At 35.5% G+C, this 115,343-nt stretch carries 78 protein-coding genes, 6 tRNA genes and 2 rRNA genes (2 of these 86 cut by a window edge); 62 read left to right on the forward strand and 24 right to left on the reverse strand.

What is annotated here, in order from left to right:
* Positions 1–298 carry the final stretch of a GSCFA domain-containing protein gene (locus ACMDB5_RS06850; RefSeq protein ID WP_414000263.1) on the forward strand. 653 nt of this gene lie to the left of the window's left edge, so 298 of the gene's 951 nt are visible here — the last part of the coding sequence; the start codon falls outside the window, past its left edge; its stop codon occupies positions 296–298.
* A gap of 60 nt (positions 299–358) precedes the next feature.
* On the opposite strand, the gene ACMDB5_RS06855 is transcribed toward ACMDB5_RS06850, so the two are convergent.
* From ACMDB5_RS06855 to ACMDB5_RS06885, 7 genes are all read right to left on the reverse strand, one after another.
* Positions 359–2,116, reverse strand: a complete 1,758-nt coding sequence (locus ACMDB5_RS06855) for an aromatic amino acid hydroxylase (protein ID WP_414000264.1) — start codon at positions 2,114–2,116, stop codon at positions 359–361.
* 353 nt (positions 2,117–2,469) lie between these two features.
* Positions 2,470–3,600, reverse strand: a complete 1,131-nt coding sequence (locus ACMDB5_RS06860) for an esterase-like activity of phytase family protein (RefSeq protein WP_414000265.1) — start codon at positions 3,598–3,600, stop codon at positions 2,470–2,472.
* 35 nt (positions 3,601–3,635) lie between these two features.
* Positions 3,636–4,034, reverse strand: coding sequence for a group III truncated hemoglobin (locus ACMDB5_RS06865; protein WP_414000266.1), 399 nt, complete (start codon positions 4,032–4,034; stop codon positions 3,636–3,638).
* 59 nt (positions 4,035–4,093) lie between these two features.
* Positions 4,094–5,338, reverse strand: coding sequence for a threonine ammonia-lyase IlvA (ilvA, locus tag ACMDB5_RS06870; protein WP_414000267.1), 1,245 nt, complete (start codon positions 5,336–5,338; stop codon positions 4,094–4,096).
* A gap of 209 nt (positions 5,339–5,547) precedes the next feature.
* The gene (locus tag ACMDB5_RS06875) at positions 5,548–6,087 is read right to left on the reverse strand and encodes a DUF4136 domain-containing protein (RefSeq protein ID WP_414000268.1); all 540 of its coding nucleotides are present in this window, start codon (positions 6,085–6,087) and stop codon (positions 5,548–5,550) included.
* Positions 6,088–6,136: 49 nt separating this feature from the next.
* Positions 6,137–8,119 (reverse strand): urocanate hydratase, encoded by a 1,983-nt coding sequence (locus ACMDB5_RS06880; protein ID WP_414000269.1) that lies wholly within the window; start codon positions 8,117–8,119, stop codon positions 6,137–6,139.
* A 207-nt stretch (positions 8,120–8,326) separates the two neighbouring features.
* Positions 8,327–8,500, reverse strand: coding sequence for a DUF5522 domain-containing protein (locus ACMDB5_RS06885; protein ID WP_414000270.1), 174 nt, complete (start codon positions 8,498–8,500; stop codon positions 8,327–8,329).
* A gap of 351 nt (positions 8,501–8,851) precedes the next feature.
* On the opposite strand from ACMDB5_RS06885, the gene ACMDB5_RS06890 reads away from it, so the two are divergent.
* Genes ACMDB5_RS06890 through hemL form a run of 4 tightly spaced genes read left to right on the forward strand, consistent with a single transcriptional unit; the run spans position 8,852 to position 12,334 of the window.
* The gene (locus tag ACMDB5_RS06890) at positions 8,852–9,181 is read left to right on the forward strand and encodes a hypothetical protein (protein WP_414000271.1); all 330 of its coding nucleotides are present in this window, start codon (positions 8,852–8,854) and stop codon (positions 9,179–9,181) included.
* Positions 9,182–9,200: 19 nt separating this feature from the next.
* On the forward strand, positions 9,201–10,136 hold the full coding sequence (locus ACMDB5_RS06895; RefSeq protein ID WP_414000272.1) for a 1-aminocyclopropane-1-carboxylate deaminase/D-cysteine desulfhydrase: 936 nt from the start codon (positions 9,201–9,203) through the stop codon (positions 10,134–10,136).
* Entirely contained in the window at positions 10,129–11,004 is an 876-nt protein-coding gene (locus ACMDB5_RS06900; protein ID WP_414000273.1) for a glucosaminidase domain-containing protein, read from the forward strand. Before ACMDB5_RS06895 ends, ACMDB5_RS06900 begins: the two co-directional genes overlap by 8 nt.
* Positions 11,005–11,047: 43 nt before the next feature.
* A complete protein-coding gene (gene hemL / locus ACMDB5_RS06905) occupies positions 11,048–12,334 on the forward strand; it encodes a glutamate-1-semialdehyde 2,1-aminomutase (RefSeq protein WP_414000274.1) in 1,287 nt (428 codons plus the stop codon).
* 49 nt (positions 12,335–12,383) lie between these two features.
* Here the strand turns inward: hemL and ACMDB5_RS06910 are convergent, their stop codons facing one another.
* Positions 12,384–12,830 (reverse strand): hypothetical protein, encoded by a 447-nt coding sequence (locus ACMDB5_RS06910; protein WP_414000275.1) that lies wholly within the window; start codon positions 12,828–12,830, stop codon positions 12,384–12,386.
* Positions 12,831–13,004: 174 nt separating this feature from the next.
* Between ACMDB5_RS06910 and ACMDB5_RS06915 the strand changes: the two genes are divergently transcribed.
* Positions 13,005–14,810, forward strand: a complete 1,806-nt coding sequence (locus tag ACMDB5_RS06915) for a hypothetical protein (RefSeq protein ID WP_414000276.1) — start codon at positions 13,005–13,007, stop codon at positions 14,808–14,810.
* A gap of 115 nt (positions 14,811–14,925) precedes the next feature.
* Here the strand turns inward: ACMDB5_RS06915 and lysS are convergent, their stop codons facing one another.
* The 4 genes from lysS to ACMDB5_RS06935 all read right to left on the reverse strand — a co-directional run bounded on the left by lysS (position 14,926) and on the right by ACMDB5_RS06935 (position 20,085).
* On the reverse strand, positions 14,926–16,629 hold the full coding sequence (gene lysS, locus ACMDB5_RS06920) for a lysine--tRNA ligase (RefSeq protein ID WP_414000277.1): 1,704 nt from the start codon (positions 16,627–16,629) through the stop codon (positions 14,926–14,928).
* A 179-nt stretch (positions 16,630–16,808) separates the two neighbouring features.
* Positions 16,809–17,819, reverse strand: coding sequence for a hypothetical protein (locus ACMDB5_RS06925; protein ID WP_414000278.1), 1,011 nt, complete (start codon positions 17,817–17,819; stop codon positions 16,809–16,811).
* Between the two features lie 14 nt (positions 17,820–17,833).
* Entirely contained in the window at positions 17,834–19,066 is a 1,233-nt protein-coding gene (locus ACMDB5_RS06930) for a hypothetical protein (protein WP_414000279.1), read from the reverse strand.
* Between the two features lie 269 nt (positions 19,067–19,335).
* Complete coding sequence (locus ACMDB5_RS06935) at positions 19,336–20,085, reverse strand: lipid A phosphoethanolamine transferase (protein ID WP_414000280.1); 750 nt, start codon at positions 20,083–20,085, stop codon at positions 19,336–19,338.
* A gap of 241 nt (positions 20,086–20,326) precedes the next feature.
* On the opposite strand from ACMDB5_RS06935, the gene ACMDB5_RS06940 reads away from it, so the two are divergent.
* Both ACMDB5_RS06940 and lipB read left to right on the forward strand, forming a co-directional pair.
* Positions 20,327–21,061 carry a hypothetical protein gene (locus tag ACMDB5_RS06940; RefSeq protein WP_414000281.1) on the forward strand — a complete coding sequence of 245 codons (735 nt, stop codon included), beginning with the start codon at positions 20,327–20,329 and terminating at the stop codon, positions 21,059–21,061.
* Between the two features lie 68 nt (positions 21,062–21,129).
* Positions 21,130–21,840, forward strand: coding sequence for a lipoyl(octanoyl) transferase LipB (gene lipB / locus ACMDB5_RS06945; RefSeq protein ID WP_414000282.1), 711 nt, complete (start codon positions 21,130–21,132; stop codon positions 21,838–21,840).
* 3 nt (positions 21,841–21,843) lie between these two features.
* Here lipB and ACMDB5_RS06950 read toward each other — a convergent pair whose 3' ends face one another.
* Positions 21,844–22,524, reverse strand: coding sequence for a ribonuclease HII (locus ACMDB5_RS06950; RefSeq protein WP_414000283.1), 681 nt, complete (start codon positions 22,522–22,524; stop codon positions 21,844–21,846).
* Between the two features lie 171 nt (positions 22,525–22,695).
* On the opposite strand from ACMDB5_RS06950, the gene ACMDB5_RS06955 reads away from it, so the two are divergent.
* The 9 genes from ACMDB5_RS06955 (at position 22,696) to ACMDB5_RS06995 (ending at position 42,827) form a co-directional block, all read left to right on the forward strand.
* Complete coding sequence (locus tag ACMDB5_RS06955; RefSeq protein WP_414000284.1) at positions 22,696–25,833, forward strand: SusC/RagA family TonB-linked outer membrane protein; 3,138 nt, start codon at positions 22,696–22,698, stop codon at positions 25,831–25,833.
* Positions 25,834–25,851: 18 nt separating this feature from the next.
* Positions 25,852–27,291, forward strand: coding sequence for a RagB/SusD family nutrient uptake outer membrane protein (locus tag ACMDB5_RS06960; protein WP_414000285.1), 1,440 nt, complete (start codon positions 25,852–25,854; stop codon positions 27,289–27,291).
* Between the two features lie 424 nt (positions 27,292–27,715).
* Entirely contained in the window at positions 27,716–30,907 is a 3,192-nt protein-coding gene (locus tag ACMDB5_RS06965; RefSeq protein WP_414000286.1) for a SusC/RagA family TonB-linked outer membrane protein, read from the forward strand.
* A 16-nt stretch (positions 30,908–30,923) separates the two neighbouring features.
* The gene (locus tag ACMDB5_RS06970; RefSeq protein ID WP_414000287.1) at positions 30,924–32,360 is read left to right on the forward strand and encodes a SusD/RagB family nutrient-binding outer membrane lipoprotein; all 1,437 of its coding nucleotides are present in this window, start codon (positions 30,924–30,926) and stop codon (positions 32,358–32,360) included.
* Between the two features lie 1,474 nt (positions 32,361–33,834).
* Positions 33,835–37,056, forward strand: a complete 3,222-nt coding sequence (locus tag ACMDB5_RS06975; protein ID WP_414000288.1) for a SusC/RagA family TonB-linked outer membrane protein — start codon at positions 33,835–33,837, stop codon at positions 37,054–37,056.
* 81 nt (positions 37,057–37,137) lie between these two features.
* On the forward strand, positions 37,138–38,568 hold the full coding sequence (locus ACMDB5_RS06980; protein ID WP_414000289.1) for a RagB/SusD family nutrient uptake outer membrane protein: 1,431 nt from the start codon (positions 37,138–37,140) through the stop codon (positions 38,566–38,568).
* 127 nt (positions 38,569–38,695) lie between these two features.
* Positions 38,696–40,645: a putative porin gene (locus ACMDB5_RS06985; RefSeq protein WP_414000290.1), complete on the forward strand. Its 1,950-nt coding sequence runs from the start codon at positions 38,696–38,698 to the stop codon at positions 40,643–40,645.
* Positions 40,646–40,801: 156 nt separating this feature from the next.
* A complete protein-coding gene (locus ACMDB5_RS06990; protein WP_414000291.1) occupies positions 40,802–42,163 on the forward strand; it encodes a pyridoxal-phosphate dependent enzyme in 1,362 nt (453 codons plus the stop codon).
* 181 nt (positions 42,164–42,344) lie between these two features.
* Positions 42,345–42,827: a 3'-5' exonuclease gene (locus ACMDB5_RS06995; RefSeq protein WP_414000292.1), complete on the forward strand. Its 483-nt coding sequence runs from the start codon at positions 42,345–42,347 to the stop codon at positions 42,825–42,827.
* A gap of 31 nt (positions 42,828–42,858) precedes the next feature.
* Here ACMDB5_RS06995 and ACMDB5_RS07000 read toward each other — a convergent pair whose 3' ends face one another.
* Positions 42,859–44,535 (reverse strand): GLPGLI family protein, encoded by a 1,677-nt coding sequence (locus tag ACMDB5_RS07000; protein ID WP_414000293.1) that lies wholly within the window; start codon positions 44,533–44,535, stop codon positions 42,859–42,861.
* A gap of 156 nt (positions 44,536–44,691) precedes the next feature.
* On the opposite strand from ACMDB5_RS07000, the gene ACMDB5_RS07005 reads away from it, so the two are divergent.
* A complete protein-coding gene (locus ACMDB5_RS07005) occupies positions 44,692–45,963 on the forward strand; it encodes a DUF2851 family protein (protein WP_414000294.1) in 1,272 nt (423 codons plus the stop codon).
* Between the two features lie 55 nt (positions 45,964–46,018).
* Positions 46,019–46,246, forward strand: coding sequence for a PspC domain-containing protein (locus ACMDB5_RS07010; protein WP_414000295.1), 228 nt, complete (start codon positions 46,019–46,021; stop codon positions 46,244–46,246).
* Between the two features lie 93 nt (positions 46,247–46,339).
* On the opposite strand, the gene ACMDB5_RS07015 is transcribed toward ACMDB5_RS07010, so the two are convergent.
* Positions 46,340–47,791 carry an amino acid permease gene (locus ACMDB5_RS07015; protein ID WP_414000296.1) on the reverse strand — a complete coding sequence of 484 codons (1,452 nt, stop codon included), beginning with the start codon at positions 47,789–47,791 and terminating at the stop codon, positions 46,340–46,342.
* A gap of 300 nt (positions 47,792–48,091) precedes the next feature.
* Here ACMDB5_RS07015 and ACMDB5_RS07020 point away from each other — a divergent pair, with 300 nt between their 5' ends.
* The 20 genes from ACMDB5_RS07020 (at position 48,092) to ACMDB5_RS07115 (ending at position 66,507) form a co-directional block, all read left to right on the forward strand.
* Positions 48,092–48,979 carry a ComEA family DNA-binding protein gene (locus ACMDB5_RS07020; RefSeq protein WP_414000297.1) on the forward strand — a complete coding sequence of 296 codons (888 nt, stop codon included), beginning with the start codon at positions 48,092–48,094 and terminating at the stop codon, positions 48,977–48,979.
* A gap of 200 nt (positions 48,980–49,179) precedes the next feature.
* Complete coding sequence (locus tag ACMDB5_RS07025; RefSeq protein WP_414000298.1) at positions 49,180–50,349, forward strand: acyl-CoA dehydrogenase family protein; 1,170 nt, start codon at positions 49,180–49,182, stop codon at positions 50,347–50,349.
* 177 nt (positions 50,350–50,526) lie between these two features.
* Positions 50,527–50,721 carry a 30S ribosomal protein S21 gene (gene rpsU / locus ACMDB5_RS07030; protein WP_414000367.1) on the forward strand — a complete coding sequence of 65 codons (195 nt, stop codon included), beginning with the start codon at positions 50,527–50,529 and terminating at the stop codon, positions 50,719–50,721.
* Positions 50,722–50,801: 80 nt separating this feature from the next.
* On the forward strand, positions 50,802–51,695 hold the full coding sequence (locus ACMDB5_RS07035; RefSeq protein WP_414000299.1) for a tyrosine-type recombinase/integrase: 894 nt from the start codon (positions 50,802–50,804) through the stop codon (positions 51,693–51,695).
* Between the two features lie 37 nt (positions 51,696–51,732).
* Positions 51,733–52,035 carry a ribosome hibernation-promoting factor, HPF/YfiA family gene (hpf, locus tag ACMDB5_RS07040; protein ID WP_414000300.1) on the forward strand — a complete coding sequence of 101 codons (303 nt, stop codon included), beginning with the start codon at positions 51,733–51,735 and terminating at the stop codon, positions 52,033–52,035.
* Positions 52,036–52,126: 91 nt separating this feature from the next.
* Positions 52,127–52,200: transfer RNA gene (locus tag ACMDB5_RS07045), tRNA-Thr, on the forward strand.
* Between the two features lie 50 nt (positions 52,201–52,250).
* A tRNA-Tyr gene (locus ACMDB5_RS07050) sits at positions 52,251–52,331 on the forward strand.
* A gap of 84 nt (positions 52,332–52,415) precedes the next feature.
* A tRNA-Thr gene (locus ACMDB5_RS07055) sits at positions 52,416–52,487 on the forward strand.
* Positions 52,488–52,540: 53 nt separating this feature from the next.
* Positions 52,541–53,728 (forward strand): elongation factor Tu, encoded by a 1,188-nt coding sequence (tuf, locus tag ACMDB5_RS07060; RefSeq protein ID WP_414000301.1) that lies wholly within the window; start codon positions 52,541–52,543, stop codon positions 53,726–53,728.
* 62 nt (positions 53,729–53,790) lie between these two features.
* Positions 53,791–53,861 (forward strand) — tRNA-Trp (locus tag ACMDB5_RS07065).
* Between the two features lie 20 nt (positions 53,862–53,881).
* On the forward strand, positions 53,882–54,079 hold the full coding sequence (gene secE / locus ACMDB5_RS07070; protein WP_414000302.1) for a preprotein translocase subunit SecE: 198 nt from the start codon (positions 53,882–53,884) through the stop codon (positions 54,077–54,079).
* Between the two features lie 8 nt (positions 54,080–54,087).
* Positions 54,088–54,639, forward strand: coding sequence for a transcription termination/antitermination protein NusG (gene nusG / locus ACMDB5_RS07075; RefSeq protein ID WP_414000303.1), 552 nt, complete (start codon positions 54,088–54,090; stop codon positions 54,637–54,639).
* 69 nt (positions 54,640–54,708) lie between these two features.
* The gene (rplK, locus tag ACMDB5_RS07080; RefSeq protein WP_414000304.1) at positions 54,709–55,146 is read left to right on the forward strand and encodes a 50S ribosomal protein L11; all 438 of its coding nucleotides are present in this window, start codon (positions 54,709–54,711) and stop codon (positions 55,144–55,146) included.
* Positions 55,147–55,159: 13 nt separating this feature from the next.
* Entirely contained in the window at positions 55,160–55,849 is a 690-nt protein-coding gene (rplA, locus tag ACMDB5_RS07085) for a 50S ribosomal protein L1 (protein WP_007807440.1), read from the forward strand.
* 22 nt (positions 55,850–55,871) lie between these two features.
* Positions 55,872–56,381, forward strand: coding sequence for a 50S ribosomal protein L10 (gene rplJ / locus ACMDB5_RS07090; RefSeq protein WP_414000305.1), 510 nt, complete (start codon positions 55,872–55,874; stop codon positions 56,379–56,381).
* A gap of 88 nt (positions 56,382–56,469) precedes the next feature.
* Positions 56,470–56,838 carry a 50S ribosomal protein L7/L12 gene (gene rplL / locus ACMDB5_RS07095; RefSeq protein ID WP_024982063.1) on the forward strand — a complete coding sequence of 123 codons (369 nt, stop codon included), beginning with the start codon at positions 56,470–56,472 and terminating at the stop codon, positions 56,836–56,838.
* A gap of 277 nt (positions 56,839–57,115) precedes the next feature.
* Complete coding sequence (gene rpoB / locus ACMDB5_RS07100; protein ID WP_414000306.1) at positions 57,116–60,928, forward strand: DNA-directed RNA polymerase subunit beta; 3,813 nt, start codon at positions 57,116–57,118, stop codon at positions 60,926–60,928.
* 291 nt (positions 60,929–61,219) lie between these two features.
* Positions 61,220–65,533, forward strand: a complete 4,314-nt coding sequence (rpoC, locus tag ACMDB5_RS07105) for a DNA-directed RNA polymerase subunit beta' (protein WP_414000307.1) — start codon at positions 61,220–61,222, stop codon at positions 65,531–65,533.
* Between the two features lie 3 nt (positions 65,534–65,536).
* Complete coding sequence (locus tag ACMDB5_RS07110; protein ID WP_414000308.1) at positions 65,537–65,848, forward strand: DUF3467 domain-containing protein; 312 nt, start codon at positions 65,537–65,539, stop codon at positions 65,846–65,848.
* Between the two features lie 299 nt (positions 65,849–66,147).
* Positions 66,148–66,507 (forward strand): hypothetical protein, encoded by a 360-nt coding sequence (locus tag ACMDB5_RS07115; protein ID WP_414000309.1) that lies wholly within the window; start codon positions 66,148–66,150, stop codon positions 66,505–66,507.
* Between the two features lie 172 nt (positions 66,508–66,679).
* Here ACMDB5_RS07115 and ACMDB5_RS07120 read toward each other — a convergent pair whose 3' ends face one another.
* The 5 genes from ACMDB5_RS07120 to ACMDB5_RS07140 all read right to left on the reverse strand — a co-directional run bounded on the left by ACMDB5_RS07120 (position 66,680) and on the right by ACMDB5_RS07140 (position 70,048).
* Entirely contained in the window at positions 66,680–67,633 is a 954-nt protein-coding gene (locus ACMDB5_RS07120; protein WP_414000310.1) for a transketolase family protein, read from the reverse strand.
* Between the two features lie 82 nt (positions 67,634–67,715).
* The gene (locus ACMDB5_RS07125; RefSeq protein WP_414000311.1) at positions 67,716–68,570 is read right to left on the reverse strand and encodes a transketolase; all 855 of its coding nucleotides are present in this window, start codon (positions 68,568–68,570) and stop codon (positions 67,716–67,718) included.
* Between the two features lie 179 nt (positions 68,571–68,749).
* The gene (locus ACMDB5_RS07130; protein ID WP_414000312.1) at positions 68,750–69,064 is read right to left on the reverse strand and encodes a rhodanese-like domain-containing protein; all 315 of its coding nucleotides are present in this window, start codon (positions 69,062–69,064) and stop codon (positions 68,750–68,752) included.
* A gap of 4 nt (positions 69,065–69,068) precedes the next feature.
* On the reverse strand, positions 69,069–69,350 hold the full coding sequence (locus ACMDB5_RS07135; protein WP_414000313.1) for a rhodanese-like domain-containing protein: 282 nt from the start codon (positions 69,348–69,350) through the stop codon (positions 69,069–69,071).
* 284 nt (positions 69,351–69,634) lie between these two features.
* Positions 69,635–70,048, reverse strand: coding sequence for a DoxX family protein (locus ACMDB5_RS07140; protein ID WP_414000314.1), 414 nt, complete (start codon positions 70,046–70,048; stop codon positions 69,635–69,637).
* 334 nt (positions 70,049–70,382) lie between these two features.
* Between ACMDB5_RS07140 and tgt the strand changes: the two genes are divergently transcribed.
* From tgt to ACMDB5_RS07235, 19 genes are all read left to right on the forward strand, one after another.
* The gene (gene tgt / locus ACMDB5_RS07145; protein WP_414000315.1) at positions 70,383–71,513 is read left to right on the forward strand and encodes a tRNA guanosine(34) transglycosylase Tgt; all 1,131 of its coding nucleotides are present in this window, start codon (positions 70,383–70,385) and stop codon (positions 71,511–71,513) included.
* A gap of 73 nt (positions 71,514–71,586) precedes the next feature.
* Positions 71,587–72,675: an LptF/LptG family permease gene (locus ACMDB5_RS07150; protein ID WP_414000316.1), complete on the forward strand. Its 1,089-nt coding sequence runs from the start codon at positions 71,587–71,589 to the stop codon at positions 72,673–72,675.
* Positions 72,662–73,543, forward strand: a complete 882-nt coding sequence (locus ACMDB5_RS07155; RefSeq protein WP_414000317.1) for a DMT family transporter — start codon at positions 72,662–72,664, stop codon at positions 73,541–73,543. The genes ACMDB5_RS07150 and ACMDB5_RS07155 overlap by 14 nt, the downstream gene beginning before the upstream one ends.
* Before the next feature lie 141 nt (positions 73,544–73,684).
* Positions 73,685–75,613 (forward strand): LTA synthase family protein, encoded by a 1,929-nt coding sequence (locus ACMDB5_RS07160; RefSeq protein ID WP_414000318.1) that lies wholly within the window; start codon positions 73,685–73,687, stop codon positions 75,611–75,613.
* A 223-nt stretch (positions 75,614–75,836) separates the two neighbouring features.
* The gene (locus tag ACMDB5_RS07165; RefSeq protein WP_414000319.1) at positions 75,837–76,790 is read left to right on the forward strand and encodes an acetyl-CoA carboxylase carboxyltransferase subunit alpha; all 954 of its coding nucleotides are present in this window, start codon (positions 75,837–75,839) and stop codon (positions 76,788–76,790) included.
* A 140-nt stretch (positions 76,791–76,930) separates the two neighbouring features.
* Positions 76,931–78,472 (forward strand): replicative DNA helicase, encoded by a 1,542-nt coding sequence (dnaB, locus tag ACMDB5_RS07170; RefSeq protein WP_414000320.1) that lies wholly within the window; start codon positions 76,931–76,933, stop codon positions 78,470–78,472.
* 121 nt (positions 78,473–78,593) lie between these two features.
* Positions 78,594–79,853, forward strand: coding sequence for an asparagine synthetase B (locus tag ACMDB5_RS07175; RefSeq protein WP_414000368.1), 1,260 nt, complete (start codon positions 78,594–78,596; stop codon positions 79,851–79,853).
* A 659-nt stretch (positions 79,854–80,512) separates the two neighbouring features.
* The gene (locus ACMDB5_RS07180) at positions 80,513–81,763 is read left to right on the forward strand and encodes a glycoside hydrolase family 27 protein (protein ID WP_414000321.1); all 1,251 of its coding nucleotides are present in this window, start codon (positions 80,513–80,515) and stop codon (positions 81,761–81,763) included.
* A gap of 144 nt (positions 81,764–81,907) precedes the next feature.
* Positions 81,908–83,452, forward strand: a complete 1,545-nt coding sequence (locus tag ACMDB5_RS07185) for a putative Ig domain-containing protein (RefSeq protein WP_414000322.1) — start codon at positions 81,908–81,910, stop codon at positions 83,450–83,452.
* A 162-nt stretch (positions 83,453–83,614) separates the two neighbouring features.
* On the forward strand, positions 83,615–85,147 hold the full coding sequence (locus ACMDB5_RS07190; protein ID WP_414000323.1) for an alpha-L-fucosidase: 1,533 nt from the start codon (positions 83,615–83,617) through the stop codon (positions 85,145–85,147).
* Between the two features lie 2 nt (positions 85,148–85,149).
* A complete protein-coding gene (locus ACMDB5_RS07195; RefSeq protein WP_414000324.1) occupies positions 85,150–87,552 on the forward strand; it encodes a family 20 glycosylhydrolase in 2,403 nt (800 codons plus the stop codon).
* Positions 87,553–87,636: 84 nt separating this feature from the next.
* On the forward strand, positions 87,637–88,965 hold the full coding sequence (locus ACMDB5_RS07200) for an alpha-L-fucosidase (RefSeq protein ID WP_414000325.1): 1,329 nt from the start codon (positions 87,637–87,639) through the stop codon (positions 88,963–88,965).
* A 283-nt stretch (positions 88,966–89,248) separates the two neighbouring features.
* Complete coding sequence (locus tag ACMDB5_RS07205) at positions 89,249–91,570, forward strand: glycosyl hydrolase family 95 catalytic domain-containing protein (RefSeq protein WP_414000326.1); 2,322 nt, start codon at positions 89,249–89,251, stop codon at positions 91,568–91,570.
* A gap of 18 nt (positions 91,571–91,588) precedes the next feature.
* Positions 91,589–93,853: a glycosyl hydrolase family 95 catalytic domain-containing protein gene (locus tag ACMDB5_RS07210; protein ID WP_414000327.1), complete on the forward strand. Its 2,265-nt coding sequence runs from the start codon at positions 91,589–91,591 to the stop codon at positions 93,851–93,853.
* 59 nt (positions 93,854–93,912) lie between these two features.
* A complete protein-coding gene (gene galB / locus ACMDB5_RS07215; RefSeq protein WP_414000328.1) occupies positions 93,913–96,462 on the forward strand; it encodes a beta-galactosidase GalB in 2,550 nt (849 codons plus the stop codon).
* 109 nt (positions 96,463–96,571) lie between these two features.
* Entirely contained in the window at positions 96,572–98,476 is a 1,905-nt protein-coding gene (locus tag ACMDB5_RS07220) for a peptide-N-glycosidase F-related protein (RefSeq protein ID WP_414000329.1), read from the forward strand.
* Positions 98,477–99,063: 587 nt separating this feature from the next.
* The gene (locus tag ACMDB5_RS07225) at positions 99,064–102,393 is read left to right on the forward strand and encodes a SusC/RagA family TonB-linked outer membrane protein (RefSeq protein ID WP_414000330.1); all 3,330 of its coding nucleotides are present in this window, start codon (positions 99,064–99,066) and stop codon (positions 102,391–102,393) included.
* Between the two features lie 19 nt (positions 102,394–102,412).
* Positions 102,413–104,089 (forward strand): RagB/SusD family nutrient uptake outer membrane protein, encoded by a 1,677-nt coding sequence (locus tag ACMDB5_RS07230; protein WP_414000331.1) that lies wholly within the window; start codon positions 102,413–102,415, stop codon positions 104,087–104,089.
* A gap of 327 nt (positions 104,090–104,416) precedes the next feature.
* Positions 104,417–106,099, forward strand: coding sequence for a beta-N-acetylhexosaminidase (locus tag ACMDB5_RS07235; RefSeq protein WP_414000332.1), 1,683 nt, complete (start codon positions 104,417–104,419; stop codon positions 106,097–106,099).
* 296 nt (positions 106,100–106,395) lie between these two features.
* Here the strand turns inward: ACMDB5_RS07235 and rplT are convergent, their stop codons facing one another.
* The 4 genes from rplT to thrS all read right to left on the reverse strand — a co-directional run bounded on the left by rplT (position 106,396) and on the right by thrS (position 109,693).
* Complete coding sequence (rplT, locus tag ACMDB5_RS07240; RefSeq protein ID WP_414000333.1) at positions 106,396–106,740, reverse strand: 50S ribosomal protein L20; 345 nt, start codon at positions 106,738–106,740, stop codon at positions 106,396–106,398.
* Between the two features lie 101 nt (positions 106,741–106,841).
* The gene (gene rpmI / locus ACMDB5_RS07245; RefSeq protein ID WP_022827375.1) at positions 106,842–107,039 is read right to left on the reverse strand and encodes a 50S ribosomal protein L35; all 198 of its coding nucleotides are present in this window, start codon (positions 107,037–107,039) and stop codon (positions 106,842–106,844) included.
* Positions 107,040–107,172: 133 nt separating this feature from the next.
* The gene (infC, locus tag ACMDB5_RS07250) at positions 107,173–107,730 is read right to left on the reverse strand and encodes a translation initiation factor IF-3 (RefSeq protein WP_414000369.1); all 558 of its coding nucleotides are present in this window, start codon (positions 107,728–107,730) and stop codon (positions 107,173–107,175) included.
* Between the two features lie 16 nt (positions 107,731–107,746).
* A complete protein-coding gene (gene thrS, locus ACMDB5_RS07255) occupies positions 107,747–109,693 on the reverse strand; it encodes a threonine--tRNA ligase (protein WP_414000334.1) in 1,947 nt (648 codons plus the stop codon).
* 1,006 nt (positions 109,694–110,699) lie between these two features.
* Between thrS and ACMDB5_RS07260 the strand changes: the two genes are divergently transcribed.
* The 4 genes from ACMDB5_RS07260 to ACMDB5_RS07275 form a co-directional block, all read left to right on the forward strand.
* Positions 110,700–112,213 (forward strand): 16S ribosomal RNA (locus tag ACMDB5_RS07260).
* 124 nt (positions 112,214–112,337) lie between these two features.
* Positions 112,338–112,411, forward strand: a tRNA-Ile gene (locus ACMDB5_RS07265).
* A gap of 108 nt (positions 112,412–112,519) precedes the next feature.
* Positions 112,520–112,593 (forward strand) — tRNA-Ala (locus ACMDB5_RS07270).
* A 178-nt stretch (positions 112,594–112,771) separates the two neighbouring features.
* Positions 112,772–115,343, forward strand: a 23S ribosomal RNA gene (locus ACMDB5_RS07275) (it continues 312 nt past the right edge of the window).
* Together the 16S and 23S rRNA genes with 2 tRNA genes alongside form the textbook arrangement of a ribosomal RNA operon.

Consider the following 115,343-nt stretch of genomic DNA (forward strand, 5'->3'; position numbering starts at 1 on the left):
GATCGTAAATTATTTTCCTAGCTACGAAATCATGATGGACGAATTACGTGATTATCGTTTTTATGCAGAAGATATGTTGCATCCCAATCAAGTTGCAATCAATTATATTTGGAAACGCTTTAAAGAAACAAATATTTCTGAAAAGTCTTTCTTGACGATGGATGAAGTAGAGACGATCCAAAAAAGTCTTTCGCACAAACCGTTTAATCCTAATTCCGAAAGCCATAAAAAATTCGAAACTAAGCTGAAAGAAAAAATCAGCAAATTAGTTTCGGATTATCCATTTATAAAATTTTAAACAACCTCAGATTCTTTTTTTAAAAATCAGCGAATCTGAGGTCGTTTTTTTATTGAAAAGTTAAATTTTTTCTTTACCAAAAATTAGCTCCAATCCTCCAACAATCAAATGAGCTGTTTCTGGTCTTTTGATTTTCATTTTTTTAAGATAATCTAAAACCTTTTCCAAAAGTTCTGAATCCTTTTGATTTTTTAAAAGTTCAGTGATTTCTACGGCTAACAGCCAGTCATGAGAATGATTTGTTTGCAGTTTGTTAAAAACAAATGTTAGGGCAGTTTGGGCGCCATTAGTTTCTCTAATGTCACGAACGGTTTTGTATAATTCTTCTAGTTCTTCTCTTTCTGAAGTGTGTTTTGCCTTGATTGTTTTACTCGAAGGTACATGAGAAATCAAATCGAAACTATTTACATCGGCTGGGCCGGAAAAAGCTGAAACTACTTTCTTTCCCACCGCCATATCATAAACACCCCATTCCGGTTGAAACAAAATAGTTTCGCCATGAGTCACGGTACAGTTGTTTAGGCGAATAAGGATGATTTCTCCCTGTAAGTTTCTGGATCCGGTGATTATCTCGCCTTCAACTGTAATATTGCCTTCAAATTCAAGTTTTATACTTTTAGATTCCAGGATATCATAAGCATTTAAATCTTTCGGGCTCATGTCTTCAATGGCAAGGTTAATACCTTTTAGCTTTCCGATAGGGCTTCCAAAACCTTCTGAATGAGTTATGGTTCCATGCCCCACTAATTCTTTTTCGCGGTAAGCTAAAGCCGTTTTTCCGGAGGTCTGTATATAAACTGGTTTGCCTTCATCTTCAATTACATTAGTAAAAACACCCGAAATTTGTAATCCGGTACTCAATTCGATAGTTCCTAATGCATTAGAAGTTATTAGTTTTTTTATCCCAGATAATCCGCCCGTTCTTAAGGCCATTTTATTGGCAAATTCCTCTAAAACTAAATTTAGATAGGCAAAAGTTGGAGTAACATAAAGCTGCGGTTGTAGCTTGGTAATGTCAAAACTCTGATTGGCTGCCGATATATCGTAAGGGATTTTTGTAACATTGTCTGTCATGCACCAAGCACTTTCGCCGATAGATGAAAGCAAGCCGGCACCATATATTTTAGGATTTTCCACAGTACCTATCAGGCCGTATTCCACCGTCCACCAATGCAGGTTTCTGATTTGAGCCATTTCTGATAATTCACCCATGTTATTCTGTAAATCTTCCACCGCTTTTTCGGCAGCATCGATATCTGCTTGCGGAGTGTCCTCGGCTTCTTTCAATATAGAAAGCAGTCGGATGGCTTCGTACATTTCGTAATCTTTAGACGACGAAATGGCTTTGCAGCCTATTTCTCCAAAACGACGCAGGTATTCCGCATATTCCGGATTGGCAATAATGGGAGCATGACCGGCACCTTCGTGAATGATATCCGGCGCTGGCGTGTATTCTATATGTTCTAATTGACGAATATCTGATGCAATAACAAGTACGTTATAAGCCTGGAATTCCATGAAAGCATTAGGCGGAATAAATCCGTCAACTGCTACAGCAGCCCAGCCAATTTCGGTCAGGATACGGTTCATACCGTACATGCTGGGAATATTGTCAATTTCGATTCCTGTTTTCTTTAAACCATCCAAATAGGAATGATGTGCCACTTTTGATAGGTAATCTACATTTTTGCGCATCACATAACGCCATACCGCCTGATTAATAGGGCTGTACTCGCTATAGTCCTGAGGTTTAATAAATTGCTTCAAATGTTTAGGCAATCGCTCTAATAACGGATTAGTTTCAATAGTTGGATTCATTTCGAAAACGTTGTAGTTTAAGCCGTAAAAGTACAAATTTAAGGAGCTATTTCCCGCTTTTCATTACAAGTTTTTGCAGCGTCGTTTGTTTTTCTAAAGTTTATAAAAGAGCTTCCTTCGGTCGCTTTTTGTAAACCAGAAAAACTAAAACGGTTTTTGCAAAAAGCTTTTCATTGTAATCGGGGCTAGGGGAGTCGAATATTGGATGAGAAGTTTAAATTCATTTAAAGAAGAAATCTTATAGAAAAGGATTTTTCTTTTGTCTGAAGGATAATTAAAGCGGATGTTTTGGGTTTAAATAAAAAATCCGCAACATTACTGTTGCGGATTTTTAATGATTTGAAACTTTAGTTTTATTCTACTTCAAAAAGTAATAATTGTGTTTTCTGTTTATCGGAGAAATTGTTATCTGAAACAAAAATCAGCGATTGGTGACCGTTTGCCAGTTTTGGGCCAAAAGTTAGTCCTTCGATATTGTCAGTAAAAATCCCCAAATCGTCCATGTTCAAGATTAATTTTTTTGAAGCGACTTCGATAGATTTATTTTTTAAAGAAGCAAGGTTTTTTACGTCAGTAGCTTTCTTCAAATTGCATAAATATACTTTTATCGTGCAGGCTAGGGTTCCGGTTGAATAGGAGCGTTCCAGTACAAGTAATTGGTCTTTTTTGTAATATTGAATCGCAGCGACACCATTTACGCCAAAGGAACCTTTAGGATTGGGTTCTTTGGCAATTGCATCCAATAGGTATGCATATTGGGCCGTATTTTTTTTGGTTTTAACATCGAATTTATAGAATCGAATCAAGGCTCCTTTATCTGTGCTGGCTTTATCTGCATCTTCAAAAAGAGGTTCTTCTACGCAGGTATAAATATTTTTGTGATTTTTGTCAAATGTGATGCTTTCAAGTGTCCCATTATTTCTGGGGCCTTTGTCTTCTTTTTGCATTTCTAGATTGGAAGGCAATTTGATTTTATCTTTATAATTACCTTTTAAATCCATAAAAGTAATCGACGGATTTTGTAAAACCGTCTTGTCAGAAGTTAGTACACGTGCTCCTTCGCTGCTCCAAATTAAAGATTTGCTTTTTGGGTTGTATCGAATGTCCTCGGGATCTGCTGAGGTTTCAGGAATGCTCAACCAATTGCCGAAAGTGTTGCCTTCTTGATTTTTCAGGGTATTTGTATCTTGAAAATCGATGGCTTGTATCTGATTGTTATTCAGGTTAATCTTTGCGGTGTAGAATCGAGAAGGATCTACCTGTGATCTCTCATCGCTGATTAGGTAATAAATGTCTTGATTTTTGTCGTAATCAATACCGGAAAGTCCGCCAATTTTGGTGTTCTTGTAAGGCTGATTGAAAGGAATCTCAATTGAATTGACAAATTTTAAACGAGGTACAGTATTGGTTTCGCTTGCTTGTTTTAAATTCGAACAAGAAAGAAAAATAGGTATAGAGAGAAATCCAAAAAGAAGTTTACGCATGAGAATTGTCCTATGTTTAGTTTTAGAATGTATAATTAGTTTTGTGAATTGTTTTTTGCTGCATTTCTAAAATAATCAATCTTATAATTGAACATTTCAGCCATGTTTTTGGCGCGTAATTTTGCTTCTTCGGCAATTGGACCAATAAATAAACTGTCTACCGTTTCGCTGAAAATTTCCATCCAACGCTCAAAATGTTCTTTGGCAACCGGCAATTGTTTGTGCGGAGGGAACGGACTTCCGGAATAACTATGTACTTCGAGCAAAATAGTTTGCCAAAAACGGTACATTTTTTCTAAATGTTCGGGCCATTGGTGGCCTATTTTTTCATTAAATATTGGACCGATAAACTCGTCTTTCTGAACTTTTGCATAGAAGGTGTCAACAAGTAATTTGATGTCTTCTAAGGTTTTTATGTCTGTAAGGGTTGTCATAATTGGGTATAAAAAAGCCTACGCAAAGGTAGGCCATAAATTGGGAAAGGGAAATTGTTTTATCCAATTAATTGAGTGAATAAATCCTGTTTTTCGTTGAGGTATTTAAATTCGAATCCTTTATGTGTCATTTTATTTTTGATAGCCATAATATCATTCTTGTTTTTTAGTTCTAGTCCTACAACGGCTGGACCTACCTCTCGGCTGTTCTTTTTTGTGAATTGGAAATAAGTAATGTCATCATCTGGACCAAGAATTTCATTTACAAATTCCTTTAAAGCGCCTGGGCGTTGGGGAAATTGAATCATGAAATAATGCATGAGTCCTTCGTACAATAAAGAACGTTCCTTTATTTCGGCAGTTCTTTCGATGTCGTTATTGCTTCCGCTTACGATGCAAACTACGTTTTTTCCTTTTATTTGGTCTTTGTAAAAATCCAGAGCGGCAATGGTTAATGCGCCGGCTGGTTCTACAACCATGGCTTCTTCATTGTATAAGCGCAAAATGGTGGTGCAAACTTTTCCCTCCGGAACCAAAACGATATCGTCTAAGTTTTTTTGGCATATTTCAAAAGTTAGGTTACCTACGTGTTTTACAGCGGCGCCGTCTACAAATTTGTCAATGGTTTCCAAAGGGGTGTTCACGCCGTTAGCGATAGATGTTTTCATAGAAGATGCGCCTTCTGGTTCAACTCCGATGATTTTGGTATTAGGACTCAATTCCTTGAATATTTCCGAAAGTCCTGCCGCTAATCCGCCTCCGCCAATAGGGACAAACACAAAGTCTATGGGTTCTTTGAAAGATTCTAAAATTTCCAATGCTATTGTTCCTTGTCCCGCAATTACTTTTAAATCATCAAAAGGATGAACGAATGTGATGTTGTTTTTTGTCGCATCTTGCGCCGCTTTTGCGTAAGCATCGTCAAAAGTGTCTCCTGTAAGTACAATTTCAACAAAGGACTTTCCAAATAATTGTACTTGTTTTACCTTTTGTTTCGGTGTCGTTTTTGGCATGTAAATTTTGCCTTTTATTTTTAGTAGATTACAAGAATAGGCAACTCCTTGTGCGTGATTTCCGGCACTAGCACATACTACTCCTTGAGCTTTTTCTTCTTCCGTTAGTGTGCTTATTTTATTGTAAGCGCCTCTTATTTTATAGGAACGAACGATTTGCAGGTCTTCTCTTTTTAATAAAATATTTGATTTAAATTCTTCTGAAAGATTTAGGTTCTGAGTTAATGGTGTTGGAGAGACAACCCCATCCAGTTGTTTTTTTGCTGCTACTACTTGTTTGAATATAGTCATGATTGGTATTTTGTTTTTTAAACATAAAAAAACCCCCCGATGTGGGAGGTTTGATAAATGTATTTGTTTTACTAATTTATATAACACTCCGCCATTATTGTTGAATAATAATGATAATAATAGCAGTGATAATGTTAATTAAATTTTTCATTGTTTTTTGTTTGAAACGCAAATGTATCGATTATTTGATTAGATTGAATAAAAAAATATTATTTTTTTGCGTTTGAAGGAGGGAATTGCTCTAGAATTTTTGCAACAAACTCATTGATCTGTTTCTCTTTTTTAGAATGGTCTTCTGTTAGATAGCCCACGGCCTGACCTTCCCAAACAAGTTCTTTTTTTCTAGCATCAATTAAATCAATGTAAAGAGTTCCTTCGGTAGATGTTGAAACATAGGTGCGTCCTCCCCATAAATAAGGATTCCAGCCCCAACCCCAGCCATATCCCCAGCCAGTGTTGTATTGGTTTACATCTACACGTTCTCTTTCCTTAGTTAGAATGTTTATAAGCAAATCCGGGTTTTCGCTTTTTGTCATTCCTTTTCTGCTTAGTTCATTGTCTATGGCATGAAGAATTCTTTTTTTGTCCAATTCTGAAATTTGAAGTCTGTCAATACCTCTTTTATGGAAGGCATAGGTTCTGTATTGGTTAAAATCTGCATTTTTATCATAATCAGAATATACTCTTACGGAGCTGCAAGATGTAATAATAAAAAGCAACAATATCGGAAGAAATTTAATTGTTTTCATGGTTTAATTATTTAAAATTCAAATGTTTATTAAAGATACGGTCAAATTTTTAAAAATCCAATAAATTATCTGCAACTATATTGGGTAGGGTAACTTTCAGTAAAGGTTGTGTTTCCATGGCTCTTTTTATAGCAAAAACGGCTCCTTCATTTCGTGCCCAACTTCTTCTGGAAATCCCATTGTTAACATCCCAAAAAAGCATGGATTCTAAACGTCTCGATGCTTCTTTTGAACCATCAAGAACCATACCGAATCCTCCGTTTATTACTTCGCCCCAGCCAACACCTCCGCCATTGTGAATGGATACCCAAGTAGCTCCACGGAAGCTGTCTCCAATAACGTTTTGGATTGCCATATCTGCCGTAAAACGAGATCCGTCGTAAATATTAGATGTTTCTCTGTATGGAGAGTCTGTTCCAGAAACATCATGATGATCTCTACCCAAAACTACCGTTCCAATTTCGCCTTTGGCAATAGCCTGATTAAAAGCTTCGGCAATTTTTACCCTACCTTCAGCATCGGCATATAAAATCCGAGCTTGAGAACCTACAACCAATTTGTTTTCCTGTGCGCCTTTGATCCACTGAATATTATCCTGCATTTGTTGTTGAATTTCAACAGGTGCCGTTTTTGCCATTTCTTCCAAAATTTGACAGGCAATTGCATCCGTTTTTTGCAGGTCTTCCGGTTTCCCTGAGGCACAAACCCAACGGAAAGGCCCAAAACCATAATCGAAACACATAGGTCCCATGATATCCTGCACGTAACTTGGATATTTAAAGTCAATTCCGTTTTCGGCCATGATATCGGCACCGGCGCGGGAAGCTTCTAATAAGAAAGCGTTTCCGTAATCAAAGAAATAGGTTTCCTTTGCGGTGTGTTTGTTGATAGCGGCGGTATGCCTGCGCAATGTTTCTTGTACTTTTTCTTTGAATAAATCCGGATTGTTGGCCATCATTTCGTTGGCCTCTTCAAAAGATATTCCGGCTGGGTAATAGCCACCAGCCCACGGATTGTGTAGAGAAGTCTGGTCTGAACCCAGATCGATTTGGATATTTTCCTGATCAAATTTTTCCCAAACATCCACCACATTTCCTAAGTACCCGATAGAAACGGTTTCTTTATTGGCTTTCGCCAAAGCAACTCTTTTTACCAATTCGTCAATATCTTCGATGACTTCGTTTATCCAACCTTGACTATGACGAATATGGGTGATTTTTGCATTTACCTCGGCGCAAACGGTGATGCAGCCCGCAATATTTCCCGCTTTGGGTTGCGCACCGCTCATACCGCCCAATCCTGAGGTCACGAATAAATTGCCTGCAGGACTGCGTTTTATTTTACGAAAACCATTCAAAACAGTGATTGTGGTTCCGTGAACGATTCCTTGCGGACCGATATACATATAACTTCCGGCCGTCATTTGTCCGTATTGAGAAACGCCCAAAGCATTCATTTTCTCCCAATCATCCGGTTTGGAATAATTTGGGATGACCATTCCGTTGGTTACAACAACTCTTGGAGCTTCTTTGTGTGATGGGAATAATCCCATCGGATGACCGGAATACATGGTCAATGTTTGCTCATCGGTCATTTCCGATAAGTATTGCATCGTCAATAAATATTGTGCCCAGTTTTGGAAAACCGCTCCGTTTCCGCCATAGGTAATCAATTCATGCGGATGTTGCGCCACGGCATAATCTAGATTGTTCTGGATCATTAGCATTATCGCTTTTGCTTGTTCGGATTTTCCGGGATATTCATTAATTGGGCGTGCTCGCATTTCGTAATCCGGACGTAAACGGTACATATAAATACGGCCATAAGTTTCTAATTCTTGCAGGAATTCCGGAATTAATTCGGTATGATGTTTTGGCTCAAAATAACGAAGCGCATTGCGAAGCGCCAGTTTTTTTTCGTCAGCCGATAATATTTCTTTACGTTTTGGGGCGTGGTTGATGTTGGCCTCATACGGTTTGGGTTGAGGTAATATAGCTGGTATTCCTTGTTGAATTTGTTCTTGAAAAGTCATTTAATGTTGATTCGTTAATTGGGTTAAGTGTTGATTTGTTAGAAAAGCTTTTTAAGACAGATTATATTCTTTAAGCTCATTTAAGTTGACAAATAACTAGGGATAACGAATATCCGATCGATGGTAAGATTTGTGAATCCTTATCCTGTATTTCTGTAACCGAATATCCATTTTGGTTTTAATTAAAGACAGTTAATTTTGATTTGACTATTTTCTATTTGTTCCCGTTTTTTTGTCATATCCATAGGGACAATGGCGGCAGCCACTTTTGCAGCAATAGCCTCTTTTTAGATGGAATTTTTCCGTAAAGCATTTGTATCCTTCGGGCGTATAATAAAAATCTTCCCCTTCTATTATTTTATTTTCATTATTTTGGTCCATTCTATTTTGACGTATTCTTTATGTTTTTTTGGAATATTTGTATTTGAAAACACATTCGATTAATTGAGGTTTTTGTTTAAAAAAACGATTCTAGTTGTACAAATTTATAGATTTTATAGTGAATGTTTGCGAATGTTGCCGAATATTTAATTTGTGAGCTTGTTGAAGATTTTTGGATTCTGCAAAAATTTATCTAAAAAAAATAGGATTATACTTTAATTTTATAGCTTTATAAGCTTCGAATCGGTTTATTGTGCTTTGTTTAACTATAAATTGGCTTTACTTTCTTTAGAGTTTTATTTTATTTGTATTTTTTCTAAAATTTAAGTTTTATTCTAAAAAAAACGATGAATGTATCTAATTGTATCTAAATATTTAATTCCCAAAGGATATCGCGGATTGACAGCATTTCCTTTTGTGTTTATAAAATATCGTATGGATATTAAAAATCGGGTTTTTATAAATCACGAAAAAATTCACCTTCGTCAACAGCTGGAGATGTTGGTGTTGCCTTTTTTTTTATGGTATTTTTTGGAGTATCTTATTCGATTGGTTCAATTTAGAAACAGAGATTTAGCTTACCGAAATATCAGTTTTGAACGGGAGGCTTATGCTAAGGAGTCGGAAGCTGATTATTTAGAAAAAAGACCTTTTTTTAGGTTTCTTAAATATTTAAACTAGAATAAGCTTAGGTTTTTTTATGTATATAAAATTTACCTTTGCGCAAAAATTAGTCATTTTGAATCAAAAGTTAGTTATAGAATTTCCAAATTCGATTTCCGTGTATATCAAACGCGAGGATTTAATCCATCCTTTTGTTTCCGGAAATAAGTTTAGGAAGCTAAAATACAATTTACTGCAAGCGAAAAAGGACAATGAGAAAACGCTGCTTACCTTTGGTGGCGCTTATTCTAATCATATTGCCGCAGTAGCTTTTGCCGGAAAAGAGCAAGGATTTAAAACAATAGGAATTATTCGGGGAGATGAATTGCGAGATAAAATTTCAGAAAACCCAACCTTGCAATTTGCCGAAAGTTGTGGGATGCAATTTGAATTTGTAAGCAGAGAAGCATACCGATTAAAAAATGAGATTTCTTTTTTAGAAAATCTGAAGCAAAAGTTTGGTTCTTTTTATCTTATTCCTGAAGGCGGAACAAATGAATTAGCGATAAAAGGCTGTGAGGAAATTTTAACCCAAGAAGATGCCGAGTTTGATTATGTGTGTTGTGCAGTGGGAACCGCTGGAACAATTTCGGGAATTGTACGCAGCGCTTTGCCACATCAAAAAGTTTTGGGATTTCCTGCCTTAAAAGGGGATTTTTTAAATGATGAAATTCGTATTTTTGTCCAAAATGAAAATTGGGAGCTAATAAATGCGTATCATTTTGGAGGTTACGGCAAAGTAAATCAAGACTTAATTGCGTTTATTAACCGTTTTTATGCTGTAAATCAGATTCCTTTAGATCCTATTTATACTGGAAAGATGGTTTTTGGCGTTATGGATTTAATACAAAAAGACTATTTTAGCCCCCATTCGAAGATTTTATTAATTCACACCGGTGGAATTCAAGGAATTCAAGGAATGAATTTGAAACTAAAAAATAAACAATTACCAATAATAGATATTTATGTTTAAAAAAATACTGCTGCTGCTCGTAATTCTGACCATATTAAGTTGTAATGCCACAAAACCGGCTATTGTGACCAAGAAACCAATTCCTGGAAAAGGAAAAAAAACGGTGACTCATAACACCAAAAATAAAACAAAAGCTCCCGTAAGAGAAACAACCACACGTACCTCTAATAAAAGTCAAGACGAAGTGATTGTATCTAGTTCAAGAACTACAGTTACTAACGATGTAATTGGGGATTATATCTTTCAATACAAAGATATCGCTATGGGTAACATGAAAAAATATGGTATTCCGGCAAGTATAATTTTAGCGCAGGGAATATTAGAATCGGGAGCAGGAAGAGGAGATTTAGCTAAAAATGCCAACAATCATTTTGGAATAAAGTGTCATACAGGTTGGGTTGGTGATAGCGTAAAACATGATGATGATGCTAGTCAGGAATGTTTTAGAAAATACAATAATCCAGCGGAATCTTTTGACGATCACGCTTTATTTTTGACAGGAAGAAGCAGGTATGCAAGTTTGTTTTCTTTATCAAAAGAAGATTATAAGGCATGGGCAACGGGATTAAGAAAAGCGGGTTATGCCACTGATCCTAAATATCCGGAAAAATTAATATCCTATATAGAACGCTATGGTTTAGATCAATATGACAACCAGGCCTTAGGAAAGAAATACATACAGCGAGAAGAACAAACTATCAAAATAGCAAGTGTTGATAATAGAAACGGCTCTTTTTATGAAGTTCAAAAAGGAGATACTTTGTATTCTATTTCAAAAAAGTTTAATTTGTTAGTGGATGATCTGAAAAATAAAAACAGTCTTAATGATAATACACTGTCAATAGGACAAAGGCTTATTGTCAATTAAAATAGACTTAAAGAATAATATAAAGTACAAATCATAAATTAAGATGATATATAAAAGAAGCAGTCAGCTTTTTGCTGAAGCAGAAAAAGTAATTCCTGGAGGAGTAAATTCGCCAGTACGAGCATTCAAAGCAGTAGGAGGAACTCCAATTTTCGTTAAAAGTGCCAAAGGCGCTTATTTGTATGATGAAGACGGAAATCGTTTAATAGATTATATCAATTCATGGGGCCCAATGATTTTAGGCCATGCTTTTGAGCCGGTTGTAGAAGCCGTAATTGAGAAGGCGAAACTGGGAACTTCATTCGGAATGCCAACGGAATTAGAAACTCAAATTGCAGCTTTGGCTGTATCTATGGTTCCGAATATTGATAAAATAAGATTCGTGAATTCAGGTACCGAGGCTTGTATGAGTGCCGTTCGTTTGGCTCGTGGATTTACAAAAAGAGATAAAATAATAAAATTTGCAGGTTGCTATCACGGACATTCGGATTCTTTTTTGATTCAGGCGGGAAGTGGAGCGATTACTTTTGGATCACCAAACAGCCCGGGAGTGACCGAAGGAACGGCTAAGGATACTTTGTTGGCACAATACAATGATTTAGGAAATGTAAAAACATTAATCGAAGCCAATACGAACGAGATTGCTGCTATTATCGTAGAGCCTGTAGCTGGAAATATGGGTTGTGTTCCACCAAAAGAAGGTTTTTTGGAAGGTTTGCGTCAACTTTGTACCGATAATGGAATATTGTTAATCTTTGATGAGGTTATGACTGGTTTCCGTTTGGCAAGAGGTGGAGTTCAAGAATTATTTAACATCAATGCTGATATTGTTTGTTTCGGAAAAGTAATTGGTGGTGGATTGCCGGTTGGTGCTTTTGCAGCTCGCGAAGAAATTATGAATTATTTGGCTCCGCTTGGACCTGTTTATCAGGCAGGAACTTTATCAGGAAATCCATTGGCTATGGCTGCTGGATTAGCCATGTTACAAAGCTTGGATAATGACCGTGCTATTTTTCAAAGACTGGAAGAAAAAACGGCTTATCTGCATGCGGGTATCGATAGGGTTTTAAAAGCAAATAAGATTGTTTATACTATCAATAGAGTTGGATCTATGATTTCGGTTCATTTTGATGCCAATCCTGTGGTTGATTTTCAATCGGCTGCAAAAGGAGATAACGAAAGCTTTAAGAAGTTCTTTCACGGATTGTTAGACGAAGGAGTTTATATCGCGCCTTCGGCTTATGAAACCTGGTTTATCACCGATGCGCTTTCTTATGATGATTTAGATTTTACGATAAAAGCCATTGATAAAGTCTCGAAAATATTATAATGTTTTTATAAACTAAAAAAAGCTTCGGATATTTTCCGAAGCTTTTTTTTTAATTTTCCATGTCATCTTTCGTTCTATCATCCATTCTTTCTCTCATTCGGTTTCCAGCTCTTTCTCTCATTTTTTCTTGGTTGCTTTTCCATTTTTCTAATTGTTCCGGAGTCAAAATTGCTTTCATTTTATCATCCATTACTTTTCTTTCGTCCTGCATCTTGTTTTTTGATGCTTCGCGTTTTTCTTTCATTTCTTCTTTTGTAGCTTCTCTTTTCTCCATAAGCTTTTCTCTTTTTGCTCCTTGTTCGGCTAGAAGTTGCTTCATTTGTTCCTGCTGTTTTTCATTAAGACCTAATTCAGAAGTCATTCTCTTTAGTTGTCTTTCCTGACGTTGTTCCGGAGTCATTTTCTCCATTTCGGTTCTTTTTGGTCTTTCTTTTTGGTCTTGTGCCGAAGCGGTCATTCCAACAATCAGTAATGCCGCGATAATTAATTTTTTCATTATTTGTGGTTTTAAAGTGATGACTATAAGACATAAATGTTTTAAAAGGGTTTAATCGTTAGTGAAAAAAAAATATTTACTCCTATCAACAGATAAAATAGCATGATAATTATCAGGTTTTAAACGGTTTGATTTATCGAAATTTGTAAACTATTTGAATAAAAATAATTTACGATGACAACAACTAAACCGTTACATACTTTTCACATTCCTGTAATGGGATTGGCATACACTATTGATAGTCCTATTCGAGTGGCTAAGTATGGTATATCCTCTGTGATTTCGATTATAGATGATGATCTTATTGAAAAGATGAATGCTTTTTACAGCGCTAAATTTAATTTACCCTATCAGGAAATTACGCAGAAGATACACGATTATCGTGCGGAACGCGTGACCTCTTATTTGAACTTGGTTGATAAAATTGTTAAAGATAAATTCGAGAGTTTCAAAAACGAATTAGCTGAAAGCAAATTGGCATTAGAGAATTATATTGCCATGTTGCCAAACAAATCCGAGATCAAGCAAGGCTTGCAAAACTTGATGGAAGAAGGCAAGGAAGCAGTTATGAATTATCTAGATTCTAATCTGACTCCGGGTGAAATCGATGTGAATATCATGACCAAAGTAGATAAGGACAATTTCATTAAGGGCGAGCAATTGCCTATTGAATTTAATGATGCGCACGCTTCACTTCGTGGTTTTGCTAACAGTACACTGACTTCTTCGGTGGTGCTTTCTGCGGGGATGAATCCAAGATTATACAGCTATTTTGAAAATTTTGATGTTTTTTTTCCGGATGAAAATAACCAACTGAATAAGAAAATTATCCTTAAAGTAAGTGATTTTAGATCGGCGATGATACAGGGGAATTTCTTGGCCAAAAAAGGACTTTGGGTTTCGGAATACCGCATTGAATCCGGTTTGAATTGTGGAGGACACGCTTTTGCTACCGATGGTTATTTATTAGGGCCTATTTTGGAAGAGTTTAAAGAGAAAAAGGAGCAATTAATTCAATCGGCTCACGATTTGATGGTTAAATCGTTAGCTCAAAAAGGGAAATACATTCCTGAAAATCCTTTAGAACTTAAAATTACCGTTCAGGGTGGAGTTGGAACTTCAGAAGAACATGATTTTTTATTAGATCATTATAAAGTGGATTCTGTGGGTTGGGGTTCTCCTTTTTTATTGGTTCCCGAGGCGACTTCTGTTGATGAACATACTCGAGAATTATTGGCGAAAGCCAAAGAAGAAGATCTGTATCTGAGCCCTATTTCTCCTTTGGGAATTCCTTTTAATACCTTGAGAGGTACGACAAACGAAAAACTTAAGCAAAAAAGGATTCAGGAAAATAAAGCTGGAAGTTCTTGTCCTAAAAAGTTTTTGGCGTTAAGCAAAGAATTTGGAGCACAAGGAATTTGTACGGCTTCAAAAAAATATCAGGACATCAAGTTGGAGGAATTGGAGGCAAATAAAGAAAATATGTCTGCTGTCATTTATCAAAATGCCAAAAATAAAATTACCGATAAATCCTGTCTTTGTGTAGGTTTAGCGAATGCTTCTTATTTAGAAAATAATATGAAAATAAAAGGGCAGGCGCAAGGCGTTGTTATATGTCCTGGGCCCAATATGGCTTATTTTGATCATGAAGTTTCTCTGTCTAAAATGGTGCAGCATATTTACGGGAATACTTCGGTATTGACCGCTACAAATCGTCCGAATATGTTTGTGAAGGAATTGAAAATGTATATTGATTATTTAAAGAATGAAATCACAACGGTTTCTGTCGAGATTACTGCAGGTCAAATTAAAAAATGGAATTTGTTTAAAGGTAATTTATTAGAAGGAATTAGTTATTATCAAAATTTGTTTGTTTCAACGAGTTCTTCTTTGGCTGATAATGCCAAGATGCAATATTTATTGCATTTCTATAAGGAGGAATTGATTGAAGTTAAAATTCCTGAATTGGAATTAGCATAAGTAGTTAATCGGATTGAGAATTTCAAGCCGTTTTAACTATTTTATTAACTTGTTGTTTGCCTAAAAAAAAAGGAACTCGTTTGAGTTCCTTTTTTTGAATATAATTATAGTGAGATTATTCTTTTAATCTGCATGCTTTGCTTTCGCCAACAACAACTACTTCTGTCATTCCTAAAGAAGAAAGGTTTTTCATTGCTTTGTCCCATTTCTTGCCGCTCAATTCTGATTTGGTTTTAAGTAAACCAAATTCCATTTGATTATCGTTGGTTTGTAATAAGGCAACAATTAATTTCTCGTCGTCTTCTAGCTCAACTTGAACCTGTTTTTTCTCTGGTCTCATTTGCGGGAATAACAACACTTCTTGGATAGAAGGATTATTTGTTAAAAACATCATCAAACGATCCATTCCTATTCCTAAACCAGATGTTGGAGGCATTCCATACTCTAATGCTCTCAAGAAGTCCTCATCGATAATTCCGTTGGCTTCATCATCTCCTTTTGCAGCTAAACGCATTTGGTCCTCAAAACGCTCTCTTTGGTCAATTGGGTCGTTTAATTCAGAGTAAGCGTTGGCTACTTCTTTACCACAAACCATTAATTCAAAACGTTCTGTCAATTCTGGATTGTCACGGTGTTCTTTACACAAAGGCGACATTTCTTTAGGATAATCTGTGATGAATGTTGGTTGAATGTAGTTCCCTTCGCATTTAGCGCCAAAAATCTCATCAATTAATTTTCCTTTACCCATTGTGTTATCCACGTCAATTCCCATTCCTTTTGCCGCTTCAAAAAGTTCAGCTTCGTTTTTACCCGAAATATCAAAACCAGTAAAATGTTTGATCGAATCGGTCATTGTCACACGGGCATAAGGCGCTTTGAAACTAATTTGGTGTTCACCAAAAGTAGCTTCACTAGTACCGTTCACGCCAATAGCGCAATGCTCTAACAAAGATTCTGTAAATTCCATCATCCAGTTGTAGTCTTTGTATGCTACATATATTTCCATCGCGGTAAATTCGGGGTTGTGCGTTCTGTCCATTCCTTCGTTACGGAAATTTTTAGAAAACTCATAAACACCGTCAAAACCACCTACGATTAATCTTTTTAAATACAATTCATTCGCAATACGCATGTATAACGGAATGTCAAGCGAGTTGTGGTGCGTGATAAACGGACGCGCTGCAGCTCCACCAGGAATCGCTTGTAAAACAGGAGTTTCTACCTCTAGATATCCAGCATCATTGAAGAAACCACGCATTGCAGTAAATAACTTTGTACGCTTGATGAAAGTTTCTTTCACATGTTGATTTACTGTTAAATCCACATAACGCATTCTGTAACGCAATTCCGCATCGTTGAAAGCATCGTGAACTTTTCCGTCTTCATCCACTTTTGGTAAAGGAAGCGGACGTAACGTTTTACTCAAAAAAGTAAATCCATCCACACGGATACATTGTGCACCAACTTTAGTAGTGAATAATTCTCCTTCGATACCAATAAAATCACCCAAGTCAGTTAATTTCTTGAAAACCTGATTGTACAACGTTTTATCATCGCCTTCACACAAAACATCGCGGTTTACGTACAATTGAATACGTCCTTCGCTATCTTGCAATTCGGCAAAACAAGCTTTTCCTTGATCTCTTACACTCATCAAACGACCAGCAACAATCACCTTCTTACTTTCTTCAAAAGTTTCCTTTATCTGTTTCGAAGTATGATTTACAGGAAAAAGATTGGCTGGATAAGGATTGATTCCTAGGTTGCGTAAGGCTTGAAGTTTTTCTCTTCGGATGATTTCTTGTTCGGATAGTGCCATTATGTTCTGATTTTTAAGATGGCAAAGATAAAGTTTTTGTTTTTAAGTATAAAGTTTAATGTTAAAGGTTTTTTGGAGTATGATTTCTCAAAAAAAATACAGATTGGACAGCTGAAAAGTTTTGTCTAATCTGTACTTTATAGTGTTGAAAAGCTGCTTTAAAGTAAAAACTACATTTTTTATTTTTGCTCAGCTATTGTGGATTTATTAAGTTTTATTATTCTGATTTTTTGGTTTGTATTATCTGCCAAAAAAAGTCTGTCATTGAGCTGTGCGGTACTGACAATGGTTCCGAAAGAATTTTCACCCATAATATCAGAAACGTTTATTCTTGGATTGTAGGTTTTGTTAATAAATTCATCTTTGGGATAAAGACGTAGGTAATTTGAATTCTCAATGTTTTCCGAAGTGATAGTCCAATCTGTACTAAAAGTTATAGCAAGAGGTTTGGCATCTGCAAAGGGTGACGTTGTTGGAATTATAGGTGTTGTAAGCGAATTTGTGGCATTGGCACGGATGTCTGCAATATTGTAATACAGATATCCTTTTGCATTTCTTCCGGCTACAACTAAATTTCCAGATGCGACATCCATTGAATAGATTTCGTCAAAACCTTGTAAGCTGTTTAATTTGGCTATAGGAGTTAAATTCCAATTACTAGTATCTGTGATTTGTGATGTTTCAAATACTTTAATGGTGGTTTGTTTTTCTTTGACAAATACCAGTCCGTCTTTTACAACAACTCCAAATACGTGAACAAATGTATTCCACCATTGTCCGTTTCCAACGGTGTTAATTCCAATGTTTGTGTTTTCGTCAATTACAAAAAGCCTTGAGTCAACACTTCCTAGATAAATTCGACCATTATCAACACTTACAGAAGAAAGTTTAGTTAGTGGAATTGTCGTGGTTCCCTTGGTGTAAGTTGTAATTGTCTTTATGTAAGCCAGAGTCTGAGCATTAAAAACCTCGAGTACATCACCATTACAAATGTACAATTTGTCGTTTGAGATGGCTATTCCTTTTGGGTTTAGCTTTCCGGTTCCATCTCCAATTTGACTTGCTGTGATTGTTGCTTCATCAGTAAGATAATAATAATTATAATTTGTTGGGGTATTTGTTTCGTAAGAATCCTTGCTGCAATTTGTAAATATGCAAAGCATTAGTATATAAAAAACTATTTTGTTCATTTTGGTTTGATTTCTTAATTCCATTTTCCTGTTTCTTTGTATTTTAATAAGAATGGATTCTTGGCATTGATTGTAAAAACGGGTTTCTTGTAAGTGGCTGTCAGATAATTTGTTTTAGACCAAGTTTTCAATATATCTGGATTTGTAAACGGCAGGTCGTTCAAATGGATTAAATATTGATAAAAACTAGCAAACATTTCTTGCTGGCCGCCACCTTCGCCGCTATTGGCTAAATTGCTACTGTGGCTAAAGCCTATATGATGTGAATATTCGTGTGACCAAACTGACATTCCTCCTGTCCAATGTCCCGTTACATAGCCAGATTCCCATTGCGAAGCTAAAGGCCCACCTCCTAAGGCCGCCTCTCCGCCTACCATTGCCATATATAAATTTCTTCCGTCTAGGTAATTCCAATAAATTTTTTCTATTTCGGCTTTAGTATAATAATCGTAAATCCCATTGGCATCTTCGGCATTACCGTGCCAATCGAGTGCGCCTACCACAGCTGTTCCTGCTTTAGCAGCTTGTTCCTGTTTGTAGCGATCAAAATGAATAAAAGTATCATAATATATGGGGTGGCTTAAGGCATAAGAATAATTGAGGATCATTGTGATCGCTTCTTTTGCTAAAACAGGGTTCATTGGTAAGAATTTACCAAGTTCTGCCAGATGATATCCATCGTGGAATTGAACCAAATGTGAAGATTTTATTTTTTTGAATTTGGCAAATAAAGGATCGTTTGATTCTACTGAAAATTCGATTGCGCCAGATGAAAAACCTTGAATTTTGTCAATTGTAACTGTATTGCCTGTTTCTAATAAATAGTCGTTTTTTCCGGCTACCAAAGGAATTTGGTGAGAGGAACGATGAAAAGCCGGGATTTCTGTAAAATGATAGATTACAAATCGTTTGTTATAATTGGGCAGCTTAGCGTAGATTTTTACATCGCTAAGACCAACGGGAGAATAGAGTGATATTTGAATTGAATCTTTCCCTTCTTGAATAATCTGTAACGGCTGATTTACCCTAAACCATCGATCTTTTTTGTCGTACATTTTTGATGGACTTTCGGAGTCTTCAAACATAGTAATCGGTCGATTTTCCAAAGGTAAATTTGTTGCATCAATGCTTGATAAATAATTAGGCTTGTAGCTTGTGTATTTGGTTTCGTTGTCACAGCTTATTAGGACTAGAAAATTGGTAAGTAGTAGATTGATAAAGAGCCATTTTTTTGTTTTTTGGTGCATTTAGTTAGTTTAAATTGTTTTTAAAAGCTTTGGGGGCATTGTGTTTTTTAATTTACAAGGTGTAAATGTCCCCACTTCTTTTTTAAACAAAAAATTGTTTTTCATATTTATAAAGTTTTTAGTACAAGTTAGAGTAGGTGATGTTTATATGATTTAGCTGATTTTTGTTTTTGTAGTTAATAATTTAATCGGTTTTCGATCTTGTTTTTTTTATTTTATCTTCTCCGTTTATCAGATTTTTTCTGATTTACCTTGGTTTTTGAATGTGACTAGAAGTAAATCAAAGTGCCAATTTCAATACCGTTATTGTAGCTTTTTTGTGATCCAAAACCAATGCTAGGATGAATGTATGTATTAAAACGAGGAGAGATTTTGTATCCATACTCTATTGCGAAAATGTTTCGATAGCCTTTGAGCTCAAAACTATAACGGATAGTGGCATCTGCGCCAATCCAATTTTTTTTAAAAGAATAATAAATGACATTTTCAAAAAGGATTGTATTTACGGGGGGGCTGGCTTGTTGTCCTGCAAAGCTAAATTGATGCTCTAAGGTCGTAATAGAAAACCATTTTTTTTTGCTATCCCAATAGTGTCCCAAAAATCCCGAGGCGATAAAAACCCATTTTCCACCGCCAAAGGCGCTTTCGGTCGCTGTTGGAATAATGATTTTTCCCCTAATTGCGTAACCTATTTTATCATTCAATTTCGGAATATAGGCTATGGAGAAATCAATGTCGCCAATTCCGGTTTGGTTTCCTAAGTTTGAAACATTTGAGGTGACTATAGGTAAATCAAGTCTGAAATTCAGAGCTTTGTTTCCAAATGGATAAAGAAGTCGGAAGTTTGTGGTGTTGAAAAAGCCAGCGTTGGTATTCAGGTATTCATTGTAAGTAATGAGTGTTCTTTTGTAAAAATTAAACCGAGGTTCTGTCAGCATATTTTGAGAAGCTGTTTCTTGCGCATTCATTCGAGTTGCCAAAAAAAGAAGTACAAAGGCAAAAAAAACAGTTGCTTTCATGAGTTCTGCTATTATATTTATTCGGCTCGAAAAAGAATAATAATGACTTGAAAGGCAGAATAAAGGTAATTAAAAAACTTGAAAAAAATGCTGTTGTTTAATCGGTTTTTAAAAGCTAATGATTAGTTTTTTTATTCTGTTTTCGTTTTTTAGGTAAAATGACGGATTGAAAAGTTAATGGTTTTAAATATCAGAATTTAATTATATTTGATGATAATGTATTCCATAAAATAGTTGCTAGATGAAACGATATTTTTTCCTGATTTTAATACTAATGCTTACAGCTTGCCAAGTCATCGAAACCATTTATATTCAGCCAGATGGAAGCGGAACCATAGAAATTGTAGAACATAGAGATGAAAATAGTTATATGCAATTGACGGGTGAACATTATGGCAAGGAAACTATTTTTAAGGATACAACTTATATTTTTAAGGATTATATAAATAAGTATAATGCTAATTTTATAAGATATACTAAGTCAGAGCAAGAGCTGTTTAGTGCTTATGAAAATACAAAGGTTCATATTAAAAAAAGTGCTTTCGAAAAAGAGTTCCGGACTACAATTTCTCAAACTTTTAAAAAAATTGAGACTGTTCCTGATTTGTATAAAACAAAGAATTATGCCGATGATATTAAATTTAATTACGCTTTAACTGCCGAGGAACATTATTATAAGGTGAGCTATACTTTTGACGGGAGTTTGTTTAAAAGATCTGTTAAGATTACAGATGCTATTTTATTAAAAAAGGAATTCGATGAAATTGAAGATCTAAAAAAACGATTTTCTAAATTTCAATTGGTTCAAATCTATGTATTGAATTATAATTTCCCTCGAAAAATAAAGTCGGTCTCTAAAGCTAATGCGAAAATTAGTGAAGATCGTAAATCCTTGAAATTAGAGTTTCTGTTAACGGATTGCTTACAAAATCCGGAAATCACGAGTCTCGAAGTGGTTTTGGATGATGATCTTTAGTTGACTTTTTGTATTTATAACTTTAAGTCAATAAAAACCTTTGTAACTTTGCGTTTCAAAGAAATAAAATGAACAAGATAGTCCAACTTCAAGATTTAGGAAATAAAGATTACAAAGAAACCTGGGAATACCAAGAAGAATTATTCAAAGGAATTGTTGACTTGAAAATCAAGAATAGGAGAGAGGAGCTTGAATTATCGACGCCTAACTATTTTTTGTTTGTTGAGCATCCACACGTTTATACTTTGGGGAAAAGCGGTGATTTAAGCAATTTATTGCTATCTGAAAAACAACTCGAAGCCAAAGGTGCTACTTTTTATAAAATCAATCGTGGAGGAGATATTACCTATCACGGACCAGGACAAATAGTGGGTTATCCTATTTTAGACTTAGAAAATTTCTTTACCGATATTCATAAATATTTACGTTTGCTTGAAGAATCAATTATTCTTACTATACAAGAGTATGGTTTAGAATGTGGTCGAAGCGAAGGGGAAACAGGAGTTTGGTTGGGTGCTGGAACTCCTTTTGCTAGGAAAATTTGTGCCATGGGCGTACGGGCTTCGCGCTGGGTGACTATGCACGGATTTGCTTTAAACGTCAATGCCGACTTGGGTTATTTTGATAATATCATTCCTTGTGGTATTCGCGGTAAAGCGGTAACCTCATTAAACGTGGAGCTCGGTGTTGAAAAAGTGAATGAAGATGAAGTAAAAGAAAAAATCCTGAAACATTTCACTGAATTATTTGGTTGTGAATTTCAAACCTCAGACTTCTAAATTTTATATTTCAACTTGATTGCTGTCGAAGGACAATTCCAGTTGTTCAGGTAATAATCGGAAACTCATTCGGTGGTATTTTGTCACGCCATATTTTTTAATTGCTTCACGATGTTCTTTTGTGGGGTATCCTTTATTTTTTTTCCAATTGTACATCGGGTATTCTTCATGTATCCGATTCATATATTCATCTCGGTAGGTCTTTGCTAATACTGAGGCGGCAGCGATACTCATAAATTTTGAATCTCCTTTTACAATACTGGTACTTGGAATAGATGCCAGAATTTCAATTTCAGCATTGGTAAAAAATTTTCCGCTAGTATTTTTAATTCCTTTTTTTCTAATAAAAGGAGCATTTCCATCTACAATAATATATTTCGGTTGCGGGTTAAGTTTTAATACACATTCTTGCATTGCTTTAATCGAAGCGTTCAATATGTTAATCGAGTCAATTTCTAAAGGTTCAAGATGTGTAACCGCAAAGGTAAGAGCTTGCTGCTCGATTAATGGGCGCAATTTTTCTCGTGTTTTCTCCGACAATTGTTTACTGTCATTCAAAATTGTATTCTCGAAGTCATGGGGAAGAATAACAGCTGCTGCTGTGACCGGACCAGCAAGACAACCGCGACCGGCTTCGTCAGTTCCGGATTCTAAATGAGGTGTTGAAAAGAAAGAATTTAACATTTACATATTTTGGGTAAAAATAAAGTATTTTTTAATACGATCGATTAGTTAATGTTTATCTATAGTAATGAAATCTGAGAATGTTAAAAATAATAATATTTTATGTTAATTATTGTGTAATTGATATTTTATTATGATGTTTGCTGAATAACTAATTCAAATAAACTAAATATGAGATTAAAATTTAAATGGATTTTTACGCTATTACTAGCGTTGTCTATGCAGTTTTCTTTTGCTCAAGAGAAAACTATTTCGGGTATTATTTCAGATGCCACGGGTCCAATTCCTGGGGCAAATGTTGTTGTTAAAGGGACAAATAGATCGGTGCAGTCTGATTTTAATGGGAAGTATTCTATTAAGGGTAAAGCTGGAGAAGTTCTAATGTTTTCCTTTATAGGGATGAATAATTCATCTGTAACTATTGGAGCTTCTAATACCGTAAATGTTAAATTGACATCGGCTTCTCAAGCGCTTGAAGAGGTTGTTGTTGTTGGTTATGGTACTCAAAAGAAAAGAGATGTCAATGGGGCTATTTCTAAAATTGGAGGGGATAAAATTAAAGATGTAGCTGTTCAAAGTTTTGACCAAGCATTGTCTGGTGCTGCATCTGGGGTGAATGTTTCTTCTCCAAATGGTGTTTTAGGTAATCAAGCAGTTATTCGTATCAGAGGTATAAACTCTATTAATTTAAGTTCTTACCCATTAATTGTTATTGATGGTGTGCCTTCTTGGAATGGAGACAATTTGAATCAAAGTAATGCTGCAAATAACCCTTTGGCAGATATTAATCAGGCTGATATTGAAAGTATTGAGGTTTTGAAGGATGCCTCATCTGCTGCGATATATGGATCTAGGGCGGCTGCAGGTGTAATATTAATTACTACAAAAAAAGGGAAATTGGGCAAGGTTTCAATTAATTTTGATTCTTCAGTTAGTATTACAAGTGCTTATAATTTGATTAAACTTTTAAATGCACAACAATTTACGGATATTAAAAATGAAGGCTTGGCTAACTTTGGTACACCTGCAAATGGAACAACCAGAGGGTTCTATACGATGAATGATGCGAGTGGTAGATTAGTAGATACAAATTGGTACGATTATGCATATAGAACTGGTGTTGCGTATAACCATAATATTAGTATATCAGGAGCAACTGAAAGCACAAAATATTTCTTATCTGCTGGTCAATTAGAGCAAGATGGTATGTTTATTAATAATGATTTCAGAAGACAAACGGGACGCTTTGCTTTAGACCATAAAGTGAACAGTTGGGTAACTCTTGGAGGTACATTTAATTATACTAATTCTAGAAGTAATGGTCTAAATACTGGGTCAGCTAATGGTGGAGCTTTTAATTCTTCAGGTGCAGCAAGATTAGCGTTTGTTCAGGCTCCAAATGTTGGGCCGTTCAATAGTGATGGGACTTATAATTTAAGAGGAAACCAAATAGGTTATGGTAATAATTTATCGCCACTTCAATTCGGGAATGCTAAATACTTAATAGATAATAATACGTTTTCAGCTCAAAATGATCATATTATTTCTAATTTTTATATAGGCCTTAAGCTTGCTAAAGGATTGAATTTTAAATCCTTGTACGGTATAGATAATCTTCTTGTTGAAAACAAGGATTTCTTAGCGCCTCTTCAAGGGGATGGTTTTACAGATAAAGGAATTGCTACTAATACAATGAATAGGTATACTAGAAAGTCAATTCAGAATGTATTGGACTATAATATTACATTAGCTGAGAAACATAATTTAAGTTCTTTGCTAGGTACAGAAAGACAGTATTCAAGAATTGATGCTTGGGGTGCTGCTAGAAAAACGGTTACCGATCCATTTTTCAATGAATATCAAGGTGGATATAGTACTATAGTTCCTTCTGGGAATTTGCTTGTAGAAAATTATCTTGAATCTTATTTTGGACGAATCAATTATGATTATGATAAAAAGTATTACCTTTCTATTAATGCTAGACGAGATGGATATTCAGCATTTGCTCCAGGAAATAAATGGGGTAATTTTTATGGAGGGTCTTTAGGTTGGTCTTTGTCAGAAGAGGGGTTCTTTAAAAACTCAGCCATCTCTAATGTAGTGAATCAATTTAAACTAAGAGCGAGTTATGGTCTTGTTGGTAATAATCAAGGAATTGCTAGCTATGCTTCGAGTAGTTTTTTTGATGCAGGGTTAAATGGAACAAATGCGACTCTTTTTTACGCACAAGCTGGAAATAAAAATCTATCATGGGAGACAAGTAAAAAAACTGATTTAGGAGTGAATTTTGGAATGTTTGATGATCGTATAACTGGAGAAGTTGGATATTATAAAAATAATATCGACGGATTAATTCTGAATGTGCCACAAGCGTCTTCAACAGGGATACCGAATAGTGCAATATTGACAAATATTGGAAGTATGAATAATAGGGGAATTGAAGTTACATTAAATGCAAAAATATTAACAGAAAGTAGTTTTAAATGGAATTCAAGTATTAATGTTACAACTCAGAAAAATCGTGTAACAGCTTTGGATTCAAATGGTTCGGATATAATAGTTGCGACAGCTCTTGAAAACACCAATATAATAAGAGTAGGTGAGTCTATTGGTGATTTTTATATTGTTAAAACAGGGGGAGTGAATCCACAAAATGGAAGAAGAATTTTTTATTACGGAGATGGAACGGCAGTGCAATATGATCATTCTGCGCCTGTGGCTTCAAGATGGACAAAGGTAAGCGATGGTTCTGTTACTCGTGCGGCTAATCAAGCTGCAGATGCAGTTGTGATTGGTTCGGCTTTACCAAAATATTTCGGAGGTTTTTCTAATACATTTACTTATAAAGGATTTGATCTGAATGTTTTGTTGTATTTTTCAGGTGGGAATTATGTGTATAATGGAACAAAAGCAGGATTGCATGATATGAGAGTTTGGAATAACTCTGCTGACGTATTAAATCATTGGAAAAATCCTGGTGATGTGAGTGCAATACCAAGAATAGTTTTTGGAGATAACATATCAAATGGATCTTCTATGCCAATCTCGGATAATTTAGAAAAAGGGGATTTTGTAAAAGTGAGAAATATTGCTTTTGGATATAGCCTACCTAAGGATTTAGTTGACAGAATGAAATTCACAAATTTACGATTCTATTTAAGTGTGCAAAATGCATTTACATTTACTAATTATTCAGGATACGACCCGGAAATTTCTACTAATGGAAATTCGAATGGTTCGCCAAGTGTTGATAGAAACTCTGCACCTATGGCTAGAACATTTTCATTTGGTTTAAATCTAAGTTTATAATTTTAAAGAAAAGAAATAATGAGAAAAATATATTTAATACTTATTGCCGCAATGGTAATATCTTCTTGTAGTGATACAGATGCATTATCTCCGGTAAATCAAACAAGAATTAGTGATGCTACTGCATTTGCTACGCCTGATAGGGTTCTGCAGGAGGTCTTAGGGATGTATAGTGGTGTGAAAACTGGACAGTTCTATGGAGGACGCTATTTTAATTATCAAGATATTCGCGGAGAAGAATTTAATAATGATAGGGCTAATGGAGTTACCAATTTATTCACATGGAATTTTGGATTGCAATCAAGTACTAATGAAGTTAATAATTTATGGTATGCAGGTTATTTAGCGATTAATAGATGTAATGTTGTTATCAATGGTTTGGAGGGTGCGCCTATTGCAGATGCATTAAAAGCTCAATATAAAGCGGAGGCAACATTTTTAAGAGCTTTGTCTTATTATTCATTAGTAACTTTATATGCAAGGCCTTATTGGGATGGTAATGGTTCAAAACCGGGGCTTCCATTGCGATTGAAAGCTGAAACAAGTAGTGGGAATAGTAATTTGGTTAGGTCTTCCGTTGCCGAAGTTTATGCTCAAATTATAGCTGATTTGGATTTTGCTGAGGCCAATTTATCATTAACCAATGGAACTGCATACGATAATACTACTAGGGCGCATAGAAATACTGCAATTGCATTGAAGACTAGAGTTTACCTAAGTATGAATAAGTATGATAAAGTGATTTTAGAAGCAAATAAAATTGTTTCAGCTGCTGCTCCTTTCACTGCGGCTAGTGGGGTTCGGAATATGTTGGCTCCAGCTATTGCATCTGTTTTTGCAACACCAGCGGTAACTTCTGAAAATATGTTGTCATTCGCTTTCAGTCCTACGGATATTCCAGGAACCCAAAATTCTCTGGTGAGTTATTATTCTCCTACTGCCGGTACTGGAGAGTATTCATTATTGCCAACAGGTATTATTTCAAATGTGGGTTGGAAAGCAACGGATGCTAGAAGAGCTTTGAATGTTGTAAATACTGGCAAGACGTATCTTAACAAATGGACTAAAAGTACTGGTGATCCGGATTATGTAGCAGTAATTCGCTATGCTGAGATACTTTTGAATCTTTCTGAGTCAATTGTTAGAGACAATAAAACGATTGACGCAAGAGCAATTCAGCTTTTGAATGCGGTAAGAGGAAGATCTGATGCTACAACTGTATTTACGGCTGCTTCATTTGCAACTTTTGAAGATTTGCTAAGTCAAATAGCAATAGAAAGAAGAATCGAATTATTAGGTGAAGGTTTTAGATCTCCTGATGTTATGAGGCTTGGGCAAAATTTCGTTGCTAAAGGTGGTGCGCCAGCTGTAACTACTGTAGATGCTCAGTATGTATGGCCAATACCACAAAATGAGCTTTTGTATAATAAATTATGTGTTCCAAATGATGGGTACTAATTGATCTATTTTTTTTGTTCTTTAAATAAAAAAACATCCAGCTTGCTGGATGTTTTTTTTATTTGTAAAAATTGTATTCTTTCTTGTTTCAATTATTCGCTTCTGCAGATAAGAATTCTTATTAATGAATTTTGTAAAAAAAACGTATGCTAATTAAGGGGGTATTAACGTTAAGTTAACTTAAAAATATTGTTGAATTTCCTCTGTTCCTTGTTTTGTTGAGGTTTTTGAGGTTTTTTGAAGAAACCGTAATTTGTTTTTGTGTAATTATAATGTTAATAAAAAATGTTTTTTTTGTTTTTTTAAGACTACGGTTGGGTAATGAGTTGATGAATGTTAAATGTTGTTTTTAGTAAGGATGAGCTATCTAAAGTTTAGGAAATAATTAGGATTTTTGTCGGATAACTAATTCAAATAAATTAATATGAGATTAAAATTCAAATGGATTTTTACGCTATTGATAGCGTTATCTATGCAGTTTTCTTTTGCTCAAGAGAAAACAGTTAGTGGAATTGTTTCGGACGCAACAGGACCAGTTCCAGGAGTAAATGTTGTAGTTAAGGGAACAAATAGATCAGTTCAAACTGATTTTGATGGGAAATATTCTATCAAAGCAAAAATAGGAGAAGTTTTAGAGTTTTCTTTTGTTGGTATGAAAAATTCTTCTGCTACAGTTGGAGCTTCTTCGTCAATAAATGTGACAATGAAAGATGAAGGTAATGAACTAGCTGAGGTGGTTGTAACAGCTATGGGAGTTAAGAAAAGTGCTAAAGCTGTAGGTTATGCGATTCAAGAAGTGAAAGCTGCCGAACTGACTAGAGGAGGAAATAATAGTCTTTCTGGAGCTTTGCAAGGGAAATTAGCTGGGGTTCAAATTACACCTTCAAGTGGTGCACCGGGAGCTTCTTCTCAAATCGTAATTCGTGGTGCTCGTTCTTTTACAGGGAATAATACACCATTGTATGTTATTGATGGAATGCCAGTTGCTTCTACTGCTGATTATTCAACAGGAAATAGTACGAGTGGAGCTGACTCTGCAAACAGAGCGGTGGATATAGATCCTAACGATATTGAATCAATATCTGTTCTAAAAGGACAAGCAGCTTCTGCATTATATGGTATTAGAGCTTCTAATGGGGTGATTCTTATTACGACTAAAAGTGGAAAAGGTTTGGCTAAAAATGGAAAACCAGTTATTAGTTTTGCAACTTCTGTAAGTTTTGAGACCATCTCAAAAAAGCCAGAAACTCAGAATGAGTATGCTCAAGGCTCAAATGGGATATACAATCCTACCGGTACTATGAGCTGGGGACCAAAGATTTCGGAATTGCCAAATGACATAACATATGGTGGAAATGTAGCTAATGCTTTAAATGGAGGTACACTTAGGCCGGGTATGTATTATGTTCCGCAAAGAGCTAAAGCAGGATTGGATCCGTGGGTAGCTCCAAGCACATATAATAATATTGATGATTATTTTAGAGTTGGACAAACAACAAATACTTCTTTTAATATTAGTCAAGCTACTGATAAAACAAATTATTCCTTTGGGGTAGGTTCTGCTACTCAAGAAGGAATGATGCTAGGAACCGGAATGGATAGATATACACTTAAGGCTGTTGTAGAAACAAAATTAAGCGAAACGTGGAAAACGGGATTCTCAGCAAACTACGTACAAACCAAAATAAACAAATCGTCATCTGGTAATGATGGTGTTTTAGTAGGTGTTTTTGGTGCACCAAGAAGTTATGATGTAAAAGGAAACGGATTTGCTTCGGCGACTAATCCTTATGATCAGGTATTTTTTAGAACTAGTGGTTTTAATAACCCTTATTGGGCAGCAAAAAACAATGAGTTTAGTGAAAAAACAAATCGTTTTTACGGAAATGGAAATGTTCAATTTGCTCCAGTGATTAGCTCAGACGGAAGTCAAAAACTTACATTCAAATACCAAGCAGGTTTAGATTCTTATACTACAAATTATAGAAATATTTTTGAGTTTGGAACAGGGCATAATCCAGATGGTAAAGGTAACGCTAGCAATGTAAATCTTTTTGGTGTTACTACAGATGTAATCAACTCGTTGTTTACGGCCAATTACAGTCTGGATATTACTAGTGATTTGGCTTTAAATGTTTTGGTAGGTAATGAATATAATCATGAGAACAACAAAAGATATGATGATTATGGTACTGGATTGAATTTTGGTGGATTTGCTACAATCGCCAATGCTAGAAACGTGTCTTCTAGAGAGAGTCGTAGCCAAAGACGTACGGTAGGTTTCTTTGGTAATACTGAACTTTCGTACAAAAATATGATTTTCTTGGGAGGAACAATTCGTAAAGATATTGTATCATCTATGCCAAGAGGAAATAGAGATTTTGTATACCCATCAGTTTCTTTAGGTATCGTATTAACGGAAATCGAGGCATTGAAAGATAATTCTTTCCTGTCTTTTGCTAAAATTAGAGGTTCTTATGCTGAGGTTGGTCAGGCTGGTACTTATCTTCCGGATTATTACGCCCAACCTTCTTATACAGGAGGTTTCTGGAGTTCATCTCCTATTCAGTATCCTTTAGGAGGAATAAGTTCATTTATTCCAAACACGGTGGTTTATGATCCAAATTTAAGACCACAAAATACAAAATCGTATGAAGCAGGTTTTGATTTTAGATTTTTCAATAATAGAATTGGTTTAGATTATACTTATTCTAGACAAAATGTAAAAGATCAGATATTTAATGTCCCAATGGCGGGCTCAACAGGAATATCTTCATTTGTGACTAATGGTGGTAAAATCCATACAGATGCACACGAAATAGTTCTTAATGTTAACCCAGTGAGAGGTAAAGATTTCAATTGGAATTTCAATGTTAATTTCTCTAAAATTGATTCTTACGTAGATGAATTGGCTCCGGGAGTACCTAATATCATGTTGGGAGGATTTGTAACTCCACAAATTAGAGCTAGTATTGGTGATAGATTTCCTGTGATTTATGGAGATAGTTTCAAAAGAGATGCTAATAATAATATTGTAGTTGATAAAGACGGTTTCCCAATAAAAGGTGAAACTAAGGCACTAGGAGAAGTTGCTCCTAAATTTAACTTGGGTGGTTCTACGCAGTTTACTTATAAGAAACTTTCTTTGGGAGCAACTTTTGACTGGAAAAACGGTGGAAAAATCTACAGCGGTTCAAATGGTGGAATGAGGCTTTATGGAGTTGATGCCATTACAGCAAATAGAGCAGATGAATATGTTTACCCTGGGGTTAAAGCTGATGGGACTCCAAACGATGTTATATTAGGCGGTGCTGCTAACCCGAATGGACTTGAAAAATTAACTAATAGATTAAGTAGTATAGCCGAAGCGAGTGTTTATGATGCTAGTTTTGTGAAACTTAGAGAAATTACATTGGGCTATCAACTGCCAAAACTGATGGGGGATTTATTGGATGTTAGGGCTTCTGTTTTCGCAAGAAATATTTTGCTATGGTCTAAAATGCCTAATCTTGATCCAGAGGCATCACAAGGAAATAATAATATGGGCGGTGGATTTGAACAATGGTCTATGCCACAAGCCAAGAGTATTGGTTTCTCTTTAAACGCTACCTTTTAATTTTAATTAAACACAAATGAAAAATATAAAAATTACAATCACAGCAGTGATGGCTTTGTTTTTGTTTCAATCTTGTTCTGAGGACAAATTGGATGACATTAATAAAGACTTAAATAACCCATCTAATATACCGAGTCGTTTGATTGTTACTGATGTAATGATGGCTTCAGCATTTACAATTACAGGATCAGATTATTCTTTCTATGCGGGGATTTATGCTGAACTGAATGCGGGGAAACACGGTCAAATGCATAATGCGCAAATCAGACAGGGAGAACCGGAAGCTGCTTCTACCTATAATAACGTTTGGAATGCGAGTTATAGACAATTAAAGACTTTGAAAACAGTTATTGCTAAATGTTCTGATGGAGGAAGTGAAACTGGGAATTATCAAACGTTGGGAGTTGCACAAATTTTGTATGCCTATAACTTGGCTATTTTGACTGATCTTTTTGGAGATGTTCCTTATAGTGAAGCATCGAATCCGGGACAATTTCTTCAGCCTAAATTGGACAAACAAGAAGAAATTTACGCTGCTGTTTTCGATTATTTAAAACAAGGAATTGCAAACTTAGACAAAGCGACTGCATTTAATTTAGGAACGCAAGATTTAATTTACGGTGGAGATTCTGTAAAATGGAAAAAAGCTGCCAATGGATTATTGGCAAGATATACGATGCGATTGTCTCTAAAAAAACCAGATTATGCAGCTGTGATTGCTTATGTTGACGCTTCATTTGCTAATTCAACTGAAGAATTCAAACTTAAAAATGCTGGTGTTCCTAATCCATATGCTCGTTTTGATGCTGAGAGAAAAGGATTGGGTGTTGCAAAAAGTTTTTATGATATTACACTGGCTAATGGTGTAGCAGATGTGCGTAATGTAGCATTTTTTACTAAAGTAAATGGAGTTGTTGTGCCTGTGAATAATTCATTAGCGTTTCCTCCGATTAATCAAGATACTTACTCCATTTCAGCATTAAAGGATGAGAAAAATCCAATCTATTTAATGAGTTACCATGAGTTGTTGTTTTTGAAAGCAGAAGCACAAGCAAGATTAGGTCTGGCAGCTGCACAAACTACAATGAATGACGCTATAAAAGCGGCTTATACTAAGGCTCAAGAGAAAACATTCACTGTTGCACAGGCTGATACTTACATTGCTTCAGTAGGAACGTTGACTGGAAATGCTTTGTTGAAAAAGATTATGGTTGAAAAATACATATCTTTTTATGAAAATGAAGGAATCGAAGCTTATAATGACATCAGACGTTTAAAAGCAATGGGTAATGGGGATCTTATTCCAATGGTACACCCTGATCCTACTAAGTTTCCAGAAAGATTTGGATATGGTCAGTCGGACGTTACTGCTAATCTAAAAGTTAAAGAAGCATTTGGAGATGGTTCTTATGTTTATAAAGAAAAAGTATGGTGGGCTGGAGGAACTAGATAGTTGTTTTCAAAATACCCTATTTAAAATTGATTTTAAAAGAGGCTGTCACAAAAGACAGCCTCTTTTTTTATGTAATTTTTAGTTAGATATGTAAATAAAAACGGTACAATTATTTAAGTAATATTTTTATAATTTAATTGATTTGGATATACTAAGTTATCAGGCAGTAGAGGTTAAAAATAAAATCTTACTTTTAAATTATAAAACAAGTCAGTAAAATTTGTGATTCCGCTTTTAAAGTGTGGGTAATTCAATTGAGTTAATAAGGAATCAATATCTCAAAGCTGATAACAACTTCACAATTATATAAACGGCTTAAAGTGTTCGAAATATTTTGAACTGGAAGTTTTCTGGGTAAGTAAGTTTAAGACAAACACAAGAGCAAGTCAAAATTTATGAACTAGAAAAAAAATCAAGAATACTGAATTAGAACGCAATATATTAAAAAAAAAGTAATATGCATTTTTTCAAAAGTGGTTGAAAAAATTTGACAAGTTTTGCAAATAATCAAAGGGAGTTTTTGTCGTTGAGAAAAAGGAAGAATTGCAATTAGACAAAACCGAATAATTACTTTAAAAGAACAAATAACAAAAGTCTGTTTTGAATCCTGACTGCACTATGGAAGTCCGAAAATAACGTTAGAACTTCAGAGTTTGGGTTGTGAAATAGCAAGACTCGAGAGCTTTGCTTGAACAGGCAAAGTAATCGCAGTGGAGAAATTTATGAGTAAGTTAGGTTTGTAAGGTGAATTAAGTAAAAAAATGTAAATATTCTTGATTCTTATAAAAAGGTTACCCATAGTATGAACTGTTGAGGAAATTGTTTAGAAATACTGTGGCTGAAAGTTTTTTAAAATCTTTAAAAAAAGGAATTGATTTTTGGGAATAAACTCTTCTTTAAAGAACAAATAGAGATAAAGTATTTTGTATATATTTAATTTAGTACAAATGAAAAAGTAGATATTCTGCTTTAAATCATAAACAATAGAATGATTTATAATCGATTTAATTTAAAAATGGTGCTTAATTAATTGTGCAATTTTCAGGTGCATATTCATTAGTTCTCTTAATGACTCAATTGAATTGCCCACACTTTAAAAGCAGAATCAAAGGTTTTACGGTTTGTTTTTATAATCATAAAGTAAGGTTTTTATTGACTAATGCTTAGTTAGTTCATAAGATAACTACTGATCTAATATGAACTGTATGGCAAGTGTATTTAGTTTTGGTAATTTTAATATCTGTATTTTATGTTAAAAAAACAAGAATTTAATACAACTCCGGTTTTTGATAAAAACAGAGTTAAAAGGGTTATTTTTCGTGAAATTAATGTCTATGGTTTAATGGTTTTACAATTAATGTTTTTTTTTAGTAAATAAAATTAATAAAAAATAAAATAATTATTTTCAAGCATCATTTGTTTCTTTAAGAATTTATTATGATTTTTGTCGGATAACTAATTCAAATAAATTAATATGAGATTAAAATTCAAGTGGATTTTTACGCTTTTAATAGCGTTGTCTATGCAGTTTTCTTTTGCTCAAGAGAAAACGATTACTGGGGTTGTTTCAGATGCTTCAGGGCCTATTCCTGGAGTGAACATTGTAGTTAAAGGTACAAAAAGATCGGTTCAATCTGATTTTGATGGAAAGTATGCTTTGAAGGCAAGTACTGGAGAGGTTTTAGTGTTCTCTTTTATAGGGATGAATAATACATCTGTGACTATTGGTGCTTCTAACAATGTTAATGTTAAGATGACATCTGCTTCACAAGCACTTGAAGAAGTGGTTGTTGTTGGTTATCGTACAGTGTCAACTCAGTCTTTTACTGGTTCCGCAAAACAAGTTAAGGCTGAAAATATTGAGAAAAAAAGTGTTTCAAATATTTCTCAGGCATTAGCAGGTGAGGTTGCGGGTGTTAGAGTAATTAATACTTCTGGACAGCCTGGAGCTTCAGCTACTGTACGTATACGTGGTATTGGCTCTGTAAATGGTAATAGATCTCCTCTTTATGTGGTTGACGGGATACCTTTTAATGGAACATTAAATTCAATTAATCCAAGTGATATTGAATCAACGACTGTTTTAAAAGATGCAGAGGCTACCGCTATTTATGGTTCGCGTGGAGCTAATGGTGTGATCCTTGTATCTACTAAAAAAGGTAAATCAAATACTAGTTTTATTGAGGTAGATTCAAGAATTGGTATGAACTATTCTCTGTTGCCTCGTTATAACTCAATTAAATCTCCTGATGAGTATATTGGTTACTCTTGGGAGTCATTGTTGAATCAAGGGAAATATTATGAAGGTTTGTCAGGAGCCAACGCAATCAATTATGCAAATGCAAATTTATTTAATCCGAATGAAGCAGGTATAGATCCAACTTATAATATGTGGAACGTATCTAGTGGTGCTGATTTGATTGATCCTGCTACTGGAAAGGTTAAAGCTGGAGTAACTAGGAGGTATACACCTGAAAAATGGGAAGATTTTGGTTTTCAAAAAGCTGTGCGTCAAGAGGTTAATTTGACTTTAGGTGGTGGTGAAGGAAAAACTAAATACTTTTCTTCTTTAGGGTATTTAAATGACAAAGGATATATTGTGAATTCAAATTTTGAACGTATTTCAACGCGTTTAAATGTGACTCATGAGGTGAAGCCTTGGTTGTCAGGTAGTGCTAATTTTGGGTATACTAATTCGACAACGAATAGCAATGGTCAATCTTCGGATTCAGGAAGTGTTTTCTGGTTTGTAGATAATATACCTTCAATTTATCCATTATTTCAGCGTGATGCTTCAGGTGCAATTATTAATGATCCAATATATGGTGGAGGTTTGTATGATTATGGATTAACTAGAGGTTTTGGAGGTTTAACAAATTCAATTTCTGATGCAGTTCGTAGTGTAAATGTAACGAAGCGTAATGAGCTTAATTTAAATACTTCATTAGATTTTAAAATAGCAAGTTATTTAACATTTGAAACTCGTTTTGGAGCTCAATATTATAATAATGCTTTTACAAATCAAGAGAACCCTTTTTATGGTCCTTCTGCTTCGCAAGGTGGGTCGATTTTTAAGAGAAATACAGAATTGATGAATTACAATTTTCAAAAATTATTGCGTTTCAAAAAATCGTTTGGTGATCATCGTATAGACGGTCTTTTGGCTCATGAAAATACTAAATATGAGTCTAGAGAATTGTCGGCATCTAAATATAATTTATTAGATCCTAATGGAACTGAATTAGGTAATGCTGTAGTGAGTAATCCTTCAGACTCTTTTGCTGATAGATTTTCATTAGAAAGTATTTTTGGTCAAGTATCTTATAATTTTAAAGATACTTACTTCTTTTCAGGAACTGTGAGAAGAGATGGTTCTTCAAGATTTTTAAATAATAAATGGGGTACTTTTGGAGCAGTTGGTGCTGGTTGGGTAGTTTCAAATGAAGAATTTTTGAGTAATGTAAGTTGGTTGAAATTTTTGAAATTGAAGGCGAGTTATGGTGTGATAGGTGATCAAGGTGGTGCTTCTATGTATTCAGGATATGATATATATAATACATCTAATTTGAATGACGAGTTTTCAATTGCTTTTGCTACGAAAGGTAATCCAAATTTAACATGGGAAAAGTCTAATATGTTTCAGACAGGTGTTGAATTTAAATTAGGGAAAATCTTAGATGTTACTGTTGAGTATTATAACAAAAAAACGGATAATTTGTTTTTTAATAGACGTGTAGGTCCATCTGTAGGATATGCATCAATTTTTGTTAATGACGGTGCATTGGTTAATACAGGTGTAGAGTTTGATGTAACTGCACATGTGTTAAAAGGGAATGATTATTTCGTAGATTTATCTTTTAATGGGGAGTTAATTAATAATAAATTGACGCGTATGCCTATTGATCCTGCTACAGGTGAACAAAAAATTATCGATATAGATGGTATATATGGTAGAGCAGTTGGTCATTCTATTTATGATTTTTACATGAGAGAATTTGCTGGAGTTGATCCTGCAGATGGGCGTTCACAATGGAATGCATATTTCTTTGATGCTAACGCTAATGGTGTAAAAGATAGCAATGAAGGCTTTATTACTTCAATGGAAGAGTATGTTAAAACTAACCCTAATAATGTAAACGGTATTGTTGGAACAACAACTAAAACATACAGTCAAGCTGCTACAAAATATATCGGAAAAACAGCAGTTCCAAAAATACGTGGTGCATTTAATTTAAGTACAGGTTTCAAAGGATTCGATTTGTCAATGCAATTTTTATATAGTTTTGGAGGTTATTCTTATGATGGAGCTTATGCAGGTTTAATGGGTTCAGGTCAAGCGGGTTCAAACAATTGGCATGTTGATATTCAAGATCGTTGGCAAAATCCAGGAGACATCACAAATGTTCCTAGGTTATCTAATGGTAATGATCCAAATGTAACTTCTTCTTCAACTCGTTTCCTTACAAAATCTGATTACATTTCGTTGAACAACGTTAGACTTGGATATACACTTCCAAAACAATTTGTTACTAAAATTGGATTGTCTAGTTTGAATTTCTATGTTTCTGGAGACAATTTATGGTTGAATTCTAAAAGAGATGGTTTTAATCCATCAACTAGTGAAGCGGGCTCTTCGGATACATATCGTTATTCTCCGTTATCTACTATTTCTTACGGAGTCCGTGTTAAATTTTAATATATATATATAATTATGAAAAAAATACTAATATTTAGTTTAGCCATTTCAGTTTTTTTGATTTCTTGTGAATCAGATTACTTGGATGCACGTCCTGACGGAGGCACCACTACGGATGCTCAGTTAGATGAAATTGCAAAAGTGAATCCAAAAGTTTTGAATGGTTTATTGTTAGGAGTATACTCGACTATGTATACTGTAGGTTCTGGTGGTACAACTGATCATTCTGATTTTGGTCAGAAAGGTGTAGATATTACCTTGGATTTGTTGAGTTCTGACATGGCATATACAGCTAATAACTATGGTTGGTATAATGCAGTTACTCAATTATCTGCTACTCCTAATTTTGCTAATAATGAAAATTATAAACCTTGGAGGTATTATTATAAAATTATTTTAGGTGCTAATTCAGTAATTGATGCTTTAGGTGGTACAGATGCTGTTCTTGTTGATCAAGAGGCGAAAAACGTAATGGGACAAGCAAAAGGTTTACGTGCTTACGCTTATTTTTATTTGTCTCAAATGTATCAAATATCTTATAAAGCGGATGAATTAATATTGCCAATTTATAAAGATGCGAAGTCGAATAATCAGCCAAAGAGTAAAGCTTCAGAGGTTTATGATTTGATGATTTCTGATTTGACTCAGTCTATAGCTTATTTAGAAGGTTATAATCGTTCAGCAAAATTTAATTTTGATAAGAATGTTGCTAAAGGTTTCTTAGCATATGTTTATGCCGCTCGTGGTGAAACGAATGATTTAGCAAAAATCGTAGCTTTAACAACCGATATTTTAGCTGCTTATCCGTTAACAACTAAAAGTCAATCTACAGCTGTTTTAGCTAATGGTGTTTTAACTAATAGTGATTCTGGTTTTAATAATGTTAATACTCCAAGTTGGATGTGGGGGGTTGATTTGACAAATGCGATCAATCTTGACCTTATTTCTTGGTGGGGTCAGATGGATTACTATACTTATAGCTATTCATGGGCTGGAGATCCTAAAGGTATTGATCGTGATTTACTACTTTCTATTCCTACCACTGATATAAGAAGGACTCAGTTTTCTGCTAGTTCATTTAGACCTTTAGGTAAGTTTTTCGATCCAAAACGTGTAATTGGAGGTCAGAGAATTGTTGAAACTGACTATATTTATATGAGATCAGATGAGTTTTTGCTTTTAAATGCTGAAGCGAATGCTAAGTTAAATAATGATGGAGCTGCTATTACTAGTCTTAAGAAATTATTGGCTATCCGTTTTGCTTCTGCTTCTGATTATGCTTACGTAGATGCTTTAGGAGGGAACTTATTAAAAGACGAAATCTATAAGCAAATGCGTATTGAATTATGGGGTGAAGGTAAAATTTATCTAGCTATGAAAAGAAATAAAAGATCAAGTGTAAGAGCTACAAATCATCTTAACTTGAAAGGTCAGGCATTCACATTTGATGATCCTCGTTTGTCATTTTTGATTCCACAACAAGAAATATTAAATAATCCATTCATAGATTAATAAATTTTTCTAATTTTTAAAACCCGCTTTTAAAGCGGGTTTTTTTGTTTTTAAAAAGGTTTTTCTTTTACCTTTGCTAGGGCAGTTTGAAATCAAGTAAGTGCCCTAATTATATTTTATCAAAAAAATGAGAATTCTTCTTTTTATTTATTTATTTATCTTGCCATCAATTGCGTTTTCACAGGTTAAAACTTTGGAAGCTAAAGGTTTTAAATCTGATAGAAAGGAAGTGATTGATTCTTTAAGAACGAACGTAAAAGGAGAAGCAGCTCCAATAGATCAATATCGTTTTATTTCTATTGAGCGTGATACGACTTATCTGGATACTTCTCTTACGATACAAAAAGAATACAGTCACAATTATTTGCGCAAGGATAACTTTGGGCTTTTGGCTTTCCCAAACGAAGGACAGACTTATAATACGCTTCAATATAGTTTAACGAAGTTTTCTCCTTATCCGGAAATCGGTTTTAAGGCGAAGCATTTTAATTTTCTGGAGGCAAACGATATCAAATACAGCTCAGTTGCCACTCCGGTAACCGAATTGTATTTTAAATCTGTAATGGGGAAAGGACAATCTTTGGATGCTTTTTTTACTTTAAATACTTCACCAAGGCTTAATTTTTCAATTGCTTACAAAGGATTACGTTCTGAAGGGAAATACATAAATCAATTATCAAGTACAGGGAATTTCAGGTTTACCACTAGTTATAACACTTTGAATGGGCGTTATTTTGCCAATGCACATTATACCTATCAGGACATATTAAACCAAGAAAATGGGGGGATCACGAATATAGCTGATTTTGAAAGTGAAGACCCAAAATATAAGAACAGGCAACGATTAGAAGTTTATCTGACAGATGCCAAATCATTCCTAAAAGGCAAAAGAATATTTCTGGATCATTTTTTTAGAATCAACTCTAAAAAGGGCGCTAATAATTTATATGTGGCGCATCAATTCAATTATGAGAATAAATTTTTTGAATACAATCAGGCAACAGTCCCTTCAACGGTAGGTTCGAGAACTGTTTATAGATTTGGAGATTCCTATGTAACAAGTGCAATTAATGATCAAACCCGTTATAATAAAATGTATAATAAGGCAGGCTTGACTTATGAGAATACAACACTTGGTAAGTTCCATTTTTTTGTGGATGATTTTAGAAGTAATTATTATTATTCTCAAATATTAATTCGGGATGATAAAACCATACCGGCTTCATTAACTCGAAGTATAAATAGTGCCGGTGGACAGTACGAGTATCAAAAAAATAAATGGAAAGGAAATTTCTTGTATTCAAGATCAATTACAAATCAGTCCTTGTCTAATTTAGATGCTAATTTGGAGTATGATTTAAATGGTGATTATCAATTTTCATTTCAATACCAAAACTTAAACAAGCTCCCAAATGATAATTATAATTTGTATCAAAGCAGTTATCTGGGGTACAATTGGTCTAACGATTTCAATAATGAAAAAATAAATTCTATTGTCGCAAATGCGAGTACGCCTTGGCTTGAGGCATCAGTTCAGTTGATGACATTAAATGATCATTTGTATTTTGAAAACACTTCCACTGACAATAATGTACAAATTGTAAGCCCAAACCAATATGGGAAAACGATAAATTATCTATCGATTAAATTGAATAAAGAATTTAAGTTTGGAAATTTTGCTTTAGATAATACCTTTTTGTACCAAAAGGTAGATCAACAGGATGCTATTTTGAACGTTCCTGAAATTGTAACTCGAAATACCATTTACTACACGAATTATATGTTTAAAAAGGCTTTATTTTTGCAAACTGGAATTACTTTAAACTACTTTACAAATTACTTAGCCAATGATTACAATCCTGTAATTGGAGAATTTTTTGTCCAAAACAAAAAGGAAATTGGTAATTATCCGAATCTTGATTTTTTCATTAATGCAAAAATTCAAAGAACCCGAATTTATCTAAAAGCCGAACATTTTAATTCTTCATTTTCAGGAAATAATTTCTATACCGCTCCAAATATGCCGTATCGGGATTTCATGATCCGATTTGGTTTGATTTGGAATTTCTTTAATTAAGAATATATTTTTTAGTTTTAATAATTAAACGGCAGATTAACAGATTTCAAATTTGTGAATCTGCCGTTTAACTATTATAAGCGGTATTTTTTTATAACAAAATGCTATCTTTGCAAAAGTATTTATAACAAATTACAATCTTAAAGATAGAATTAAATGCAATACGAAGAAAACATTTTAGGAACGATTGGAAATACTCCATTGGTCAAATTAAATAGAGTGACCAAAGAAGTAGATGCTTTAGTGCTCGCCAAAATTGAAACATTCAATCCTGGTAATTCTGTAAAAGATAGAATGGCTGTTAAAATGATTGAAGATGCCGAAGCCGATGGACGTTTGAAACCCGGAGGAACCATAATAGAAGGTACTTCAGGAAATACAGGAATGGGATTAGCGCTAGTGGCTATCATAAAAGGATACAAGTTGATTTGTGTGATTTCAGACAAGCAATCCAAAGAAAAAATGGATATTCTTCGTGCTGTGGGAGCCAAAGTGGTCGTTTGTCCTACCGATGTAGAACCAACAGATCCAAGATCCTATTATTCGGTTTCAAAAAGATTAGCTGAAGAAACTCCAAATTCGTGGTACGTTAACCAATACGATAATCCTTCAAATGCTTTGGCTCATTACGAGCAAACGGGACCGGAGATTTGGGAGCAAACAGAAGGCAAAATAACTCATTTTGTTTCGGGAGTTGGTACCGGTGGCACAATTTCTGGAATTGGGAAATATTTGAAAGAGAAAAATCCAAACATCAAAATTTGGGGTATAGATACTTATGGGTCTGTTTTTAAAAAATACCATGAAACAGGTATTTTTGACGAAAACGAAATTTACTCTTACATTACCGAAGGAATTGGTGAAGATATATTACCAATGAATGTTGATTTTTCGCTGATCGATGGATTCACAAAAGTAACCGATAAAGATGCAGCTGTTTATACACGTAAGATTGCATTAGAAGAAGGGATTTTTGTTGGGAATTCAGCCGGAGCAGCCATAAAAGGTTTGTTACAGCTTAAAGAACATTTCAAGCCAGATGATGTTGTTGTGGTTTTATTCCATGATTCCGGTAGCCGTTATGTAGGTAAAATGTTCAATGACGATTGGATGCGAGAGCGTGGTTTTCTTGATGAAAACATCACTAAAGCAGAGGATGTAATCCAAGATCATATCGATAAGCCTTTGATTGTTGCGCGTACCGAAGAATTGGTTTCGCATGCGATAGAAAGAATGCGTAAATATAAAATCTCGCAAATACCGGTTATTGATATTAATGGTTTTGTAGGTTCTCTTGATGAATCGGATTTGTTCCAAAGTTATGTCAGTGATAAAAATACTGCCGAAAGACCTATTCGCGAAGTAATGGGGAGGCCCTATCCAATTGTGAAATTAGGAACTGCGATTGAAGATGTTTCTAAATTATTTACCAAAGAGAATCAAGCGGTATTATTGGATTTAGGTAACGGCAGACATCATATCATTACAAAATATGACATTATCGGTTCTATAAAATAATAATATTTTTTTTGCCACGAATTAGACTAATAAATACAAATTTATTTTGTGTGAATTATTGTAATTTGTGGCTTTTTTAAATTGTAGAAAAAGTGTTTTTTTAAAACATTTTTTTATTTGATTAGTTCTCGAAATGCATTTTCAGGGAAAATCAAATAGCTAAAAACACCTTATAATAAAAATGACTTTTACTGCCATAGATTTTGAAACGGCTACTGCCTTTCACCCTTGTTCCGTAGGTATTGTTACCGTTGAAAACGGAATTATTGTTGATGAGTTTGTCAGCCTAATCAAACCGCCCAATAATCTTTATTCTCCTTTTACTATTCAAGTACACGGAATTTATCCCAGAGATACAATCAATGCAAAATCTTTTGCCCAAGTGTTTCCCGAAATCAAAAAAAGACTCAAAAATAGAGTTGTCGTAGCTCACAACGAAAGTTTCGACAGAAATGTTTTGGCCAAATCTATGGCGCTTTATGGTCTAGATTATGAAGATTTGAATATTGGATCACGCTGGGAATGCACTGTAAAAATATACAAAGCCAAGGGATTAAAACCCACTAAGCTTAGCGACTGCTGCCGAGCAATGAAAATACAACTGAATCATCATGAAGCCTTATCTGATGCTCGGGCATGTGCTAAACTTTATTTGTTGCGATAGTTGGATTTAATAAAAGATTCAGAAGAATTACTTATTCCGTAATTAAGATTCCAGATACATTCCATGAGCTAAAACTAGAGCCTTCGGGTGCTCCTTGTGGAATTTTAACTTGTAAGCTGTGTTTTCCTGCCGATAGTTTTCCAAGATCGATATAAATAGGGGGAGTTACTGTTCCTGGGCACCAATTTGATCTGCTTAAATCAGATGATGACAACCCATTGCTAAAATTTCCCGAGGCTGGATTACTCAATCGATAGGAGCCACAATCCGTTCGCCAAGGTACAAAAGTAAAGATTTCTTTACCATCTACCAGAATAGTGTTTTTCTTCGGTACAAATTCGTCTCCATTTCCCCAGCCTCCGTGGCCTGTAGTGATGTAGCGAAGTTTGTAGTTTTTGTTGCTTTCCGGAACTTCAAATGTTATTTCTAATCCTTTTTCGTTATTAAACATTGTGGCATATTGCTGCCCAGCCATTTCCATCACATTATTCGTGTTGAAAAGAGGAAGTAGCCAATTGTCTTGAGTTTTATTGTCATTTCCTCCATGAATAGAAACATTCAAGCTTACTTTATGTCCGCCTTTATCATAATTTCCGATGTTCATACCAATCCAAACTTCTTGATCGTCTAAGGCAGGAGTCAGTTCTGAAATATCTTGACGATAATACACGCTGTCTTGCCAAGCCTTATTTTTTAATTCAAGATTGTTGAATTGTTTTACCCCAAATGGAGTGAAAAAACGCATCAATTCCAGAAGTGGGGAATAGTTTTCAGTTCGAATAACTCCTTGGTATTTTTCGCCATTTCCATTTTCATAAATAGGTAGCGTTTTAGCGCCATTTTGTAGTCCATCTAAAAACGAAATCTTTTCGCTTGTTGGAATCACAAACACTGATCCTGTTCTGTCATAGGCGTCGCCATTGGATTGTTCTGTCACATCCACAAAAACAGAACTTCCTTTTTTGATTTTTGGGAATTTTATTTTTTTGACAATAATAGTACCGCTTGCAAATCGGAGAATACTGTCGTTTGATTTAGAAGTGTCAGAGAAGTTAATAATTTCTTTTTCAAAAACAGCGATAGAAGTAAAGCGGCTTTTCCAAAGCAAGTCTTTGTAAGTAAGTTGGTCTACTATTTTTGGTTGAGGATTTGGAAGTTTTAGGAAAGTGGGAACATTTTTTAATAGTTCTATTTTGCTGGCGGTCACTTTGCTGTTTCCGTTGCGAACCATTTCAAGAACCAAACCAAGATCTTGTCCTAAAGCCGTTGGAGCACCTTTTAGACTCAATTCGGTAGTATACCATAACTCGATGGTGTTTGAATTTATTGATGTCGTCGCTTTCTTGCAGTTGTAACCCAATATTTTTCTGGTTTGATCACTAAATGTAAAATTTTGCTTTCCCAATGCCAAACTATCGATGTTTAAAACAGAAGTTTGATTTTTGAATTGGGCTAATTGCGAAATAGTTTTTGAATCAAAATCCACAAAAACTTGTTCGATTGGGAAATCGGCTTTCTGTAATGTGATTTTTTCAGTAGTATTTAAGCTGATTTTTTCAGATGTAAAAAGCAATATAGGGTCTTGGTTTTCTAAAATTTTGCCATTTGAACTTTTTACATAAGTTACTTTTATTGATTTTGATTTCTTTTGAGCCTGTGTTGGTAGTATTGTACATAGGGCAATTAATAGGATGTAGTAGTTTTTCATTGATATAGTTGTTGAGATACAAATATAAATAAAGTAGGGTCGAATTTATCTAAGATTTTTGAGCTTGATTTTGAAATAAATATTTTTTGCAGGAATTGTAGATTGTTTTGTATTTTAGATTACTGGTTTTAAAGCAGTTATTTAAAAATGGATGCTATGAGAGAAGATTTTATTCACTACCTGTGGAAATTTAAAAAATTCAACACTTTAAATTTAAAAACCTCGGCTGATGAGGAAGTCAATATTGTCAATGTTGGGCAATATCTCGAATTATCCGGACCAGATTTTTTTAATGCACAAATAATAATTGGGAATCAAAAATGGGCGGGAAATGTAGAGATTCATCTCAAATCTTCGGATTGGTATGTACATCATCACGAAAGTGATGTGGCTTATGAAAATGTAATTCTTCATGTGGTTTGGGAAAATGATACAGCGGTTTTTAGAAAAGACAATACCGAAATTCCTATTTTGGAACTTAAAAACTATGTAGACGAAGAGGTCTTGGGGAATTATAATTCGTTAATAGCGCCAAAATCGTGGATTTTTTGTGAAAAGCAAATAAATAAGGTTGATGAGTTTACAATGAAAAATTGGCAAGAACGTTTGTTTTTTGAGCGTTTGGAAAGAAAGTCGAAACCCATTTATGAGTTATTGGAATCTACTAATAATGATTGGGAAGCGGTTTTGTTTTGCTTGTTGGCTAGAAACTTCGGACTCAATACCAATGGTGAGTCATTTTTTAAAATTGCTCAATCTATTCCTTTTTCAATTATAAGAAAAGAAAGCTTTGAAGTTGAAAATCTAGAAGCATTACTCCTGGGAACTTCCGGATTGTTGGATGAAGACAAAGAAGATATGTATTTTAAAGATTTAAAAAGCAGGTATTCTTATTTGTTGAATAAATATCAATTAGAGAAAAATAGTTATGCGCCAGTTCAGTTTTTTAAGCATCGTCCCGATAATTTCCCTACGATTCGACTTTCTCAATTGGCTAATTTGTATCATATTCATCAAAACCTATTTTCGAAACTAAATGACTCGATTACTATTGAAGACATTTGTAAAATATTTCAGATTTCTAGTTCTAAATATTGGGAGAGCCATTACCAGTTTGATAAAGAAAGTCCAAAGAAGGTAAAAAAGCTTTCAAAGGCGTTTATTGATTTGATTGTAATAAACACGATAGTTCCAGTCCAGTTTGCTTATGCGCGAAGTCAGGGAAAGGAAATTTCAGAAGGCTTAATTGATTTGTTGAATGAAATCGCTCCGGAAAAGAATGCTATCATGGATAAATTTATTTTTTTTGGAATAAAACCAAAGAGCTCTTTTGAGACTCAATCTCTTTTGCAATTAAAAAATGAGTATTGTAATAAAAGTAAATGTTTAGAATGTGCTGTTGGGATTGATTTATTAAAAAATAATTAGAAATGAGTTTGTTAGATAATTTTGTAATTTTGCCCAAAATTCATAACTGATAAAAATGTCAATAGTAATTAAACTTAAGTTCTTTTTTGAAAAACATGGTTTTCACGTTTCTTCCAGGCTTGCCGATAAATTAGGCATGCGCGTAACCAGTATCCGTTTGTTTTTTATTTACATTTCTTTTGTAACTGCAGGTCTTGGATTTGGAGTTTATTTGACGCTGGCTTTCTGGATAAAACTAAAAGATTTGATTCGTGCAAAAAGAACTTCGGTATTTGATTTGTAAATTAATTCAATAAAACTTGAATATAAAAAAAAACGGCTTATAAAGTAGATGATACTTTATAAGCCGTTTTTCTTCTTTTTATCTAGAGATAAATTATTTATCCGGATTGTTTAATTTACTGTGTTTCTTTCCGTATACAAAGTACATAACAACACCAAGTGCCATCCATAAAATCAATCGAATCCAACTTTCGTATGGAAGAGAGTACATTAGATATACACAAACTATAACTCCTGCAATTGGAACAAAAGGAACGAAAGGTGTTCTGAAAGATCTTGGAGCGTCCGGCATTTTTTTGCGCATAACTAATACACCAATACAAACTAAAGTAAAAGCTAATAAAGTACCGATACTCACCATGTGTCCTAAATCACTTACTGGAACAAAACCAGCAAATAAACTAACAAAAACCATAAAGAATAGATTTGTTTTCCATGGTGTACGGAATTTAGAATGAATTTCCCCGAAAAAAGGAGGTAAAAGACCGTCTTTACTCATTGTGTAGAAAACACGACTTTGACCCATTAACATCACAAGCATTACCGAAGTATATCCAGCTAAAATAGCTACGATTAATCCTGTCTGTAAGAAAGTATAGCCAGTAACAGCAAATGCTGTAGCAGCAGGTTTTGCATCACCAGCAAAGTCTTTGTAATTTACAAGACCAGTCATTACGTGAGCAAACAATACGTATAGTATAGTACAAATAACTAACGAACCTAGAATACCAATTGGCATCCCCTTTTGTGGGTTTTTTGCTTCTTGTGCTGCTGTTGAAACAGCATCAAAACCAATAAAAGCAAAGAAAACGGTTCCTGCTCCTGCGGCAATTCCAGACCAGCCGAATTGACCTTTAACGCCTGTATTTTCAGGGATATAAGGAGAGTAGTTTGCTGGGTCAATATAATGCCATCCTAAAACAATAAATAGAATTACAACAAGTACTTTTAGTACCACTAAAAAGTTATTGATGTTTGCGGATTCCTTAGTTCCTCTTATTAAAAGTAATGATAACAGTGAAACTATTAAAATAGCTGGGAGGTTTATGTAGCCGCCTTCTACTACGGTACCATCTCCTAATGTCAATGATTCCCAGGGCGAACAGATGAATTTTGGATTAAGGTGAACGCCATATTTATTTAACAGTTCAAGTAAGTACCGTGACCAACTTACTCCTACGGTGGCTGCTCCCAAGGCATATTCAAGAACTAAATCCCAGCCAATAATCCAAGCCATAAATTCTCCCATAGTGGCATAAGAATAGGTGTAGGCACTTCCGGCTACTGGTATCATTGATGCAAATTCGGCATAACAAAGTCCCGCAAAGGCACATCCTATAGCTGCTAAAACAAAGGAAAGTGTTACTGCAGGTCCCGCATGTTCTGCAGCTGCAATTCCTGTTAGTGAAAATAATCCAGCACCAATTATTGCGCCAACTCCCAGAGCTACAAGGGATCGTGAAGATAAAGTTCTTTTTAATCCTTTTTCATCTTCTGATGCTTCGTTTAGTAAAACCGACAGTGGTTTCGTTTTCCAAATTGACATATATTTATAGGTTTTATTGTTTTTAGTTCTCAAATGTATTGTTTTTTATAAAATATCAAAAGAATTATACCGTTTTATCGATAAATTATATTTGTTTAAAGGTCCGATTTTGCCTATTATTCTGAAAAAAATATCAATTCATTGCTGATTTTATGAAATATTCCGTTTTACGTTAGCCTTTATTGTATTATTGTGTTTAAGTTGTTGATTTTGTGTTATATTTAATAAATTTTAAGTTCGTGATCCGTTATGGTTAATAGGACCTTGTTATAAGTTAAGTAATCACAATTTTATCATAAAATGGATTTTAAAAAAGCGAATACTTATTTTAAATTTTCAAAATCACAATGTGCAGGGATTTTCTCATTGTTTACAATTATTATAGTCTTGCAGTTAATTTGTTTTTTTGTTGGATTTGGTTCAATTGTAAAAGATTTTCCCGAAAAACAGAATTGGCTTTCCTTACAAAGAGAAATCGATTCGATGAAAGAGTCGAATTCGATACCTATTTCTAAAAAATATCCTTTCAATCCAAATTTTATTACAGACTATAAAGGATACAAGCTTGGGATGTCTGTTCAGGAAATTGATAGACTGCTTGCTTATAGGAAAGAAGGTAAGTTTGTTAATTCGGCTAAAGAATTTCAAAATGTTACCCAGGTTTCGGATTCTTTATTGAATACAATGGCGCCTTATTTTAAATTTCCAGATTGGGTGAATAGAGTAAAAGAATCTTATAAGTATGTAGATTATGAAAAGAATAGCTTTTCTAAAAAAGAAAAGTTGGTTTTGATTGATATCAACCAGGCAACCAAAGAAGATTTAATGAAGGTATATGGAATTGGCGAAGTAATTTCGATGCGAATTCTAAAATTGAAAGAAAGTCTTGGAGGATTTGTTTCGATGGAGCAAATGAGTGATGTTTGGGGATTATCTCCCGAGGTTATTGAAAAACTTAATGCTTATTTTAAGGTTTCGGCCTTGCCGGATATTAAAAAAGTGGATATTAATAACGCTTCTTTAAAGGAAATAGCTCTGTTTCCGTATTTTAAATATGCCTTGGCAAAAGAAATTGTTATTTACAGAAGTATGAATGGTGATCTTAAAAATGCTGAGGATTTAACAAAAATTAAGGGTTTTCCAATAGAAAAAGCAAATATAATTGGTTTATATTTGGACTTTAATTAGAAGTGCATAATGAAGTGATTTGAATTCTTTTCTAATTGGCTATAAAATTATCTTTTTGATCCTATTTTGCTTTCTTTAGATAGCAGTTCTATAATTTAGATCAAAAAATAATCAGGGACAATAAATCCTGTTTTTTAAGTCAATAAAAAGAAAATTAATCCACTCCAATTATATTAAAAATATAAAAAAATAGTAGTTATATGAGTTCAGTATATTTCACAGAAGAACATCAATTATTTAGAGAGAGTTTAAAAGGTTTTTTGCAAAAAGAGGTCGTGCCTCATATTGAAAAATGGGAGAAAACCGGTACGATTGAGCGTTTTATATGGAAGAAGTTTGGAGAAATGGGTTTTTTCGGATTGCGATATCCTGAAGCTTATGGTGGATTGAATTTAGATTTATTTTACACAGTAATTTTTTTAGAAGAACTTCAAAAAATAAACTCATCTGGTTTTGCTGCTGCTATGTGGGCGCATTCTTATTTAGCAATGACGCATTTAAATGCGGAAGGTGATGAGCGAATCAAACAAGAATATTTGGCGCCAAGTATTTCGGGTGATAAAATAGGAGCTTTATGTATTTCGGAACCTTTTGGTGGAAGTGATGTTGCGGGTATGCGTACAACAGCTGTGAAAAAAGGAGATAAATATATTATTAATGGTTCTAAAACATTCATAACGAACGGTATTTATGGTGATTATTATGTAGTCGCTGCAAAAACAAGTCCAGAGCTTGGAAACAAAGGGATAAGTATGTTTTTGATGGATAGTAATCTCAAAGGCATTTCTACTACAAAACTTGATAAATTAGGTTGGAGAGCATCAGATACGGCTGAAATTGCATTTGATAACGTAGAAATTCCTGTAGAAAATTTGATGGGTGAAGAGGGGAAAGGATTTCCTTATATCATGCAGCATTTTGCCTTAGAGCGTTTGATTATGGCTATAAATGCTCATGCAAGAGCCGAGTATGCAATTGAGTATACAATAAGGTATATGTCGCAAAGAGAAGCATTTGGAAAAACTATTGATAAGTTTCAGGCATTAAGACATACTATGATGGAGCATGCTACGGATGTGGAACATTGTAAGGTGTTTAATTATGCTGCGGCTGCGCGATTGAATAATGGCGAGTATGTAGTGAAAGAAGCTACTATGGCTAAATTGAAATCTACAAAAGTGGCCGATGAAACAATTTACAGTTGTTTGCAGATGTTAGGAGGTTATGGATATATGGAAGACTATCCATTGGCACGCTTGTTTAGAGATAGTAGATTAGGGCCTATTGGTGGTGGAACTTCAGAAATTCTTAAAGAGATTTTATCAAAAATGATCATTGATAAACAAAATTATAAGCCAGCTGTAAAGTAGTAGTCGGCGATTGATTTGAAAATAGTAAAAAAGCCAAATTACATTTGTAGTTTGGCTTTTTTGTTTTTAGCCTTTTCCCTTGCTGCGGTCTTCTTTTTGAAATAATTCGGGATTCATGATTCAAAATTCAAAATATTGATTACTTTTGCACACTTAACGAAAGGGGGTGTCAATATTATGTTAATTATACCAATTAAAGACGGAGAAAATATCGATAGAGCATTAAAGCGCTATAAAAGAAAATTTGATAAAACAGGAACTGTTCGTCAGTTAAGAGCACGTACTGCTTTTATTAAGCCTTCTGTAAAAAATAGAATTAAAATTCAGAAAGCAGCTTATATCCAAAACATGAAAGATGGTTTAGAGAACTAAGTAATATCTTTTTAAAATAAATGCCGTTAGTCATTAAAGTTTTATAACTTTGATACTAACGGTTTTTTTTGTTTTTATATATGATTAATAGTGTAGTTGCTTTTGAGGATTATTTGCAAAAGGAGAAAAAATATTCTCCACACACCGTGAATGCGTATTTGAATGATGTGTTGAGTTTTCAATCGTTCAATAAAATGCGTTTTGATCAGGAGGGTGTGGAAAAGGTAAATTATAGCCAGATTAGGGATTGGATTGTGTCGTTGGTTGATGCTGGAATGTCGAATACTTCGGTTAATAGAAAAATGGCGTCTTTAAAAGCCTTTTATAAATTTTTATTGAAAATTAAACGGATTGAGTTTAGTCCGCTACTTAAGCATAAAGCTCTGAAAACTCCAAAATTGCTTCAGATTCCGTTTTCGGAGAAAGAAATGAATGAGGTGTTGGTTGGAATTAAGAATCCGATGGGTTTTGAAGAGGTGAGGAATAAGCTTATAATTGATTTGTTTTATACTACCGGAATACGAAGGACTGAGTTGATTCATTTGAATGTAAATGATGTTAGTTTGATAAATGGTACAATTAAGGTTCTTGGTAAAAGAAACAAAGAGCGGATACTTCCAGTTTTACCTGTTGTGGTGGAGCAATTTTCTTTGTATATAGAAGAGAGAGCTCGTTTGGGGATTGATGCAGATTGTGAGTGTTTTTTTATCACAAAAAAAGGGTTAAAATTGAATGATTCTTTTGTGTATCGGTTAATAAATTCATACTTTAGTACTGTCTCTGAAAAAGTAAAAAAAAGTCCGCATATTTTAAGACATACGTTTGCGACTCATTTATTGAATAATGGAGCGGATTTAAATTCGGTAAAAGAATTGTTAGGACATTCTAGTTTGGCTTCGACGCAAATTTATACGCACAGTAGTTTGGCTGAGTTGAAAAAAGTTTATGAAGAGGCGCATCCAAGGAATAAATGATAGTTCTAAAAAAGTTTAACTATTAAAAAAAAAGATTATGAAGGTAAATGTTCATGCAGTTAACTTTACTGTTGACGGAAAATTAGTCGATTATGTTCAAGAGAGAATGGATAGATTGGAGAAATATTATGACAAGGTTGTTTCTTCGGATGTTTATTTAAAAGTGGAAAAGACAAGTGATAAAGAGAATAAGCTTGTTGAAGTAAAAATTAATGTTCCGGGTGACGATTTTCTGGTAAAAAAGCAATGTAAAACATTTGAGGAGGCAATTGAATTATCTGCAGAATCATTAGAGCGATTGTTGTTAAAAAGGAAAGAAAAATTAAGAACACATATATAATGTAAAATTTTTTAAAAAAATGTTTTGATTCATGGATAAAATCTCTACATTTGCAGTCCGTTAGAAATAGCGGACTTTTTTTATTGAAATCGCCAGCGTAGCTCAGTTGGCTAGAGCAGCTGATTTGTAATCAGCAGGTCGTGGGTTCGAGTCCCTCCGCCGGCTCTTTTTTTCAATTCGATTGGAGTAGTTCGTGTGATTATTGATAAAAAAAAGGGGAGATACTCAAGCGGCCAACGAGGGCAGACTGTAAATCTGCTGTGAGAACTTCGCAGGTTCGAATCCTGCTCTCCCCACAAGAATGGAATTTAGATTGTGAGTTTTGAAAAATAGATTTAAAGTCTAAATTTTGAAATAAAAGCTTTTAAATCAAGGATTCTGCCGACTTAGCTCAGGGGTAGAGTGCTTCCTTGGTAAGGAAGAGGTCACGGGTTCAATTCCCGTAGTTGGCTCAAGTAAGTAGGAAATTGAAATAAATATATAACTAGATTAAAAATTAAGTAAAATGGCAAAAGAAACCTTTAACCGTTCGAAACCACACTTAAATATAGGTACGATCGGACACGTAGATCATGGAAAAACTACATTAACTGCTGCAATAACTAAAGTGTTATCTGATGCAGGTTACTGTCAAGCGAAATCATTTGATCAAATTGATAATGCTCCTGAAGAAAAAGAAAGAGGTATTACGATTAATACATCTCACGTTGAGTATGAAACTGCTAACCGTCACTACGCTCACGTTGACTGTCCTGGTCACGCGGATTACGTAAAAAACATGGTTACTGGAGCTGCTCAAATGGATGGAGCTATTCTTGTTGTAGCTGCTACTGACGGACCAATGCCACAAACACGTGAGCACATCCTTTTAGGTCGCCAGGTAGGTATTCCTAGAATGGTAGTATTCATGAATAAAGTGGATATGGTTGATGATGCTGAGTTGTTGGAGCTTGTTGAAATGGAAATTAGAGACTTATTGTCTTTCTATGAATATGATGGAGATAATTGTCCAGTAATTCAAGGTTCTGCTTTGGGTGGATTGAATAATGATCCAAACTGGGTTCCTAAAATTCTTGAATTGATGGAAGCTGTTGATGCTTGGATCGAAGAGCCAGTACGTGATACTGAAAAGCCTTTCTTGATGCCAGTTGAGGATGTATTTACAATTACAGGTCGTGGAACTGTTGCTACAGGTCGTATCGAAACTGGAGTTGCTAATACAGGTGATCCTGTTGAAATCATTGGTATGGGGGCTGAAAAATTGACTTCTACTATTACAGGAGTTGAGATGTTCCGTAAAATCCTTGATAGAGGTGAAGCAGGAGATAACGTAGGTTTATTGTTAAGAGGTGTTGATAAAGAATCTATCAAAAGAGGAATGGTTATCATTAAGCCAGGATCAGTAAAACCACACGCTACTTTCAAAGCTGAGGTTTATATCTTGAAAAAAGAAGAAGGTGGTCGTCATACACCATTCCATAATAACTACCGTCCACAGTTCTACGTACGTACAACTGATGTAACAGGAGTTATTACTTTACCAGAAGGTGTAGAGATGGTAATGCCAGGAGACAACTTGACGATTAATGTTGCTTTGTTAAGCCCAATCGCAATGAGCGTAGGTTTACGTTTCGCTATCCGTGAAGGTGGTAGAACTGTAGGAGCAGGTCAGGTAACTGAAATCGTAGGATAATCCTATAAAAATTATAAAAAGCCAGTTGATTTTCTTAACTGAAGTGTCGCTGGCTTTTAATTACGGGCGTAGTTCAAGGGTAGAATAGCGGTCTCCAAAACCGTTGATGGGGGTTCGAATCCCTCCGCCCGTGCAAAAAAAATATATATCATCATGGCAAAAATTGTTAATTACATAGCAGAGGCATTTGAGGAATTGAAGTCAAATGTAACTTGGCCAGCTTGGGCAGAAGTACAACGTCTTACGATTGTTGTTGCTGTTTTTACTGTATTGTTTGCTTTGGCAACATGGGGAGTAGATGAGTTTTTTACAAAAGCGTTAGCTGGATTTTTTAACTGGATAAAAGCTTAATTTTTGTGATGACAGATAATAGTTTGAAAAAATGGTATGTTGTTCGGGCAGTAAGTGGTCAGGAAAATAAGGTTAAAGCTTATATTGAAACTGAAATCTCTAGATTGGGGATGGAGGATTTTGTTTCTCAAGTTTTGGTTCCTACTGAAAAAGTGGTAACTGTAAAGGAAGGAAAGAAAATAGTTAAGGATAAGGTTTATTTTCCGGGTTATGTTATGATCGAGGCTAATCTTATTGGTGAGATACCGCATATTATAAAATCCATAACAAGTGTAATCGGTTTTTTAGGTGAAACTAAAGGTGGTGAACCGGTTCCTTTGAGGATTTCTGAGGTGAATAGAATGTTAGGTAAGGTAGATGAGTTGGCTGTTAATACAGATACTCGCTCTATACCTTTCAATGTTGGGGAAACTATTAAAGTTGTTGATGGTCCTTTTAACGGTTTTAATGGTACTGTTGAGAAAATAAATGAAGAAAAGCGTAAGCTTGAGGTAATGGTTAAGATTTTCGGAAGAAAAACACCATTAGAATTGAGTTTTATGCAAGTTGAAAAAGTATAATTTTTTGTTACATCTATAATATCCACTTCAATCGCTTCCAATGATTGCGGTGTTAAATTTTTTAAAAAAATGGCTAAAGAAATTAGTAAAGTAGTTAAACTACAAGTTAAGGGAGGTGCTGCGAACCCGTCGCCACCGGTTGGACCTGCTTTAGGAGCTGCTGGTGTTAATATCATGGAGTTCTGTAAGCAATTTAATGCTAGAACCCAGGATAAAGCCGGCAAAATATGCCCAGTACAAATTACTGTGTATAAAGACAAATCATTTGATTTTGTTGTTAAGACTCCTCCTGCAGCCGTTCAGTTATTAGAAGCTGCAAAGCTAAAATCTGGTTCAGGTGAGCCTAATCGTAAAAAAGTAGCTAGTGTTACTTGGGAACAAATTAGAGCTATTGCTGATGACAAGATGCCAGACTTAAATGCTTTCACAATTGAGAAAGCTATGAGTATGGTTGCTGGAACAGCTAGATCTATGGGTATAACTGTATCAGGAGATTCTCCTTTTTAATTAAGAGAAAGACATGGCAAAATTGACAAAAAAGCAAAAAGAGGCTGCTTCAAAGATTGAAAAGAACAAATTATACTCTTTGAAAGATGCAGCTGCATTAATCAAAGTTATAGCTTCTGCAAAATTTGATGAGTCTGTTGATATCGCAGTGCGTTTGGGTGTAGATCCAAGAAAAGCGAATCAAATGGTTAGAGGTGTAGTAACATTGCCTCACGGAACAGGTAAAGATGTAAAAGTATTAGCATTGGTTACTCCAGATAAAGAAGCGGAAGCTAAAGAAGCTGGGGCAGACTATGTAGGTCTTGATGATTATTTACAAAAAATAAAAGACGGTTGGACAGATGTTGATGTTATTATCACTATGCCAGCAGTTATGGGTAAATTAGGTCCATTAGGTCGTATTTTAGGACCTAGAGGTTTAATGCCAAACCCTAAAACAGGTACAGTAACTATGGATGTTGCTAAAGCTGTTGCAGAGGTTAAAGCTGGTAAAATTGACTTTAAAGTTGATAAAACTGGTATCGTACATGCAGGAATTGGTAAAGTTTCTTTTGGAGCTGAGCAAATTTATGACAATGCACACGAAATTATTCAAACATTAATCAAACTTAAACCAACTGCTGCTAAAGGTACCTATATTAAAGGTATTCACCTTACAAGCACTATGAGTCCTGCTATTGCATTGGACCCAAAAGCAGTATAATTGGTAGTTAAAAATTTTTAGTATGACTAGAGAAGAAAAATCAATCGCGATTGAAGATTTAACTGCACAGTTAGCTGGTACAAATATTATTTATGTATCTGATATTTCTGGATTAAATGCAGAGACAACTTCAAACTTGAGAAGAGCTTGTTACAAAGCAGGTATAAAATTAGAGGTTGTAAAAAACACTTTGCTTGCAAAAGCAATGGAAGCTTCTGATAATGATTATGGTGATTTACCTTCAGTTTTGACTGGTAACAGTGCAATCTTTATTTCTGATGTTGCAAACGCACCTGGGAAAATAATTAAAGATTTCCGTAAAAAATCAGATAAGCCTGTATTGAAAGGAGCTTATATCAATTCTGAAGTTTATATTGGAGATGATCAATTAGATGCATTAGCAACTATTAAATCTAAAGAAGAGCTTATCGGCGAAATCATTGGATTACTTCAATCACCAGCTCAAAGAGTTATTTCTGCTCTTCAAAATCAGTTTTCAAAAGAAGACGCTACAGAAGAAGTAGAAGCATAATAAAATAGAGTATTACTCTTTTTTGTTAATAATACGCGCACAATAAATAAATTATATTTTTACAAATCATTTTAAAACGATAGAAAAAATGGCAGATTTGAAACAATTCGCAGAACAATTAGTTAACCTAACAGTAAAAGAAGTTAACGAATTAGCAACAATATTAAAAGATGAGTACGGAATCGAACCAGCTGCTGCAGCTGTAGTAGTTTCAGGTGGTGGTGAAGCTGCTGCTGAAGAAGCTCAAACTGAATTTACAGTTGTATTGAAAGAAGCTGGTGCTTCTAAATTAGCTGTTGTAAAATTAGTTAAAGAACTTACAGGTTTAGGTTTGAAAGAAGCTAAAGATGTAGTTGATAGTGCTCCATCAAACGTTAAAGAAGGAGTTTCTAAAGAAGAGGCTGAAGGTCTTAAAAAATCATTAGAAGAAGCTGGAGCTGTAGTTGAACTTAAATAGTTAAACTTAGTTTAAAGAATAAGGTTTAGGTCTTGGGTTTAGTCACTCAATGGCCTAAACCATTTTTCGTATAACAAATATCTATTTTATTTTGCTATAAAATAGTTTTGAGATTAAACCTATTTTACCCTTTACGAGGAAAAAAAATTAAATAGATAATAAAAAAGTAGTTATCTTAATAATTGATTTTTAAAGATGTATTGGACGTGAAATACAAGTATAAATAAAATTATTTATACAAAAATAATTACTTTTTTAATCAAAATTTTGTCCATTGATGATAACAAATCAGACTGAAAGATTGAATTTTGCCTCAACGAAAAACATTCCTGCCTATCCAGACTTTTTGGATGTTCAGGTAAAATCCTTTCAAGATTTTTTTCAATTAGAAACTAAATCTGACGAAAGAGGCAACGAAGGCTTGTACAACACCTTCATGGAAAACTTTCCAATTACAGATACAAGAAATAACTTTGTATTGGAATTCCTAGATTACTTTGTAGATCCACCACGTTATACAATTCAAGAATGTATAGAGAGAGGTCTAACGCATAGTGTACCTTTAAAAGCTAGGTTAAAACTATATTGTACAGATCCAGAGCACGAAGATTTTGAAACTATTGTTCAAGATGTTTATCTTGGTACAATACCATACATGACTCCAAGTGGAACTTTTGTTATTAATGGTGCTGAACGTGTTGTTGTTTCTCAGCTTCACAGATCTCCAGGGGTTTTCTTTGGTCAGTCATTCCACGCAAATGGAACAAAATTATATTCTGCCAGAGTAATTCCTTTTAAAGGTTCTTGGATAGAATTTTCTACAGATATTAATAGCGTAATGTATGCTTATATCGACAGAAAGAAAAAATTACCTGTTACTACTTTATTCCGTGCTATTGGTTTCGAAAGAGATAAGGATATCCTTGAAATTTTTGACCTTGCTGAAGAAATTAAAGTTTCTAAAACAGGACTTAAAAAATATATCGGTAGAAAATTAGCTGCTCGTGTATTGAACACTTGGCATGAAGATTTCGTAGATGAAGATACTGGTGAGGTAGTTTCTATCGAACGTAACGAAATTATCCTTGATCGTGATACTATTATCGATAAAGATAATGTGGAAGAGATCATCGATTCTAACGTTAAATCTATTTTGTTACATAAAGAAGATGCAAATCAAGCTGATTATGCTATCATCCATAACACGTTACAAAAAGATCCAACAAACTCTGAAAAAGAAGCTGTTGAGCATATCTACAGACAATTGCGTAACGCAGAACCGCCTGATGAAGAAACTGCTCGTGGTATTATAGATAAATTGTTCTTCTCTGATCAACGTTACAACTTAGGTGAAGTAGGTCGTTATAGAATGAACAAAAAACTTGGTTTAGATATCCCAATGGAAAAGCAAGTCTTGACCAAAGAAGATATCATTACCATTGTTAAGTATTTGATTGAATTGATTAACGCGAAAGCGGATATTGATGATATCGATCACTTATCAAACCGTCGTGTAAGAACAGTTGGAGAACAATTGTCTCAACAATTCGGTGTTGGTTTAGCGCGTATGGCTAGAACTATTCGTGAGAGAATGAACGTTAGAGATAACGAGGTGTTTACACCAATAGATTTGATTAATGCTAAAACATTATCATCTGTTATCAACTCTTTCTTTGGAACTAACCAGTTGTCTCAATTTATGGATCAAACGAATCCACTTGCAGAGATAACGCACAAAAGAAGATTATCGGCACTAGGACCAGGTGGACTTTCGAGAGAGAGAGCAGGATTTGAGGTTCGTGACGTTCACTATACGCATTACGGACGTTTATGTCCTATTGAAACTCCTGAGGGACCAAACATTGGTTTGATCTCATCTCTTGGAGTTTATGCTAAAGTAAACGGAATGGGATTCATTGAAACACCTTACCGTAAAGTAACTAACGGAACTGTAGATTTAGAGTCTACTCCGGTTTACTTAAGCGCTGAAGAAGAAGAAGGAATGTTGATTGCGCAAGCAAACATTGAGATGGATAATTCAGGAAAGATTATTGCCGAAAACGTAATTGCGCGTCAAGAAGGTGATTTCCCTGTAATTGACCCAGCACAAGTAGATTATACTGATGTTGCTCCAAATCAAATTGCTTCTATTTCAGCTTCTTTAATTCCTTTCTTAGAACATGATGATGCGAATAGAGCCTTGATGGGATCTAACATGATGCGTCAGGCCGTACCATTAATTCGTCCTGAAGCTCCTATTGTTGGAACTGGTTTAGAGCGTCAAGTAGCTTCTGATTCTAGAGTGTTGATTAACGCTGAAGGACATGGAGTTATAGAATATGTAGATGCAAACATCATCACTATTAAATACGATCGTTCTGAAGAAGAAAGAATGGTAAGTTTTGATACTGATGAGAAAACATACAATCTAATTAAATTTAGAAAAACCAATCAAGGAACAAGTATCAACTTGAAACCTATCGTAAGAAAAGGAGATAGAGTTATACCTGGTCAAGTATTGTCAGAAGGATATGCAACTCAAAATGGTGAATTAGCTTTAGGTCGTAACCTAAAAGTAGCGTTTATGCCATGGAAGGGTTACAACTTCGAGGATGCGATTGTTATTTCTGAAAAAGTAGTTCGTGATGATATCTTTACTTCTATTCACGTAGATGATTATTCATTAGAAGTTAGAGATACTAAATTAGGTAACGAAGAGTTAACTAATGATATTCCTAACGTTTCTGAAGAAGCTACTAAAGATTTAGATGAAAATGGTATGATTAGAATTGGAGCCGAGGTTAAACCTGGTGACATTCTTATCGGAAAAATTACTCCAAAAGGGGAATCAGATCCTACTCCGGAAGAGAAATTGCTTCGTGCAATCTTCGGGGATAAAGCAGGTGATGTAAAAGATGCTTCGTTAAAAGCATCTCCATCTTTACATGGTGTAGTTCTTGACAAAAAATTATTCGCAAGAGCGGTAAAAGATAAACGTAAACGTACTCAAGACAAGGATGCTTTAGGAGCACTTGAAATGGAATTCGAAGTTAAATTTGTTGAATTAAAAGACAAATTAGTTGAGAAGCTTTTCGTTATCGTAAACGGGAAAACATCGCAAGGTGTAATGAATGATTTGGGTGAAGAAGTTTTACCAAAAGGTAAAAAATATACTCAAAAAATGCTTTATGCTGTTGAAGATTTCGCTCACTTAAGCAAAGGTCAGTGGGTTGCAGATGATGCAACTAATAAAATGGTGAATGAATTAATTCATAACTATAAAATTAAACTGAACGATTTACAAGGTGCATTGCGTAGAGAGAAATTCACAATTACTGTTGGAGATGAATTGCCAGCAGGAATTTTGAAATTAGCTAAAGTATATATTGCCAAAAAACGTAAGTTGAAAGTAGGGGACAAAATGGCAGGACGTCACGGTAACAAAGGTATCGTTGCTCGTATCGTTCGTCATGAAGATATGCCTTTCCTTGAAGACGGAACACCAGTTGATATCGTGTTGAACCCACTTGGGGTACCTTCACGTATGAACATCGGGCAAATTTATGAAACGGTATTAGGATGGGCTGGAATGAACTTGGGTAGAAAATATGCTACTCCAATTTTTGATGGTGCTTCTCTAGACCAAATCAATGAATTGACTGACGAAGCTGGAATCCCACGTTTTGGACATACATATCTTTATGATGGTGGTACTGGAGAGCGTTTCCATCAAGCAGCAACCGTAGGTGTGATCTATATGTTGAAATTAGGACACATGGTTGATGATAAGATGCACGCACGTTCTATCGGACCATACTCATTGATTACGCAACAGCCTCTTGGAGGTAAAGCGCAATTTGGAGGTCAGCGTTTTGGAGAGATGGAGGTTTGGGCACTTGAAGCTTATGGAGCATCAAGTACTCTTCGTGAAATCTTAACTGTTAAATCGGATGACGTTATTGGTAGAGCTAAAACTTACGAAGCTATCGTTAAGGGAGAATCTATGCCAGAACCAGGTTTACCAGAATCATTCAACGTATTGATGCACGAATTGAAAGGTCTTGGACTAGACATTCGTTTAGAAGAATAACAAAAAGTCTTGTAATCAGTCTCATTATTTAATGGGACTGATTACTCATTTATAAAAGTTTTTAGGATTTATACCCGTAAACCGTTCCGATTTTTTATATAAACCTAATACGTTTTATAACTAGCACTTCAAATTTAAGCTTGAAGTTTAGAGAAGTAACCCGAGGTAGTATTTTGAATGCTGTAGGCCTTAAGCTATAAGCCGTAAGCACATGCGTAAAGCTTACAGCCTAATGCATATAGCTTCAAAAAAAATCAATTTTTAATTGCAAATAAATCAATAGTAAAAACTATGATGAATAATAGAAATAATAATAATAAAGATAAGAATCCAGTAAAAAGATTTAATAAAATCTCTATTGGATTAGCTTCACCTGAATCTATCTTGAAAGAATCAAGAGGAGAGGTTTTAAAGCCAGAAACAATCAATTATAGAACACACAAACCGGAACGTGACGGACTTTTCTGTGAAAGAATCTTCGGACCTGTTAAGGATTTTGAGTGTGCTTGTGGTAAATATAAAAGAATTCGTTACAAAGGTATCATCTGTGACCGTTGTGGTGTTGAAGTTACTGAGAAAAAAGTACGTAGAGACAGAGTAGGACACATCAACCTTGTTGTGCCTATCGCTCATATCTGGTATTTCCGTTCTCTTCCTAACAAAATTGGTTATATCCTTGGTCTTCCATCTAAGAAATTAGATATGATTATCTACTACGAAAGATACGTAGTAATCCAAGCCGGTATCGCTAAAAATGCAGAAGGTGAATCAGTTCAAAGATTAGACTTCCTTACCGAAGAAGAATATTTGAATATCTTAGATACTCTTCCTGCTGACAACCAATATTTGGATGATTTTGATCCTAATAAATTTGTTGCCAAAATGGGAGCGGAGTGTATTATGGATTTATTGGCAAGAATTGATTTAGATCAATTATCTTACCAATTGAGACATAGTGCTAACAATGAAACGTCTAAACAACGTAAAACGGAAGCATTAAAAAGATTACAAGTTGTGGAATCTTTCCGTGAGTCTAACTTGAACCGCGAAAATCGTCCAGAATGGATGATTATGAAAGTGGTACCGGTTATTCCACCAGAATTGCGTCCGCTTGTGCCTCTTGATGGAGGTCGTTTTGCAACTTCAGATTTAAATGATTTATACCGTCGTGTAATCATCCGTAACAACCGTTTGAAAAGATTAATGGAGATCAAAGCTCCAGAAGTTATCTTAAGAAACGAAAAACGTATGTTGCAAGAATCGGTAGATTCATTATTTGACAATACACGTAAAGCTTCTGCTGTTAAAACAGAATCAAACAGACCATTAAAATCATTATCTGATTCCCTAAAAGGTAAGCAAGGACGTTTCCGTCAAAACTTACTTGGAAAGCGTGTAGATTATTCTGCTCGTTCGGTAATTGTTGTTGGACCTGAATTGAAATTATTCGAATGTGGTATCCCAAAAGATATGGCAGCCGAATTATACAAGCCTTTTGTTATCCGTAAATTGATAGAAAGAGGAATTGTAAAAACTGTAAAATCAGCTAAGAAAATAATAGATAAGAAAGAGCCTGTAGTTTGGGATATCCTTGAAAATGTAATTAAAGGTCACCCAATATTACTGAATCGTGCTCCTACTTTGCACAGATTAGGTATCCAAGCATTCCAGCCAAAATTAATTGAAGGAAAAGCAATCCAATTGCACCCTTTAGTTTGTACTGCATTTAATGCGGATTTTGATGGGGATCAAATGGCAGTTCACTTGCCGTTAGGACCAGAGGCTATTTTGGAAGCACAATTGTTAATGTTGGCTTCTCATAATATCTTGAACCCTGCAAATGGTGCGCCAATTACGGTACCTTCTCAAGACATGGTACTTGGTCTTTACTATATGACCAAAGAACGTTTGACTACTGAAGGACATGTGATTTTAGGTCAAGATTTAACTTTCTACTCTGCTGAGGAAGTAAATATTGCATTAAACGAAGGAAGATTAGAATTGAATGCTCGTGTGAAAATTAGAGCAAAAGATTTTAATGATGAAGGAGAATTAGTTTACAAAATTATTCAAACAACTGCAGGACGTGTATTATTTAACGAAGTAGTACCGGAAGCAGCAGGATATATCAATGATGTATTAACTAAGAAAAACCTTAGAGATATTATTGGTCACGTATTAAATTCAACTAGCGTACCTGAAACGGCTGCCTTCTTGGATAACATGAAAGATATGGGGTATAAATTTGCCTTTAAAGGTGGATTGTCATTCTCATTAGGTGATATTAGAATTCCAGAGCAAAAAACGCAATTAATTGCCGATGCAAGAGAGCAAGTAGAAGGAATTTCTACTAACTATAACATGGGTCTTATTACCAATAACGAACGTTACAACCAAGTTATTGACGTATGGACTTCTGCTAATGCTCAATTGACAGAATTAGCAATGAAAAACATTAGAGAAGACCAACAAGGTTTCAACTCAGTTTACATGATGCTTGATTCTGGTGCAAGGGGTTCCAAAGAACAAATTCGTCAGTTAACCGGTATGCGTGGTTTGATGGCTAAGCCTAAAAAATCGACTGCTGGTGGTGGTGAAATTATTGAAAACCCGATTCTTTCTAACTTTAAGGAAGGTCTTTCGATCCTTGAGTACTTTATCTCTACTCACGGTGCGCGTAAAGGTCTTGCAGATACCGCTTTGAAAACGGCGGATGCTGGTTACTTGACTCGTAGATTACATGACGTTTCTCAAGATGTTATTGTTAATATCGAAGATTGTGGTACTCTTAGAGGTGTAGAAGTTTCTGCATTGAAAAAGAATGAGGAAATCGTTGAATCATTAGGAGAAAGAATTTTAGGACGTGTTGCATTACAAGACGTAATAAATCCTTTAACTAATGAAGTGTTAGTTCAATCTGGACAACAAATCACTGAGGCTATAATGAAAACTATTGACGCTTCTCCAATCGAGAAAGTTGAAGTACGTTCGCCTCTTGTTTGTGAAGCTACAAAAGGTATTTGTGCCAAATGTTACGGTAGAAACTTAGCTACCGGAAAAATGACACAAAGAGGTGAAGCAGTAGGAGTTATTGCAGCACAATCTATTGGAGAGCCAGGAACACAGTTAACATTGCGTACATTCCACGTCGGTGGAGTTGCGGGTGGTATTTCTGAGGAATCTAGTATTATTGCTAAATTCAACGGTAAGCTTGAAATCGAAGATCTAAAAACTGTAAAAGGTGAGGATAACGAAGGAAATGCTGTTGATATCGTTGTTTCTCGTTCAACTGAATTAAAATTAGTTGATGAAAAAACTGGTATTTTATTAAATACTCATAACATTCCTTACGGTTCAAGTATTTTTGTAAAGGACGGTCAGTCTGCTACAAAAGGAGATGTAATCTGTAAATGGGATCCATATAATGGAGTTATTGTTTCGGAATTCACAGGTAAAATTGCTTACGAAGATTTAGAGCAAGGTCAATCGTTCATGGTTGAAATTGATGAGCAAACTGGTTTCCAAGAAAAAGTAATCTCTGAAGCTAGAAACAAAAAATTAATTCCAACTTTATTGGTTTACGGTAAAGACGGAGAATTGATTCGTTCTTACAACTTACCGGTTGGAGCTCACTTGATGGTTGAAGACGGAGAGAAAATTAAAGCTGGTAAAGTATTGGTTAAAATTCCACGTCGTTCTTCTAAATCTGGGGATATTACAGGAGGTTTACCAAGAATTACCGAACTTTTAGAAGCTCGTAATCCTTCAAACCCAGCTGTAGTTTCTGAAATTGATGGTGTTGTTTCTTTTGGAAAAATCAAAAGAGGTAACCGTGAGATTGTTATCGAATCTAAATTTGGTGACGTTAGAAAGTACCTAGTTAAACTTTCAAGTCAAATTCTTGTTCAAGAGAATGACTTCGTAAGAGCTGGTGTACCTTTGTCTGATGGTGCTATCACTCCAGATGATATCTTAAGAATTAAAGGACCTGCTGCTGTTCAACAGTATTTGGTAAATGAAATTCAAGAGGTTTACCGTTTACAAGGGGTAAAAATCAACGACAAACACTTTGAGGTAGTAATACGTCAAATGATGCGTAAAGTAAGAGTACAAGATCCAGGGGATACTTTATTCTTAGAAGATCAATTGATTCATACTAAAGATTTTATCGTTGAAAACGATAAACTATACGGAATGAAAGTGATTGAAGACGCTGGTGATTCTGCGAATTTGAAAGAAGGACAAATTATTTCGCCTCGTGAATTGCGTGATGAGAATTCTCTTTTGAAACGTTCAGATAAAAATCTAGTTGTAGCTCGTGATGTTATTACGGCAACTGCAACTCCGGTTTTACAAGGTATCACAAGAGCATCGCTTCAAACGAAATCATTTATCTCTGCGGCTTCTTTCCAAGAAACTACTAAAGTATTAAACGAAGCTGCTGTAGCAGGTAAGATTGATTACTTAGAAGGATTGAAAGAAAATGTAATTGTAGGTCATAGAATTCCTGCAGGAACAGGTATGAGAGAATACGATCATACAATTGTAGGTTCAAAAGAAGATTACAATGATATGATGGCAAATAAAGAGGAATATATCTATTAAGACATGAGTAATTCTAATCATCAACAAGAGCAAATTAATATTGAATTGGATGAAAAAACAGCTGAAGGAATTTATTCTAATCTAGCTATAATTAATCATTCATCATCAGAGTTTGTTTTAGATTTTGTAAGTATCATGCCTGGTATTCCTAAGGCCAAAGTGAAATCAAGAATCGTCTTGACACCGCAACATGCCAAAAGATTGTTGAAAGCAATTGGAGAAAATATTCACCGTTTTGAACTTGCCTATGGCGAAATTAAAGACACTGAACAACCTCCTATTCCACTTAATTTTGGTCCAGCAGGACAAGCGTAATTTTTATGAAAGGCTTCCACCACGGTGGGAGCCTTTTTTTTGTCATAGTTTTTACATAATTATTTTATCCCGATCGTATTTTACTTTCGGGATTTTTTTTTAGGACTTACTTTTTTTGTAGATTATTTAATTAACTAAATGTAATTGTATTGTTATATTTTAGATGTAATGCCTCGTTTTTGTAGCTAAACGTTTATAATGGCTGTTCATCGAAAATATTTTTTTGTAGGTATTTCTTGATATAATTTTGGTGAAGAATAAGTGATAAAGGGTTTGTCACTAGTATAAAAAAGAATATTATGAACAATTTTTCTACAGTTAGCAACAACAAAAAATCTTTTACATTTTATATTATTCTTGCTACTGTTTTATTGTTTAACGTTGCTGCTTTTAGTCAATCTACAGAAAATAATACTGTTGTCTCTGTGTCTAATAATAGTGAAATAACTAACGATGCAAAGCAAGAAACTGTCGTGAGATCTTCTAATTTAGAATTTGTTCTTTGGTTTATGACTTCAAAACAAAACCCAAATAGTACAATATCAAATGAAGGAGCTAGTGCTAAAAAGCAAATTATGACTTCTGGTTTAACTCCGAACCGTTTATTGATGAAAGCCTTTTTGAAAAAAGCGGTGAATTTTGAAAGTGCTTTGGCTTAATCGAGATCTTTTTATTTTAGATATAATTTGAGTTTCAATAAAAACGTTTTTTATTGAAACTTTTTTTTTGAGCAAAAAAAATACCGTTGATTTGCAGAATTTTATTTCAGCAAATCAACGGCTTATTTTTAGATTCAACTAAGGATTTTAGCTCCTTGAATTAATATAAGAATTACTTTCTTTTGATAACTCTTTCTACAGCTTCAACAATCGCTTGATTGTTTAATTTGTATTTCTCCATTAATTGTTCTGGAGTCCCAGATTCACCAAAGCTGTCATTAACAGCCACAAACTCTTGCGGAGCAGGCTGATTTAATGCTAATACTCTAGAAACGCTTTCGCCAAGACCACCAAGAATGTTGTGCTCTTCGGCAGTAACAATACATTTAGTTTTAGCCAAAGATTTAAGAATAGCTTCTTCGTCCAATGGTTTTATAGTGTGAATGTTGATCACCTCGGCAGAGATTCCTTTTGCTTCTAATGCTTCAGCAGCAACAAGCGCTTCCCAAACCAAATGTCCGGTAGCAACGATAGTTACGTCAGTACCTTCGCTTAGCATGATTGCTTTTCCAATCACGAATGGTTCATCAGCTGGCATGAAATTAGGCACTACAGGTCGTCCAAAACGCAAGTAAGCTGGTCCGTGATGATCAGCAAGTGCAAGAGTAGCTGCTTTAGTTTGGTTGTAGTCACAAGTATTGATTACAGTCATTCCTGGTAACATTTTCATCAAACCGATGTCTTCCAAAATTTGGTGTGTTGCTCCGTCTTCTCCTAATGTTAAACCGGCATGTGAAGCACAAATTTTTACATTTTTTTCAGAATAAGCTACTGATTGACGAATTTGATCATAAACTCTTCCTGTAGAAAAGTTAGCAAAAGTTCCAGTGAAAGGAATTTTACCACCGATAGTTAAACCGGCTGCAATCCCAATCATATTTGCTTCTGCAATACCGATTTGGAAAAAACGCTCTGGGTGATTTTTCTTGAAATCATCAAATTTTAACGATCCAATTAAATCAGCACAAAGTGCCACTACATTTTCATTTTTTTGACCTAACTCAGTCATTCCAGCACCAAAACCCGAACGAGTATCTTTGCTTCCTGTATTTGTATATTTTTTCATTTTTCTTTTAAAATTGAAAGATTAAAAAATTGAGAGATTAAAGAATTCTGTAATCAGAAATCGTTAATCTACAATCTTAATTCTAGTAGTCTGAATTTCCTCCAGTATTATAATTTTGCTCCAAAGCTGATTCTAGTTGCGCATCGCTAGGTGCTTTACCATGCCAAGCATGCGTATGCATCATAAAATCGATACCGTTCCCCATCTCAGTATGTAATAATACACAAACAGGTTTTCCTTTTCCTGTTCTGGATTTTGCGTCAGACATTCCTGCGATAATCGCTTCGATGTTGTTGCCTTCTTTTATTTCTAGAACATCCCAATCAAAAGCTTCAAATTTTGCACGGATACTACCCATGTTCAATACTTCGTCAGTAGGGCCATCAATTTGTTTTCCGTTTAAATCTATGGTAGCAATAATATTGTCTACATTTTTAGCAGATGCATACATAATTGCTTCCCAGTTTTGACCTTCTTGCAATTCACCGTCACCGTGAAGTGAGTAAATTATATGATTGTCATTGTTTAGCTTTTTAGCCTGTGCAGCTCCAATAGCTACTGATAATCCTTGTCCAAGAGAACCAGATGCCATTCTAACTCCAGGTAAACCATCATGAGTAGTTGGGTGTCCTTGTAATCTTGAATTAATAAGACGGAAAGTCGCTAATTCAGAAACTGGAAAATAGCCGCTTCTTGCCAATACGCTGTAGAAAACAGGTGAGATATGTCCGTTTGAAAGGAAGAAAAGATCTTCTCCGATTCCGTCCATATCAAATCCTTCTTTGCGTTCCATTAAGTTTTGGTATAAGGCAACCAAAAATTCAGTACAACCAAGAGATCCTCCTGGATGACCTGAGTTGACAGCGTGTACCATTCGAAGAATATCTCTTCTGACTTGGATAGTTAAATCGTTTAATTGTTGTGTGTTAGGCTTCATTTTGTGTGTAAAAGTTAAACTTGCGCAAAGGTAATTTTTATTTTGCCGTAAGACAAGTGATTTTTTGAATAGTTATATGGAATTCTGAAATAAAAAAAGCCCTTTTTAGGGCTATTTCTAGTGTTAAGTTTGTATTGTAATGATCTGATTTTAAAGAGTAAAAAGAAAAAAGTAGTTGTTTATTTTAATTTGCTTTGTAAACTACTCCAGCCACCGCCATTATATACCTCTGTAAATCCATTTGATTTCAAAATGCTTTTTGCCGATGCGCTTCGCATTCCTGATGCACAACAAGTAATAATTGTTGTGTCTTTTTTAATTTTTGAAATGTGTTTTGAAAGTTCATTCAAAGGAGCGTTTGTCGATCCTTTTATATGCCCTTGCTTGTATTCTGCAGGAGAGCGAACGTCCAAAATAATGGCTCCTTGATTTACTAAATCGGCGTAATTTGTTTTTGGTCCAAGGCCAAATAGTTGTTTGAGTATGTTAATCATTTTTTTAGGAATTAGATTGATGATAGTTGACATCTAGCCAGGAACCTCCATTGTAACATTCGATTCCGAGTTGAGAAAGGTAATATTGTGCTTGTCCGCTGCGGTTTCCCGAAGCACAACATAATATTAAAGGAGTTTTTAACTGTTTTAATTCTTCTATTCTTTGCGGAATTTCATTTAAAGGAATGTTGATCGAATCAACAACGTGACCTCCCATGAACTCGGCATAAGAGCGTACATCAATTATCGTTCCTAGGTTTTCGGTGATTATTTTTTCTAAATCCATTTTATTTTTTTAGATGATTTGGAATTAAACCGATCTGGGTTGTTAAATCGCTTTAAATCTGTTTTTATAAGACAAAAGTAATATAGTAAATAGATGTTTACAGTAACTTTTGTTACATAAGGTAAATTTACTGTTTAATTTTTGAAGTATACTGGAGTGATTTTTGAAGTGATTTTTTTTTAAGTAATATTAAAGTCGAATTAGTAATAAATCATAAAAAAAGCCTGTCTAAAACAGGCTAAATGTCAATTGTTGTTTAAATCGGCTGGTATATATTTCTGGATCTATTTTTTCAAAACAGCATCAATAGAAAATGTACCGCTTCCCAATAAAAATAAAGCACAATACGAAAGTAAATACATTAAAGCGGGTTCCATTGTTCCTAGGCTGTCATTGATATGGATAATAAATACGGCAACTGCCATTGTGATAATGAGGGGAATCAAAGCTAATCTGGTCCATAATCCAATTATGATTAATATAGAGCATAATACCTCGGCAAAAACGGTTAGGATTAATGAAGCTGGGGCGCCAATACCTATTGGATCTCCAAATTCCATGTTGCCATTTATTAAGTTAATGAGTTTTGGGATGCCATGACTCAGCATCAATAAGCCAAGGGTTAATCGCAAAATAAGTGAAGACCAAGCTGCAGCATTGGCAGACCAAGAAATTGGGGATACTAGTTTTTGAATCATTATTGTAAGTTTTAGGTTTATAACTCTTACAAATTTAATATAATTTTTAAAAGATTTTGCTGCGCTTTAAAAATTGTAAATCAATACTATTGTAATTATTCTTCTTTTGGAAGAGGAGATTATTTGTGATTTTTGCTATGTCTCCTTTGAAATTTTATTTCAGATGAAGAATAGTAGCGGTATAAAGATAGGGTGAAAAGCCTGATTGGATAGGTGGAAGAGGGCGAGCTTAATAGAAATCATAAAACATTTTTAATTTTTTAGCTTATCTAATTATCTAGTTTTCAAATTAACCTATCTTTGCCCGCCGAACAATCGGTAGAAAAACGTTACTATGAAGTTTGATTTATTACAAAAAGACCCGCAGTCGAAAGCTAGAGCGGGAAGTATTACTACAGATCACGGTGTAATTGAAACGCCTATTTTTATGCCTGTTGGGACTGTAGCCTCAGTAAAAGGGGTGCACCAGAGAGAATTGAAAGAAGATATAAACCCGGATATTATTCTGGGGAACACCTACCATTTATATTTACGTCCGCAAACTGAAATCTTAGAAAAAGCGGGTGGATTGCATAAATTCATGAACTGGGATCGCAATATCTTGACAGATTCCGGTGGATATCAAGTGTATTCGCTTTCGGCAAACCGAAAAATTAAGGAAGAAGGTGTGAAGTTTAAATCGCATATTGACGGTTCATACCACTTTTTTACTCCTGAGAATGTTATGGAAATTCAGCGTACCATTGGTGCCGATATTATCATGGCTTTTGATGAATGTACTCCTTATCCTTGCGATTACCGTTATGCCCAACGTTCGATGAAAATGACACACCGTTGGTTAGACCGATGCGTGAATCATTTAGAGAAAGTACCTGTAAAATACGGTTACGATCAAGCTTTTTTTCCTATTGTTCAAGGAAGTTGTTATAAGGATTTACGCCAACAATCAGCTGAATATATTGCCAATTCAAATCAAGTTGGAAATGCCATCGGTGGACTTTCTGTTGGTGAACCGGCAGAGGAAATGTACGCAATGACCGAAGTAGTTTGTGAAATTTTACCCGAAGACAAACCGCGTTATCTTATGGGCGTGGGAACTCCGATCAATATTCTCGAAAATATAGCACTTGGGGTCGATATGTTTGACTGTGTTATGCCAACGCGTAATGCTAGAAACGGAATGCTTTTTACAGCTAACGGTACGATAAATATCAAAAATAAAAAATGGGAAGCCGATTTTTCTCCAATTGACGAAATGGGAATCACCTATGTTGATACGGAATACACTAAGGCTTATTTACGTCACTTATTTGCTGCTAATGAGTATCTTGGTAAGCAAATCGCAACAATTCATAACCTTGGGTTTTATATGTGGTTGGTTCGCGAGGCCAGAAAACATATCTTGGCAGGTGATTTTAAACCTTGGAAAGAGATGATGGTGCGCAACATGAGTCAACGTTTGTAAATTAGTTGAGTTGGTTATTTGTTTAGTCGAATCAACCAATAACCGAATTAATGATTAACCGAATACACTTTTTATGTTGACAATATTAGATAAATACATCCTGAAAAGATATCTGGCCACTTTTGCGGCTATGTTGTTGATGTTTATACCTATCGGAATTATTATTGATGTTTCGGAAAAGATCAATTTTATGATCGAGAATAAAGTGCCGTTCCTAGCTGTTGCGGTATATTATTATCATTTCACGATTTATTTTGCCAACTCTTTATTTCCTATTTTCCTTTTTTTGTCCATTATTTGGTTTACCTCAAAATTGGCCAATAATACGGAGATTATTGCAATATTGAGTTCAGGAATTTCTTTTACACGGTTTTTAAAGCCGTATATTATTGGGGCTTCCATAATTTCGATTTTTGTATTGTTAATGGGGTTTTATGTGGTTCCGGTTTCAAGCGAAGGTTTTAATAATTTTAGGTATACCTATCTGAAAACAGGTGGAAAAGAGTTGATGAGAGGTGATAATACAGATGTGTTTCGCCAAATAAACAGCAATGAATTTCTGTATGTTAATAGTTTTAACACAGAATCCAAAGTGGCATTTAATTTTGTTTTGGAAAAATTTGATAAAGAGAAGTTAGTTTCTAAAATTACGGCCAGTAGGATAAAATGGAACCCTAAGGACAGTACCTATACAATGTATGATTATACTAAAAGAACGGTAGGGGAATTAGGAGATAAAATTGTGAAATCGCCTGAGCAAAAAGCGAAATTCGGTTTTGATTTAGAAGATTTGACTCCTGTGGTTTATATAGCTGAAACCTTAAGTTTGAATAAACTGTACCAATTTATAGATAAAGAAAAAAAGCGAGGCTCGTCTAATATTAATGTGTACATGGTTGTTTTGTATAAAAAATTCAGCGTGCCAGTTTCGGCATTTATTTTAACCATTATTGCCGTTTCGGTTTCTTCGATGAAAAGAAGAGGAGGAATGGGAATGAATTTAACTATTGGAATTGCTGTTGCTTTTGGCTTTGTGTTTTTTGATAAAATATTTGGCACATTAGCAGAGAAATCCACTTTTTCACCATTGATAGCTGTTTGGTTTCCTAATATTGTATTTGGAATTCTGGCTATATTTTTACTACGAAATGCAAAACGATAAATTTAAAAGTTATTTAAATCTTCATTTAATTGTTTTTATTTGGGGTTTTACGGCCATTTTAGGCGCATTAATTACAATTGCTGCCGATGCTATTGTTTGGTACCGAATGCTTTTTGCGGCGGTATTTCTGGCGCTTTTTATTGTCTTTAAAAAAAAATCATTCCGAATTCCTTTGAAGTCTTTTCTTAAATTGATTTTTGTAGGGCTGTTGATTGCCTTGCATTGGGTCTTTTTCTTTCATGCCATTCATGTTTCAAATGTTTCCATAACTCTTTCTGTTTTTTCGTTGGGCGCTTTTTTTGCATCCTTGTTAGAACCTATATTTTATGGTAGAAAAGTATTGTGGTATGAAGTTTTCTTCGGACTTATAATCATGGCGGGATTAGCGATGATTATGAAAGTAGAGGTGGGTTATTTGAGCGGGATGCTCTTTGCATTGGCTTCTATTATTCTGGGCGTGTTGTTTACGCTGATGAACGGAAAATTAATAGAGAATCATGATGCTACCGTTATATCATTTTATGAGTTTCTGGCGGGGGTGGTTTTTATTTCTATTTATTTTTTATATGAAAATAAGTTCTCTGCTGATTTTTTTGTTTTGAGCTTTAATAACTGGATGCTAATCTTAGTTTTAGCTTCCATTTGTACCGCTTATGCATTTACCGCTTCGGTAAAAGTAATGGAAAAACTCAGTCCTTATACGGTAATGCTTACCACTAATTTAGAACCCGTTTACGGAATTGTTTTGGCTTATTTTATAATTGGTGGCAAGGAAAAAATGAGTTTTGAGTTTTATATCGGAGCCGTGATAATTATTATAACGGTAATCCTAAATGGAATTATAAAACACAGACAAAAAGCGGTTTAATACATTTTGGTGTCGCATTTGTAGATGATTTTTAAATTGGGTTTTTGAGAAGATTTTGACTTTCAATTACCCTTTTTTTAACAGCTTCGAACAAATTAAATGTGATACCTTTGCAAAGTTTTACTAATTAACAACTACAGAATGCAAAAACACTTGCGCCTAAACGAATATAAAGTTTTACTTTTTAGAATTTCTCTAGCTTACCTGTTTTATTTTGTTGCTCGAGTTTTGTTTTATTTTTTCAATGCTGATTTGCTAAGAGTTGAGTCTGTTTCTGATTTCCTTTCTCTTTGTTATTATGGATTGGCTTTTGATACTACGGCTATTTTATATGTAAACTTGCTGTTTATTGTTTTTTCTATTCTGCCGTTTTGGAAAAATACAAAAGCAGGATATCAAAAGTTTTTGTTTTATCTTTATTTTGGCACCAATTTATTGGCTTATGCTACTAATTTTATAGACTTTATTTACTATAAATTTACGTTTGCCAGAACTACAATCGTAGCTCTAAATGTCTTGGAGCACGAGACAAATAAAACTACTTTATTTCTTAATTTTCTTGTTGAGTATTGGTATGTTTTTGTGTTGTTTGTTTTGAGCTCATTTCTTTGGGTGTTTTTATACAAAAAAGTTAGGGTTCAGAGTTTTAAACCAACAAAATATTTACCATATTTTAGTTTTTCTACTGCGGGTTTTTTAATCATAGTTTTGTTAGTAATTGGCGGAATTCGTGGAGGAGATTTTAAGAAATCGACTCGTCCTATTAATCTTTTGGACGCTAGTCGTAATGTGAAAAACATTGTGCATTCAGACATTGTTTTAAATACTCCTTTTGCTATAATTAGAACCGCATTCACAAATAGTTTCTTAATACCGGCTTATCCTGATGTTAATGCGCAAGTTATTGCTAGGGAAGTCCAACCGGTAAAAAGCTATCACAACAATCCAAAAACAAAACCCAATGTAGTTGTTATGATTGTTGAAAGCTTCGGGCGAGAATATATTGGTGCTTTTAATAAAAAATCCAATATCCCGAATTATAAGAGTCATGCGCCCTTTTTGGATTCTTTGGCCCAGCATAGTATGATTTTCACCAATGCTTATGCTAATGGTAGGCAATCCATTCATGGTATGTCATCTGTTTTGGCTGGAATACCTTCGTTTAAAGATGCATTTACATCTTCGCCATATCCAAAACAAAAAATAGAATCTCTTGTTTCTACTTTAAAAAGTGAAGGCTATAATACCTCTTTTTTTCATGGTGCCGCCAATGGTTCTATGGGATTCTTAGGATTCAGTAAGATTTTGGGAATTGATGAATATTATGGACGAACAGAGTTTAATGATGATTCTCAGTTTGATGGTTTCTGGGGAATCTGGGACGAACCTTTTCTTCAGTTTATGAAGAAAACATTAGACAAAAAGAAAGCCCCATTTTTTGCAACTGTATTCACCGTTTCTTCACATGAACCTTATGTGATTCCGGAGAAGTATAAAAACCGTTTTCGCGAAGGCGGTGTGCCTATTCATAAAAGCGCCGAGTATACTGATTATTCGATAAAACGTTTTTTTGATGAGGCCAAAAAAGAACCTTGGTTTGAGAATACCATATTTGTCATGGTTGCTGATCATTGTAACCAAATTTACTATGACGAATATCAAAAGCCGATTAATCGTTTTGCAGTGCCGATAATGATTTACAAGCCAAATAGTAAGTATGTGGGGGTCGATGATGATTTTGCGCAACAAATCGATATTTTTCCTACTATTATGGATATGATTGGGTATGATAAGCCATTTAGAAGTTGGGGTAGGAGTTTGCTTGACAAGAAATCAAGCCAGCCTTTTGTGATTAACTCGACGGGGAATATTTATCAATTTGCAAGAGGGAATTATATTTGCACTTTTGACGGAAAAAAAGCCCTTGGGTTTTATGATAAAAATGATAAAGCATTGAAGCATAATTTGATAAAAAACAGGAATTCAGAGATGGATGATATTGAATTGAATTGCAAAGCTTTTATTCAAGATTACATGGAAAGGGTCGTGAATAAAAAACTAGATAAGTAGTAATTGTATTATGATTCTTCAGATTAAGGAGTCGAAAAATTTAAATTCTTCGATTATTTTTAAAAAATTAAATTTAAAATTGCTCCCAAGTATTGCTTTGACTTTGAATAGAATTGCAAATATTGACAGAGAGTTTTAGGACATAAATAAAAAATATAGCTTTATGAACGATTTAATATTTTATATTTGCAGTCCAAAATAAAAACAAAACCGCACAAATCCTATGGAATATTTAGATTTTGAGCTTCCGATAAAAGAACTAGAAGATCAGTTAGATAAATGTCTTGTTATTGGTCAAGAGTCAGATGTTGATGTTACAGATACTTGTAAGCAAATCAGCAAAAAACTAATTGATACCAAAAAACATATTTATAAAAATTTGACAGCATGGCAACGTGTACAGTTGTCTAGGCATCCAAATCGTCCTTATACGATGGATCATATCAATGCACTTTGCGGCGATACTTTTCTAGAGCTTTTTGGTGATAGAAATTTTAAAGACGATAAAGCCATGGTTGGTGGATTAGGTAAAATAGGAGGTCAATCTTTTATGATTATCGGTCAACAAAAAGGCTATAATACTAAGACGCGTCAATATAGAAACTTTGGGATGGCAAATCCTGAAGGATATCGCAAAGCATTGCGATTGATGAAAATGGCAGAAAAGTTTGGAATTCCGGTTATTACTCTTGTTGATACTCCGGGAGCTTATCCAGGACTTGAAGCCGAAGAGCGTGGACAAGGAGAAGCGATTGCCAGAAACATCTTTGAGATGACATTGCTAAAAGTGCCTATAGTTACCATTATTGTTGGTGAAGGTGCATCAGGTGGAGCATTAGGGATTGGTGTTGGAGATCGTGTTTACATGTTAGAAAACACTTGGTATTCTGTTATTTCTCCAGAATCTTGCTCTTCTATTTTATGGAAAAGTTGGGAATACAAGGAGCAGGCAGCCGAAGCTTTAAAGTTGACGTCTTCGGATATGAAAAAACAAAAACTTATTGATGATATTATACCTGAACCATTAGGTGGCGCTCATTATGACAGAGAAACTACTTTCAAAACAGTAGAGCATTATATTATGAAAGCATTTAATGAGTTGAAAGATTTATCAACATCTGATTTAATCGCTCAGAGAATGGATAAATACTGTAAAATGGGCGAATATAAGGAGTAAAATCTTACTTTTTAATAAAAAATCCGAAGCCTTGTCGTTTCGGATTTTTTTTTGGTTATAAACAAAAAATGGCTACTTATGAACATTTTTTTGTAATAACTCAGCAGCATTTTTTTTTAATTTTATGTTACATTCGCTATATGGAAAACTTCAAAAATATTAGTCCGGTTAAGGTAGACAAAACAACAATTATAAGCCTCGAAAAGGGGAAGTTGCCTCCGCAGGTTATTGAGTTAGAGGAGGCTGTGCTTGGAGCCATGATGATTGATAAAAAAGGGGTAGATGATGTAATTGACATTTTGCAGCCGGATGCTTTTTATAAAGAAGCGCACAAACATATTTTTGAAGCAATAGTTCAATTATTTACAGAAACGCAGCCAATTGATTTGCTTACCGTTTCGGCACAATTAAAGAAAAACGCAAAATTAGATTTGGCAGGAGGCGATTTCTATTTGATTCAACTTACGCAAAAGATTTCTTCTTCGGCGCATATTGAATTTCACTCTCGAATTATTCTTCAAAAATTCATTCAACGAAGTTTGATCCGAATTTCATCAGAGATTATCGAGGAATCCTATGATGAAACTACAGACGTTTTTGATTTATTGGATAAAGCCGAATCAAAGTTATACGAAGTTACTCAAGGAAATATAAAACGTAGTTCAGAAACGGCACAAAGTTTAGTATTACAGGCTAAAAAGAGGATTGAAGAAATAGCAGGTCAGGAAGGTTTAAGTGGAGTAGCAACTGGTTTTGAGAAATTAGATAAATTGACTTCAGGCTGGCAGCCGAGTGATTTGATTATTATTGCGGCAAGACCTGCAATGGGGAAAACAGCATTTGTATTATCTATGGCCAGAAATATAGCAATTGATGGTGGAATGCCGGTTGCTTTGTTTTCGCTGGAGATGGCTTCTGTACAGTTAATCACACGTTTGATATCTTCCGAAACGGGATTGTCCTCAGAGAAATTGCGTACAGGAAAACTGGAGAAACATGAATGGGAGCAATTGAGTACGAAAGTAAAAAACTTAGAAAAAGCACCACTTTTTATTGATGACACGCCGTCTTTATCGATTTTTGATTTAAGAGCCAAAGCCAGACGTTTGGTTTCTCAACATGGTATACGAATTATAATTGTTGATTATTTGCAGTTGATGACTGCCGGAGGAAACGGAAAAGGTGGAGGAAATAGAGAGCAAGAGATCTCTACAATTTCTAGAAACTTAAAAGCATTAGCAAAGGAATTGAACGTTCCGGTTATTGCGCTTTCTCAGTTATCGCGTGCTGTAGAAACCCGAGGATCCAGTAAAAGACCATTGCTTTCTGACCTTCGTGAATCTGGAGCGATTGAGCAGGATGCTGATATTGTATCGTTTTTGTATCGTCCGGAATATTATAAAATTGATGAATGGGATGATGATGAAGCCGCACCAACTGCTGGACAGGCCGAAATTATGATCGCCAAACACCGTAATGGTGGTATTGAAAACGTTCGTTTGAAATTTATTGGACACTTAGGTAAGTTTGATAATTTGGAAGATTATAGCGGAAGTTATGATGATTTGCCGTCTTCTATGAATCAGGATGATAATCCTTTTGCAACTAAAAATCTTCCTTCGGCTCATGAAGCCTTCGGGAGTAATTTGAATGAAGATGATGATGACGATATGCCATTTTAAGATAAAAAAATCCATTAGAAATAATGGATTTTTCGTTTTTTAAAGAAGGTTTTAAAAAACTCAATTTTAGGTCGTTTAAATCGAGTGCTTTTATATCTTTGATACAAAATAGTTTATAATGATGTCTAAAAGAATTGCAGTTTTCCTTTTTTTAATGATTTCAATAGTTGCTAAAGCTTCGTTTATCCTTGTGCCGATGGATGAAAATACGCAAAAGAATCATCTCAAAGCGTATGGGATTACTTTTTGGTGTTTAGAAAAGAACTATAAAGCCAGTTGGCTACTCAATTATCGTGGTGGCTCTTTTTTGCTTCCCGATGCGATAGAGATACGTAAAGAATGTCAGATTCGTGGAGTTAGTTTCGAAATCCTATCCGATAGTGAACAAATTAGTATATTAAATGAAATTGCGAGTCCTTCTCAAAACATGGAAACGGTTATTCTTGAAAAGGCTCCCAGAATTGCAGTTTATACCCCTAAAGGGAAGCAACCTTGGGATGATGCGGTAACGCTTGTTTTGACCTATGCCGAAATTCCTTTTACGCCTATATATGATGAAGAAGTTTTAAGTGATCAATTAGTTCTTTACGATTGGCTGCATTTACATCACGAAGATTTTACGGGGCAATATGGGAAATTTTTTGGAGCCTATAGAAATACACCTTGGTATATTGAACAAAAGAAAGATGCAGAGGCTTTGGCAACCAAATTAGGTTACCCAAAAGTGTCGCAAGAGAAAGGAGCTGTCGCAAAAAAGATCAGAGATTTTGTGATTGGCGGCGGATTCATGTTTGCCATGTGTTCTGCAACCGATAGCTTCGATATTGCTCTGGCAGCTGATGGTGTTGATATTTGCGAGCCTATGTTTGATGGAGACCAGAGCGATGCTAATTATCAGGCAAAAATGAATTATACTAATTCCTTTGCCTTTAAAGATTTTGTTTTAGAAAGAAGACCTGAAAAATATGAATTCTCGGATATAGATATGACCGAAAAAAGAAGGATTCCCATGGATAAAGATTATTTTACCCTAATGGAATTTTCGGCAAAATGGGATCCTATTCCAAGTATGCTGTGTCAGAATCATACCCAATTGGTGAAAGGTTTTATGGGGCAGACAACTTCTTTTGATTCTGGACTTATTAAATCGAATGTCTTAATCATGGGTAACTGTGAGCTGAACGGGGAAGCGCGTTACATTCATGGCGAAAAAGGGAAAGGCATGTTTACTTTTTATGGAGGTCATGATCCCGAGGATTTCCAGCATCAGGTAGGAGATGCGCCAACAGTTTTGGATTTGCACCCCAACTCTCCTGGATATCGCCTGATCTTAAATAATGTGTTGTTTCCTGCAGCCAGAAAGAAAAAACAAAAGACGTAATTTTAGGATTTATACAAACCAAAGCCAATCAATCATGATTGGCTTTTTTGATTTTAAGAAGTAGAAATTTTTTGTATTCTTTAAAAGAGTTTTCTTTTTTACAAAAGCTTTTGGTTTAATCTTAAGTTTTTTTTGGTTCTTGTTTTGTTGTTGATAGTAAGCGTGTTAATTAATGAATTTGTGTTTCTCTATGCTGGGGGTTTTACGAATCTTTAGAATGGGAAATATGTTTTTATGTTAATTGTTAAAAAACTGGTGGGTACTGGTATATTTTTAAATTAAAGTATTCTATTTTTGGATTTGGTTTTTTCTAAAATAGAGGGAAATTGTCATTAAATAAATGATATTATAAATCTATTCGGCAAATATTTATGAACAATAAATTTTTTGTGTTAATTGAAAAAAAATATTGTGATTTATTCGTGTAGAATTGTAAAACATATTTGAAATAAAACCAAAAAATAAAGACATATAAATCTATTAATTTAAAACCCAAAATGATATAATAATAGTTGTAAAAAAAGCAAAGTACATGTAGAGTTCTTTTTGATAGATTCTTAATTAAAGCATTAAAGATCTATATAGGTAAGCTTATAATAAAGTTTTTTTGACAACCATTTTTACTCAATTTACATAAAACAATATAAATATAAAGCATAATGAAAAAACAAATTCTTGGCCTTGTTGTAGTAGCGCTTTGTTTAGGAAGCTTAAATTCAAAGGCACAATCTAAAGCAATTGACGGATCTATATTGGCTCCAACTCCTCCGATGGGATGGATGACATGGAACTATTTTGCAGATAATATTAACGAGAAAGATATTCGCGAAATGGCCGATGCTATGGTTAGCAGCGGTATGTTGAAAGCGGGTTACGACCACGTGTTTATTGATGATGGTTGGCAAGGTGGTCGTGATAAAAGAAACAACATTATTGCTGATCCGGTTAAATTTCCTTCGGGTATAAAAGCACTTGCTGACTATGTACACAGCAAAGGTTTGAAGTTGGGTATTTATTCAGATGCAGCGCCACTAACCTGTGCGGGTTATACGGCCAGCTTAAATTTTGAAGAGCAAGATGCCAAAACTTTTGCAAGTTGGGATGTTGACTATTTAAAATACGATTATTGCGGCGCACCAGATGATATGGAAATTGCCAAAACACGCTATAAAAAAATTGCTGATGCTTTGCGCAAAAGCGGTCGTGATATTGCCTTAGGTATTTGTGAATGGGGAGATCGTAAACCTTGGCTTTGGGCAGGGCAAGTAGGAGGACAATTATGGCGTACTACTGCAGATGTGAGAGATAAATGGAAAAATACTAAACCAGTAAAAACTAGAGGTGAATTACACTCAGGGGGTGCCGGAATATTAGATATAGTTGATTATTCTCAGGATTATGCTTCTTCTGCAGGTCCAGGACATTGGAATGATTTGGACATGCTTGTAGTAGGACTTTATGGTAAAGAAGGACCTTCTGGTGCTTTGGGTGGTGTAGGTTGTAATGATATAGAATACCAAAGCCAAATGAGTCTTTGGTGTATCATGAATTCCCCATTGGCAGCGACTAATGATGTTCGTAATATGAATGCAGAAACCAAACGTATTTTATTGAATGAAGAAGCTATTGCACTAAATCAAGATGCATTAGGCAAGCAAGCAGTTTGCAAAATAAAAAATGAAAATTGGAGTGTTTTTGTAAGGCCATTGGCTAATGGAGATCATGCAATTGCTATCCTTAATCGTGCTGGGACAACTCAGAATGCTAAAATTAATTTTGCTGAACTGGGATTAAATGGAGAATATGAGATAAGAGATTTATGGCAGCATAAAGGAATAGGAAAAGGAAAAAAATGGAATGGGAAAGTACTAAGTCATGAAACCAAATTGTTTCGTTTGAAGAAGGTATAATGAGTCTTGATTTTTTAAATTATAAAAACTTGAATAATAAATAAGACTTTACAAAAGCGAAAGAAGATGATTTAAATTGAATATTTGTTTCTGATTTTTTCTCTTCCGCTCCAAAAGAATACTAACTACTAAAACCATTAAAAGATGAAATGGATTCTATGTTTTTTTACTCTCTTAAGCTTTGGATTGAACAGCCAAGCCCAAGAAATATTGTCAAAACCTAAAATAAACGGGCCACGTTTGTATGGAGCGCGTCCAGGAAAGGAGTTTATTTATACCATTCCAGCAACTGGAGCCAGGCCGATGAGTTTTGCGGTAAAGAAACTTCCAAAAGGCGTTAAGATTGAAAAAAGCACTGGAATTATAACTGGTTCTGTTGAAAAAGCAGGTGAGTATGTTATCGAATTGGTAGCGAAAAACAAATTTGGAAAATCCTCAAAAGCATTTACGTTGGTCATTGGCGATAAGCTAGCTTTGACTCCGCCTATGGGATGGAGTAGTTGGTATTCTTTTGGTCGTAACGTAACCTTGGATAAGGTTATTCGCTCAGCCGAAATAATGAAAGAGAAAGGCTTGCAAAACTATGGTTGGAGTGTCATTGAAATTGATGATCCTTGGACAAATCAACCCGCTCAAAATGATCCCGTATGGGCAAAATTAAAAACAAGAGCAGAAGGCGTTTATGGTTATTATGAAGGACCAAATAATCTTCCGGAAAGGGTGGGTTCGGTAAGGGATTCGAATGATGAATTAATACCAAACACCTTTTTCACCGATATTAAAAAATTCCCTTCCATCATGCATAAAATGGGATTTAAGGCAGGAATATACAGTTCGCCTGGTCCAATAACCTGTGGAGGAGTGGCCGGAAGTTATGGTTATGAATTTGTGGATGCCAAGTTTTTTGCCGATAACGGATTTGATTATTTAAAATACGATTGGTGTAGTTATGGCTCTTTGGCAAAAGACAATTCAAAAGAGGAATTGATCAGACCTTTCCGTTTAATGTCGGATGCTTTGAAAGCTCAAAAAAGGGATATCGTGCATGCTCTTTGTCAATATGGTATGGGCAATGTTTGGGAATGGGGTGACGAAAGTGGAGGTCAGCTTTGGCGCACCGAACAAGATGTTCACGATACTTGGCCCTCAGTTCGAAATGCCTTCAAAAAACTTTCTGATAAAGCCGCCTATGTAAAACCGGGGAATTGGAATGATCCCGATATTTTGCAAATTGGAGCTGTGGGGGCACAAAGTTCTGGAAAGGCAGGAAGGAACGGTTTAACATTTGAAGAACAAAGAACTGTGATGAGTATGTGGTGTATGTTGAGTGCTCCTTTGTTAATTGGTGCCAATATGGAACTAATGGATGATGCCACACTTAGTTTACTTACCAATGAAGAGATTATTGCCGTGAATCAGGATGCTTTGGGTAGAGCAGGATCCTTAGTGAAGACTATAGAGAATACGGAGTTTTGGACCAAACAAATGGAAGATGGCAGTCTGGTTGTAGGTTTATTGAATCTGTCTAATGAAACAAGGAGTGTAAAATTTCCGTTTTCTGTTCTCCAATTGGAAGGAAGTCAAAAACTGCGCAACCTTTGGGCAAAATCAGATTTAGGAACTTTCAATAATGAATATGAAACCACTATTCCTGCTCACGGGATTGTGATGTTGCAAATAGAGAAATAGAGATAAAACGGTTTTCGCTATTCATTAGTTTTTTTGAAACTTGTTTCAATTGGTTTTTCAAGAACTACTTATTGAAGAAATTACAGGGCGTTTTACTTTTTGTAAGAAATCATAATTATGAGGTAAGTGTTGGAGAAAACCCCTATTTTAAAAATAAATAAAATGATAAATAATTATACTGTCAAAAACTGTTTAAAGCGTACTCTAATGGGTTTGGCCTTTTCGTCAATTGCTTTTTCAGGTTATGCTCAACAGAAAAACTTCGTAGTAATTAATCCGTCAATTACTGAAAAGGAATTGGTGGATGTAGCTGCCAATATTGTCCCTTCGCCACAGCAATTGCGCTGGCAGCGTTTGGAATTAACGGGTTTTATCCATTTTGGAATTAACACCTTTACCGGAAGAGAATGGGGGGAAGGAAAAGACGATCCGAAATTATTTAATCCGACAGCATTAGATGCCAGACAATGGGTGAAAGCTTGTAAAGATGCCGGAATCAAGCAAGTAATTATTACGGCCAAACACCATGATGGTTTTTGCTTATGGCCAACAAAAACAACGGCATATTCCGTTAAAAATAGCCCTTGGAAAGACGGAAAAGGCGATGTGGTCAAAGAAGTTGCTGATGCTTGTAAAGAACTTGGTGTAGGTTTTGGGGTTTATGTTTCACCTTGGGATAGAAATCATCCGACTTATGGAAGTGATGCTTATAATGATGTTATGGTCGCTCAATTAACGGAATTATTGACTCAATATGGGCAAGTTGATGAGGTTTGGTTTGATGGAGCCAACGGAGAAGGACCTAACGGAAAAAAGCAAGTGTATGACTTTGAAAGATGGTATGCTCATATCAGAAAATTACAACCTCAGGCAGTAATTGCAGTTTCTGGTCCCGATGTACGTTGGGTAGGTACAGAAACTGGGCATGGACGTGAGGAAGAGTGGAGTGTAGTTCCCGTTGGAAAAAAGAATAAAATGGACAATGGTTCTCAAACCAAGGTTGATACACCCCCAGCGGGTGATATGAGAGGTAGTGTTTTAGGAAGTCGTAGTCAATTGAAAGATGGCGATGCTTTAAAATGGTATCCCGCCGAAACTGATGTGTCTATTCGTCCAGGATGGTTTTACCATGAATCTCAAGACAAAAAAGTAAAAACTCCGGAATATCTAAAAGAGATTTATTTTCATTCGGTAGGAAGAAATGGCGTATTGCTATTGAATATTCCACCGGATAAAAGAGGATTGTTTTCTGATTTTGACGTTGCGGCTTTAAAAGAATGGAGAGCTAAGCTGGATGAAATTTTCAAAGATAATTTGTTAAAGAATGCTAAGGCTATTGGAAAAGTAAAAAAAATAAAACCCTTATTAGACGGAAACGATGCAACCCATCATTTATTTTCGATGAAAGAAAATGATAATGCAGTCGAAATGGATTTAAAAGGAGAAAAAACATTCAATGTATTATTGCTTCAGGAAAATATCCGCATTGGGCAAAGAGTAGAAAAGTTTGTTTTTGAATATTGGGAAAATAACCAATGGAAAATAGCAACCGAAGGAACTACCATTGGATTCAAACGCCTATTGGAGTTTCCAACAATAACCACTTCTAAGGTAAGATTACGTATTGAATCGGCAAGATTACAGCCGGCCTTAGCAGAAATGGGATTGTATTTTGATAAAACCGATAAAAAATAATTATGACTTACAAACAGCATGCTTTAGCGATTTTGTTTTCTTTGATAGCCATCCAAGGATCAGCTCAATCAAGAATGAGTAAATTGGATTCGATTTTCCTGAGAGATAAAATGATTGTGGAGAAAAATATCGGCAAAGGGATTTCACTTTATAAGATGCCTGCGGTTCCCGAAGGTTTCAGCTTAGAATTAATAGGTTCAGATAATCTTTCGGTTGTATCTAAAACGGGTATCGTTTTTACTCCTTTGAATGATCTTCCGGTCAATCTTTTGTTTAAAGCAACTAAAATAAAAGATCAATCCAGTTTAGAAATTCCTATTGCTATAAAGGTAGAGGGGAGCTATAAAAATAAAGAAGGAAATGCAAAGCCTTTTGTAATTCCATCTTTGAGAGAATGGGTTGGCTCCGAAGGGAATTTTACGTTGACATCCAATTCCAGAATTGTAGTAGATGCTAAATATGCTGCGACATTAATGCAGGCGGCCAAAGTTTTTCAAAACGATTTATTTGATTTGTGTAAAATAAAACCAGAAGCTATTGTAGGGATTCCTAAATCTGGGGATATTTTTATGTCTTTGGACGGAAACAAGGAAGCCTTGGGAGTTGAAGGTTATTCTCTTTCGATACAAGATTATGTTTCCATCAATGCGGCCCAATATAGAGGTGCTTTTTGGGGAACACGTACCATTTTGCAAATATTGGAGCAAAACAGCAAAACTTATTCTTTGCCAAAAGGAATTTCAAGGGATTATCCAAAATATGAAGTTCGTGGATTCATGCTCGATGTGGGTCGAAAATATTTCACGATTGATTTTTTACGCGATTATGTTAAGCTAATGGCTTATTACAAGATGGGAGATTTTCAGTTGCATCTTAATGATAATGCTTTTGTAGAACATTACAATAATGATTGGGAAAGTACTTATAGCGGATTTAGATTAGAAAATGAGCGCTATCCTCAGCTTCCCACCAAAGGAGAATTTTATACCAAGAAAGAATTTATCGATTTGCAATTGTTAGCTGAAAGTTATGGCGTAACTATAATTCCTGAGATTGATGTTCCGGCACATTCTTTGGCTTTTTCCAAAGCTTTTCCGCAGATTGCAAGTAAAGAATATGGTAAAGACCATTTGGATATAAAAAATCCAGAAACCTATACCATTATTGAAAACGTATTTAAAGAATATTTAGAAGGCGATTCACCGGTATTTCGTTCCAAAGAAGTGCATATTGGTACAGACGAATACGATAAAAAAGAAGCCGAACCTTTTAGAAAATTCACGGATCATTTTATAAAATATGTGCAAAGTTTTGGCAAGGATGTTCGGGTTTGGGGAGCTTTGACCCATGCACAAGGCATTACTCCTGTTACCTCAAAAGGAGTCACCATGAATGCTTGGTATAATGGTTTTGCAGATCCATTAAAAATGAAGGAATTAGGCTATCCTTTAATTAGTACTCCGGATGGTTTGCTGTACATTGTTCCCGCAGCGGGATATTATTATGATTATTTAAATGTAAAGCATATTTATAATAATTGGGAACCCGTTAGCATAGGGAAAACCACTTTTCAGATGGGGGATCCTTTTATAAGAGGCGGAATGTTTGCCGTCTGGAATGATGTAGCCAAAAACGGAATTACGGCTCAAGATGTTACCGACAGAGTGTTTCCTGCTATTCAGGTTTTGAGTGAAAAAATGTGGAGTGGAACAAATAAAGCAGTAGATTTTGATGGGTTTTCAATAAAAGCAAAAAATATAAATGAAGGTCCGGGTTTGAATTTGAGAGGAATAATTAAGTCTAAGGATTCTTTGGTTTTAAATTTTGCCTTGAAGGGAGAGGACAAGATTCAGAAACAACAAGATGTAAATTATGTTTCTGACGGAAAACGAAAAGTACTGAATCTTAAGCAACACAATAGCTATGTGAAACTGCCACATAATGAAATTGGATATAATTATACGGTTTGTTTTAAAATAAAACCTGCGAAGAACAATAAGGCTGATGCTGTTCTTTTTCAATCAAATCATGCCACTGTAAAATTAAAACAAGGAAAAACAGGGAATCTTGGTTTTTCGCATGAAGGGAATGACTATGATTTTGGTATTTCGATACCTGAAAATAAATGGAGTAGCATAGCGGTTTCGGGAGATAATAATTCGACAACTTTGTATGTAAATGGTGAATTAGCAAAAAAACTAACTAGAGAAAAGGTTTCAACGAGAGATAAAAAAGACGCTGTTGCGAGCAAAAAAGATTCTATTTGGGTGATGAAAACCTTGTTTTTTCCTTTGAATACGATAGGGAATGATACTAATTCTTTTGTTGGGAAAATTAAAGATTTAAAAGTATTCAATACCATTTTATCAACAACGCAAATTGAAGCGATAAAAGAAGAAGATTAAATTAGGTAAATTTATATTAAATGTGCCAAACGAATGGCGAATAGAGAAATCTCATTAATTAAAAAAACTAATACCACTAACCAAATGAAAAAAGTAATAATGTGGGCTCTTTTTAGTGGAGCTGTTTTTTGTGCAAATGCACAATCCAAAATTGATCCTAATTCAATTAAAGAGAAGATGCAATGGTTCGCCGATGCTAAACTGGGAATTTTTATTCATACGGGTATTTACTCAGTAAAAGGAATTGGAGAATCTTGGAGTTTTCACAACAAAGAAATCTCACATGCCGATTACATGAAACAATTAAAAGGATTTACGCTTAAGAATTATGATCCGGCTCATTGGGCAGATTTGATTCAGGAAAGTGGCGCCAAATATGCAGTCATTACAACCAAGCATCATGATGGAGTGGCGATGTATGATACCAAGCTAAACAATCTTAGTTCCGTAAAGGCAACACCGGCAAAAAGGGATGTGGTAAAGCCTTTCTTTGAAGAATTGCGCAAACGCGACATAAAATGTGGGGCTTATTTTTCATTGATCGATTGGACACATTCGGATTATCCGGGTTTTCTAAAAGACAGTTCCCGTTATGCAGTGGCAAATGATTATGGACGTTGGAATAAGTTCAGGAATTTTTTCCAAGGACAAATAAAAGAGATAAGCCAGAAATACAATCCTGATTTATGGTGGTTTGATGGAGATTGGGAGCATACTGCCGAAGAATGGGAATCACAGAAAACCCGTCAGATTATGTTGTCCCGAAATCCAACTACAATTATTAACGGACGACTTCAAGGTTATGGCGATTATGATACGCCTGAGCAAAATTTCCCGGTTAATAGGCCTAGTTTTAATTGGTGGGAATTGTGTATGACGATTAATGATAATTGGGGATATCAGCCACAGGATCAGAATTGGAAAACACCTTATGAAGTAATAACCATATTTGTGGATGCGGTTGCCAATGGTGGGAATTTGCTTTTGGATATTGGTCCAAAAGAAGACGGAACCATTCCCGAACAAGCGGTTAATGTACTCAAAGAATTGGGAGCTTGGAACAAAAGAAATGGAGAAGCAATTTTTAATACGGTAGCAGGTATTGGACAAGGACATTTTTATGGACCTACAACCTTGTCAAAAGACAGTACTACTCTTTATTTATTCGTGCATGGTAAAGCTAGCGGACCTTTAATGCTTAAAGGTTTAGATAATAAAATTGAAAGTATAACTGCTGTAGGAAGCGGTGCTAAGCTGACACATAAAGTTGTGGGTAAGATCTCTTGGAGCCCAGTTCCGGGATTGGTTTATATTGATTTGCCTGAAACAGCATTAGATAAATATGTAACTGTTTTGAAAGTTAGATTAGACAAGCCTATAAAATTATATACGGGTCAAGGAGGTTTAAAATAAAAGAAAAAATTTTTGAGTATAATTTTTGGTTTTTTGCTTGCTGCTTAGTGCTTGTTTTTAATTCTAATCGATTAACGCAGAGGGTTGGGGAAAATTATTGACGCAGTAACCGCAATTGTTTGCAATCACATTTTAAAATTTTAACAAGCTGAAAACGAATAAAATTAAGCTTTCTATTTTGGATTCATAAGAATGTCCATTATTTTCGTCTTTTAAAATCTATTGAGCCATAACATAAATATTTTAAAATGCTATGTTAGGCTGATTAATAATATTATAGAAAATGAATTTAATTCCCAAATCGCCTGTTTTTATTAAACTATTCTTTTTTTTTCTGCTCAGTTTAGGGGTACAGTCAGTGTATTCTCAACGCCCAAAAAAAGTTTTTGTTCCAAAATACAAGGGGGTGTTTACTTCGCCTGCTAAGCTAATTCCTACTGCTTCTGCTCCTGATGCTCCTATTGCTGGCAATGGTGATGTGGGAATCGTTTTTGGCGGAACGCCAGATAAACAGACTATTTATATTTCTAAAAATGATTTTTGGAAAGCTAAAAAAGGATATCCTGATGGAGGTGTAACTTTGCCTGGAGGATTAAATATTTCGATTCCCGAACTAAAAGGAGCAACCTTTTATGCAGAGCAGGTACTCGCTAATGGGAATATCAATGTGATTTTTAAGAAAAAAGGACTCACTTTCACGCTTAAAGCATTTGTACCTGCAGACAACAATGTGGTAATTATTGAGATGCTTACATCGGGTAGAGAATCATGCAATGTGACATTGGATATTTGGTCGCAAACTGGTTTTGAATCGCGTAACGAATCGGGAGAAAAAGAAGGTGTTTTTTATGCCACGCGCCATTTTGATTCCCCTGAATTGGATTGGCCTTCACATGTTGCTTTGGCAATGAATGTTTTTGATGCAAGCGGTAAATCTTTTGTGTTAAATCCCTCTTCAAAGGTAACGGTCGTTATTGGTGTTGCTACCAATATTGAAAATGAGGATTATCTAAATACGGCTTGTTACCGAGCAAAAAATTGTACGCCAAAAATTATCAAAAAGCTGAATGATATAAATAATCTGTTTTGGCAAAATTTCTGGGCAAAATCTCGTATTGATATTGGTGATCCGGAATTAGAAAAATATTATTACGGTTCACAGTATTTGCTGGCATGTTCTAGCAGAAATAAAAACTTTGCTCCTGCAATGGGAGGAAATCCTATCACTGCCGATGCAATACGTTTTTGGGAAGGGGATTACCATACAAGCCAAAATTATCAAGCTTCATGGTGGGGAGCCTATTCCTCGAATCATATTGAATTGACGGAACCTTATGATAAACCTATTCTTGAATATATGGGAAAGGCAAAAGAACATGCCAAGGAATTGATGGAGGTTCGCGGGGTTTATTATCCAATGGGAATTGGGCCAAAAGGATTTTCGTCTGCAATGTATCCGCTTACCGAAGAAGATATGATGGATAAATATGGGATTAAAGACTTGAACATTGAAGGCGGACAGATGTTTGGCGGACAAAGAAGCAATGCGCTTTCGTTGTCAGTAAATATGTTCCAACGTTTTTACCATACTTATGATAAGAGGTATGTCACGAAGGTTTATCCTTTTATCCGAGAAGTGGCTAATTTTTGGGAAGATTACCTTAAATATGAAAAAGGACTGTACAATAATTATAATGATAATTTTTGGGAAGTAGGACCTTGGACGGAAAATTGGAGAAATGACTTGAAGTCTGGAGATATTAATAATACCAAAACTTTGGGATTATTGAAGATGTTTTGTAAAGGAATTATTGAGATGTGTACTTTCCTTAATGTCGATAAGGATCGAATAGGGAAATGGACTCATATTCAAGAACATTTACCGGCTGTTCCAACGGTTGAAACCAATGGAGAGATCCGCATCAAAGCTGCCGATAAAGGTACTGGATCAGGTAATGAAAAAAGAACAAAGCCAGGATTTGGCAGGACAATGGCTTATTCGTTAGTGTTTCCATCAGATATTACAGGTGTAAAATCGACTCCTGAATTTGCCGAAATCCTACGCCAAGAAGTGGAACGATGGGATACTAATCCAGGAGATGATGCCGGATGGGGGAACTTAAACAGTGGTTTTGACACCTATTTTACAACTGCTATTAGGGTAGGTTATGATCCTGAAAAGGTATTGCAAAAGTTAAAGCAGAGGATTGCTAAATCAGCTTTGCCTAATTTCTTGATTGCTCAGCCAGGAGGAATGATGGAAACGCTTAGTGCAGTTCCTTCCTGTATAAACGAAATGTTGTTGCAAAGCTATGAGGGAATGATTCGTGTTTTTCCGGCATGGCCAATAAATAGAGACGCCAGTTTTGAAGACTTGAGGACTTACGGTGCTTTTCTCGTTTCTTCGGCAAAGAAAAATGGCGAGGTTCAGTATATAAAAATAAAGAGTGACAAGGGAAGGACTTGTACTATTGAAAATCCGTGGAATGGAAAGAAACCAATTGTAACCGAAGACGGTAAACCAATAACTCCAAAAATAAAGGAGAACCTAATAATTTTTCCAACTCAACAAGAGAAAGTTTACTTGATAAAATATGAAAAATAATAATTCGAAAACCTATAAATGAGCATATCAAAAAATCTTCTTTCCTTTTTTATTTTGGGATTCCTTTTTTCGACAGGAATTTATGCCCAAAAAAAGGAGCCATTAAAACTTTGGTACAAACAGCCCGCACAAAAGTGGTCTGCCGAGGCTTTACCTATTGGGAATGGCAGGATGGGAGCGATGTTTTTCGGGGGAGTAAACCAAGAAAAAATTCAGTTTAACGAACAAAGTCTTTGGTCAGGAGATAATAATTGGGATGGAGAGTACGAAACTGGAGATCATGGTTTTGGTTCTTATCGCAATTTTGGAGAAATCACTATTGATTTTGTAAATGAGAATAAAACAACTGAATACAGTCGCTCATTAGATATTTCGAATGGTATTCATCAAACTTCATTTATTCAAAATGGGGTACAGTATAAACGCGAGGCTTTTGCCAGTTATCCTGATCAGGTCATCGTTTTTAATTATTCATCCGATAAGAAGAAAGCTTTTTCAGGCAAAATTTCCCTTACTTCGGCTCAAGGAGCAATAAGTAAAGCGAGTCAAAAGAGTATAAGTTTCGAGGGTGAAATGCCCAATAAACTAAAATATGCGGCAGTTTTAAGTATTAAGCATAATGGCGGGAAAATAAAAGTTGAAGGTAATAGTTTGGTTTTCGAAAATTGCAATTCATTGACCTTGCTTCTTGATGCTAGAACAAATTATAAGGCAGACTTTAAAACGGATTGGAGAGGAAATAATCCGATGCCTTTAATCGAAAAAGAATTGGCTGCAGCCCAAACTAAACCGTATAATACCTTACGAAAGAATCATCTAACGGATTTATCGGCTCTTTTGGGAAGGGCGACAATAGATATTGGTACAACATCTCCAGATTTATTGGCTTTGCCAACTGACGAACGTTTAAAACATTATGCAGGGAAAAACACCATTGTTGAGAAGAATAATGGTAGTGAAAAAACTCAAAAACTTTCCGAAGATCCAGATTTAGAAGAAACGATGTTTCAATACGGTCGTTATTTATTAGCAAGTAGTTCTCGTCCTGGCGGATTGCCTGCCAACTTGCAGGGGTTGTGGAACGACAGCAATACTCCGGCTTGGGCTAGTGATTACCACAATAACATCAATTTGCAGATGAACTATTGGGCAGCAGAATCAACGAATCTTTCTGAATGCCAGCTTCCGCTAATCGATTTCATAGTGGCGGCTCAGGAATCTTGTCGTATTGCTACCCGAAAAGCTTTTGGAGAAAATACGCGTGGTTGGACTGCCAGAACAAGTCAAAGTATTTTTGGAGGAAACGGTTGGGATTGGAACATTCCAGCCAGTGCTTGGTATGCGCAACATGTTTATGAACATTGGTCTTTTACTCAGGATAATGAATATTTGAAGCAAACGGCTTATCCTATAATTAAAGAAATTTGTCAGTATTGGGAAGACAATCTAAAGCTTATGCCTGACGGATCATTGATGGTACCTAATGGTTGGTCTCCGGAACATGGTCCTCGCGAAGATGGAGTGATGATGGATCAACAGTTGGTTTGGGATTTATTTCAAAATTATCTCGAAGTGGCCAAAGTACTGAACATTGATTTGGATTATCAAATCAAAGTAGCTGATATGCAGATGCATTTAGCACCAAATAAAATTGGAAAATGGGGGCAATTACAGGAATGGCAGGAAGATCGTGACGACCCTAATGATGAGCATCGTCATACTTCACATTTATTTGCTGTTTATCCAGGTCGTCAGATCAGTATTTCTAAAAACCCAGAATTAGCGCAAGCAGCTATCCTTTCGTTGCGCAGTCGTAGTGGTAATTATGGAAGAAATGAGAATACTCCTTTTACAGCTGAATCTACCGTTGGTGATAGTCGCCGATCCTGGACTTGGCCTTGGCGAGCTGCTTTGTGGGCGCGTTTGGGTGAAGGAGAAAGAGCCGGAATTATGATTCGTGGTTTGCTTACCTATAATACTTTGCCTAATCTGTTTTGTAACCATCCGCCATTTCAAATGGATGGAAATTTTGGGATTCCAGCTGCAATGACCGAAATGCTATTGCAAAGTCATACGGATGAAATTCATTTGCTACCGGCTATTCCAAATAATTGGGCAGCAAAAGGTTCGTTTTCAGGACTTCGTGCTAGAGGTGGTTATGAGGTTGATTGTACTTGGAGTGATGGAAAAGTTAGTGATTATAAAATATATTCATCCAAACCCAATCGTGTAAAAGTAAGGGTAAACGGTGAGCTAAAAGAAGTTACCACAATGGTTAAATAATACCGGAATTGGAAGAAAATTATAATTGAAAATATAGAATAGAATAATAAATATAAATTATGAAAAAGAAGCAAGGAATGAAATTACTAATGCGAGTACTAATAGGAATAAGTTTGTCTATTCCTTTTTTAACAATAGCACAAAACAGTGCGTCTATTGAAAGAATGGGTGCTGTCGATACCCAATCTTTTGATCAGGGCTGGTTGTTTTCCCGTTACGGATTACAACCCGACGGAACAAGAATAGAGGAACCAAAAAATTTGGAAAGCGCAAATCAGAACGATGCCTCATGGCAAAAACTAGATTTGCCTCATGATTGGGCTATTAGCGGACCATTCCGTAGCGACATAACAGGTGAGACAGGTAAGCTTCCTTGGAGAGGAATTGGTTGGTATCGCAAGCATTTCAATGTTCCTGCAGCCGATAAGGGAAAACAAATCTTTGTCGATTTTGATGGAGCGATGGCTAACGCCAAGATTTGGCTTAACGGACAGTATGTTGGAACTTGGCCGTATGGTTACAGTTCATTTCGTATGGATTTAACGCCTTACATTAAACCGGGTCAAGAAAATATAATAGCGGTGCGTCTTGATACCGAAAACTGGGATTCTCGTTGGTATCCGGGAGCTGGGATTTACCGCCATGTATGGTTGGTAAAAACGAATCCGGTTCATGTTGGACATTGGGGAACCTATATTACAACACCTGAGGTTACGAATAAAAAAGCTACGGTAAAACTAGCGGTTACTGTCGATAATCAATCCGGAAAAAAAGTGAATGCTTTAGTGCAAACGAGCTTTTTCGAATTGGATAAAAATAACAAACCAAAGAAAAAAGTGACCACAACAAAGGCGGTTTTAGTAGAGGTGAATCCAAATTCGAATGCGGTTACTGAGACTCAAACTTTAGTCGTGAATCCAAAATTATGGGATATTGTTAGTCCGAATCGCTATGTGGCGCAAACTACTATCAGTATCAACGGAAAAGTGGTAGATAGTTATAATACACCTTTCGGGATTCGTACTATAGAATTCTCGGTAAGCAAAGGTTTTCTTTTGAATGGTAAAAAAGTTGTTATTAATGGAACTTGTAATCACCATGATTTAGGTGCATTAGGAGCTGCCATTAATACCAGTGCCTTGAGACGACAATTAAAAATCCAAAAGGAAATGGGAGTGAACTCTTTGCGTACTTCACATAATCCTCCTGCTCCGGAGTTATTGGAATTAGCGGACCAAATGGGCTTTTTAGTTTGGGATGAGGCTTTTGATAACTGGAAAGTAGGTAAGAAGAAAAATGATTACAATAAAATTTTTGACGAATGGCATGAAAAAGATTTAAAAGCTTTGATTCATCGCGATCGCAATCATCCTTCGGTTTTTATCTGGTCTATAGGAAATGAAGTTCCAGAACAAAGAAATGTAGAATTGACCAAACATTTGGCTGATATTGTTAAAAGAGAAGATCCTACTCGTCCTGTTTCTAATGGATATAATGACCCAGATGCAAGCCGTGAAGTGGGTTCACCGGTTTCATTGGATTTGATGGGAGTAAATTATTTCTTCAGTCAACAAGCGAAATGGGAAGCAGATCCTCGTTACAAAGACATGCCTACGCTAGGAAGTGAAACCGCTTCTACTGTAAGTTCTCGTGGAGAATACTTTTTTGGAAACGATTACCAGAATTGGCAAATATCATCTTATGATACTGCACATCCAGGTTGGGGATGTACGCCGGATGAGCAATTTAGAACCAATGCAAAATTTCCAAAGATGTTAGGGGAATATGTTTGGACCGGTTTTGATTATTTAGGAGAACCTACTCCTTATAATTCAGATGACACCAACTTGCTTAATTTTAGATCAGACCCTTCAAAAGTCGCTGAATTAGAAAAGAAGTTAGAAGAAATTAGAAAGAAAAATCCACCATCAAGAAGTAGTTATTTTGGAATTATCGATTTGGCAGGTTTTCCAAAAGACCGTTTTTATAGCTACCAATCACAATGGAAACCAGAATTACCAATGGCTCACATTTTACCACATTGGAACTGGAGCGAACGATTAGATTCGATAACGCCGGTACATGTATATACATCAGGAGATGAAGCTGAATTGTTTTTGAACGGAAAAAGCCTTGGTAGAAAAGCAAAAAAACAAGGAGTAGATTTTCGTTTGATTTGGGATGAGGTAAAATATGTTCCGGGCGAATTGAAAGTAGTAAGTTATAAAAACGGAAAAAAATGGGCGACTGATAGCGTAAAAACAACGGCAGAAGCTGCAAAACTTGTTCTGTCAGCAGATCGAAATACGATTGCGGCCGATGGAGTAGACTATTCTTTTATTACAGTAAAAGTGACCGATAAAGAAGGTTTGACGGTTCCTCGTTCGCATCCATTAATTGAGTTTTCTATTGAAGGAGAAGGTGAAATCGTTGCCACTGATAATGGAGATGCAACTAGTTTTGTGCCTTTTCAAAGTCATGAAAGACCTGCTTTCAACGGTATGGCATTAGTAATTGTAAAAGCTAAAAAAAGCCAAAAAGGTCAGTTTACTGTCGTAGCTAAAAGTAATGGATTAGAAATGGGGAAGGTTAATGTTTCTGTGAAATAGAGAATCCAAAAAGAGTTTATGAAAGCGCATTTTTCTTTGATTTTAATTTATTTTAATCGGAGGAAAATGCGCTTCATAGTTTGAAATTATTAATGTTAAAATAATATTTATGAAACGTTTACTGATTTTATTGGTTTTTTGGGTTTCGATTAGTGGTTTTGCCCAAAAAACAAAAGTAATCAACGTAGTTACACACAATCGAACTACAATTATTTGTGATCCAGCTACAGGTTCAAAATCGTATATCAAACCTGGAATTTTCCCATCAATAAAAACGCCAATTCGAAAAATGACCATGATCGTAACTTTAGGGAGTCCCGACAGTCTTTATACGGCACATTGGGATTATTTAGATCACATTAAACTGCGAAAAAAAGATAAAAATGGAGAATCAATAAATTATGAATTAGGTCGGATGCTTACGCCTTATGGAAGCGTTTTTAATAAAGGTTGGCAATGGCAATGGAAAGTTGATGTGACAGATTTCGCACCCTTACTTCGAGACAATGTTGATATTGAATACGTTCATTCGGGTTATGAGGATAAAACGGTCGGTTGGGCCTTGACTATTGATTTCGAGATTGTTTCCGGGCCGCCGGTAGTTACTCCATTGGGGATAACCCCGCTTTGGAATGCAGGTTATAAATATGGTGACCCAAAAGAAAAAATAGGAGAAAACCTGCTGCCGATTGATTATGTAGCAGCATCAGGTGCTGAAATTAGTCGTATACGAATCCAGCATACGGGACATGGAATGGATAAGCCAAAGGGTTGTAGCGAATTTTGCCAGCGTTGGAGAGAATTGAAAGTTGATGGTAAGACTGTGGATCATCGCAACATGTGGAAAGATTGTGGCGACAATCCACTTTATCCTCAAGGCGGTACTTGGATCTATGATCGTGCTTATTGGTGTCCTGGAGATTTACAGGTTCCAGATATTATAGATGTAAAGACAACTCAAGGCAAGCACCGTGTTTCATTAGAAATGGAACCTTATGAAGGAACTGGAAACATTCAAGCTGTTGAAAATATTTCTTCCTATTTATTCCAATATTCAAAGCCAACACATAAGGTAGATGTTGCTGTGGATGGGATTATGGTGCCGAATAATGAACAGCAATATACCCGTTTGAATCCAGCAAGTTTCAATCCGCGTTTCGTTATCCGAAATTTAGGTTCTGAAAATTTAAAATCAGTAACCGTGACTTATGGCACAGAGGGTTTTCCTAAAGCAGAGTTCCATTGGAAAGGAAATCTTAAATTTAACCAGACAGCAGAGATTGTAATTCCGGGAGAAATTAAGACGAAAGAAGGAATGAATAAATACACTGTAAAACTTTCCAGACCTAATGGAGGTAAAGATGCTTGGATGGGCGACAATGAGTTGATAACCTCTTTTGTTTCTCCGGAAGTCTTGCCAACTAATTTCGTTATTGAATTCTTGACTAATAATAAACCAAAAGAAAATAAAGTCTTTTTGATTGGCGAAAAAGGAGATACTATTTTTCATAAGTTGCCTTCCGATCTTGAAGCCAATACTCTTTATAAGGATACCATAAGCCTAAAGGAAGGGAAGTATGAATTGTTTTTGACGGATAGCGCTGGAAACGGTTTGCAGTTTTGGTATGAGCCGCAAAACGGTGATGGTTATTTGCGTATGTTCGACATGAAAGGAGATTTGATTCATGCATTTGAAAGTGATTGCGGAAACGGTGAAAAGCTGAGTTTTACGGCTTCTAAAAATTTTGTAGCCGATAAAACACAAGCAAAATATGCTTTTTCATTATATCCTCGATTGGTTATTGATAAAACAGAGTTAAACATTGTTTCGAATAAAGTAAGCCAGATGACTGTCCTGATAACGGTTAATGGAGTTGTTCACGAAAAGCATGAATATGCAGCCATTAAGAATGGATTATTGACATACTCGCTGGGTAATTTACCCAAAGGACGTATCATATTAGAAGTTTTGATGAATGGTGTAAGTAGATTTAAAGGAAGACTCAATAAGTAGTGTTTGTGGTGTTGTAGAAATATTGATTAAGAAATGTTTTATTTCGAATATTTTAATAAGTAAACAATTTCTTTTAGTAAAAGAAGTGAATAATACAGTAATTTATTAATACTACCAGTTTGTATATGTGCTCGACAACACAAAATTTATGTGTGCGAGCACATTTTTTTTAATTGAACTTAATTATTTAAGAAAAAAATAATGTTTTTGCTGTAATTATTTGTTGTATAGTCGGTTGTGTTTTTTATATAATTAGTTTGAATTTTATTTAATACCATATTCGCTAGCGGGGTATTTATATTTTTTTGTCTTTGGTTTTAATTTTATAATTTTTTTGGGAAAAACACGCACAAACTGGTGGGTACTGGTGTGTTTATTTTAAAATACTATTTTATTTTTGAGATCGTTCTTGTTTTTAAATTCGTAAATAAATTGATAAAAAGATATAAATAAAACAGGGTTAAGCAGGATTATTAATAAGCTCTTCATGTGATTTTTCATTTTTGAAGTTCATATAGAATATGTCACAGACCTGAAAATTATCCCTTTTTATAAAATATATATGATAAAGCGACTCAGCCAATTTTATGCTTTTTTTAATTAAAAAAATCACAGATACCGGAAGTATTGTTAGTCGTTTTCCTTTCTACGAAAGAGTAAAAGAAGAAAAAAACAAATTCATTATTAATCAAAACCAATACAAGAGTATGAATGTACTAAACAAACCCCTAAATGTAAGGCTGAATAGGCTTTCACAAAAAGTGGTTCAATTTGCGGGTATTTCGCTGCTAAGTTTTGCTTTGCCAGCTTCAGCAACTGAAATTTCTAAAAAGGCAACAGATTTGTCTACTAAAGAAAAAACTAATTTCTTTATTTCTAAGGCAGAAAAATTAAAAGAGAACACAAGTTCTTTATTTGTACAAAAAAAAATCACAGGTACTGTTTTTGATCAAAATGGAGAAACCTTACCAGGGGCAAACATTGTTGTGAAAGGAACAACTATTTCAACCCAGACTAATATTGATGGTACTTTTACTATTGAAGTGCCTGATAATGCGAGTACATTAATCGTTTCTTTTATGGGGCTTGATGATCAAGAAGTAGCGATAAAAAGTACTCCGCTTCGTATTACTTTAAAACAAGATGGGCAGAAACTGGAAGAAGTTGTTGTTGTAGGTTACGGTAAACAAAAGAAAGTTAATCTTTCCGGTGCAGTAAATACTGTTAATACTAAAACATTGGCTAATCGCCCTGTAACTTCTTTGACCAATGCTTTACAAGGTTCAGTTCCGGGTGTTAATATACTTGGACGACCTGGAGATGTTGGGAGTGATATGGGATCTATTAATATTAGAGGAAGAGGAAACTTAGGTGCTTCTGAAGCTTTGTATGTTGTTGATGGTGTGCCTGTAAGTTCTGGTGATTTTTCAAGAATAAATCCTAATGATGTTGAAAGCATTTCGGTATTAAAAGATGCTTCTGCTTCTGCGATTTATGGATCTCGTGCTGCTTATGGGGTTATCCTTGTAACCACTAAAAAAGGGAAAGAAGGGAAAATGGCAATCAATTATAATACTTACTATGCTTCTCAGTCAGCTATCGTGTTACCAAAATGGTTAGGTGCTTATGATTATGCTACTTTGCGTAATGAAGCTGCAACTAATGCTGGAAAGTCATTATTATATTCTCCAGCTGAACTTCAAAAAATAAAAGACAAATCGGATTTGGATTTTTTCCCTGATACAGATTGGTACGGAGAAGTTTTGAGAGCTTCTGCTCCAATGACAGAACATCAAGTAAATATTTCTGGAGGTGGTGATACCCGTTATTTCTTGAGTGGATCTATTTTTAAACAAAACTCACTTGTTCCTGGAAAAGATCTTGGTCGTTATTCTTTCCGTTCTAACGTAGATTCTAAAGTAACTGAAAAATTCAAAATTGGAACTAACATCTCTTTCATTCGTGATGGTTTTAACAATGATAAAGGTAATTTCAGTTTTGTAGATCTAAATAGAATGGTGCCTTTAATGGTATTAAAACAATCCAATGGAAATTGGGGAAGTATAAATGGGGGTAAAATAGATGGTACTTTAGCTAAAGTAAATCCAATGCGTGCCTTAGAAGAGGGCGGTAGAAGTGAATACAATACCAATCGTTTTTTAGGTTCTGTTAATGCTACTTTTACTCCAATAGAAGGACTTGATATTACAGGACAGTTCTCTTATAATTATTACAATAGTTTCAACAGTACTTTTATAAATGAGGTTGTGCCAATTATAAACTTCAATACAGGCAACCCAATTAGTGGTACAGGGGTTAGTCCTAATAGTCTTACTGAGAATTGGAGTACTTCAGGGAACTTATTAGCCCAACTTGTTGCTAGTTATGAAAAAACAATAGGAAATCATTATGGTAAAATTTTAGTAGGTAGCTCTTTTGAAGATAACAAAGACAGATCTATTGGTGTTATTCGCAAGTCATTTGTTAATAATAGTTTAGGATCTATTAATGCAGGTTCGTCAGATCCTTTAAATACTACCATAGATCCGAAGAAATCAGGTATTGCTGAGAATGCTTTTAAATCTGTTTTTGGACGTTTTAATTATAGTTATAACGATAGATATTTATTCGAATCTAGTTTAAGAGTTGATGAATCTTCAAGATTTGCACCAGGACATAGACAAGGAGTTTTTCCTTCTTTTTCTGGAGCTTGGCGTATTTCTCAAGAGGAATTTATGGAATCAGTGGATTGGGTTTCAGAATTGAAAATTCGTGGTTCTTGGGGTAAACTTGGAAGTGTAAGTAATGTTGGGAATTACGATTTCTATGATGGATTAAGAACGGGTGTTGGTGCTATTTTAGATCAAGGAAAACAAGATGGAGTTTTCTTAGGGAAACTAGCGAACCCAGAACTTTCTTGGGAAAAAGTGAATATGACTAATATTGGTTTAGACTTAGGTTTGTGGAAAAACAAATTTAATTTACAGTTAGATGCATTCGAAAGAATGACTAATGGAATTTTGTTGACAAATCCATCATTGCCGGATGAAGCTGGTTTAGATGGTTCATTAAGACCTTCAGTAAATTTAGCTAAAGTGCAAAATAAAGGTATTGAATTGTCTTTGACACACAACAACCATATTGGTGACTTTAATTTCTCAGTAGGAGGAAACTTAAGCAGAATTTGGAATAAAGTTGTTGATTTAGGTGGTCAAGGGGATCAAATCAGTGGAAACTGGATTAACCGTGTAGGACAACCTATTGGATCTTTTTATATGTTAGAAGCTGATGGATTATTTGTTACTAATGATGAAGTTGCTGCTCATGCTTTTCAAGCAAATAATACAAAAGCAGGTGATATTAAATACAAAGATCAAAATGGCGATCATAAGATTGATGGTGATGACAGGGTAGTGATGGGAGCCGATGTACCTTATATTACTTATGGTTTAAATATTACTGGTAATTATAAGAATTTTGATTTTTCTATATTAGGGCAAGGAGTTGCTGATATCAAAGTATATCTTAATGATGAGGGATCTCAAGCCTTTTTTAATGGTGCGGGTGTTAAAGAGTACATGTTAGACAGATGGACACCAGAGAATCCAAATCCGAATGCTTCATATCCTCGTTTATTAAGCTCAGCAGATAATACGAATAACGCTAGACAATCAAGCTTTTGGTTATTTAATGCAGCTTATTTTAGAGTTAAATCATTATCAGTTGGATATAATTTCCCAGAATCTTTGACTTCTAAAATTAATGTTCACGGAATCAGGGTGTATGCATCTAGTAATAATCCTTTTACAATAAGAGGTGATAAAAGAATGAAGGATTTTGATCCAGAAACTGCTTCATCAAGAGGGTCTTATCCTCAACTTAAAACTTTTTCTTTAGGGTTAAACGTATCTCTATAATAATTTTAAATTTAATTTCATGAAATTTATATCATATAAAATTGTTGCTATTTTAGCAATAGCTGTCCTTACAGGATGTACAGATTCTTCGCTAGAAAAGCTGCCCCAAGATCAAATCTCAAGTGGTTCATTTTGGACTTCTGAAAAAGAAGCCCGTTTGGCTTTAACAGGCTGTTATGCTTATTTAGAAGGAAGTTATTCTAATGTTTATGATGATGGTGCTACTGACAATGCCTTTTGTCAATATGCTTGGGAAGGACCTTCAACAGCAATTAGTGCGGGTAATATTAATGCCTCATTAGATCGTGGTTATAAGTCAAGATATACAGCAATCCGTCAATACAATTACTTTTTAGACAACGTAGGTAAGACTCCTATGGCCGAAAGTTTGAAAACTAGATTTATTGCTGAAGCAAAAGTGTTAAGAGCGATGACTTATTTTGAATTAGCTAGAAACTTTGGAGCTGTACCATTGATTAAAAATGCCTACGTAGATCCTATGGAAACTGCAATCGAGCCTTCTTCTGAAGCTGATGTAATTGCATTTGTATTGTCAGAATTAACAAGTGTAGCAGATCAATTACCAGCAAATTATGCAGGTGGAACAAATAATGAAACTGGTCGTATTACTACTGGTGCTGCATGGGCAATCAAAGCTAGAGTAGAATTGCAATATGGTAAATGGGCAGAAGCTGCTGCTAGTGCTGAGCATATAATGGGAATGGGGTATCAATTGTTCAGAGTTACCGCTCTAACAAGTAAAGATACACAAGACGATTATTCTAACTTTGTGACTTTTGCAAATGCTACAGAAGAAGTAAAATTCTACAAAGGATTAGCAAGTTATGAGCAACAATTTTGGGCAGTAAATGAAAATAGCAAAGAAGTTATTCTTGCCGCACAAAACATAGATAATTCCTCATATGAATATGGAAATGGTTTAAATACCTTATTACCATGTTCAGATTTGGGTGGCTGGAGTTCTATCACTCCAACTACTGATTTAGTTGATGCATACTGGGATAAAAACGGAAATTCGTTTACTCCACCTACAGCTACGCAACGTGCTGCAAATTATAACAATGGAACTCCTAATTCAGCGTATTTTGATGAATTTAAAAATAGAGATACTCGTTTATATGCTAGTATTTTATTTCCATCAAATCCTTGGGATCGTTACAACTCAGGTTATAAATTTACTTGGGGTAAAGGGGGGAATAATAATAGTAAAACAGGTTATAATTTTAGAAAATTAGTTGATCCTGCTTTCACAATTACTGAATGGGATGGTGGACAGGATTTCCAAATTATCCGTTATGCTGAAGTTTTACTTACTTATGCTGAAGCTAAAAATGAAGTATCAGGACCAGATTCATCTATTTTCAGCGCATTAAATGATATTAGAGATCGTGCAGGCATGCCAGCAATTGATGAGACTGTTTATAATACTAAAGAAAAACTTCGTCAAGTAATACGCAATGAAAGACGTATCGAATTAGCAGGTGAAGGACAACGTTTTCAAGATATTCGTCGTTGGAATATTGCAAATGTTGTTATGAAAACAACTTACGATATCACTAATAACAAAGTTCAAGAACGTACTTGGGAAAATAAATTCGAAAGAATGCCTTACCCTCAAAGTGCTTTGGATCACAATCCATTTTTAAAGCAATTTCAAGCTGCAAAAGGATATTAAATTTTTTTAGAATACTTCATAAAAGGCGTCATTTACATTTGTAATTGGCGCCTTTTTAATTAATTACTAAAAGTGAATTAGTTTGAATTTTCTGCTAAATTTTGAATGATTTTATTTTTTCAAGTTTGGTTAATTTTTTTTCTGAGCTTGCCTTTAATTTCATTATTTTTAAACAAATGTAATTTTATGTTATGTTAATTTGGCTAACAAACTGGTAGGTACTGTTGTGTGGTTTATTTATTATGTTTTATTTTCGGCTTGTAAAATGAAACTATTTCAAGAATAAAATTATAATAATAAAAACAATAATAGTAAAAAACGAAAAATATGGTAAGATCATTTCTATTTTCACTTCTCTTATGTAGTGTAATGTCCTTTGCTCAGGAAGTAAATATTATTCCTCAACCAGTGCAAGTCACTAGAAATGCAGGGAGTTTTGTAATTAGTCCAAAAACGAGTTTGGTAGTTTCGAATGCAAGTGATGATGCTACTGCTGCTTTTTTGAATGGGTATCTATCCGATTATTATGGATTTAAATTGCCGATAGTTAAAAAAGCTTCAAAAAATTACATCAAATTCAATAGCCTAAAAAATAATGTAGGTTTAAAAGGAGAAGGCTATAGTTTAAAAAGTGACAGTAAAGGGGTGGTAATAGAAGGTAATTCTGCTATTGGTACTTTTTATGGGATGCAAACTTTGATACAATTACTTCCTGTAGAAAAAAGTAATGCTTTAACAATCGCTGCTGTTGATGTAAAAGATGAGCCTCGTTTTGTTTATAGAGGAGCTATGCTAGATGTGGCACGTCATTTTTTCCCAGTTTCTTTCGTAAAAAAATACATTGATTACCTAGCGTTACACAAACTAAATTATTTTCATTGGCATTTAACCGAGGATCAAGGTTGGAGAATTGAAATTAAAAAGTATCCAAAACTGACAGAAATAGGATCTAAAAGGAACGGAAGTATTGTAGGTAGATATCCAGGAACGGGAAATGATAATACGCCTGAGGGTGGTTTTTATACCCAAGAAGAAGTAAAGGAAATTGTAAAATATGCTTCGGATCGTTTTATTACCGTGATTCCAGAAATCGAAATGCCTGGTCATAGTAGTGCTGCAATTGCAGCTTATCCTATGTTGAGTTGTTTTCCAGATGAGAAAACAGTTATCCCTGAAGGAAAAATTTCTGAAAAAAGTAAACAGGAATTGGCAAACGGAAGAGTGAAGCTGGTTCAGGAAACTTGGGGTGTTTTTACCGATGTTTATGCTCCAACGGAATATACTTTCAAATTTCTAGAAGATGTTCTTGATGAGGTGATGGCTTTATTCCCTTCAAAATATATCCATGTTGGTGGTGATGAATCACCTAAAGATGCTTGGAAAAGAAGTGAGTTCTGTCAGCAATTAATCAAAGAAAAAGGTCTAAAAGACGAACATGAATTGCAAAGCTATTTTATTCAGCGTATGGAGAAATACATTAATAAAAATGGCAGAACATTAATTGGTTGGGATGAAATCCTTGAAGGTGGGCTTGCGCCAAATGCAATCGTGATGAGTTGGAGAGGGGAAGCAGGTGGAATTGCTGCTGCTAAAGAAAATCATCAAGTGATTATGACTCCAGGAAGTCATGTGTATTTAGATCATTCACAAACCAAGAATGATAAAGAAGTTACTATTGGAGGTTTAACTTCTTTGGAAAAAATTTATAGCTACGAGCCTATTCCTAAGGAATTAAATGCAGAACAAGCAAAATACGTGCTGGGAGCTCAAGGAAATGTTTGGACCGAATATATGGAAAATCCTGCTAAAGTAGAATATATGATTTTTCCACGTTTAAGCGCATTAAGTGAAGTATTATGGTCGCCAAAGAAAACTAAAAACTGGTCAGCTTTTCAAAGTAAAATTGAAACTCAGAAAAAACGTTACGATATGTGGGGAGCTAATTATTTTAAAGAGAATAATGCCTTAGACGTAGTGTTGCCAAAAAATGAAAATAAAGTAAAAATGTAAATTAACATTTGAACTAATTATTATAGTAGAATGCCCTCACAATTTTTTTGTGAGGGCATTTTTTTTGCCTTTTGCAGAAAAGATAGTTTGAAATGATTCGCCTTAGCGAATTTCGCTTTATTAATTTTTACATAAATCAAAACAATTCAAAGGTAATTGAATAGGGATGAATCAGTGGGTTTTCGATTTGTTTTTAACAAGGTATACTTTTGATAAGGTCAGTATAAAAAAAATCCCCAATCTTTCGATCGGGGATTTTATATAAGTAAGTAATCTAAATTGAGTTGATAAAACGTTTATTTTACTTTATTAAGTACTGCTTTGAAAGCTTCTGGGTGGTTCATAGCTAAATCTGCAAGAACTTTTCTGTTCAATTCGATTCCGTTAGCTTTTACTTTACCCATGAATTGTGAATAAGACATTCCTTCTAATCTAGCTCCAGCGTTGATACGTTGAATCCATAAAGAACGGAAATTTCTTTTGTTCACTTTTCTGTCACGGTAAGCGTAGCACATTGCTTTCTCTACCGCATTCTTAGCAACTGTCCAAACGTTTTTACGTCTACCAAAGAAACCTTTGGCTTGCTTCATTATTTTTTTTCTTCTTGCTCTTTTAGCAACTGAATTTACCGCTCTTGGCATAATTTTATTGTTTTTTTGTAGCAGGCGTCCCGAATTAAATCAAGAGAACTTAATGGCCATACTCCAAGGTTATTTTTAAATTGTTTTAACCTAAAGAATTATTAGATAATTCTTAATTGTTGTTTGATGCTTTTCATATCTGTTTTGTGAACTAGCGCTGAGTGAGTCAAAGCTAATTTACGTTTTTTAGATTTTTTAGTCAAGATGTGACTTTTAAAAGCATGCTTTCTTTTAATCTTTCCAGAACCAGTAACTTTAAAACGTTTCTTGGCGCTAGATTTGGTTTTCATTTTAGGCATTTTTTCCTAGTGTTTTAATTTATTCTTACTTACTTATATCTTCAAAAGCTCTAGGCTTTAAGCTTTAGGCTTTATGCAAAAGTTTACTAACATATTTGCTTATTGCTTATTGCTTACTGCTTATTGCAAATAATTATTTTTTCTTCTTCGGAGCAATGAACATAATCATTCTCTTTCCTTCTAGAATTGGCATCGCTTCCACTTTTCCAAATTCTTCCAAGTCTGTAGCTAATCTCAATAATAAGATTTGACCTTGGTCTTTATAAATGATAGAACGACCTTTAAAGAATACAAATGCTTTTAATTTAGCACCTTCTTTCAGGAATTTTTCAGCGTTCTTTCTTTTAAACTCATAGTCATGCTCATCTGTTTGAGGGCCAAAACGGATTTCTTTAACAGTTACCTGTGTAGATTTCGCTTTAAGGACTTTGTCACGTTTCTTTTGTTCGTAAACAAATTTCTTGTAATCCATGATCTTACAAACTGGCGGCTCTGCATTAGGCGAAATCTCAACTAGATCTAATTCAAATTGATCAGCTAATCTTAAAGCCTCCGAAAGTTTAAAAACTCCTGGCTCAATATTTTCACCTACAAGTCGTACTTCTTGTACACCACGAATAAGATTGTTTATTCTGTGTGCATCCTTTTTTTCTACGCGAGGTTGATAACCTCTGTTGCTTCTAATTGCTATGACTTTATAATTTAAGTTAAACTGTAAATACTTTTAATGTCTTGTTGATCTCTTCGTTTACTATCGAAGCAAATTCTTCTATTGTAATGCTGATATTCCCTTTTCCTTCCTGTCCGTGGCGACGGATTGAGATTGTCCCGTTTTTTTCTTCTTCCTCCCCTACAATCAACATGAATGGGGTTTTTTGCATTTCAGCATCTCTAATTTTCTTGCCTATCGTCTCATTTCGGTTGTCAATGAGGGCGCGAATTTCGTGATTTTCTAGCAAATCTAAAACTTTTTTGGCATATTTTTCATATTTCTCGCTCAAAGACAATATTATAGCCTGTTCTGGCATTAGCCAGAGTGGGAAATTTCCTGCTGTGTGTTCCAATAGTATAGCAATAAAACGCTCCATAGAACCAAAAGGTGCTCTGTGAATCATTACAGGTCTATGTAATTCATTGTCAGATCCTTTATAGGTTAGTTCAAAGCGTTCTGGCAGGTTGTAATCTACCTGAATTGTGCCTAATTGCCATTGTCTTCCTAAGGCGTCTTTTACCATGAAATCTAACTTCGGACCATAGAAAGCAGCTTCGCCATATTCAACAACGGTATTTAGTCCTTTGTCGGCTGCAGCGTTGATAATTGCATTTTCAGCTTTCTCCCAGTTTTCGTCGCTTCCTATGTATTTGTCTCTGTTTTCTTTGTCTCTTAATGAGATTTGGGCAGTAAAGTTTTCAAAACCTAACGAACCAAAAACATATAATACTAAGTCGATTACTTTTTTGAACTCTTCGTCCAATTGTTCTGGTGTACAGAAAATATGTGCGTCATCTTGAGTGAAGCCACGAACGCGCGTTAAACCGTGTAATTCGCCACTTTGTTCGTATCTGTAAACAGTTCCAAATTCAGCATAACGTTTTGGTAGGTCTTTGTAAGACCAAGGTCTTACATTGTAAATTTCACAGTGATGAGGGCAGTTCATTGGTTTTAATAAAAACTCTTCGCCTTCGGCTGGAGTGCTTATCGGTTGAAAACTGTCGGCTCCGTATTTTGCATAATGACCAGAAGTTACATATAATTCTTTTTGACCAATATGTGGAGTAGCTACTTGTTCGTAACCTGCTTTTTTCTGTGCTTTTTTCAAAAACTGCTCTAGACGTTCTCTCAATGCAGCTCCTTTGGGTAGCCATAATGGTAAGCCTTGACCTACTTTTTGTGAAAAAGCAAACAGTTCTAATTCTTTGCCTAATTTTCTGTGATCACGACGTTTTGCTTCTTCAAGTAAAGCAAGATATTCGGTTAAGTCTTTTTGTTTCGGAAATGAAGTTCCGTAAACACGAGTTAACTGTTTGTTTTTTTCGTCTCCTCTCCAGTAGGCGCCTGCAACGCTCATAACTTTCATGGCTTTGATAATTCCGGTATTAGGAATATGTCCGCCGCGACATAAGTCGGTAAAAGTATCATGATCACAAAAAGTAATTGTTCCGTCTTCAAGGTTCGAAATCAATTCTGTTTTGTAAACATTGTCCTTGTATAGTTCTAGTGCTTCTGCTTTTGTAACAGGGCGTAATTTAAATTCATGTTTTCCTCTTGAAATTTCAAGAACACGATCTTCTATTTTTTTAAAATCAGCTTCTGTGATCTTTTGATCTTCAAAATCTACATCATAATAGAATCCATTAGAAATTGCAGGTCCAAGTGTTAATTTGATACCAGGATACATTTCTTCAAGAACCTGTGCCATGACGTGTGAGGTAGAGTGCCAAAAGGCTTTCTTTCCGCCTTCATCATTCCATGTATATAATATAAGGCTACCGTCCGTTGTTAAAGGCGTGGTCGTTTCAATGGTTGTACCATTAAAAGAAGCCGAAATTACATTTCTGGCAAATCCCTCGCTAATGCTTTTAGCAACATCCATCGGAGTTACGTCTGGCGCAAACTCTTTAACTGACCCATCGGGCAAAGTAATCTTAATCATTGTTTGTTAATTTAAGATTGCAAATATATGGCATTACAAAAATACATACAATAGAATGTTAAGGTTTGTTATGTATTAATAGGTGTAAAAAAGATGTTTTGACTTTAATATTGTAATGATAAGGTGTGTTTGATTTGTTTTTGGGGGGTATTTCTTGTTCTCGATCCCGAAACATCGATGCTGGATGCTTTGATTTGTGTAATAGTGTTTGGGATTTTGGTTGCTATCGGTGCTAGGGAAGTGGTTTTAGGGAGGAAATGTTCTCAGTTCGGGTTCTGAATGTCTTCGTTGGTTGTTGAAAACAGAATTAAGTCCTCTTAATTTGAATCAATACTTATAATCCCTATCCTTATTATAAGGTAGTGTTGATTGTTAAAAAGCCTTGTTGGAGCTGTGTTTTCGCCGCCTAGCAACATAATAAGGTTGTAATCCGTGAAACGCTAAAAAAACTTTTAATTCCAAAGTTCGGGTTTTCAGTGATTTAAAATTAAAGTTAATAAAAGTTAAAAAAAAGGTGTTTAAAAAGCTTGTATAACGGTATAAAGGTTCTACTTTTGCACCCGCAACAGCGACAAACGTTCATTAAAACACTGACAGCGATTATTTGATTTAGGGATTTAGTTTTCTAAAATAAAACTCAAAAAAAGCTTGTGAGATTTGAATTTGCTTGTTATCTTTGCACCCCGCAAAATACGCAAAGTTCTTTGAGAGATTGGTAAGAGAGAATAAAGAAAACGAAGTTTTAAAGCTTCAAAAAAACTTTAAATTTTTCTTGCGAGATTAAAAAGAAGTTGTACTTTTGCACCCGCTTCGAGAAACACATTTAGATGTGAAGAACGAGACGAAAAAACGATAAGACACGTTCCTAGACATATTGAATTGACAGCCGTTTTAAGAGAGATCTTAAAACAAAAGAATAAGAGTAATAGAATCGATAGATTTGAAAAAACCGATAGATCTTCAGTCGAATAAAAACAGAGAATCATTTATGGTTCTCGCATAATATACGATGAAGAGTTTGATCCTGGCTCAGGATGAACGCTAGCGGCAGGCTTAACACATGCAAGTCGAGGGGTATAGTTCTTCGGAATTAGAGACCGGCGCACGGGTGCGTAACGCGTATGCAATCTACCTTTCACAGAGGGATAGCCCAGAGAAATTTGGATTAATACCTCATAGTATTATAGGATGGCATCATTTTATAATTAAAGTCACAACGGTGAAAGATGAGCATGCGTCCCATTAGCTAGTTGGTAAGGTAACGGCTTACCAAGGCTACGATGGGTAGGGGTCCTGAGAGGGAGATCCCCCACACTGGTACTGAGACACGGACCAGACTCCTACGGGAGGCAGCAGTGAGGAATATTGGACAATGGGCGCAAGCCTGATCCAGCCATGCCGCGTGCAGGATGACGGTCCTATGGATTGTAAACTGCTTTTGTACGAGAAGAAACACTCCTTCGTGAAGGAGCTTGACGGTATCGTAAGAATAAGGATCGGCTAACTCCGTGCCAGCAGCCGCGGTAATACGGAGGATCCAAGCGTTATCCGGAATCATTGGGTTTAAAGGGTCCGTAGGCGGTTTAGTAAGTCAGTGGTGAAAGCCCATCGCTCAACGGTGGAACGGCCATTGATACTGCTAAACTTGAATTATTAGGAAGTAACTAGAATATGTAGTGTAGCGGTGAAATGCTTAGAGATTACATGGAATACCAATTGCGAAGGCAGGTTACTACTAATATATTGACGCTGATGGACGAAAGCGTGGGTAGCGAACAGGATTAGATACCCTGGTAGTCCACGCCGTAAACGATGGATACTAGCTGTTGGGAGCAATCTCAGTGGCTAAGCGAAAGTGATAAGTATCCCACCTGGGGAGTACGTTCGCAAGAATGAAACTCAAAGGAATTGACGGGGGCCCGCACAAGCGGTGGAGCATGTGGTTTAATTCGATGATACGCGAGGAACCTTACCAAGGCTTAAATGTAGATTGACCGGTTTGGAAACAGACTTTTCGCAAGACAATTTACAAGGTGCTGCATGGTTGTCGTCAGCTCGTGCCGTGAGGTGTCAGGTTAAGTCCTATAACGAGCGCAACCCCTGTTGTTAGTTGCCAGCGAGTCATGTCGGGAACTCTAACGAGACTGCCAGTGCAAACTGTGAGGAAGGTGGGGATGACGTCAAATCATCACGGCCCTTACGCCTTGGGCTACACACGTGCTACAATGGCCGGTACAGAGAGCAGCCACTGGGTGACCAGGAGCGAATCTATAAAACCGGTCACAGTTCGGATCGGAGTCTGCAACTCGACTCCGTGAAGCTGGAATCGCTAGTAATCGGATATCAGCCATGATCCGGTGAATACGTTCCCGGGCCTTGTACACACCGCCCGTCAAGCCATGGAAGCTGGGGGTGCCTGAAGTCGGTGACCGCAAGGAGCTGCCTAGGGTAAAACTGGTAACTAGGGCTAAGTCGTAACAAGGTAGCCGTACCGGAAGGTGCGGCTGGAACACCTCCTTTCTAGAGCTTGAATGTTAGTAGCAATACACTTTCAAGAAAGAAGACGAAAAGAGATATTGGAAAAATATCTAAAGAATTTATTACTCTTGCTGTTAGTTCAAATAATACAATTTAAGAATAAGAGTGTCTCGTAGCTCAGCTGGTTAGAGTACTACACTGATAATGTAGGGGTCGACAGTTCGAGTCTGTCCGAGACAACTATTTACACTTAAATACAAAGAAGAATCTAGAGTTAGCAATTCACAACTCATTTGGATGTAAAGTAAAGTTACTGAAAACTGAATACTGAACACTGCCAACTGTATTGGGGGATTAGCTCAGCTGGCTAGAGCGCCTGCCTTGCACGCAGGAGGTCAACGGTTCGACTCCGTTATTCTCCACAAATCAGTTGATTTGGTTTTTTGGTCATTCGTTTATTCGAATCACGAATCCATAAATCCACAGATAACCGTTCATTGACATATTGAGATAAGAAAAATATTAAAAAGTAGAAAGCGTTTTTTACTATTTATAGTAAAAGACAAACAAAAACGGTCTTAATTAAATTTAAGATTGGTACAATAAGCAAAATAAGGGCGTATGGGGGATGCCTTGGCTCTCAGAGGCGATGAAAGGCGTGATAAGCTGCGAAAAGCTACGGGGACGGGCACACACCGATTGATCCGTAGATACCTGAATGGGGCAACCCACTATGTTGAAGACATAGTACACCGATAGGTGGGCAAACCCGCTGAACTGAAACATCTAAGTAGGCGGAGGAGAAGAAAACAAAAGTGATTCCGTAAGTAGTGGCGAGCGAACGCGGATTAGCCCAAACCAATGTTGTTACGGCAATGTTGGGGTTGTAGGACCACGACATTTCTTGCACAAGGAACTAGAATCTACTGGAAAGTAGAACCAAAGAGGGTGATAGTCCTGTATAGGTAACGAGTGTAAAGGATAGTGGTATCCTGAGTAGGGCGGGGCACGTGAAACCCTGTCTGAATTTGGCGGGACCATCCGCTAAGGCTAAATACTCCTGAGAGACCGATAGTGAACCAGTACCGTGAGGGAAAGGTGAAAAGAACCGTGAATAACGGAGTGAAATAGATCCTGAAACCATACGCTTACAAGCGGTCGGAGCCCTTTCGTGGGGTGACGGCGTGCCTTTTGCATAATGAGCCTACGAGTTAACGTTGCTGGCAAGGATAAGTGGTTAAGCCACGGATCCGTAGCGAAAGCGAGTCTGAATAGGGCGCTTTAGTCAGTAGTGTTAGACGCGAAACCGTGTGATCTACCCATGGACAGGTTGAAGCTGTGGTAACACACAGTGGAGGACCGAACCCGTTGACGTTGAAAAGTCTTGGGATGATCTGTGGGTAGGGGTGAAAGGCCAATCAAACTCGGAAATAGCTCGTACTCCCCGAAATGCATTTAGGTGCAGCGTTATGCGTAAAGTTATATAGAGGTAGAGCTACTGATTGGATGCGGGGGCTTCACCGCCTACCAATTCCTGACAAACTCCGAATGCTATATAATGTTTCATAACAGTGAGGGCTTGGGTGCTAAGGTCCAAGTCCGAGAGGGAAAGAACCCAGACCATCAGCTAAGGTCCCCAAATATATACTAAGTTGAAAGAACGAGGTTTGTCTGCCCAGACAGCTAGGATGTTGGCTTGGAAGCAGCCATTCATTTAAAGAGTGCGTAACAGCTCACTAGTCGAGCGGACGAGCATGGATAATAATCGGGCATAAGTATATTACCGAAGCTATGGATTTAGAGTTTACTCTAAGTGGTAGGGGAGCATTCTAACAGGGTAGAAGGTGTATCGTAAGGTATGCTGGACTGGTTAGAAAAGAAAATGTAGGCATAAGTAACGATAATGCGGGCGAGAAACCCGCACACCGAAAGACTAAGGTTTCCACAGCTATGCTAATCAGCTGTGGGTTAGTCGGGACCTAAGGCGAACCCGAAAGGGACAGTCGATGGACAACGGGTTAATATTCCCGTACTACTGTTAACTGTGATGGGGTGACGGAGTGATGAAAGTGCCGCGAACTGACGGAATAGTTCGTTGAAGTACCTACCTATAAGACCCGCAGGCAAATCCACGGGTTTTGGGGAAATACGATAGTACTCGGCGTCTTCGGACAAAGAGATAGTGCACCTAAGGGCTTCCAAGAAAAACCTCTAAACTTCAGGTTAATAGTACCCGTACCGCAAACCGACACAGGTAGTCGAGATGAGAATTCTAAGGTGCTCGAGAGATTCATGGCTAAGGAATTAGGCAAAATAGACCCGTAACTTCGGGAGAAGGGTCGCCAGCAGCAATGCTGGCCGCAGTGAAGAGGTCCAGGCGACTGTTTATCAAAAACACAGGGCTCTGCAAAATCGTAAGATGAAGTATAGGGCCTGACACCTGCCCGGTGCTGGAAGGTTAAGAGGAGATGTTATCTTCGGAGAAGCATTGAATTGAAGCCCCAGTAAACGGCGGCCGTAACTATAACGGTCCTAAGGTAGCGAAATTCCTTGTCGGGTAAGTTCCGACCTGCACGAATGGTGTAACGATCTGGACACTGTCTCAGCCATGAGCTCGGTGAAATTGTAGTAACGGTGAAGATGCCGTTTACCCGCAGTGGGACGAAAAGACCCTGTGCACCTTTACTATAGCTTAGTATTGACCTTGGATAAATGATGTGTAGGATAGGTTGGAGACTGTGAAGTGGCGTCGCTAGGCGTTGTGGAGTCATTGTTGAAATACAACCCTTTGTTTATCTGAGGCCTAACCCCGTTTTGCGGGGGACATTGCTTGGTGGGTAGTTTGACTGGGGTGGTCGCCTCCAAAAGAGTAACGGAGGCTTCTAAAGGTTCCCTCAGTACGCTTGGTAACCGTGCGTAGAGTGCAATGGCATAAGGGAGCTTGACTGAGAGACATACAGGTCGATCAGGTACGAAAGTAGAGCATAGTGATCCGGTGGTTCCGCATGGAAGGGCCATCGCTCAAAGGATAAAAGGTACGCCGGGGATAACAGGCTGATCTCCCCCAAGAGCTCATATCGACGGGGGGGTTTGGCACCTCGATGTCGGCTCGTCACATCCTGGGGCTGGAGAAGGTCCCAAGGGTTGGGCTGTTCGCCCATTAAAGTGGCAC

The sequence above is a fragment of the Flavobacterium sp. W1B genome, assembly GCF_047344965.1.
GTDB lineage: Bacteria > Bacteroidota > Bacteroidia > Flavobacteriales > Flavobacteriaceae > Flavobacterium.

What these genes read in the sequence shown, in the direction of transcription:
- ACMDB5_RS06855 (WP_414000264.1), bottom strand. Translation starts at nt 2,116, where the DNA reads ATGAATCCAACTATTGAAACTAATCCGTTATTAGAGCGATTGCCTAAA.
- ACMDB5_RS06860 (WP_414000265.1), bottom strand. Translation starts at nt 3,600, where the DNA reads ATGCGTAAACTTCTTTTTGGATTTCTCTCTATACCTATTTTTCTTTCT.
- ACMDB5_RS06865 (WP_414000266.1), bottom strand. Translation starts at nt 4,034, where the DNA reads ATGACAACCCTTACAGACATAAAAACCTTAGAAGACATCAAATTACTT.
- ilvA (WP_414000267.1), bottom strand. Translation starts at nt 5,338, where the DNA reads ATGACTATATTCAAACAAGTAGTAGCAGCAAAAAAACAACTGGATGGG.
- ACMDB5_RS06875 (WP_414000268.1), bottom strand. Translation starts at nt 6,087, where the DNA reads ATGAAAACAATTAAATTTCTTCCGATATTGTTGCTTTTTATTATTACA.
- ACMDB5_RS06880 (WP_414000269.1), bottom strand. Translation starts at nt 8,119, where the DNA reads ATGACTTTTCAAGAACAAATTCAACAAGGAATACCAGCTATATTACCT.
- ACMDB5_RS06885 (WP_414000270.1), bottom strand. Translation starts at nt 8,500, where the DNA reads ATGGACCAAAATAATGAAAATAAAATAATAGAAGGGGAAGATTTTTAT.
- ACMDB5_RS06890 (WP_414000271.1), top strand. Translation starts at nt 8,852, where the DNA reads ATGTATCTAATTGTATCTAAATATTTAATTCCCAAAGGATATCGCGGA.
- ACMDB5_RS06895 (WP_414000272.1), top strand. Translation starts at nt 9,201, where the DNA reads ATGTATATAAAATTTACCTTTGCGCAAAAATTAGTCATTTTGAATCAA.
- ACMDB5_RS06900 (WP_414000273.1), top strand. Translation starts at nt 10,129, where the DNA reads ATGTTTAAAAAAATACTGCTGCTGCTCGTAATTCTGACCATATTAAGT.
- hemL (WP_414000274.1), top strand. Translation starts at nt 11,048, where the DNA reads ATGATATATAAAAGAAGCAGTCAGCTTTTTGCTGAAGCAGAAAAAGTA.
- ACMDB5_RS06910 (WP_414000275.1), bottom strand. Translation starts at nt 12,830, where the DNA reads ATGAAAAAATTAATTATCGCGGCATTACTGATTGTTGGAATGACCGCT.
- ACMDB5_RS06915 (WP_414000276.1), top strand. Translation starts at nt 13,005, where the DNA reads ATGACAACAACTAAACCGTTACATACTTTTCACATTCCTGTAATGGGA.
- lysS (WP_414000277.1), bottom strand. Translation starts at nt 16,629, where the DNA reads ATGGCACTATCCGAACAAGAAATCATCCGAAGAGAAAAACTTCAAGCC.
- ACMDB5_RS06925 (WP_414000278.1), bottom strand. Translation starts at nt 17,819, where the DNA reads ATGAACAAAATAGTTTTTTATATACTAATGCTTTGCATATTTACAAAT.
- ACMDB5_RS06930 (WP_414000279.1), bottom strand. Translation starts at nt 19,066, where the DNA reads ATGCACCAAAAAACAAAAAAATGGCTCTTTATCAATCTACTACTTACC.
- ACMDB5_RS06935 (WP_414000280.1), bottom strand. Translation starts at nt 20,085, where the DNA reads ATGAAAGCAACTGTTTTTTTTGCCTTTGTACTTCTTTTTTTGGCAACT.
- ACMDB5_RS06940 (WP_414000281.1), top strand. Translation starts at nt 20,327, where the DNA reads ATGAAACGATATTTTTTCCTGATTTTAATACTAATGCTTACAGCTTGC.
- lipB (WP_414000282.1), top strand. Translation starts at nt 21,130, where the DNA reads ATGAACAAGATAGTCCAACTTCAAGATTTAGGAAATAAAGATTACAAA.
- ACMDB5_RS06950 (WP_414000283.1), bottom strand. Translation starts at nt 22,524, where the DNA reads ATGTTAAATTCTTTCTTTTCAACACCTCATTTAGAATCCGGAACTGAC.
- ACMDB5_RS06955 (WP_414000284.1), top strand. Translation starts at nt 22,696, where the DNA reads ATGAGATTAAAATTTAAATGGATTTTTACGCTATTACTAGCGTTGTCT.
- ACMDB5_RS06960 (WP_414000285.1), top strand. Translation starts at nt 25,852, where the DNA reads ATGAGAAAAATATATTTAATACTTATTGCCGCAATGGTAATATCTTCT.
- ACMDB5_RS06965 (WP_414000286.1), top strand. Translation starts at nt 27,716, where the DNA reads ATGAGATTAAAATTCAAATGGATTTTTACGCTATTGATAGCGTTATCT.
- ACMDB5_RS06970 (WP_414000287.1), top strand. Translation starts at nt 30,924, where the DNA reads ATGAAAAATATAAAAATTACAATCACAGCAGTGATGGCTTTGTTTTTG.
- ACMDB5_RS06975 (WP_414000288.1), top strand. Translation starts at nt 33,835, where the DNA reads ATGAGATTAAAATTCAAGTGGATTTTTACGCTTTTAATAGCGTTGTCT.
- ACMDB5_RS06985 (WP_414000290.1), top strand. Translation starts at nt 38,696, where the DNA reads ATGAGAATTCTTCTTTTTATTTATTTATTTATCTTGCCATCAATTGCG.
- ACMDB5_RS06990 (WP_414000291.1), top strand. Translation starts at nt 40,802, where the DNA reads ATGCAATACGAAGAAAACATTTTAGGAACGATTGGAAATACTCCATTG.
- ACMDB5_RS06995 (WP_414000292.1), top strand. Translation starts at nt 42,345, where the DNA reads ATGACTTTTACTGCCATAGATTTTGAAACGGCTACTGCCTTTCACCCT.
- ACMDB5_RS07000 (WP_414000293.1), bottom strand. Translation starts at nt 44,535, where the DNA reads ATGAAAAACTACTACATCCTATTAATTGCCCTATGTACAATACTACCA.
- ACMDB5_RS07005 (WP_414000294.1), top strand. Translation starts at nt 44,692, where the DNA reads ATGAGAGAAGATTTTATTCACTACCTGTGGAAATTTAAAAAATTCAAC.
- ACMDB5_RS07010 (WP_414000295.1), top strand. Translation starts at nt 46,019, where the DNA reads ATGTCAATAGTAATTAAACTTAAGTTCTTTTTTGAAAAACATGGTTTT.
- ACMDB5_RS07015 (WP_414000296.1), bottom strand. Translation starts at nt 47,791, where the DNA reads ATGTCAATTTGGAAAACGAAACCACTGTCGGTTTTACTAAACGAAGCA.
- ACMDB5_RS07020 (WP_414000297.1), top strand. Translation starts at nt 48,092, where the DNA reads ATGGATTTTAAAAAAGCGAATACTTATTTTAAATTTTCAAAATCACAA.
- ACMDB5_RS07025 (WP_414000298.1), top strand. Translation starts at nt 49,180, where the DNA reads ATGAGTTCAGTATATTTCACAGAAGAACATCAATTATTTAGAGAGAGT.
- rpsU (WP_414000367.1), top strand. Translation starts at nt 50,527, where the DNA reads ATGTTAATTATACCAATTAAAGACGGAGAAAATATCGATAGAGCATTA.
- ACMDB5_RS07035 (WP_414000299.1), top strand. Translation starts at nt 50,802, where the DNA reads ATGATTAATAGTGTAGTTGCTTTTGAGGATTATTTGCAAAAGGAGAAA.
- hpf (WP_414000300.1), top strand. Translation starts at nt 51,733, where the DNA reads ATGAAGGTAAATGTTCATGCAGTTAACTTTACTGTTGACGGAAAATTA.
- tuf (WP_414000301.1), top strand. Translation starts at nt 52,541, where the DNA reads ATGGCAAAAGAAACCTTTAACCGTTCGAAACCACACTTAAATATAGGT.
- secE (WP_414000302.1), top strand. Translation starts at nt 53,882, where the DNA reads ATGGCAAAAATTGTTAATTACATAGCAGAGGCATTTGAGGAATTGAAG.
- nusG (WP_414000303.1), top strand. Translation starts at nt 54,088, where the DNA reads ATGACAGATAATAGTTTGAAAAAATGGTATGTTGTTCGGGCAGTAAGT.
- rplK (WP_414000304.1), top strand. Translation starts at nt 54,709, where the DNA reads ATGGCTAAAGAAATTAGTAAAGTAGTTAAACTACAAGTTAAGGGAGGT.
- rplA (WP_007807440.1), top strand. Translation starts at nt 55,160, where the DNA reads ATGGCAAAATTGACAAAAAAGCAAAAAGAGGCTGCTTCAAAGATTGAA.
- rplJ (WP_414000305.1), top strand. Translation starts at nt 55,872, where the DNA reads ATGACTAGAGAAGAAAAATCAATCGCGATTGAAGATTTAACTGCACAG.
- rplL (WP_024982063.1), top strand. Translation starts at nt 56,470, where the DNA reads ATGGCAGATTTGAAACAATTCGCAGAACAATTAGTTAACCTAACAGTA.
- rpoB (WP_414000306.1), top strand. Translation starts at nt 57,116, where the DNA reads ATGATAACAAATCAGACTGAAAGATTGAATTTTGCCTCAACGAAAAAC.
- rpoC (WP_414000307.1), top strand. Translation starts at nt 61,220, where the DNA reads ATGATGAATAATAGAAATAATAATAATAAAGATAAGAATCCAGTAAAA.
- ACMDB5_RS07110 (WP_414000308.1), top strand. Translation starts at nt 65,537, where the DNA reads ATGAGTAATTCTAATCATCAACAAGAGCAAATTAATATTGAATTGGAT.
- ACMDB5_RS07115 (WP_414000309.1), top strand. Translation starts at nt 66,148, where the DNA reads ATGAACAATTTTTCTACAGTTAGCAACAACAAAAAATCTTTTACATTT.
- ACMDB5_RS07120 (WP_414000310.1), bottom strand. Translation starts at nt 67,633, where the DNA reads ATGAAAAAATATACAAATACAGGAAGCAAAGATACTCGTTCGGGTTTT.
- ACMDB5_RS07125 (WP_414000311.1), bottom strand. Translation starts at nt 68,570, where the DNA reads ATGAAGCCTAACACACAACAATTAAACGATTTAACTATCCAAGTCAGA.
- ACMDB5_RS07130 (WP_414000312.1), bottom strand. Translation starts at nt 69,064, where the DNA reads ATGATTAACATACTCAAACAACTATTTGGCCTTGGACCAAAAACAAAT.
- ACMDB5_RS07135 (WP_414000313.1), bottom strand. Translation starts at nt 69,350, where the DNA reads ATGGATTTAGAAAAAATAATCACCGAAAACCTAGGAACGATAATTGAT.
- ACMDB5_RS07140 (WP_414000314.1), bottom strand. Translation starts at nt 70,048, where the DNA reads ATGATTCAAAAACTAGTATCCCCAATTTCTTGGTCTGCCAATGCTGCA.
- tgt (WP_414000315.1), top strand. Translation starts at nt 70,383, where the DNA reads ATGAAGTTTGATTTATTACAAAAAGACCCGCAGTCGAAAGCTAGAGCG.
- ACMDB5_RS07150 (WP_414000316.1), top strand. Translation starts at nt 71,587, where the DNA reads ATGTTGACAATATTAGATAAATACATCCTGAAAAGATATCTGGCCACT.
- ACMDB5_RS07155 (WP_414000317.1), top strand. Translation starts at nt 72,662, where the DNA reads ATGCAAAACGATAAATTTAAAAGTTATTTAAATCTTCATTTAATTGTT.
- ACMDB5_RS07160 (WP_414000318.1), top strand. Translation starts at nt 73,685, where the DNA reads ATGCAAAAACACTTGCGCCTAAACGAATATAAAGTTTTACTTTTTAGA.
- ACMDB5_RS07165 (WP_414000319.1), top strand. Translation starts at nt 75,837, where the DNA reads ATGGAATATTTAGATTTTGAGCTTCCGATAAAAGAACTAGAAGATCAG.
- dnaB (WP_414000320.1), top strand. Translation starts at nt 76,931, where the DNA reads ATGGAAAACTTCAAAAATATTAGTCCGGTTAAGGTAGACAAAACAACA.
- ACMDB5_RS07175 (WP_414000368.1), top strand. Translation starts at nt 78,594, where the DNA reads ATGTCTAAAAGAATTGCAGTTTTCCTTTTTTTAATGATTTCAATAGTT.
- ACMDB5_RS07180 (WP_414000321.1), top strand. Translation starts at nt 80,513, where the DNA reads ATGAAAAAACAAATTCTTGGCCTTGTTGTAGTAGCGCTTTGTTTAGGA.
- ACMDB5_RS07185 (WP_414000322.1), top strand. Translation starts at nt 81,908, where the DNA reads ATGAAATGGATTCTATGTTTTTTTACTCTCTTAAGCTTTGGATTGAAC.
- ACMDB5_RS07190 (WP_414000323.1), top strand. Translation starts at nt 83,615, where the DNA reads ATGATAAATAATTATACTGTCAAAAACTGTTTAAAGCGTACTCTAATG.
- ACMDB5_RS07195 (WP_414000324.1), top strand. Translation starts at nt 85,150, where the DNA reads ATGACTTACAAACAGCATGCTTTAGCGATTTTGTTTTCTTTGATAGCC.
- ACMDB5_RS07200 (WP_414000325.1), top strand. Translation starts at nt 87,637, where the DNA reads ATGAAAAAAGTAATAATGTGGGCTCTTTTTAGTGGAGCTGTTTTTTGT.
- ACMDB5_RS07205 (WP_414000326.1), top strand. Translation starts at nt 89,249, where the DNA reads ATGAATTTAATTCCCAAATCGCCTGTTTTTATTAAACTATTCTTTTTT.
- ACMDB5_RS07210 (WP_414000327.1), top strand. Translation starts at nt 91,589, where the DNA reads ATGAGCATATCAAAAAATCTTCTTTCCTTTTTTATTTTGGGATTCCTT.
- galB (WP_414000328.1), top strand. Translation starts at nt 93,913, where the DNA reads ATGAAAAAGAAGCAAGGAATGAAATTACTAATGCGAGTACTAATAGGA.
- ACMDB5_RS07220 (WP_414000329.1), top strand. Translation starts at nt 96,572, where the DNA reads ATGAAACGTTTACTGATTTTATTGGTTTTTTGGGTTTCGATTAGTGGT.
- ACMDB5_RS07225 (WP_414000330.1), top strand. Translation starts at nt 99,064, where the DNA reads ATGCTTTTTTTAATTAAAAAAATCACAGATACCGGAAGTATTGTTAGT.
- ACMDB5_RS07230 (WP_414000331.1), top strand. Translation starts at nt 102,413, where the DNA reads ATGAAATTTATATCATATAAAATTGTTGCTATTTTAGCAATAGCTGTC.
- ACMDB5_RS07235 (WP_414000332.1), top strand. Translation starts at nt 104,417, where the DNA reads ATGGTAAGATCATTTCTATTTTCACTTCTCTTATGTAGTGTAATGTCC.
- rplT (WP_414000333.1), bottom strand. Translation starts at nt 106,740, where the DNA reads ATGCCAAGAGCGGTAAATTCAGTTGCTAAAAGAGCAAGAAGAAAAAAA.
- rpmI (WP_022827375.1), bottom strand. Translation starts at nt 107,039, where the DNA reads ATGCCTAAAATGAAAACCAAATCTAGCGCCAAGAAACGTTTTAAAGTT.
- thrS (WP_414000334.1), bottom strand. Translation starts at nt 109,693, where the DNA reads ATGATTAAGATTACTTTGCCCGATGGGTCAGTTAAAGAGTTTGCGCCA.